98 protein-coding genes, 1 tRNA gene and 2 pseudogenes (2 of these 101 running past the window's edge) are annotated in these 115,343 nt (G+C 62.5%); 45 read left to right on the plus strand and 56 right to left on the minus strand.

All coding sequences use genetic code 11. From position 1 onward, the window contains the following. Positions 1-42 (plus strand) — tRNA-Ile (locus tag N436_RS18580); it begins 35 nt to the left of the window's first position. Between the two features lie 48 nt (positions 43-90). Here the strand turns inward: N436_RS18580 and N436_RS18585 are convergent. Continuing rightward, entirely contained in the window at positions 91-762 is a 672-nt protein-coding gene (locus N436_RS18585) for a hypothetical protein (protein WP_105947292.1), read from the minus strand. Between the two features lie 176 nt (positions 763-938). Between N436_RS18585 and N436_RS18590 the strand changes: the two genes are divergently transcribed. Together N436_RS18590 and N436_RS18595 are read left to right on the plus strand one after the other, a co-directional pair. After that, positions 939-1,634 (plus strand): F-box domain-containing protein, encoded by a 696-nt coding sequence (locus tag N436_RS18590; RefSeq protein WP_256589992.1) that lies wholly within the window; start codon positions 939-941, stop codon positions 1,632-1,634. Then, entirely contained in the window at positions 1,619-2,257 is a 639-nt protein-coding gene (locus N436_RS18595; RefSeq protein ID WP_256589993.1) for a hypothetical protein, read from the plus strand. Before N436_RS18590 ends, N436_RS18595 begins: the two co-directional genes overlap by 16 nt. Before the next feature lie 48 nt (positions 2,258-2,305). Here the strand turns inward: N436_RS18595 and N436_RS18600 are convergent, their stop codons facing one another. After that, a complete protein-coding gene (locus tag N436_RS18600; protein ID WP_105947293.1) occupies positions 2,306-2,860 on the minus strand; it encodes a serine acetyltransferase in 555 nt (184 codons plus the stop codon). A 135-nt stretch (positions 2,861-2,995) separates the two neighbouring features. On the opposite strand from N436_RS18600, the gene N436_RS18605 reads away from it, so the two are divergent. Beyond that, on the plus strand, positions 2,996-3,457 hold the full coding sequence (locus N436_RS18605) for an Lrp/AsnC family transcriptional regulator (protein WP_016484597.1): 462 nt from the start codon (positions 2,996-2,998) through the stop codon (positions 3,455-3,457). Positions 3,458-3,461: 4 nt separating this feature from the next. Here N436_RS18605 and N436_RS18610 read toward each other — a convergent pair whose 3' ends face one another. Continuing rightward, entirely contained in the window at positions 3,462-3,752 is a 291-nt protein-coding gene (locus N436_RS18610) for a hypothetical protein (RefSeq protein WP_019097147.1), read from the minus strand. A 610-nt stretch (positions 3,753-4,362) separates the two neighbouring features. On the opposite strand from N436_RS18610, the gene N436_RS18620 reads away from it, so the two are divergent. The 9 genes from N436_RS18620 to N436_RS18660 all read left to right on the plus strand — a co-directional run bounded on the left by N436_RS18620 (position 4,363) and on the right by N436_RS18660 (position 14,492). After that, positions 4,363-6,045 (plus strand): NAD(P)/FAD-dependent oxidoreductase, encoded by a 1,683-nt coding sequence (locus N436_RS18620; RefSeq protein ID WP_019097148.1) that lies wholly within the window; start codon positions 4,363-4,365, stop codon positions 6,043-6,045. 14 nt (positions 6,046-6,059) lie between these two features. Continuing rightward, on the plus strand, positions 6,060-6,854 hold the full coding sequence (locus N436_RS18625; protein ID WP_105947295.1) for a carbon-nitrogen hydrolase family protein: 795 nt from the start codon (positions 6,060-6,062) through the stop codon (positions 6,852-6,854). 157 nt (positions 6,855-7,011) lie between these two features. Then, positions 7,012-9,300: a pyrroloquinoline quinone biosynthesis protein PqqF gene (pqqF, locus tag N436_RS18630; protein ID WP_110741689.1), complete on the plus strand. Its 2,289-nt coding sequence runs from the start codon at positions 7,012-7,014 to the stop codon at positions 9,298-9,300. 171 nt (positions 9,301-9,471) lie between these two features. Then, entirely contained in the window at positions 9,472-9,543 is a 72-nt protein-coding gene (gene pqqA / locus N436_RS18635; protein WP_003243383.1) for a pyrroloquinoline quinone precursor peptide PqqA, read from the plus strand. A 79-nt stretch (positions 9,544-9,622) separates the two neighbouring features. Next, positions 9,623-10,534, plus strand: coding sequence for a pyrroloquinoline quinone biosynthesis protein PqqB (pqqB, locus tag N436_RS18640; RefSeq protein ID WP_105947297.1), 912 nt, complete (start codon positions 9,623-9,625; stop codon positions 10,532-10,534). 9 nt (positions 10,535-10,543) lie between these two features. Beyond that, positions 10,544-11,299, plus strand: coding sequence for a pyrroloquinoline-quinone synthase PqqC (gene pqqC, locus N436_RS18645; protein WP_003255592.1), 756 nt, complete (start codon positions 10,544-10,546; stop codon positions 11,297-11,299). Next, positions 11,296-11,571 (plus strand): pyrroloquinoline quinone biosynthesis peptide chaperone PqqD, encoded by a 276-nt coding sequence (gene pqqD, locus N436_RS18650; protein WP_003255595.1) that lies wholly within the window; start codon positions 11,296-11,298, stop codon positions 11,569-11,571. Before pqqC ends, pqqD begins: the two co-directional genes overlap by 4 nt. Further along, positions 11,543-12,703, plus strand: coding sequence for a pyrroloquinoline quinone biosynthesis protein PqqE (gene pqqE / locus N436_RS18655; protein WP_105947299.1), 1,161 nt, complete (start codon positions 11,543-11,545; stop codon positions 12,701-12,703). The genes pqqD and pqqE overlap by 29 nt, the downstream gene beginning before the upstream one ends. Continuing rightward, positions 12,669-14,492 (plus strand): S9 family peptidase, encoded by a 1,824-nt coding sequence (locus N436_RS18660; protein WP_110741690.1) that lies wholly within the window; start codon positions 12,669-12,671, stop codon positions 14,490-14,492. Before pqqE ends, N436_RS18660 begins: the two co-directional genes overlap by 35 nt. A 33-nt stretch (positions 14,493-14,525) precedes the next feature. Here N436_RS18660 and N436_RS18665 read toward each other — a convergent pair whose 3' ends face one another. Further along, positions 14,526-14,684, minus strand: a complete 159-nt coding sequence (locus tag N436_RS18665) for a YqaE/Pmp3 family membrane protein (protein WP_009681539.1) — start codon at positions 14,682-14,684, stop codon at positions 14,526-14,528. Between the two features lie 152 nt (positions 14,685-14,836). Continuing rightward, the gene (locus tag N436_RS18670) at positions 14,837-16,117 is read right to left on the minus strand and encodes an aspartate aminotransferase family protein (RefSeq protein WP_104833565.1); all 1,281 of its coding nucleotides are present in this window, start codon (positions 16,115-16,117) and stop codon (positions 14,837-14,839) included. Positions 16,118-16,327: 210 nt separating this feature from the next. On the opposite strand from N436_RS18670, the gene N436_RS18675 reads away from it, so the two are divergent. Continuing rightward, positions 16,328-17,251, plus strand: a complete 924-nt coding sequence (locus tag N436_RS18675; RefSeq protein ID WP_110741691.1) for a LysR family transcriptional regulator — start codon at positions 16,328-16,330, stop codon at positions 17,249-17,251. Positions 17,252-17,531: 280 nt separating this feature from the next. Here the strand turns inward: N436_RS18675 and N436_RS18680 are convergent, their stop codons facing one another. The 9 genes from N436_RS18680 to bioB all read right to left on the minus strand — a co-directional run bounded on the left by N436_RS18680 (position 17,532) and on the right by bioB (position 27,873). Continuing rightward, positions 17,532-19,310 carry an acyl-CoA dehydrogenase C-terminal domain-containing protein gene (locus tag N436_RS18680; protein ID WP_110741692.1) on the minus strand — a complete coding sequence of 593 codons (1,779 nt, stop codon included), beginning with the start codon at positions 19,308-19,310 and terminating at the stop codon, positions 17,532-17,534. Between the two features lie 124 nt (positions 19,311-19,434). Beyond that, the gene (locus N436_RS18685) at positions 19,435-20,718 is read right to left on the minus strand and encodes a diguanylate cyclase (RefSeq protein WP_110741693.1); all 1,284 of its coding nucleotides are present in this window, start codon (positions 20,716-20,718) and stop codon (positions 19,435-19,437) included. Between the two features lie 157 nt (positions 20,719-20,875). Further along, positions 20,876-22,681 (minus strand): phenylacyl-CoA dehydrogenase, encoded by a 1,806-nt coding sequence (locus N436_RS18690; RefSeq protein WP_105947303.1) that lies wholly within the window; start codon positions 22,679-22,681, stop codon positions 20,876-20,878. A 290-nt stretch (positions 22,682-22,971) separates the two neighbouring features. Then, positions 22,972-23,268: a pyrroloquinoline quinone biosynthesis protein PqqE gene (locus tag N436_RS18695; protein ID WP_105947304.1), complete on the minus strand. Its 297-nt coding sequence runs from the start codon at positions 23,266-23,268 to the stop codon at positions 22,972-22,974. A gap of 146 nt (positions 23,269-23,414) precedes the next feature. After that, the gene (gene bioD, locus N436_RS18700; protein ID WP_110741694.1) at positions 23,415-24,095 is read right to left on the minus strand and encodes a dethiobiotin synthase; all 681 of its coding nucleotides are present in this window, start codon (positions 24,093-24,095) and stop codon (positions 23,415-23,417) included. Between the two features lie 10 nt (positions 24,096-24,105). Further along, positions 24,106-24,924, minus strand: a complete 819-nt coding sequence (gene bioC / locus N436_RS18705; RefSeq protein WP_110741695.1) for a malonyl-ACP O-methyltransferase BioC — start codon at positions 24,922-24,924, stop codon at positions 24,106-24,108. Next, a complete protein-coding gene (locus N436_RS18710) occupies positions 24,917-25,648 on the minus strand; it encodes an alpha/beta fold hydrolase (protein ID WP_110741696.1) in 732 nt (243 codons plus the stop codon). Before N436_RS18710 ends, bioC begins: the two co-directional genes overlap by 8 nt. Next, on the minus strand, positions 25,641-26,813 hold the full coding sequence (bioF, locus tag N436_RS18715; RefSeq protein WP_110741697.1) for an 8-amino-7-oxononanoate synthase: 1,173 nt from the start codon (positions 26,811-26,813) through the stop codon (positions 25,641-25,643). Before bioF ends, N436_RS18710 begins: the two co-directional genes overlap by 8 nt. 1 nt (position 26,814) lies before the next feature. Beyond that, positions 26,815-27,873 carry a biotin synthase BioB gene (gene bioB, locus N436_RS18720; RefSeq protein ID WP_016714563.1) on the minus strand — a complete coding sequence of 353 codons (1,059 nt, stop codon included), beginning with the start codon at positions 27,871-27,873 and terminating at the stop codon, positions 26,815-26,817. A gap of 89 nt (positions 27,874-27,962) precedes the next feature. Here bioB and N436_RS18725 point away from each other — a divergent pair, with 89 nt between their 5' ends. The 4 genes from N436_RS18725 to rarD all read left to right on the plus strand — a co-directional run bounded on the left by N436_RS18725 (position 27,963) and on the right by rarD (position 31,607). Further along, positions 27,963-28,694, plus strand: a complete 732-nt coding sequence (locus N436_RS18725; protein ID WP_110741698.1) for a ComF family protein — start codon at positions 27,963-27,965, stop codon at positions 28,692-28,694. 59 nt (positions 28,695-28,753) lie between these two features. Further along, positions 28,754-29,518, plus strand: coding sequence for a TOBE domain-containing protein (locus N436_RS18730; protein ID WP_105947310.1), 765 nt, complete (start codon positions 28,754-28,756; stop codon positions 29,516-29,518). Positions 29,519-29,680: 162 nt separating this feature from the next. Beyond that, positions 29,681-30,655, plus strand: a complete 975-nt coding sequence (locus N436_RS18740) for a serine/threonine protein kinase (protein WP_110741699.1) — start codon at positions 29,681-29,683, stop codon at positions 30,653-30,655. Positions 30,656-30,719: 64 nt separating this feature from the next. Next, positions 30,720-31,607: an EamA family transporter RarD gene (rarD, locus tag N436_RS18745; protein WP_060499101.1), complete on the plus strand. Its 888-nt coding sequence runs from the start codon at positions 30,720-30,722 to the stop codon at positions 31,605-31,607. A 332-nt stretch (positions 31,608-31,939) separates the two neighbouring features. Here the strand turns inward: rarD and N436_RS18750 are convergent, their stop codons facing one another. Beyond that, on the minus strand, positions 31,940-32,458 hold the full coding sequence (locus N436_RS18750) for a glycine cleavage system protein R (RefSeq protein WP_105947311.1): 519 nt from the start codon (positions 32,456-32,458) through the stop codon (positions 31,940-31,942). Positions 32,459-32,907: 449 nt separating this feature from the next. Between N436_RS18750 and N436_RS18755 the strand changes: the two genes are divergently transcribed. Beyond that, positions 32,908-35,085, plus strand: a complete 2,178-nt coding sequence (locus N436_RS18755) for a malate synthase G (RefSeq protein WP_104833571.1) — start codon at positions 32,908-32,910, stop codon at positions 35,083-35,085. A 34-nt stretch (positions 35,086-35,119) separates the two neighbouring features. On the opposite strand, the gene N436_RS18760 is transcribed toward N436_RS18755, so the two are convergent. Further along, positions 35,120-35,659, minus strand: a complete 540-nt coding sequence (locus N436_RS18760; protein WP_110741700.1) for a response regulator — start codon at positions 35,657-35,659, stop codon at positions 35,120-35,122. Positions 35,660-35,775: 116 nt separating this feature from the next. On the opposite strand from N436_RS18760, the gene N436_RS18765 reads away from it, so the two are divergent. The 8 genes from N436_RS18765 (at position 35,776) to N436_RS18795 (ending at position 47,107) form a co-directional block, all read left to right on the plus strand. After that, positions 35,776-37,713, plus strand: a complete 1,938-nt coding sequence (locus N436_RS18765) for a DUF294 nucleotidyltransferase-like domain-containing protein (protein WP_105947313.1) — start codon at positions 35,776-35,778, stop codon at positions 37,711-37,713. Further along, a complete protein-coding gene (locus N436_RS18770) occupies positions 37,710-38,420 on the plus strand; it encodes a PolC-type DNA polymerase III (protein ID WP_105947314.1) in 711 nt (236 codons plus the stop codon). The genes N436_RS18765 and N436_RS18770 overlap by 4 nt, the downstream gene beginning before the upstream one ends. 257 nt (positions 38,421-38,677) lie before the next feature. After that, positions 38,678-39,196, plus strand: a complete 519-nt coding sequence (locus tag N436_RS18775) for an RNA polymerase sigma factor (protein ID WP_019097171.1) — start codon at positions 38,678-38,680, stop codon at positions 39,194-39,196. Beyond that, complete coding sequence (locus N436_RS18780) at positions 39,193-40,149, plus strand: FecR domain-containing protein (RefSeq protein ID WP_110741701.1); 957 nt, start codon at positions 39,193-39,195, stop codon at positions 40,147-40,149. Before N436_RS18775 ends, N436_RS18780 begins: the two co-directional genes overlap by 4 nt. Before the next feature lie 109 nt (positions 40,150-40,258). Beyond that, on the plus strand, positions 40,259-42,664 hold the full coding sequence (locus N436_RS18785; RefSeq protein ID WP_105947316.1) for a TonB-dependent siderophore receptor: 2,406 nt from the start codon (positions 40,259-40,261) through the stop codon (positions 42,662-42,664). Between the two features lie 56 nt (positions 42,665-42,720). Then, entirely contained in the window at positions 42,721-43,833 is a 1,113-nt protein-coding gene (locus N436_RS18790; protein WP_110741702.1) for a PepSY domain-containing protein, read from the plus strand. Then, positions 43,830-44,006, plus strand: coding sequence for a hypothetical protein (locus N436_RS28605; RefSeq protein ID WP_177410889.1), 177 nt, complete (start codon positions 43,830-43,832; stop codon positions 44,004-44,006). The genes N436_RS18790 and N436_RS28605 overlap by 4 nt, the downstream gene beginning before the upstream one ends. A 71-nt stretch (positions 44,007-44,077) precedes the next feature. Next, positions 44,078-47,107 carry a dermonecrotic toxin domain-containing protein gene (locus N436_RS18795; RefSeq protein WP_110741703.1) on the plus strand — a complete coding sequence of 1,010 codons (3,030 nt, stop codon included), beginning with the start codon at positions 44,078-44,080 and terminating at the stop codon, positions 47,105-47,107. On the opposite strand, the gene N436_RS18800 is transcribed toward N436_RS18795, so the two are convergent. The 8 genes from N436_RS18800 to glnE form a co-directional block, all read right to left on the minus strand. Continuing rightward, on the minus strand, positions 47,068-48,510 hold the full coding sequence (locus N436_RS18800) for a lipopolysaccharide kinase InaA family protein (protein WP_110741704.1): 1,443 nt from the start codon (positions 48,508-48,510) through the stop codon (positions 47,068-47,070). The two genes, N436_RS18795 and N436_RS18800, sit on opposite strands and share 40 nt — an antisense overlap. Beyond that, a complete protein-coding gene (locus N436_RS18805; protein ID WP_105947320.1) occupies positions 48,510-49,262 on the minus strand; it encodes a lipopolysaccharide kinase InaA family protein in 753 nt (250 codons plus the stop codon). Before N436_RS18805 ends, N436_RS18800 begins: the two co-directional genes overlap by 1 nt. Next, positions 49,259-49,993 (minus strand): lipopolysaccharide kinase InaA family protein, encoded by a 735-nt coding sequence (locus N436_RS18810; protein ID WP_016714545.1) that lies wholly within the window; start codon positions 49,991-49,993, stop codon positions 49,259-49,261. The genes N436_RS18805 and N436_RS18810 overlap by 4 nt, the downstream gene beginning before the upstream one ends. Continuing rightward, complete coding sequence (rfaP, locus tag N436_RS18815) at positions 49,993-50,799, minus strand: lipopolysaccharide core heptose(I) kinase RfaP (RefSeq protein WP_105947321.1); 807 nt, start codon at positions 50,797-50,799, stop codon at positions 49,993-49,995. The genes N436_RS18810 and rfaP overlap by 1 nt, the downstream gene beginning before the upstream one ends. Continuing rightward, complete coding sequence (locus N436_RS18820) at positions 50,796-51,920, minus strand: glycosyltransferase family 4 protein (RefSeq protein ID WP_110741705.1); 1,125 nt, start codon at positions 51,918-51,920, stop codon at positions 50,796-50,798. Before N436_RS18820 ends, rfaP begins: the two co-directional genes overlap by 4 nt. Further along, the gene (gene waaC / locus N436_RS18825; RefSeq protein WP_105947323.1) at positions 51,920-52,978 is read right to left on the minus strand and encodes a lipopolysaccharide heptosyltransferase I; all 1,059 of its coding nucleotides are present in this window, start codon (positions 52,976-52,978) and stop codon (positions 51,920-51,922) included. Before waaC ends, N436_RS18820 begins: the two co-directional genes overlap by 1 nt. Beyond that, a complete protein-coding gene (gene waaF / locus N436_RS18830; RefSeq protein ID WP_110741706.1) occupies positions 52,979-54,028 on the minus strand; it encodes a lipopolysaccharide heptosyltransferase II in 1,050 nt (349 codons plus the stop codon). Positions 54,029-54,168: 140 nt separating this feature from the next. Continuing rightward, positions 54,169-57,102 carry a bifunctional [glutamate--ammonia ligase]-adenylyl-L-tyrosine phosphorylase/[glutamate--ammonia-ligase] adenylyltransferase gene (glnE, locus tag N436_RS18835; protein WP_110741707.1) on the minus strand — a complete coding sequence of 978 codons (2,934 nt, stop codon included), beginning with the start codon at positions 57,100-57,102 and terminating at the stop codon, positions 54,169-54,171. A gap of 383 nt (positions 57,103-57,485) precedes the next feature. Between glnE and aceE the strand changes: the two genes are divergently transcribed. From aceE to N436_RS18860, 5 genes are all read left to right on the plus strand, one after another. Next, positions 57,486-60,131 (plus strand): pyruvate dehydrogenase (acetyl-transferring), homodimeric type, encoded by a 2,646-nt coding sequence (gene aceE, locus N436_RS18840; protein ID WP_060499119.1) that lies wholly within the window; start codon positions 57,486-57,488, stop codon positions 60,129-60,131. A gap of 13 nt (positions 60,132-60,144) precedes the next feature. Next, complete coding sequence (aceF, locus tag N436_RS18845) at positions 60,145-61,785, plus strand: dihydrolipoyllysine-residue acetyltransferase (protein ID WP_110741708.1); 1,641 nt, start codon at positions 60,145-60,147, stop codon at positions 61,783-61,785. Positions 61,786-62,082: 297 nt separating this feature from the next. Then, on the plus strand, positions 62,083-64,773 hold the full coding sequence (locus N436_RS18850) for a bifunctional diguanylate cyclase/phosphodiesterase (protein ID WP_110741709.1): 2,691 nt from the start codon (positions 62,083-62,085) through the stop codon (positions 64,771-64,773). Between the two features lie 168 nt (positions 64,774-64,941). Then, entirely contained in the window at positions 64,942-65,610 is a 669-nt protein-coding gene (gene msrA, locus N436_RS18855; protein WP_110741710.1) for a peptide-methionine (S)-S-oxide reductase MsrA, read from the plus strand. Positions 65,611-65,613: 3 nt separating this feature from the next. Further along, entirely contained in the window at positions 65,614-66,237 is a 624-nt protein-coding gene (locus N436_RS18860) for a glutathione S-transferase (RefSeq protein WP_027615926.1), read from the plus strand. Positions 66,238-66,404: 167 nt separating this feature from the next. On the opposite strand, the gene creD is transcribed toward N436_RS18860, so the two are convergent. The 4 genes from creD to N436_RS18885 all read right to left on the minus strand — a co-directional run bounded on the left by creD (position 66,405) and on the right by N436_RS18885 (position 70,649). Next, the gene (gene creD, locus N436_RS18870) at positions 66,405-67,733 is read right to left on the minus strand and encodes a cell envelope integrity protein CreD (protein ID WP_110741711.1); all 1,329 of its coding nucleotides are present in this window, start codon (positions 67,731-67,733) and stop codon (positions 66,405-66,407) included. Positions 67,734-67,931: 198 nt separating this feature from the next. Continuing rightward, positions 67,932-69,365: a two-component system sensor histidine kinase CreC gene (creC, locus tag N436_RS18875; RefSeq protein ID WP_110741712.1), complete on the minus strand. Its 1,434-nt coding sequence runs from the start codon at positions 69,363-69,365 to the stop codon at positions 67,932-67,934. Further along, on the minus strand, positions 69,365-70,045 hold the full coding sequence (gene creB, locus N436_RS18880) for a two-component system response regulator CreB (protein ID WP_105947331.1): 681 nt from the start codon (positions 70,043-70,045) through the stop codon (positions 69,365-69,367). Before creB ends, creC begins: the two co-directional genes overlap by 1 nt. A 103-nt stretch (positions 70,046-70,148) precedes the next feature. Then, entirely contained in the window at positions 70,149-70,649 is a 501-nt protein-coding gene (locus N436_RS18885; RefSeq protein ID WP_019096441.1) for an ATP-dependent zinc protease, read from the minus strand. 182 nt (positions 70,650-70,831) lie between these two features. Between N436_RS18885 and N436_RS18890 the strand changes: the two genes are divergently transcribed. Next, the gene (locus N436_RS18890; RefSeq protein WP_110741713.1) at positions 70,832-71,719 is read left to right on the plus strand and encodes an acyltransferase; all 888 of its coding nucleotides are present in this window, start codon (positions 70,832-70,834) and stop codon (positions 71,717-71,719) included. 122 nt (positions 71,720-71,841) lie between these two features. Here the strand turns inward: N436_RS18890 and N436_RS18895 are convergent, their stop codons facing one another. After that, positions 71,842-72,423, minus strand: coding sequence for a DUF2780 domain-containing protein (locus N436_RS18895; protein WP_110741714.1), 582 nt, complete (start codon positions 72,421-72,423; stop codon positions 71,842-71,844). Positions 72,424-72,780: 357 nt separating this feature from the next. Between N436_RS18895 and N436_RS18900 the strand changes: the two genes are divergently transcribed. Then, the gene (locus N436_RS18900) at positions 72,781-73,728 is read left to right on the plus strand and encodes an RHS repeat-associated core domain-containing protein (protein WP_110741715.1); all 948 of its coding nucleotides are present in this window, start codon (positions 72,781-72,783) and stop codon (positions 73,726-73,728) included. A gap of 140 nt (positions 73,729-73,868) precedes the next feature. On the opposite strand, the pseudogene N436_RS28980 reads toward N436_RS18900, so the two are convergent. The 3 genes and pseudogenes from N436_RS28980 to N436_RS28990 form a co-directional block, all read right to left on the minus strand. After that, a pseudogene (locus tag N436_RS28980) lies at positions 73,869-74,018 on the minus strand (DUF2780 domain-containing protein); the annotation flags it as partial. Then, a complete protein-coding gene (locus N436_RS28985; protein WP_371920919.1) occupies positions 73,991-74,053 on the minus strand; it encodes a hypothetical protein in 63 nt (20 codons plus the stop codon). The gene N436_RS28985 and the pseudogene N436_RS28980, both read right to left, overlap by 28 nt. A gap of 18 nt (positions 74,054-74,071) precedes the next feature. After that, positions 74,072-74,392, minus strand: a complete 321-nt coding sequence (locus N436_RS28990) for a DUF2780 domain-containing protein (RefSeq protein WP_371920916.1) — start codon at positions 74,390-74,392, stop codon at positions 74,072-74,074. A gap of 210 nt (positions 74,393-74,602) precedes the next feature. Here N436_RS28990 and N436_RS28995 point away from each other — a divergent pair, with 210 nt between their 5' ends. Next, positions 74,603-75,607, plus strand: a complete 1,005-nt coding sequence (locus N436_RS28995; protein ID WP_371920917.1) for an RHS repeat-associated core domain-containing protein — start codon at positions 74,603-74,605, stop codon at positions 75,605-75,607. Positions 75,608-75,763: 156 nt separating this feature from the next. Here N436_RS28995 and fdhA read toward each other — a convergent pair whose 3' ends face one another. From fdhA to N436_RS18945, 7 genes are all read right to left on the minus strand, one after another. After that, positions 75,764-76,963 carry a formaldehyde dehydrogenase, glutathione-independent gene (gene fdhA / locus N436_RS18915; protein ID WP_012270123.1) on the minus strand — a complete coding sequence of 400 codons (1,200 nt, stop codon included), beginning with the start codon at positions 76,961-76,963 and terminating at the stop codon, positions 75,764-75,766. A 307-nt stretch (positions 76,964-77,270) separates the two neighbouring features. Further along, positions 77,271-78,128, minus strand: coding sequence for a formyltetrahydrofolate deformylase (gene purU, locus N436_RS18920; protein ID WP_019096474.1), 858 nt, complete (start codon positions 78,126-78,128; stop codon positions 77,271-77,273). 12 nt (positions 78,129-78,140) lie between these two features. Beyond that, positions 78,141-78,773: a sarcosine oxidase subunit gamma gene (locus N436_RS18925; protein ID WP_089230330.1), complete on the minus strand. Its 633-nt coding sequence runs from the start codon at positions 78,771-78,773 to the stop codon at positions 78,141-78,143. 77 nt (positions 78,774-78,850) lie between these two features. Next, complete coding sequence (locus N436_RS18930) at positions 78,851-81,865, minus strand: sarcosine oxidase subunit alpha (protein WP_105947337.1); 3,015 nt, start codon at positions 81,863-81,865, stop codon at positions 78,851-78,853. Next, positions 81,862-82,197, minus strand: coding sequence for a sarcosine oxidase subunit delta (locus tag N436_RS18935; protein ID WP_012270119.1), 336 nt, complete (start codon positions 82,195-82,197; stop codon positions 81,862-81,864). The genes N436_RS18930 and N436_RS18935 overlap by 4 nt, the downstream gene beginning before the upstream one ends. Positions 82,198-82,211: 14 nt before the next feature. Continuing rightward, on the minus strand, positions 82,212-83,462 hold the full coding sequence (locus tag N436_RS18940) for a sarcosine oxidase subunit beta family protein (RefSeq protein ID WP_003255680.1): 1,251 nt from the start codon (positions 83,460-83,462) through the stop codon (positions 82,212-82,214). A 15-nt stretch (positions 83,463-83,477) separates the two neighbouring features. Beyond that, positions 83,478-84,731, minus strand: a complete 1,254-nt coding sequence (locus N436_RS18945; RefSeq protein ID WP_003255681.1) for a serine hydroxymethyltransferase — start codon at positions 84,729-84,731, stop codon at positions 83,478-83,480. A 337-nt stretch (positions 84,732-85,068) separates the two neighbouring features. Here N436_RS18945 and N436_RS18955 point away from each other — a divergent pair, with 337 nt between their 5' ends. Further along, complete coding sequence (locus tag N436_RS18955; RefSeq protein WP_105947338.1) at positions 85,069-86,109, plus strand: low specificity L-threonine aldolase; 1,041 nt, start codon at positions 85,069-85,071, stop codon at positions 86,107-86,109. Between the two features lie 105 nt (positions 86,110-86,214). Here the strand turns inward: N436_RS18955 and N436_RS29000 are convergent, their stop codons facing one another. The 4 genes and pseudogenes from N436_RS29000 to N436_RS18975 all read right to left on the minus strand — a co-directional run bounded on the left by N436_RS29000 (position 86,215) and on the right by N436_RS18975 (position 88,872). Beyond that, a complete protein-coding gene (locus tag N436_RS29000; protein WP_371920920.1) occupies positions 86,215-86,952 on the minus strand; it encodes a methyl-accepting chemotaxis protein in 738 nt (245 codons plus the stop codon). Between the two features lie 126 nt (positions 86,953-87,078). After that, positions 87,079-88,152 (minus strand): annotated as a pseudogene (mcpH, locus tag N436_RS29005) (methyl-accepting chemotaxis protein McpH); the annotation flags it as partial. A 196-nt stretch (positions 88,153-88,348) separates the two neighbouring features. Next, positions 88,349-88,651 (minus strand): cell division protein ZapA, encoded by a 303-nt coding sequence (locus N436_RS18970; RefSeq protein WP_060499136.1) that lies wholly within the window; start codon positions 88,649-88,651, stop codon positions 88,349-88,351. Beyond that, positions 88,648-88,872 carry a hypothetical protein gene (locus tag N436_RS18975; RefSeq protein ID WP_060499137.1) on the minus strand — a complete coding sequence of 75 codons (225 nt, stop codon included), beginning with the start codon at positions 88,870-88,872 and terminating at the stop codon, positions 88,648-88,650. Before N436_RS18975 ends, N436_RS18970 begins: the two co-directional genes overlap by 4 nt. A 277-nt stretch (positions 88,873-89,149) precedes the next feature. On the opposite strand from N436_RS18975, the gene N436_RS18980 reads away from it, so the two are divergent. Continuing rightward, positions 89,150-90,775 (plus strand): methyl-accepting chemotaxis protein, encoded by a 1,626-nt coding sequence (locus tag N436_RS18980; RefSeq protein ID WP_110741718.1) that lies wholly within the window; start codon positions 89,150-89,152, stop codon positions 90,773-90,775. 19 nt (positions 90,776-90,794) lie between these two features. Here N436_RS18980 and N436_RS18985 read toward each other — a convergent pair whose 3' ends face one another. Further along, positions 90,795-91,439 carry an RHS repeat-associated core domain-containing protein gene (locus N436_RS18985; protein WP_371920918.1) on the minus strand — a complete coding sequence of 215 codons (645 nt, stop codon included), beginning with the start codon at positions 91,437-91,439 and terminating at the stop codon, positions 90,795-90,797. Between the two features lie 118 nt (positions 91,440-91,557). Beyond that, positions 91,558-92,658 (minus strand): glycine-betaine demethylase subunit GbcB, encoded by a 1,101-nt coding sequence (gene gbcB, locus N436_RS18990; protein WP_105947343.1) that lies wholly within the window; start codon positions 92,656-92,658, stop codon positions 91,558-91,560. Between the two features lie 294 nt (positions 92,659-92,952). On the opposite strand from gbcB, the gene gbcA reads away from it, so the two are divergent. Then, positions 92,953-94,245: a glycine-betaine demethylase subunit GbcA gene (gbcA, locus tag N436_RS19000; RefSeq protein ID WP_110741720.1), complete on the plus strand. Its 1,293-nt coding sequence runs from the start codon at positions 92,953-92,955 to the stop codon at positions 94,243-94,245. A gap of 78 nt (positions 94,246-94,323) precedes the next feature. Here the strand turns inward: gbcA and N436_RS19005 are convergent, their stop codons facing one another. Then, complete coding sequence (locus N436_RS19005; RefSeq protein WP_110741721.1) at positions 94,324-95,154, minus strand: RHS repeat-associated core domain-containing protein; 831 nt, start codon at positions 95,152-95,154, stop codon at positions 94,324-94,326. 613 nt (positions 95,155-95,767) lie between these two features. On the opposite strand from N436_RS19005, the gene N436_RS19010 reads away from it, so the two are divergent. After that, entirely contained in the window at positions 95,768-95,977 is a 210-nt protein-coding gene (locus N436_RS19010; protein WP_019096467.1) for a cold shock domain-containing protein, read from the plus strand. 111 nt (positions 95,978-96,088) lie between these two features. On the opposite strand, the gene N436_RS19015 is transcribed toward N436_RS19010, so the two are convergent. The 6 genes from N436_RS19015 to N436_RS19045 form a co-directional block, all read right to left on the minus strand. Beyond that, positions 96,089-96,859 (minus strand): electron transfer flavoprotein subunit beta, encoded by a 771-nt coding sequence (locus N436_RS19015; RefSeq protein ID WP_110741722.1) that lies wholly within the window; start codon positions 96,857-96,859, stop codon positions 96,089-96,091. Positions 96,860-96,869: 10 nt separating this feature from the next. Then, positions 96,870-98,102: an electron transfer flavoprotein subunit alpha/FixB family protein gene (locus tag N436_RS19020; protein WP_016714515.1), complete on the minus strand. Its 1,233-nt coding sequence runs from the start codon at positions 98,100-98,102 to the stop codon at positions 96,870-96,872. Next, positions 98,102-100,054 (minus strand): dimethylglycine demethylation protein DgcB, encoded by a 1,953-nt coding sequence (dgcB, locus tag N436_RS19025; protein ID WP_110741723.1) that lies wholly within the window; start codon positions 100,052-100,054, stop codon positions 98,102-98,104. The genes N436_RS19020 and dgcB overlap by 1 nt, the downstream gene beginning before the upstream one ends. Positions 100,055-100,264: 210 nt before the next feature. Then, positions 100,265-102,325, minus strand: a complete 2,061-nt coding sequence (dgcA, locus tag N436_RS19035) for a dimethylglycine demethylation protein DgcA (RefSeq protein WP_019096852.1) — start codon at positions 102,323-102,325, stop codon at positions 100,265-100,267. A 15-nt stretch (positions 102,326-102,340) separates the two neighbouring features. Next, positions 102,341-102,871 (minus strand): DUF5943 domain-containing protein, encoded by a 531-nt coding sequence (locus N436_RS19040; RefSeq protein WP_008091518.1) that lies wholly within the window; start codon positions 102,869-102,871, stop codon positions 102,341-102,343. Between the two features lie 76 nt (positions 102,872-102,947). Beyond that, positions 102,948-103,925, minus strand: a complete 978-nt coding sequence (locus N436_RS19045) for a dipeptidase (protein ID WP_003257506.1) — start codon at positions 103,923-103,925, stop codon at positions 102,948-102,950. A gap of 285 nt (positions 103,926-104,210) precedes the next feature. Here N436_RS19045 and N436_RS19050 point away from each other — a divergent pair, with 285 nt between their 5' ends. Further along, positions 104,211-104,612, plus strand: coding sequence for a lysozyme inhibitor LprI family protein (locus tag N436_RS19050; RefSeq protein ID WP_019096853.1), 402 nt, complete (start codon positions 104,211-104,213; stop codon positions 104,610-104,612). 170 nt (positions 104,613-104,782) lie between these two features. Here the strand turns inward: N436_RS19050 and N436_RS19055 are convergent, their stop codons facing one another. After that, entirely contained in the window at positions 104,783-105,727 is a 945-nt protein-coding gene (locus N436_RS19055) for a GlxA family transcriptional regulator (protein WP_105947349.1), read from the minus strand. Positions 105,728-105,874: 147 nt separating this feature from the next. On the opposite strand from N436_RS19055, the gene choX reads away from it, so the two are divergent. The 5 genes from choX to N436_RS19080 all read left to right on the plus strand — a co-directional run bounded on the left by choX (position 105,875) and on the right by N436_RS19080 (position 109,952). Beyond that, a complete protein-coding gene (gene choX / locus N436_RS19060; protein WP_105947350.1) occupies positions 105,875-106,819 on the plus strand; it encodes a choline ABC transporter substrate-binding protein in 945 nt (314 codons plus the stop codon). Between the two features lie 122 nt (positions 106,820-106,941). Continuing rightward, the gene (locus N436_RS19065; protein ID WP_110741724.1) at positions 106,942-107,826 is read left to right on the plus strand and encodes a 3-keto-5-aminohexanoate cleavage protein; all 885 of its coding nucleotides are present in this window, start codon (positions 106,942-106,944) and stop codon (positions 107,824-107,826) included. Positions 107,827-107,990: 164 nt separating this feature from the next. Then, positions 107,991-108,956, plus strand: a complete 966-nt coding sequence (locus N436_RS19070) for an L-carnitine dehydrogenase (protein ID WP_110741725.1) — start codon at positions 107,991-107,993, stop codon at positions 108,954-108,956. 10 nt (positions 108,957-108,966) lie between these two features. Next, positions 108,967-109,440: a thioesterase family protein gene (locus N436_RS19075; protein ID WP_110741726.1), complete on the plus strand. Its 474-nt coding sequence runs from the start codon at positions 108,967-108,969 to the stop codon at positions 109,438-109,440. A 254-nt stretch (positions 109,441-109,694) separates the two neighbouring features. After that, complete coding sequence (locus N436_RS19080; RefSeq protein ID WP_012270100.1) at positions 109,695-109,952, plus strand: hypothetical protein; 258 nt, start codon at positions 109,695-109,697, stop codon at positions 109,950-109,952. Positions 109,953-110,072: 120 nt separating this feature from the next. Here the strand turns inward: N436_RS19080 and N436_RS19085 are convergent, their stop codons facing one another. The 3 genes in view from N436_RS19085 to N436_RS19095 are tightly spaced (at most 25 nt apart) and all read right to left on the minus strand, a layout consistent with a single transcriptional unit that may run on beyond the window. Beyond that, positions 110,073-111,740: an ABC transporter ATP-binding protein/permease gene (locus N436_RS19085; protein ID WP_110741727.1), complete on the minus strand. Its 1,668-nt coding sequence runs from the start codon at positions 111,738-111,740 to the stop codon at positions 110,073-110,075. Next, complete coding sequence (locus N436_RS19090; protein WP_110741728.1) at positions 111,737-114,520, minus strand: M16 family metallopeptidase; 2,784 nt, start codon at positions 114,518-114,520, stop codon at positions 111,737-111,739. Before N436_RS19090 ends, N436_RS19085 begins: the two co-directional genes overlap by 4 nt. Positions 114,521-114,545: 25 nt before the next feature. After that, positions 114,546-115,343, minus strand: partial view of a TonB-dependent receptor gene (locus tag N436_RS19095; RefSeq protein WP_256589996.1) — the end only. 1,959 nt of this gene lie beyond the right edge of the window; 798 of the gene's 2,757 nt are visible here — the last part of the coding sequence; the start codon falls outside the window, past its right edge; it ends in the stop codon at positions 114,546-114,548.

The following is a 115,343-nucleotide window of genomic DNA, read 5'->3' on the forward strand; positions in this document are numbered from 1 at the left end:
ATAATCCTTTGGTCCACGGTTCGAGTCCGTGTGGGCCCACCAGATACGACAAAGCCGCGCTAATGCGCGGCTTTTTCATTCAAGGCTTGCTCAGCCCTGGCAAATGATCAGCGCCTCCTCAATTCGGCAGCTTCTCGGCTCTCCAGAGAAGCCCCAGAACAGCGAAGGAAGCGGGCCACTAGCTACGGAACTGCCGTCCTCGTTGAACACCTCAATAACCGCGTTCCACAGGCTGGTGCGCGGTGTATCGCTGCCAGGATCCAGGCATAACAAGTGGGTTATCTGAAAGTTGCCGCCCTCTTCATAACCTTGATAACCGACCACCATCATCCAATGCCCGCTACCACCAGGCCAACGCACGCCAATGATGGGTGCACATTGGCAGTCGACAGCATCCTGTACCTGCTGGACGATGTCCTTCTTGCTTCCAGCTACGTACTCCGCGCCAACACCGACACCGCTGAAGCATTCGACCAGCCGGAGCATGTCCTTGTGATCAGTACCCTCTGAAACCAATGCACCCAGATTGCGGATCTCTGTACGGAACCGGCCCTCACGGCTGTTGCCATGCCATAGGTACATGTTCTGTACTTCCTCGTAGCACATGACGCCAAGGGTGACCAAGGCCATTACCACACTGTACGGACCGCACGCACCATCAAGGCCACCTTGGCGCAGGTGTACCAACTGACCGTTTCGCGCATAAGTAAGTGGGCCGTCCGGAGACACCATCAACCATGGGCTGACTGTCATTTTGTTCATTGAGCAAATCCTTGCATGGCTTGAGGGGGAGCAGCTTGGGGAAGGGGTCGAATGATATCAATAGGGCATCATCGCATCCATAAACCCAACACCGCCTTGGTGGTGCCTAAGTGCCATCACTTGCTATAAAGTACCTGCCAACACCTCCACTACCTATGCAATTGCAGGAAGTCTTCATGCTGAATGCCATCTTGGCCGGCAAGAAACGCGGCACGGGGCTGCAAGGACAGGCGTTCGACGCGCAGGGCGCAGAAGATGTGCTGACGGCCACGATCTTCGAGCGCTTGGCATACCTGCCAAACGAGCAATTCTGTGCCGTGATGTCAGAACTGCTAGGTGAAAACTTTGGGCCGCTGCAAGAGGTTGAGTACTGGCCCAGTTGGCACCTGCCCTGCGGCACCCGCGTCGAGCCGGACCTCGTGCTCTACGATGGCCGTCGTACTGTGGTAGTGGAGGCCAAGCGCTTCGACAATGTCCGCCAACAGAACGCAACCCAGTTATCCGCCGAGCTACTTGCTGGATGGCATGACGGCCAGCTGGAGGAAGGCTGCATTCTGCTTGCCCTGGGCGGCTTGGAGCTCCAGCCCCACAAAGCCCAGCCACACTTGCAAGCTGCCCTGCAGCAAGCATTGGCCAGCAATGCAGGAAAACCTTACAAACTGGTTTGCCAGAGTTGGACAGGGCTCTATCAGATCCTGCAAACCCATATCCAACCCGCTGGTTCGACCAGTTGTCAGCGCTTGCTCGATGACATCTCCGCCTGTTACGCCTGGCATGGTCTGCGCACCCACGAGCAACGTTGGTTGAAAGATCTTCACTCAGCCGCCATCACTACCCAGCCTGAAGCTTTCGCAGCATGGAATATCAAATGACAGGGAATCTGGAAAACGCACTGCTGGACGTACGTCGCGCCTATCGGCTGATCGCTGACTACCAGCAACGAATGTTCGAACTGTTGGGCTACATACGAGATCGGTTGGGCGCAGTGGACTACCATCACGAGTATGTCTATCCACAACCCAGAAGCTTGGCGGGCTTGGACAAGCGCGAAGACAGTGGCCTGCGTTACCTGCCGTTCTACGATCTTTCCGCCATCTGGCTCAGATACCCGCACGGCCAGGAGGCGCACTGGGACAACCAAGTAGCAGGCGACCTCATGTTCGGCGCCTGGATCCGCAGCGACACCGGCTTCGATAAGCAAGCAGGGACATTCGTTTGTGACCCTGCAGAGCAAACGCGCAGCGAACTGGTGCTTTCTGTGGTGATTTGTGACAAACCCAGCGAGGGCAACTGGTACCACAAATACTGGCTTGGGATCGACTACCCCGAGGACGGCGAAGTCAACTCAACAGACGTGCCTGGCTATCGCTGCTTCAGCAAGCCTATCCCGTTGGCCCAGCTGACAGACAAGGCAGCCGTCGAGGCCGCCTTGGGCGCCTGGTGCGCAGATGCCAGCGACAAGCTCGATACCACCATCAGCCTTCATGCGATTTGATGCAGGCTTTCTCTGTGAGGACTGATTCGTTGTCGGCTTGCTCAATGCCTATTCAGGACGGGGCTGCATCTCGACCTGCCGAGGATTGTAGAAGGTCATCCCAGTCGGAATATCCCGCGTAACCAGCGACATCGCGCCAATCACCACGTCGTCACCAATATCGATGCGATCAGCAACGATGCAGCTGTTGGCACCCATGCTTACGTTGTCGCCAATGCGCAGCGCGTATTCCTCCAGCCCGAGCGTCTTGATGCCGATCGAGCAGTTCTGGCGGATGAAGAAATTGCGCCCGATGCTCACATGCCGAGTAATCACCACCCCCGGTAGGTGAGCAATACGCAGGCCGGGCGCGATTTGTGCGCCGATGTCGATGTCCACCGCGTACTTGAGGTTGAGCCGTTGTTGCATGCGCCGAGCGTGACGCCGGGCCAGGCCGCCGCGAGCATCGAGGTATTGGGCCAGGCGGTAGGCAAAGAGAAAGCGCAGTTTGTTGTCCTTGCGTGCGCGGCGCAGTACGTTGAACAGCAGGCTGATACGGCGTCCTGGCCTTTTCTTGTTGGAGACTTCCAGTCGCCAGCATTCAAGCAGGTTGTCGAGGTTCACGCTCAGGTTCTCGTTGGACTAGCGTTTCATCATGCCGAAGGCTCAGCCTTCAGGCCAGCGCGGTCGCTGTAGAAGCGGTCTTGCCCTGATTGGCAGTCGCTCGCTAGGCTAGCAGGCCAACCGTAGAGACTCGCCATGTCGGATTCCCGCTCCATCACGCTGGATGAAATCGATCGCCAGCTGATCGCCCTGCTGCAGATCAACGCCCGCGAAAGCGTCGCCACCCTCGCCCGCCAGCTGGGTATCGCCCGCACCACCGTCAACTCGCGCCTGGAGCGCCTGGAGAAGAACAAGGTCATCTCCGGTTATGGCGTGCGCTTGGGCCAGCGGGTGCTGGGTGGCGGCCTGCAGGCGTATGTGGGGATCAAAGTGCAGCCGCGCTCCGGCAAGGAAGTGGTGCGGCGCCTGAGTGCCATGGGCCAAGTCCAACAGCTGTGCGCAGTGAGCGGCGAGTTCGACTACGTGGCCTGGCTGCTTACGGATTCGCCTGAGCAACTGGACCAGTTGCTCGACCAGATCGGCAGTGTCGACGGGGTGGAGAAGACCACCACGTCGATCATTCTCAGCAGCAAGGTGGACCGTGGGCAGCCGCTCTGATCAGTCAGACCTCCTGCCCGTCAAGCAATCCCTCCAGAATCGCCGAAAGGCTCTCGGCAGAATGCTGCATCGACCAGACGATGTCACGGCTGCGCTCGGGGGCGTGGTGTTGGGCGTAGTCAGTGGCGATCTGGTTAAGGCCTCGGGCCAATAGGCAGGCGTGGACCAGGGCGTCTGCGGCGTCGATCCCGGGGCGGATGGCGAATAACGGCGGGTGGCTGGATTCGCAGTTGCAAAAGGCTTTTTCAGCGGTGGGTTGCAGTTTTCCAGCTTGGTCAGAATCAGTCGGCTTCATGATGCAATTTCCAAATTGAGATTGTGGAAACCGCCTACCAAAACCTTCTCACAGGAATAGGTGGCAGCCATGCACGGGGTGAGAAACCGGCCAACTTGGAAATCCGGCCAGGCGAAAGCCTGCCCGCGCACGGCTGCCATGACATAAGCCTTGATGCGAAGTTGGAGGATGGGTTCTCACACCCAATCGCCCGAAAAACGGCGACTCCGTGAAGTTAACGCTGAAGCTTTTCCCACGCTGCCAGACCAAGGCGATAGCGGGTGTAGGGTAATTCTTTATTTCAAGCCATGGGTGTAGGAAGTGTCTGATCACCCGCATCGCAAGGGCAGCACTGTCCCCTGTAGGAGCGGGTTCACCCGCGAATGCTGTGGAGAATCGACCGACGCATTCGCGGGTGAACCCGCTCCCACAGGGGCCGGCGCAGCTCCTGAATTGCTCATTTGCCTGAACCGTCTAAATGTTCATGAATAAGCTCACTTTGACGAAACAACATACATTCAGACATCAATATGCATCTTATTAACGAACACCCCACCCCCTAAAATGACCTCCAGCCATCTCCTATACTCAGGCTCCGCCACCCGCGCAGCCCCTCTGGCAAGGTCACTTCATGAACAAGAAAAACCGCCACCCCGCCGACGGCAAAAAGCCCATCACCATCTTCGGCCCGGACTTCCCCTTCGCTTTCGATGACTGGCTGGAGCACCCCGCAGGCCTGGGCAGTATTCCGGCTGAGCGCCAGGGTGAAGAAGTGGCCATCGTGGGTGCCGGTATTGCCGGCCTGGTGGCGGCCTACGAGCTGATGAAGCTAGGCCTCAAACCGGTGGTGTATGAGGCCTCCAAACTGGGCGGCCGGCTGCGCTCGCAAGCCTTCAATGGCACCGACGGGATCATCGCCGAGCTGGGCGGCATGCGCTTCCCGGTATCGTCCACTGCCTTCTACCACTATGTGGACAAGTTGGGCCTGGAAACCAAGCCCTTCCCTAACCCGCTGACCCCGGCCTCGGGCAGCACCGTGATCGACCTGGAAGGCCAGACCTATTACGCCGAAAAAACCACCGACTTGCCCAAGCTGTTCCACGAAGTGGCCGACGCCTGGGCCGACGCGCTGGAAAGTGGTGCCCAGTTCGCCGACATCCAGCAAGCCATCCGTGACCGGGATGTACCGCGCCTTAAAGAGCTGTGGAACAAGCTGGTCCCACTGTGGGACGACCGCACGTTCTACGACTTCGTCGCCACCTCACGTTCGTTCGCCAAACTGAGCTTCCAGCACCGCGAAGTGTTCGGCCAGGTTGGCTTCGGCACCGGTGGTTGGGACTCGGACTTCCCCAACTCGATGCTGGAAATCTTCCGCGTGGTGATGACCAACTGCGACGACCACCAACACCTGGTCGTCGGCGGTGTGGAGCAGGTGCCGCAAGGGATCTGGCGCCATGTGCCGGAGCGCTGCGCCCACTGGCCGGAGGGCACCAGCCTGAGCGGCCTGCATGGCGGCGCGCCGCGCACTGGAGTGAAACGCATTGCCCGTGCCGCCGATGGCCGCCTGGCGGTCACCGACAACTGGGGCGACACCCGCCACTACGGCGCCGTGCTCGCCACCTGCCAGACCTGGCTGCTGACCACCCAGATCGACTGCGAGGAATCGCTGTTCTCGCAAAAGATGTGGATGGCCCTGGACCGCACCCGCTACATGCAGTCGTCGAAGACGTTCGTCATGGTCGACCGGCCATTCTGGAAGGACAAGGACCCGGAAACCGGTCGTGACCTGATGAGCATGACCCTCACTGACCGCCTCACCCGCGGCACCTACCTGTTCGACAACGGCGACGACAAGCCGGGGGTAATCTGCCTGTCCTATGCGTGGATGAGCGATGCGCTGAAAATGCTGCCGCATCCGGTGGAAAAACGCGTGCAACTGGCCCTGGATGCGCTGAAGAAGATCTACCCGAAAACCGATATCGCCGGGCACATCATCGGCGATCCAATCACCATTTCGTGGGAGGCTGATCCGCACTTCCTGGGCGCCTTCAAGGGCGCACTGCCGGGTCACTACCGCTACAACCAGCGCATGTATGCACACTTCATGCAGCAGGACATGCCCGCCGAGCAGCGCGGCATGTTCATCGCCGGTGACGATGTATCGTGGACACCCGCCTGGGTGGAGGGCGCGGTGCAAACATCGCTGAATGCGGTGTGGGGTATCATGAACCACTTCGGTGGCCACACCCACCCGGACAACCCCGGCCCGGGCGATGTGTTCGATGAAATCGGCCCTATTGCCCTGGCAGACTGAATCAAGGAGGCGTCATGCGCATCGCTTTGTTCCAGGGCACACCCAAGCCACTGGATGTGCCCGGCAACTTGCTACGGCTGCGCCATCAGGCGCAGTTGGCAGCCGAGCGCGGTGCACAGCTGCTGGTGTGCCCGGAGATGTTCCTGACCGGCTACAACATCGGCCTGGCCCAGGTCGAGCGCCTGGCCGAAGCTGACGATGGCGCGGCGGCCATGGAGGTAGCGGAAATCGCCCAGACGCACCGCATTGCCATTGTCTATGGCTACCCGGAGCGGGCAGATGATGGCGCAATCTACAACAGCGTGCAGTTGATCGATGCGCATGGCCGCAGCCTGTGCAACTACCGCAAGACCCACCTGTTTGGCGAGCTGGACCGTTCGATGTTCAGCGCAGGCCCGGACCACTTTCCGGTGGTCGAGCTTGAAGGCTGGAAAGTCGGCCTGCTGATCTGCTACGACATCGAGTTCCCGGAAAACGCCCGGCGCCTGGCGCTGGCGGGTGCCGAGCTGATCCTGGTGCCGACGGCGAACATGGCGCCGTATGACTTCATCTGCCAGGTGACCGTAAGGGTACGGGCGCAGGAGAACCAGTGCTACCTGGTATATGCCAATTATTGCGGCGCGGAAGACGAGATCCAGTATTGCGGGCAGAGCAGCATCATCGGCCCGGATGGTAGTTTGCTGGCCATGGGCGGGCGGGATGAATGCCTGTTGCTGGCCGAGCTGGAGCATGAGCAAGTGGTGCATGGGCGGATGGCATTTCCTTACCTGACAGATCTGCGTCAGGAGCTGCATCTGCGTAACCGCTGACAGGGGCCGCGGTGCGGCCCAATCGCCGGCAAGCCAGCTCCCACAGGATCGCGACAGATTGGAACATTGTGGGGTACTTGTGGGAACTGGCTTGCCGGCGATTGGGCCGGGCCTGCAAACAAATGGGTTAGCATGGACAGCAGCAACCGGAGCCCCCATGCCTGACGCCATCCGCCACCTCACCCTCGCCAACGGCCTGCAACTGACCCTGCGCCACGCCCCGCGCCTGAAGCGCTCGGCCGCCGCCCTAAGGGTACATGCGGGTAGCCACGACGCACCGGGCAAATGGCCGGGCCTGGCCCACTTCCTCGAACACCTGTTCTTCCTCGGCACCCCACGCTTTGCGCTGGACGACGGCCTGATGCGTTACGTGCAGACCCTGGGCGGCCAAGTCAACGCCAGCACCCGGGAACGCACGACCGACTTTTTCTTCGAAGTCCCGCCCAATGCGTTGGCCGGGGGCCTCGAGCGCCTGTGCCAGATGCTGGCCGAACCGGATCTGGGCATCGAGCGCCAACGCCGCGAGCGTGAAGTGATCCACGCCGAGTTCATTGCCTGGTCACGCAACCCGCAGGCCCAGCAGCAATTCGCCTTGTTGCAGTCGGTGTCGCAAGGCCATCCGCTGGGCGCATTTCATGCCGGCAACCGGTATACCCTGGCCCTGCAGGCCCCTGCCTTTCAGCAAGCACTTACGGGTTTCCACCAACGCTTCTATCAGGGTGGCCAGATCGTCTTGAGCCTATGCGGGCCGCAGCCGCTGGATGAGCTGGAGCAACTTGGCCGGCAGCATGCGACGCTGTTCGCCACAGGCAAGCATGTGCCGCGAATCGAACCGCCGCCATTGTCGGCGACGGCTACACCACTGGCCTTCACTCACGAAAACCTCCCGGCAGGTGCCGAGCAAGCGCTGGAGCTGCTGATCGCCTGCCTCGGCGACAGCCGCCCGGGTACCTGGCTGGGCGCACTTCGCGAGCGTGGCTGGCTGCAACGTTTCAAGGCCGAAACGCTGTATGCCTTTGCTGGCCAACTGCTGTGGCACCTCGACCTCAAGCTCAGCGCAGACGCCTGCCCAGACGAAGCCAGCGCCCTGTTGCACGGCTGGTTCAGCTTCATCCGCCAGGCCGACCTCGAGCTGTTGAACCGCGAATTCGGCCTGCTGCAGCACAGCCGCGAACGCAGCGCCAGTGCACTTGAACTGGCCCGCCGTGACAGCACGGGGCAGCCGTTCGCCAAGTTGGATACGCACGGTTTGCAGGCCCTTCAAGCCGTACTGCAAGGCCTGCCATGCAACGTGTATGGCGAATGGCACATGCCCTTGGTCGACCCCTTGCTGATGGCTGATCTACCCAGTGCGAATACAAAGCCTGTACCGGCAGCACTGCGTGTCAGTGAGCTGCTCCCTGGCGCCCGCCAATACGCAGCGCTCTACCTGCGCTGGCACGTACCCTCAACGTTGCGCCAACGTTTTCAGGGTGTGCTCGAACAGGCCCTGGCGCCACTGCAGGAGCGTTGTGAACGCGCCTCGGTACAACTGCAATTCACGGCCGCCGGGGAATACTGGCAGTTGCGCTGCGCCGGGCTACCGGCAGCGGTGCTGCGGGCAGTGGCGCAGGCCTTGGTTTTGATCGTCACCCCCCCGGCCAGATGCTGGCTGCCTTGCACAACGCCACCGGCGGCCCTGATCCCCATCAGGGCCTTGCTCAAGCAACTGCCTGACGCGGTGCTCGGCACCCCGCCCCCAACGGGTCCTGCCTGCACGCTGGAGCAGCAGCAACTCGACAAGCTGTGGCAGCACACACGCTGGCACGGCCTGGCCGCAGGCTTCGACGATTCAGCCCTGAACGCCCTGGGCACTGCTCTACAGCACTGCCCAGGGCACGGCTCGCTGCCAAGCCCCCTGCCCACTTGGGCCAAACGCCGTTGGCAGCATGCCGAAGTAGCGGGCAGCGAACACGCCCTGCTGCTGTTCTGCCCGCTGCCTGCAGCCAGCGAAGCGGGCGGCCGCTTGCTCGCGCAACACCTGCAAGGGCCGGTTTACCAGCGGCTGCGGGTGGAGCTGCAACTCGGCTATGCGGTATTCAGTACCTTTCGTCAGATAGAGGGGGTTGGCGGTCTGTTGTTCGGGGTGCAATCGCCGCACACCCACCAGGCACAGATCCTCGACCACCTGCTCACGCTACTCAGCAAGGGTGTCACCCTTGACCCAGACACCCAACAGGCCCTGGCCAGTCAATTCGATGAACCGGCCATGGCCAACGCCGATGTCGCCGAATGGGCGTGGCAGACACACCTGGCTACACAACCCGGCAGGCTGGATACGTTGCGCAGGGCTATTCTGAACACGCGGCAGACGGATCTGGACCACCTGCTGGGTAACCTGCTCGATGCAGACGCATCCTGGTTGTGTTTGGCCAACGCTGCCGCACCACCCCCTACGTGGAAGTGATCCAGGCCCGTGATTGTTACGCAAATTGCAACGGCACTTTTCGAATAATTAACCTTCCAGTACAAATTTTTCTTGTAAGATAGCGCAATCCCAGTTCCGGGAACCGCCTTTGCGTGGCGGTACCCAAGTAGTAACTGAGCAACCCCAAACCCATCCGGAAGGAGTAATCCCATGTGGACCAAACCTGCATACACTGATCTGCGTATCGGCTTCGAAGTCACCATGTACTTCGCTAACCGCTAAGCCCGGCTTAGGGTTCCACGCCTCGGCCTGCCGGGGCGTTTTCGTTTTTCCGATCCGGTTTTTTGCATAGAGAGTGGCCATGTACATCCAGGTTCTCGGCTCCGCCGCCGGTGGCGGGTTCCCGCAGTGGAACTGCAACTGCGTCAACTGCAAGGGCTTTCGTGACGGCACCCTGCGGGCCACGGCGCGCACCCAGTCGTCCATCGCCCTGTCCGACGACGGCGTACACTGGGTGCTGTGCAATGCCTCGCCCGACATCCGCGCCCAGCTCCAGGCCTTCGCGCCGATGCAGCCAGCCCGTGCCCTGCGCGACACCGGCATCAACGCCATCGTGCTGCTGGACAGCCAGATCGACCACACCACCGGCCTGCTCAGCCTGCGTGAAGGCTGCCCGCACCAGGTGTGGTGCACCGACATGGTCCACCAGGACCTCACCACCGGCTTCCCGTTGTTCAACATGCTCAACCACTGGAACGGTGGCCTGCAGTGGAACCGCATCGAGCTGGAAGGTAGCTTCGTTATCGAGGCCTGCCCAAACCTCAAGTTCACTCCATTCCCTCTGCGCAGCGCCGCACCGCCTTATTCGCCGCACCGCTTCGACCCGCACCCGGGCGACAACCTGGGCCTGCTGGTCGAAGACACCCGCACCGGCGGCAAGCTGTTCTACGCCCCAGGCCTGGGCCAGGTGGACGACAAGCTGCTGGCGATGATGCACGGCGCCGACTGCCTGCTGGTCGACGGCACGCTGTGGGAAGACGATGAAATGCAACGCCGTGGCGTGGGCACTCGCACGGGCCGCGAAATGGGCCACCTGGCGCAGAACGGCCCGGGCGGCATGCTCGAAGTGCTGGACGCTTTCCCGCGTCAGCGCAAAGTGCTTATCCACATCAACAACACAAACCCGATTCTCGATGAAGACTCCCCGGAGCGCGCCGAAGTCCAGCGCCGCGGTGTGGAAGTTGCCTTCGACGGAATGAGCATTGAGTTGTAAGGAGCCCTGATGAGCGACGCATTGCCAATGTCCCCTGCCGAATTCGAGCAGGCCCTGCGCGCCAAGGGCGCCTATTACCACATTCATCACCCGTACCACGTGGCGATGTACCAGGGCCGCGCCACCCGTGAGCAGATCCAGGGCTGGGTGGCCAACCGCTTCTACTATCAGGTCAACATCCCAATGAAGGATGCCGCGATCCTGGCCAACTGCCCGGACCGCGAAGTACGCCGCGAGTGGATCCAGCGCCTGCTCGACCACGACGGCGCGCCTGGCGAGGACGGCGGCATCGAAGCCTGGTTGCGCCTGGGCCAGGCTGTCGGCCTGGACCCGGACCAGCTGCGTTCGCAAGAGCTGGTACTGCCCGGCGTACGCTTTGCCGTCGATGCCTACGTCAACTTCGCCCGCCGCGCCAGTTGGCAGGAAGCGGCCAGCAGCTCGCTGACCGAGTTGTTCGCCCCGCAAATCCACCAGTCGCGCCTGGACAGCTGGCCACAGCACTACCCGTGGATCGACCCGGCCGGCTACGAATACTTCCGCACCCGCCTGGGCCAGGCTCGTCGTGACGTAGAGCACGGCCTGGCGATTACCCTGCAGCACTACACCACCCGCGCGGGCCAGGAGCGTATGCTGGAGATCCTGCAGTTCAAGCTGGATATCCTCTGGAGCATGCTCGACGCCATGAGCATGGCCTACGAGCTGAACCGCCCGCCCTATCATTCCGTCACCCAGGAACGGGTGTGGCACAAGGGGATCACCCTATGAGTTTTGACCGCAATCAGGTGCCGAACTGGCGCCCCGGCTACCGCTTCCAGTACGAACCGGCGCAGAAAGGCCATGTGCTGCTGTACCCCGAAGGCATGATCAAGCTCAACGACAGCGCCAGCCTGATTGGTGGCTTGATCGACGGCCAGCGTGACGTGGCCGCCATCATCAGCGAACTCGAACAGCAATTCCCCGATGTCCCGGAAGTGGCCGACGACATCGAGCAGTTCATGGAGGTGGCCCGTGCCGAACACTGGATCGTCCTCGCCTGAGTTGCCGCCTACGCCCGAGGTCGGCCTGCCGCTGTGGTTGCTGGCCGAGCTCACCTATCGCTGCCCGCTGCAATGCCCGTACTGCTCCAACCCGCTGGACTTTGCCGCCCAGGGCCAGGAGCTGAGCACCGAGCAGTGGTTCAAGGTCATGGCCGAGGCGCGTGAAATGGGCGCGGCGCAAATCGGCTTTTCCGGCGGTGAACCGCTGGTGCGCCAGGACCTCGCCGAACTGATCGGCGAAGCCCGCCGGCTGGGTTACTACACCAACCTGATCACCTCGGGCATCGGCCTGACCGAAGCGCGTATCGCTGACTTCAAGAAGGCCGGCCTGGACCATATCCAGATCAGCTTCCAGGCCAGCGACGAGCAGGTGAACAACCTGCTGGCCGGTTCGAAGAAGGCCTTTGCGCAAAAGCTGGAGATGGCCCGCGCGGTGAAGGCCCACGGTTACCCGATGGTGCTCAACTTCGTTACCCATCGGCACAACATCGACAAGATCGACCGCATCATCGAGCTGTGCATCGCCCTTGAAGCCGACTTCGTCGAGCTTGCCACCTGCCAGTTCTACGGTTGGGCGCACCTCAACCGCCTGGGCCTGCTGCCGACCCGCTCGCAGCTTGAGCGGGCCGAGCGCATCACCAACGAATACCGGGACAAGCTCAAGGCCGAGGGCAACCCGTGCAAGCTGATCTTCGTCACCCCGGACTACTACGAAGAGCGTCCCAAGGCCTGCATGAATGGCTGGGGCAACCTGTTCCTCACCATCACCCCGGACGGCACCGCGCTGCCCTGCCACGGCGCCCGCCAGCTGCCGGTGCAGTTCCCCAATGTACGCGACCACGACCTGCACCATATCTGGTATGAGTCGTTTGGCTTCAACCGCTTCCGTGGTTACGAGTGGATGCGCGAACCGTGCCGCTCCTGTGACGAAAAAGAAAAGGACTTCGGCGGCTGTCGCTGCCAGGCCTTCATGCTGACCGGCGATGCCAGCAACGCCGACCCGGTGTGCGCCAAGTCGGCCGACCACCGCATCATCCTCAAGGCCCGCGAGGAGGCCGAAAGCGCCCAGCTCGCCATTGAACAGATGACCTTCCGCAATGAACGAAACTCCCGTGTCATCGCCCGTGGCTGAATTCAGCGCGGCCCAGGCCGTTGCCGCCGGCACCGACTTCGCCGAACTCAAAGCCAGTGCCGACGGGCTGTTCTGGATAGAGTTTCGCCCGGCCGATGGTGCTTGCCGTATCTGGCACTGGCTGTACCACCAGGCGCGCTGCCTGACGCCGGATGGCTTCAGCGTGCGCAGCCGGGTCTACGAGTACGGCGGTGGTAGCTTCTGCCTGGGTGGCGACGGGCTGGTGTTCGTCAACGAAAAGGACCAGCAGGTCTACACCCAGCCGCTGGACGATTCGCAACCGCGTGCGCTGACCGAGGATGCCAGCTGCCGCTACGGCGATGTGCAGTGGCACGATTGCCAGGTGCTGGCCGTCGAGGAACGCCATGCCGAGCAGGTGGAGCATCGACTTGTCGCGTTGAGTGAGAACGGCCGGGTGGTGCTCGCCGAGGGCGCCGACTTCTACGCCTCACCCACGGTGAGTGCAGATGGCATACGCCTGGCGTGGATCGAGTGGGACCGACCGGCACAGCCTTGGACTATCACCCGATTGATGTGCCGCACACGCGACAGCAGTGGCCACTGGGGACCCACGCAGTGCATCGCCAGCAATGATGAATCGCTGCAACAACCGCGTTTCGATGCCGAAGGCCGGCTCTACTGCCTGTCCGACCGCAATGGCTTCTGGCAGCCCTGGGGCGAGGTCGATGGCCACTGGCAGGCGTTGCCTGCCGAGACTGCGGACCATGCTGCTGCGCCCTGGCAATTGGGTACCTGTACCTGGTTGGCACTGGGGCCGCAAAGCTATCTGGCGAGTTGGTTCAAAGACGGCTTCGGGCAACTGGGGCTGCATAACACCGATGGACGCATGGAGCGTTTCGCCAGTGGCTACACGCGTTTTCGCAGCCTGGCCATGGACAGCGATCACCTTTATGCCATTGCTGCCTCGCCCATCAGCCCGCCTGCAGTGATTGCCGTCGACCGCAGTAACCACGAAGTACGTGTGCTGGCTGGGGGGGGCGAGATACTGCCACCAGGGCAAATCAGCCTGCCGCAGTCGATTCACTATGGCAGTGACGGCGAGCGGGCCCACGGATTCTTCTACCCGGCAGCGCACTCGCAAGGCGCCACGCCGCTGGTGGTGTTCATCCACGGCGGGCCGACCTCGGCCTGTTATCCGGTGCTCGAGCCTCGCATCCAGTACTGGACCCAACGCGGCTTTGCCGTGGCCGACCTGAATTACCGGGGTAGCACCGGCTATGGCCGGGAATACCGCCAGGCGTTGCACCTGCGCTGGGGCGAAAGCGATGTGGCCGATGCCTGCGCGGCGGTCGAGTACCTGGCGGCTCAGGGCCTGGTCGACAAACGCAAGGCGTTCATCCGTGGCGGCAGCGCCGGTGGCTACACCACCCTGTGTGCCTTGGCCTTCCACGACGTGTTCCGCGCCGGTGCCAGCCTGTACGGAGTCAGCGACCCGGTTGCCCTGGGCCGGGCCACGCACAAGTTTGAGGGCGATTACCTGGACTGGCTGATCGGCGATCCGCAACAGGATGCCGAGCGCTATCGCCAGCGCACGCCGCTGCTGCATGCGGGGCAGATCAAGGTGCCGGTGATTTTCTTCCAGGGTGAGCTGGACGCGGTGGTGGTGCCGGAGCAGACGCGGTCGATGCTGACGGCGTTGCAGGCCAACGGGATCGAGGCTGAAGGGCACTTCTATGCGGGTGAGCGGCATGGGTTCCGTAAGGCAGAGAACCTGGCGCATGCGCTGGAAGAAGAGTGGAAGTTCTATTGCCGGGTGTTGAACGGTTGAAATTCCGGGGCCGTTTTGCAGCCCCGGAAAACCTCACCGTTTGGCGATGATGTAAACCGCATGCACGATCCCCGGAATGTAGCCCAGCAAGGTCAGCAGAATATTCAGCCAGAACGCCCCGCCAAACCCCACCTGCAAGAACACGCCAAGCGGCGGCAGGATGATGGCGATGATGATGCGGATAAAGTCCATGCGAGTCTCTCCTGAAGGGGTTATCTCACAGACTAGCCGCCCACCGCAGAGGTTCCACAGGCAAAAAAAACGCCCCGGGCCGAATGAAACAGGCCAGGGGCGATGCGCAGAAACGCCAGACGGTTCGTTGAATTCTCAGTGTTGCTACACAGTCAGGCCGGCACTTCGCGGCGGGCCTGCTGCTGGGCATGAAGACGGGCAAAAGCGCGTGCCAGGCGCAGCAGCATTTCGTCGATGTTGCCCTTGCTCACGGTTAGCGCAGGTGAAAAGCGCACCACATCCGCCTGTGGCGCATTGAGCAGCAGGCCTTCGTGCAGCGCCGCAGCCACCAGTTCACGGGCCAGGTTTTCTTTGAGTTGCAGCGCCCACAGCAGGCCTTGCCCACGCACTTCGCCCTGGCCATAGCGCCCGGCCAGTCGGCTCAGGCCTTCACGCAGGTGACGGCCGTTGTCCTGCACATGCGTGAAAAAGCCAGGCTCCAGCACGGTGTCCAGCACCGCCAGGCCGGCGGCGCACATCAGCGCATTGCCGTGGTGGCTGCCTTCCAGTTCGCCAGGCTCGGCGCAGCACGCCGTACCCCGAGCCAGCAAGGCGGCCAGTGGCACCCCGCCGCCCAGGCCCTTGCCCAGGGTGATGATGTCGGCACGTACGCCGTAGGTTTCCTCGGCCAGCAGCGCACCACAGCGGCCAATACCGGTCTGCACCTCATCGAGGATCAGCAGGATGCCCAGTTCACGGCAGAGCGTTTCCACACCCTTGAGGTATTCCTGGGTTGCCGGAATCACGCCCGCCTCGCCCTGGATCGGCTCGAGCATGATCGCCACGGTGCGTGAATCCACCTCGGCGTGCAGTGCCGCCAGGTCATTGAACGGCACCTTGCTGAACCCCGGCAGGCCAGGCTCGCAGCGGTTGCATGGCAGCGGGTCGGACGCCGACAGTGCACCCAGGCTGCGGCCGTGACAGGCCTGGCTGGCCGTGATGATGTGATAGGCGCCGTTGCGGTGCAGCTGGCCCCACTTGCGCGCCAGCTTGATCGCGCCTTCGCAAGCCTCGGCACCACTGTTGAGCAGGTAGGCCTGGTCGCTGCCAGTGCTCTGACACAAGCGGTTCACCAACCCCAGCAAACCACGGCTATGGAAGCCCGAACCCGGGTTGATCAACGCCTGGGCCTGGTTGCCCAGCGCTTTCACCAGCACGCTCGGGCTGTGGCCCAGGCTGTTGACCGCGCCGCCTTGGGTGAAGTCCAGGTAGGCATGCCCTTCACTGTCCCACAACCAGGAGCCTTGGCCGCGCACGAAGACCTGCGCTGCGCGCTCGGCGCTGGGCATCAGGCGATCACGCGAAAGCTCAGCGGCTTGCGGCACGATCACCGGCGCACGCTTGGGCTCGGCGGCAGCGACAGGGGCCGAGCGGCGCAGGTTGAACAGGTTCATCAGGGCTCCAACCAATCACGGTAAGGGGCGGCAACGGTGCGGTCTTGGTGCCGGCACTCGATATTTTGCCTTGCCTATCAAAAGTGTTTTTCATCCGGGGTAACAATCGACCGATTCATCGCTGTAACCCGTTGGAATACGGCGATAGACTAGGCTTCAAGAGGGTTTTCGACCATTTCGTTTTTCCAGCATTTTCGATAAGTGTTACTTATGGATTTCCGCCAACTGCGTTATTTCGTCGCGGTGTATGAAGAAGGCCACGTGGGCCGCGCTGCAGAACGTCTGTCGCTGTCCCAGCCGGCACTCTCCCAGCAGATCCGGCAACTGGAGCACAGCCTTGATTTGAGCCTGTTCGAGCGCAGCAACAAGCGCCTGTTGCCTACCTTGGCTGCCCATACCCTGTACAACCATGCCTTGCCCTTGCTTGACGGCCTGCAACGCGCCCACGAGGCCATGCGCAACTTCAAGGGCCAGTCGCTGCGCACCTTGGCCATCGGCGTGCTGCAGACCGTGCGACCGAGCCTGGTACCACAGCTGCTCGAGCGGCTGCGCAAGGCTCAGCCGCACCTTGTCGTGCAGATCTACGAGTTGTCGGGGCAGGAGATCGAACGGCGCCTGCTCAACGGCAGCCTGGACATCGGCATCAGCTACCTGCCGCCGCGCCAGCCCGGGTTGCATGGCCTGCTGCTGTATGAAGACGAGCTGCAACTGGTCATCCCCGATACCCACCCGCTGAAAGACTTCAAGAAGGTGTCTATCCGCCAGGCTGCCGAATTACCCATGCTGATGCTGGGCGAAGAATTCCAGATCCGTCAGATCTGGCAGGCGCAACTGGCCAGCCAGGGCCGCCGGCCGCAGGTTCAGGCAGAGATGAACAACATGGCGGGGATTCTCGACAGCCTGGCGCACACGGCGCTGGCGACCATCCTGCCGGGGCGGGCCAAGGAGGCCGCCGAAGATGATCAGGGGCTGTTGTGGAAGCCCTTGAGCGAGCCACGGGTGCCGCTGAAGGTTGGCCTGGTGTTCCGTGATGCCCAGCGCCAGCAGGCCTCTGTGGAGCTACTGCGCACGCTGCTGGAAGAAGAGACGGACGCCCGCCTGTTGGGCGCATCACCGCTGGATGTGCTGGCCTGAAAAAACACGCACACAAAGAAAACCCCGCCGAAGCGGGGTTTTCCAGACTGTTTCCCTGTGACATCCGTATCGCCCCGCCGTCCTGGCAGGTGGTCCTTCGTCGTCTTCCTTGATCTGTCCTTTGCGCTTCCTGCGCAACGTCCATGTGGTAAAGATTAACCGTGGATCCAATCTGAGAACAGTGGTGAAAAGTCACCACGTCGTGTAGGAAAAAGCTTACAAAGGGGATTCATTCCCAGACATGCCGAAAATCGGGGCCGCCGAGCGGCCCCTAAATACGTCAGAACTGCTCGGCATCCAACAGGTACAGCGATTCACTGCCCGCCTTCACCGAAGCCACCAGCGAATCCACCCGTGGCAGCAACCGCGCAAAGTAGAACCGCGCCGTACCCAGCTTGCCCGAGTAGAACGCTTCGTCGCCCTCACCCGCCTTGGCCGCCCGTGCCATCAGTGCCCACATATAGCCGTAGGCCACATAACCAAATGCATGCAGGTACTCGACCGAAGCCGCGCCGATTTCATTCGGGTTGCCCTTGGCCTTTTCCAGCACCCACTCAGTCAGCCCGTCGAGCTGGTCGAGGCTGGCCGCCAACGGCTTGGCAAATTCGTCCAGCTCGCCAGCTGCGCTGGCAATGAACTGGCGGATCTCGTCGGAGAACAACCGGTAGTACGCGCCACCGCTGGCCACCACCTTGCGCCCCATCAGGTCGAGGGCCTGGATGCCGTTGGTGCCTTCGTAGATCTGTGTGATGCGCACATCACGCACCAACTGCTCCTGCCCCCATTCGCGAATGTAGCCATGCCCGCCGAACACCTGCTGGCCATGCACCGCGCACTCCAGCCCCAGGTCGGTGAGGAAGGCCTTGGACACCGGCGTCAGCAGCGCCACCAGCTCTTCGCTGCGTTTGCGCACACTGGCGTCTTCGCTGTACTTGGCGCTGTCCAGCTGCATGGCCACGTAGGTGGAGAAGGCGCGGCCACCTTCGATCAACGCCTTCATGGTCAACAGCATGCGACGCACGTCCGGGTGGACGATGATCGGGTCGGCGGCCTTGTCCTTGGCCTGCGGGCCAGTCGGGGCACGGCTCTGCAGGCGGTCGCGGGCGTATTCCACGGCGTTCTGGTAGGAGCGTTCGGCCGAGGCCAGGCCCTGGATACCAACACCCAGGCGCTCGTAGTTCATCATGGTGAACATGGCCGCCAGGCCCTTGTTCGGCTCACCGACGATATAGCCGACTGCTTCGTCGAAGTTCATCACGCAGGTAGCCGAGGCCTGGATGCCCATCTTGTGTTCGATCGAACCGCAAGTGGCCGGGTTGCGTGCACCGAGGCTGCCATCTTCGTTGACCAGAAACTTCGGCACCAGGAACAGCGAAATACCTTTCGGCCCCGCCGGTGCGTCCGGCAGCTTGGCCAGCACCAGATGGATGATGTTCTCGGTCAGGTCGTGCTCGCCACCGGTGATGAAGATCTTGGTGCCGCTGACCTTGTAGCTGCCATCGGCCTGGGGCTCGGCCTTGGTACGGATGATGCCCAGGTCGGTACCGGCGTGCGGCTCGGTCAGGCACATGGAACCGGCCCATACGCCGGCATACATGTTCGGCAGGTACTTTTCCTTCAGCGCTTCGCTGGCGTGGGCATTGATCGACAGGCAGGCGCCGGCGGTCAGCATCGGGTACAAGCCAAACGCCAGGCTGGAGGCGTTGACCATTTCCTCGACCTGGGCCGAGATGGCCTTGGGCATGCCCATGCCGCCGAACAGCGGGTCGCCGCCCACGCCGACCCAACCGCCTTCGGCGTAGGTGTTGTAGGCCTCGATGAAACCGGCGGGGGTGCGTACTGCGCCGTTGTCCCAGTGGCAACCTTCTTCATCGGCGGCGCGGCTGAGCGGCGCGATGGACTTGGCGGTGACCTTGCCGGCTTCCTCCAGCACGGCCAGAGCGGTGTCGGCATCGACAACGTCAGCCAGCCCGGGCAACTGCGCCCACTGCTCGGCCACGTTGAAGACTTCATTCAGTACGAAGCGCATGTCGCGCAGGGGCGCTTTATAGTCAGCCATGACAACCTCTCGCTAGTCGGGTCGGGGCGGTCTCGGGGAACCGCGACACAGGGGTTACTGGCAGTGTAACCGAACAACTTTTACGAGACATAGGGTCATCAACTGACCATACAGTATTGCCCGGTCACGCCGTGCGTACGGCCCCTCGCTGCGATTGTTGCCCATGCACCATGACACAATTGCGCCCCGCGCCTTTGGCGCTGTAGAGCGCCTGGTCGGCGGATTTCAGCACCGCCTCGGGGTTGCGATGATCGGCCTGGCGCTCGGCCACACCGATACTGATGGTGACCGACACCGTGCCGCCACTGCTGCCCGCCCGGCGCTGGCGCCCGGCCGTATCGTCCTGCGGGCGGTTGTGCTGATCGCGCAGGTGCATCACATAGTTGGCGATTACCTCACGCACCGCTTCCACGTGGGGCACACACTCCTCGGCTGTCTTGCCCGCGAACACCAGGGCGAACTCCTCGCCGCCATATCGGTAGGCCCGGCCGCCGCCGGTCACCTTGGACAAACGGCTGGCCACCAGGCGCAACACCTGGTCACCCACGTCGTGGCCATGGGTATCGTTGAATTTCTTGAAGTGGTCCACGTCGGTCATGGCGATCACATAATTGCGCCCCAGGCGCTGCATGCGCTCGTTCAGCGCGCGACGCCCCGGCAGGCCGGTCAGCTCGTCGCGGAAGGCCATCTGGTAGGCCTCGTGCGCTACCGCTGCGGCGATCATCAACATCACCTGGCTGCACATGATGTTAAGGGTGAATGGCAGGATGAAGGTTTGCGGCAGCATCCAGAAAATGCCCAGCAGGCCGGTCAACTGCGCAGCATGCAGCGGCCTGGGGGCACGCAGGTATTGCACCACCAGCAGGATGAACACAACGAAGAACAGTGGGTAAACCATCTGGATCAGGCTCATCCACTGGCCATGCAAGGCTGGCCAGCGGATTTCCGCCAACCAGCTCAGCAGCGCTTCGGGGTAGCTTTGTTCGAGGGCCACCGCCACGCTGCCCACGGCAAACAGCACAGCGCCGCGTGCAACCAGGTCCTGCAGCAGGTGGGTACGTTCCTGCCAGGCGCCATACAAGCCGAACAGCGTGGGCAGCAACAGGCACACCAGGTGGAAGATTACCGCCGCGTCCTCACGCACGCGGCCATGGTCACGGTAGAAGTCGGTCTGGGTGTCGAGCAGAAAGTAGGCAATGTACACCGTAAGCATCAGGAACAGCTCACGTTGCCGGCGGTACACGGCGCAGTAGGCGCCGCCCAGCAGCAGAACCAAAGTAGGCAAGACATTGAACAGCGATGTGAAGAAGACGCTGAGGTCTCTCACATAGGCTGCGGCGAGCCCTGCCAGCAACAAGAACAGCGAAGGCAGGAAGTGGCTTGCGCGAACAGCATTAAGACGAAACAAGGGTAATCTCCAACCCGGCAGATCAATAGTGGCATTGTGCCCTTAGTTCATCGGCAGTGCACATGAACAGTTGAATTTGCCGTTGGGTCAATTGGCCCCAGATGCGAAAAACCCGCCTGCCGGTGAGGGCAGGCGGGTTCCGTGTACAGCGGTAGGATCAGTACGACAGGCCGAAGTTTTCTTCGTCCATCGCCATCAGGTTGTTGGCACCCGACAGCATGGTCGCTACATGGGTGCGGGTGCGCGGCAGGATGCGCTGGAAGTAGAAGCGCGCCGTTTGCAGCTTGGCGGTGTAGAACGCCTCTTCGCTGGTGCCGGCTGCCAGTTTTTCGGCCGCCAGGCGGGCGATGTCGGCCCAGAAGTAGGCCAGGCAGGCATAGCCGGAATACATCAGGTAATCGACCGAGGCCGCACCCACCTCTTCGCGGTCTTTCATGGCGGCCATGCCCACTTTCATGGTCAGCTCGCCCCACTCCTTGTTGATTGCCGCCAGCGGCTCGACGAACTCCTTGACCGCTTCGTTACCTTCCTGCGCCTGGCAGAACTTGTGCACGATCTTGGTGAAGCCCTTCAGTGCTTCGCCCTGGGTCATCAGCACTTTACGGCCGAGCAGGTCCAGCGCCTGAATGCCGGTGGTGCCTTCGTACAGCATGGAGATACGGCTGTCGCGAACGTTCTGCTCCATGCCCCACTCGGCGATGAAGCCGTGGCCGCCGTAGATCTGCACACCATGGTTGGCAGCCTCGAAGCCGACTTCGGTCATGAACGCCTTGGCAATCGGGGTCAGGAACGCCAGCAGGGCATCGGCCTTCTTGCGCTCTTCTTCGTCCTGGCTGTACTTGACGATGTCCACCTGCTTGGCCGTGAAGTACACCATCGCGCGGTTACCTTCGGCGAAGGCCTTCATGGTCAGCAGCATGCGGCGCACGTCCGGGTGGACGATGATCGGGTCAGCGGCTTTGTCCGGCGCTTTCGGGCCAGTCAGGGAGCGCATCTGCAGGCGCTCACGGGCGTACTTCAGGCCACCCTGGAACGCCACTTCGGCGTGGGCCAGGCCTTGCAGCGCGGTACCCAGGCGAGCGGTGTTCATGAAGGTGAACATGCAGTTCAGGCCTTTGTTGGCCGGGCCGATCAGGTAACCGGTGGCCGCATCGAAGTTCATCACACAGGTAGCGTTACCGTGGATGCCCATCTTGTGTTCGATGGAGCCGCAGCTCACGCCGTTGCGCTCACCCACGCCGCCTTCGGCGTTGGGCAGGAACTTCGGCACGATGAACAGCGAAATACCCTTGGTGCCGGCCGGTGCGTCCGGCAGGCGGGCCAGGACGATATGGACGATGTTGCCGGCCATGTCGTGCTCACCGGCCGAAATGAAGATCTTGGTGCCCGACACCTTGTAGCTGCCGTCAGCCTGTGGCTCGGCCTTGGTGCGCAGCATGCCCAGGTCGGTGCCGCAGTGTGGCTCGGTCAGGCACATGGTGCCGGTCCACTCGCCGGACACCAGCTTGGTCAGGTAGGTGTGCTGCTGCTCGGGGGTGCCGTGCGCAGAGATGGTGTTCATCGCGCCATGGGACAGGCCTGGGTACATGCCCCACGACCAGTTCGAACCACCGACCATTTCACTCAGGGCCAGGCCCAGCGACTCTGGCAAGCCCTGGCCGCCATGCTCGACGTCATGGGCCAGGCTCGGCCAGCCGCCTTCGACGAACTGTTCGTAGGCTGCCTTGAAGCCAGTCGGGGTTTTAACGCCCGATTCGCTCCAGGTGCAGCCTTCCTGGTCACCCACACGGTTTAGCGGCGACAGTACCTGCTCACAGAACTTCGCGCCTTCTTCGAGGATCGCGTCGACCATGTCGGGCGTGGCGTCCTGGCAGCCCGGCAGGCTCTGATAGTGCGCCTCATAGCCAAGCAGCTCGTCGCGAACGAAGCGGATATCACGCAAGGGGGCTTTGTAATCAGGCATTGCGATGAACCTCTGAGTCAGTTCTGTGGGGTGACCAGCTCTTGGCGGCCGTCTTATCAAACAGTTGTTTGAAACTTACGTTTAGCACCGCATTCTGTCAAGGATGGACTATGGTGCCATTTACGCCACGAAAAATGGCAAATACGCCAAACCTAGAAAAAACAATGCCCCTGTGGGAGCGGGCGTGCCCGCGAAAGCGTCCGATCAGGCAATTGGAGGTGCCTGACCTGACGCTTTCGCGGGCACGCCCGCTCCCACAGGGGCTGTGTGTAATTCGAGGGAGCGCCCTCTCAGGCGTAAGTGTCGATAATCCGGCCGAGCATTTCGTCGGAGGCCTTGGCCACCTTTGCGCCAAGCTCGACTTCGGTTTTGCCCAAGGCCATCTGCACGGTGCTGGTGGCCAGGTCCATCTGCTGGCTGCGGTCGACCGCGCGCAAGCGCTCAGCCTGAAAGTCGCTGGACTGGCTGGTGGCGGTACGTTCGGCGGTGGCGTTGGCGATCTGGCCGGCGGCCTGATCGACGCGGTTCTGGCCGGTCTGGATTGCGCTCAGGCCCGCGTAATAGGCGGAGCTACCGGTGATTTCCATGTCAGGACTCCATTGACGCTGGATGACGAACAGGCTCAATTAAAGCAGGCCTGCCGTGAAAAGGCCCGTTTAAATCCCTAATGGCCTGGTGCCAGCTGATAGGCCTTGGGTATCCCTGCCCGCGAAACGGCCAAGCCTGGAAACCACTAATCCAGAAGATCCAGTTGCAGGTGCTCAGCCACCATATCGGCACTGGCCTGCTTCAGTTTGGGCACCCGCCCAAGGCAAGGCGCCGGCAACCGCTCGGCCAGGCTGGCCAGGTTCTCTTCAAGTCGCGAGGTCCGCGGCTCGATGATGTTGGCCACCCACCCGGCCAGTTGCAGCCCGTCTCGCTCGATCGCCTCGGCGCTGAGCAAGGCATGGCTGATACAACCCAAGCGAACGCCCACAACCAGAATCACCGGCAATTGCAGGGCAACGGCAAGGTCCGAAAGGTTCTCCAACCCCGACAACGGCACACGCCAGCCACCCGCACCTTCAACCAGCGTGAAGTCGGCATTTTGTTGCAACACGTTGCGCATGGCAGCCAACAACTCCGGCACGGCCAGCGTCACCCCCGCCTCGCGCGCCGCCACATGCGGGGCAATCGCCGGCTCGAAGGCGAACGGGTTGACCTGCTCATACGGCAACTTGATCGTACTTTCATCGATCAGCGCCTGGGCATCACTATTGCGCAATCCTTTCGGCGTCATCGTGCAGCCCGAGGCCACCGGCTTGGCGCCCAGCGTGCTCATGCCCTGCGACCGCGCCGCATGCAACAGCCCGGCGGCGATGGTGGTCTTGCCGACATCGGTATCGGTACCGGCGATGAAATAGGCCTGGCTCATCGTGCTCCCCTTACGCCTGTGGCTTGCGCAACACACCATAGACCACTTGATAGGTGGCTGGCAGCCCCGCAGGCTGGCGAAATGCCTCATAGGCGTGCAACAGGCCTTGCATGCGCGCCCGACCGGTAAGCCCGGACGGTCGCCCGGGGTTCAGGTTGTGTGCCCCCAACGCCTTGAGTTCATGGGTCAGGCTACGTACATCCGGGTAGTGGAGCACGTGTGGGCAACGCTGCAATTCAAGCTGTTCCAGCCCGCTGCCAGCACACAGGCGTTGATAATCCTCAAAACGCCGGAAGCGGTTCACATGCACCAGGCCATCCACTGCCTGCCAACTGGCCCGCAGTTCGTCGAGAGTGCCCACGCACAGGCTACTGAAGGCCAGCACACCGCCGGGGCGCAACACACGCGACGCCTCTGCCAGCACGCTGGCGAACTGGTCGCACCACTGCACGGCCAGGCTGGAAAACACCAGGTCGACACTGCCGTCACGCAGCGGCAAACGCTCGGCATCACCTGCCACGTGATACTGCGCCCCACCCTGTTCATGACGGGCATGGCGCAGCATGCCTTCGGCAATATCCACTGCCACGCCGCTGGCCAGGGTAAAACGCTGCGCCAGGATGCGGCTGAAATGGCCAGTGCCGCTGCCCAGGTCCAGCCAGCGCGACGGCTGCAGGCCAGTCGGCAACTGCTCCAGCAGGCTTAAACCTACAGCGCGCTGCAAGGCCGCCACGCTGTCGTAGCTGGCGGCAGCGCGGGAGAACGAAGCGGCCACCTGGCGTTTATCGGGCAGCGCGCCGGGTAAAGTCGGACGGGAAAGGTCAGTCATCGCCACTCTCATGCAGGAAACTCTTGATGCCCGCCGCCAGCTCCTGCGGGTACTCCAGCAGGAATGCGTGGGAACTGTCTTCGACCAGGCCCACTTCCACATCGGGCAACAACTCGCTCAACGCTTTTGCCGCCTCTGCCGGCACCAGTGCATCGCTACCGGCAAACAGGTGCAACTGCGGGCCGGCATAGGCCTGCAGGGCTTCACGGGTATCAAGCTTGGCCAGCACTTCAAGGCCTGTGGCCAGGTACAGCGGGTCGGTATCCGGCACGCCGACACCCAGTTGCCGCAGCAACGTGCGCGGTTGCAGGGCGCCATCGCTGCACAGCGTGCGGAAGCGCTTGAGCGTGACCTGGGTATGGCTGCGACAGCCATCGAGGAAGGTGCCGAAGGTGTCTTCGGCCATGCCATGGGGCCAGTCCGGGCGGGCCACGAAGCTGGGGTTGCTGGCCAGTGTCAGCAGGCCGCAGCAGTGGTCACCGCGCTTGTGTGCCAAGGCGCTGGCCAGCATGCCGCCCAGCGACCAGCCGCCCAGCCACACGTCGTTCGGCAGCTTGCGATCCAGGTGGTCGACCCAGGCCTGAACATCGCTGTCGGCCAGTTCCGGCAAGGGCATCAGCTCCACCTGCAGGCGGGCGTCCTGGGCGCGCAGGCTCGCTGCCAGCGGCTCCAGGGAAGCAGTGCCCAGGCCCCAGCCGGGCAGCAGTACAAGGCGATTACGCATCGGCGTTCTCCAGCTGTGGATAACACTCGGCCAATGCATTCAACAATAGCTGCACCTGCGCTTCGCTGTGCGCGGCGCTCAGGGTCACCCGCAGGCGCGCACTGCCTGCCGGCACGGTGGGTGGGCGGATGGCCGTCACCAGCAAGCCGCGCTCGCGCAGCATGCGCGACAGGCGCAGGGCCTGTGCGCTATCGCCGATCACGATAGGCTGGATCGGCGTTGGGCTGTCCATCAGTTGCAGCCCGATCTGCTGCGCGCCTTCGCGGAACTGGCAAATCAACGCAGTCAGATGCTCACGTCGCCAAGTCTCGCGGCGCAGCAACTCCAGGCTCTTGAGCGTGGCGCAGGCAAGTGCCGGTGGCTGGCTGGTGGTGTAGATGTAGGGGCGGGCGAATTGCACCAGCGCCTCGATCAGCTCTTCGCTGCCGGCAACAAAGGCACCGGCAGTACCGCAGGCCTTACCCAACGTGCCGATCAGCACCGGCACGTCGTCCACGCCCAGGCCGAAGTGCTCGACGATACCGCCGCCCTGCGTACCCAAGGTCCCCAGACCATGGGCATCGTCGACCATCAGCCAGGCACCACGCGCCCGGGCGACATCAGCCAGTGCCGGCAAGTCGGCCAGGTCGCCGTCCATGCTGAACACGCCATCGGTCACCACCAGGGTATTGCCGACGGCCTTGTCCAGGCGGCTGGCCAGGCTGGCCGGGTCGTTGTGCAGGTAGCGGTTGAAGCGGGCACCACTGAGCAACCCGCCATCCAGCAGGGACGCGTGGTTCAAGCGGTCCTGCAGTACGGTGTCGCCCTGCCCCACCAATGCGGTGATAGCACCCAGGTTGGCCATGTAGCCGGTGGAGAACAGCAGCGCACGCGGGCGCCCGGTCAGTTCGGCCAGCGCCTCTTCAACCTGATGGTGCGGCGTGCTGTGGCCGACCACCAGGTGCGAAGCGCCACCGCCCACACCCCAGCGCTCGGCGCCGGTCTGCCAGGCGGCGATCACTTCAGGGTGGTTGGCCAGGCCCAGGTAGTCATTGCTGCAGAAGGCCAGCAAGCGCTGGCCGTCGACCACCACTTCAGGCCGCTGCGGGCTTTCCAGCAGTGGCCGCTGCCGATACAGGTCTGCGGCGCGCCGTTCGGCCAGGCGCGCCGCCAGGTCGAAGGCCATGTCAGGCCGATGCAGCGTTGTAGAACATCTCGCTGCTGCGCTGTTCGACCAACGCCTGCTCGATGGCCGCCTGGTGCACTTCGTCGGCGTGCTCTTCACGCGCTTCAGGCTTGATGCCCAGGCGCGCGAACAGTTGCATGTCCTTGTCGGCCTGCGGGTTGGCGGTGGTCAGCAGTTTTTCGCCGTAGAAGATCGAGTTGGCGCCAGCCATGAAGGCCAGGGCCTGCATCTGCTCGTTCATTTGCTCGCGGCCGGCGGACAGACGCACGTGCGACTTGGGCATCAGCAAGCGGGCCACGGCCAGCATGCGGATGAAGTCGAACGGGTCCACATCCTCTTCCTCGGCCAGCGGCGTGCCGGCCACCTTGACCAGCATGTTGATCGGCACCGACTCCGGGTGCTCGGGCAGGTTGGCCAGCTGGATCAGCAGCCCGGCGCGGTCGTCCAGCGACTCACCCATGCCCAGGATGCCGCCAGAGCAGATCTTCATCCCGGCATCACGCACGTAGGCCAGGGTTTGCAGGCGTTCGCTGTAAGTGCGGGTGGTGATGATGCTGCCGTAGAACTCCGGCGAGGTGTCGAGGTTGTGGTTGTAGTAGTCCAGGCCCGCCTGGGCCAAGGCCACGGTTTGCTCCTGGTCGAGCTTGCCGAGTGTCATGCAGGTTTCCAGGCCCATGGCCTTCACCCCTTTGACCATCTCCAGCACGTAGGGCATGTCCTTGGCCGACGGGTGCTTCCACGCTGCGCCCATGCAGAAGCGGGTGGAGCCGATGGCTTTGGCGCGGGCGGCTTCTTCAAGCACCTTCTGCACTTCCATCAGCTTCTGTTTTTCCAGCCCGGTGTTGTAGTGACCGGACTGTGGACAATATTTGCAATCTTCCGGGCAGGCGCCGGTCTTGATCGACAGCAGGGTCGAAACCTGCACGCGGTTCGGGTCGAAATGCGCGCGGTGCACGGTCTGCGCCTGGAACAGCAGGTCATTGAACGGTTGCTGGAACAGCGCCTTGACCTCGGCCAGGGACCAGTCGTGACGTGTTGTTGCAGTTGTGCTGGCGCTCATCGGCGTTTCCTTGTTTAGGCTGTAGCTGGCGCCGGGACAGGAAAGCCCGCCAGCGCATCACGGATAGCTCGCATAGTCATGGAAGGCCTATGAACTGTCAACCATACTGGGAAACACTGGTTTACAAGTGCTCACTTATTAATCAATCGTGTTTGTTGTGTGATGAGCCTGCCGAGCAGGCCTACCCCCTGTGTATGGCCTGCGAGCAGGAATTGCCTTGGCTAGGTGATCATTGCCTGCGCTGCGCCCTGCCGATGCCCATGGCGGGCCTGACCTGCGCTCAGTGCTGTCGCCGCCTGCCGGCCTTCGACCAGGTGTTTGCGCTTTGGCAATTCGGCTTTCCGGTCGATACGCTGGTCAGCCGCTTCAAGCACAACCGGCAGTGGCCCTTGGGCCGGTTGATGGCTGAATTGCTGGGGCATGGGCTGCTGCATCGCTTTGCCGAAGGGTTAGCCCGCCCTGACCTGCTGTTGCCCGTACCCTTGGCCAGGCGTCGACTGCGCGAACGAGGGTTCAACCAGGCGAGGATGCTTGGACGTTGGTTGTCTTCGCAGCTTGGGCTGGTTTGCGACGAGCGGTTATTGGTGCGCACGCGCGAGACGCCTGCACAACAACAGCTGGACGCCAAGGCACGGCGGCGCAATTTACGTCACGCGTTTGCGGTCACGGGCGATTTGACAGGCAAGCATGTCGCCATTGTCGATGATGTGGTAACCACCAGTGCCACTGTGCAGGCCATTGCCGAAGTGCTGCGCAAAGCCGGCGCGCAGCGTGTGGATGTGTATTGCCTGGCACGCACGCCCAAGCCGGGGTATGCATGACACTGCACAGTCCTACACAATCCACCTTCAGGCCCTTCACCTACAACGACTCAATGCTCATGCCGCTGCCTACTTTGCTTACCCAGCACATCGCCCGCCGCCCCCAGCGCATTGCGCTGCTGCAGCACATTGCCGAGCAAGGCTCGATCACCCGCGCCGCCAAGGCTGCGGGCATCAGCTACAAGGCCGCCTGGGATGCCATTGACGAGCTCAACAACCTGGCCAGCCAGCCCTTGGTGGAGCGCAGCACCGGTGGCCGTGGCGGTGGCGGTGCGCGTTTGTCGCCCGAAGGCGAGCGGGTACTGCGCCTGTATCAGCGGCTGCAGGCCTTGCAGGCGCAAATCCTTGAAGCCGCCGAAGAGTCCAGCGACCTCGACCTGCTCGGCCGCCTGATGCTGCGCACCAGTGCGCGTAACCAGCTGCAGGGCCAGGTCAGCGGCCTGCGCCGCGAAGGCCGGTATGATCGTGTCAGCCTGGCATTGGGCGGCGGGCTGGAAATTGATGCGCTGATCACGCACGACAGTACCGCGCGGCTGGAGCTGACGTTGGGGACAATGGTGGTGGCGTTGCTCAAGGCTGGCTGGGTGCGGTTGTTGGCGGAGGGAGAAGAGGCTGAAGCGGGCAGCAATTGCTTGAGCGCTACGGTGGAAGACGTGCTGACCGAGGATGACGGACCTGGTGAGGTCCGGCTGGCGCTGGGCAATGGGCAGACACTGTGTGCAATTGCCGAGGGGGATTGGTTGGCTGGTCAGCAGGTAGCAGCTGGCAGTTCTGTTCGGGTGCAGTTTCATCCGTCCTATGTGCTGATCGGCGTTCCTGCCTAGCCTGGCCGCGCTTCGCGCGGTTCGCGGGCGCGCCCGCTCCCACAGGAATTTCGCACACCTTGAAGGCTTCGCTGTACTTGTGGGAGCGGGCGCGCCCGCGAAGAGGCCGGTACAAGCGGAACGCGGTAACATGGCCCCATGCCGCTTATCCCCGGAGCCCCCATGTCCCACCCCTTCGACACCCTCACCCCCGACCTGGTCCTGGACGCCGTGGAAAGCATCGGCTTTCTCAGCGATGCACGGGTGCTGGCACTGAACAGCTACGAAAACCGCGTCTATCAGGTGGGCATCGAGGACGCGCAGCCGCTGATCGCCAAGTTCTACCGCCCAGGCCGCTGGAGCGATGCGGCCATCCTCGAAGAACACAGCTTCACCGCCGAACTGGCTGACTGCGAAGTGCCGGTGGTTGCGCCCCTGCAGCACGATGGCCGCACCTTGTTCGAACACCAGGGTTTCCGTTTCACCCTGTTCCCCCGCCGCGGTGGCCACGCTCCGGAGCCAGGCAACCTCGACCAGCTGTATCGCCTGGGCCAACTGCTCGGTCGCCTGCACGCCGTAGGCGCCAGCAAACCGTTCGAACATCGTGAGGCCCTGGCTGTGGACAACTTTGGCCACGCCTCGCTCAACACCTTGCTGGAAGGCGATTTTGTCCCGCGTGAGTTGCTGCCAGCGTTCGAGTCCGTGGCCCGCGACGTGCTCAAGCGGGTTGAGGAGATCTACGCCCGCACGCCCCACCAGCTCATCCGCCTGCACGGCGACCTGCACCCCGGCAACCTGATGCACCGCGACGAGGTGTACCACGTGGTCGACCTCGACGACTGCCGTACGGGCCCGGCCGTGCAAGACCTGTGGATGATGCTGGCCGGCAGCCGCGAGGAGCGCCTGGGGCAGTTGGCCGAGCTGATCGACGGCTACAACGAGTTCCACGACTTCGACCCGCGCGAGCTGGCCCTGATCGAACCCCTGCGCGCCCTGCGCCAGCTGCACTACAGCGCCTGGCTGGCACGGCGCTGGGACGACCCGGCGTTCCCGCCAAGCTTCCCGTGGTTCGGCCAGCCCCGTTACTGGGGCGACCAGATTCTCGCCCTGCGCGAACAAATGGCGGCACTGGATGAAGCACCGCTGAAATTGTTCTAGAAGCACGCCCGCCTCTGTCTACAATAGGCGTCGCTTTATTTAGCTACCTAAGCAAGGATTCTGCATGCACGCCGCAAACCCGCGTCGCGGGTACATACTGGGCCTCAGTGCCTACATCATCTGGGGCCTGTTTCCCCTGTACTTCAAGGCGATCCAGAGCGTCCCGGCGGTGGAGATCATTGTCCACCGGGTACTCTGGTCGGCATTGTTCGGTTCGCTGCTGCTACTGGTGTGGAAACACCCTGGCTGGTGGCGTGAACTGCGCGACAACCCACGCCGGCTGGGCATCCTGGCCCTGAGCGGGGCACTGATCGCCGGTAACTGGCTGACGTACGTGTGGTCGGTGAACAACGGCCGCATGCTCGAAGCCAGCCTGGGCTACTACATCAACCCGCTGATCAATGTGCTGTTGGGCATGCTGATTCTTGGCGAACGCCTGCGCCGCCTGCAGTGGCTGGCGGTGGGCATGGCCGCCGTGGGCGTGGCCCAGCAGGTGTGGCAAGTGGGCAGCCTGCCCTGGGTGTCGCTGGTGCTGGCGCTGAGCTTCGGCTTCTATGGGCTGATTCGCAAACAGGCGCCAGTGGCGGCATTGCCGGGCCTGGTAGTGGAAACCTGGATGCTGGTGCCGCTGGCCCTTGGCTGGCTGCTGCTGCACCCGGCGGCGATGAGTGCTCAAGGGGCGTTCTATACCAGCAGCGAGGCGCTGTGGCTGATGGCTGCCGGGCCGGTGACGCTGATACCGTTGGTGTGCTTCAACGCGGCGGCGCGGCACCTGCCGTACACCACGCTGGGCTTCCTGCAATACCTGGCACCCACACTGGTGTTGCTGCAGGCAGTGCTGCTGTTTGATGAGCACCTGTCGTCGAGCAACCTGGTGGCGTTCATGTTCATCTGGGCAGGTTTGGCCATTTACAGCGTCGATGCCTGGTTGAGTTTGCGCAAGCGCAGCTGATCAAAAAACGATCAAATCTCTGCAGGCCTTGTGATGCGCGGCCTGCAGAGACATCTCCAAAGGTTATCCACACCCTCGTCCCCGTGCTTTGTGCACAAGGTGCTGATTTTTGGGTGTTTTTTGAGCAAAGCTGTGCAAGGCACGCGCGGCCTGGGCTGGAGAGGGGAACCCCCAGGTTATCCACAGGGCCTTCCCCGTGAAACCGGGATAACCGCAGGGGGCCGCTTCGCGCCCCATCGCGACACAAGGCCGCTCCTACAAAGGTTATGCATTCCCCTGTAGGAGCGGCCTTGTGTCGCGATGGGCTGCAAAGCAGCCCCGGCAATCTCGAATCAATCCTCGGCCCGCAAGTGCAACTCCACCATCAAGTCGTCCGCCAGGCTCTCCAGTTTCTGCTGCAGCACATCCAGCGGCAAGGTCAACGGCAGCGCCAGCAGCGCATCGGCATGAAACAGCGGCTCGCTGCTCATCGGTGCAGGCCGCACCTCTGTGGAAAACCGCTCGACGTTCACCTGCAACTCAGCCAGCAAACGAGTAATGTCACGCACGATCCCTGGTCGGTCGTTACCCACCAGTTCCATGGCAATCGGTTTCCATGTGCAAGAGGGCTCAATCCCGCTCTCGGCAATCAGCACCCGGATCCCATACCGGGCCAGCCCCTCCAGCGATGCCACCAGTTCGGCATAATTCTCAGCCGGCACCGCCACCCGCAGGATGCCGGCAAACTGCCCGGCCATACGCGACATGCGGCTTTCCAGCCAGTTGCCACTGTGGTCGGCGATGCATTGGGCAATGCGTTCGACCTGCCCGGCCTTGTCAGGGGCAATAACCGTCAGTACAAGATGATCCACAAGCCCTTCCTCGTGTCGGACCGCGCCGGGCGGCAGAAAATCGGGAGATCGACTCAGTATAGGCAAGGCGCGGCAACCTGCCGCAGGGCAATCCGCACAGCCAATCGTGTACTGTTTCAAGATTTATCTGGAACAATCCACCTGTTTTTTGCGAACATACCCACTCCCAGCGTGACCATACGCGACCAACGGGTCGCATAACGGCGCTTTTAGTCTGATTTTGCCCCGCCTACTGCTTCATGTAGTATCCCGTGGCGCGGACTACAAAACGTCGTTTGGATGTCTGCCAAGGCGCCTGTGAAAATACGCACACTGCCCGCCAGCCAGTCTGGCAGGCCGCACCCAGCCGCGTCCGGCGCAACCCGGGGGCATGCACTGGTGCCGTGTTTAGAGAAGCGCTACAGGCTTAATACAGAAGAGCGAAATAGCTGAGCAGAGTGAGGCAAGCAATGACTGGATACGTTCAAGTCGGTGGCCTTCAGGTCGCCAAGGTCCTGTACGACTTCGTGAACAACGAAGCCATCCCCGGGACCGGCATCGTCGCCGAGCAGTTCTGGGCGGGTGCAGAGAAGATCATCAATGACCTCGCTCCAAAGAACAAAGCCCTGCTCGCCAAGCGCGACGAGCTGCAAGCCAAGATCGACGCCTGGCACCAGGCACGCAAAGGCCAGGCCCACGACGCCGCAGCCTACAAAGCATTCCTCCAGGAAATCGGCTACCTGCTGCCACAAGCCGACGATTTCCAGGCCACCACCCAGAACGTGGACGAAGAAATCGCCCACATGGCCGGCCCACAGCTGGTCGTTCCGGTGATGAACGCCCGCTTCGCCCTCAACGCCGCCAACGCCCGCTGGGGTTCGCTGTACGATGCGCTGTACGGCACCGACGCCATCAGCGATGAAGGCGGCGCCGAAAAAGGCCAGGGTTACAACAAGGTCCGTGGCGACAAGGTCATTGCCTTCGCCCGCGCCTTCCTCGACGAAGCCGCGCCACTGGCCGCCGGCTCGCACGTCGACTCCACCGGCTACCGCATCGAAGGCGGCAAACTGGTTGTGGCCCTCAAAGGCGGCAGCAACAGCGGCCTGCGTGATGACGCGCAACTGATCGGCTTCCACGGCGACGCTGCCGCGCCGACTGCCGTGCTGCTCAAGCACAACGGCCTGCACTTCGAAATCCAGGTCGATGCCAGCACCCCGGTTGGCAGCACCGACGCTGCAGGCGTGAAAGACATCCTGATGGAATCGGCACTGACCACCATCATGGACTGCGAAGACTCGGTTGCCGCCGTCGATGCCGACGACAAGGTGATCGTCTACCGCAACTGGCTGGGCCTGATGAAAGGCGACCTGGCCGAAAGCGTGAGCAAGGGTGGCAAAACCTTCACCCGCACCATGAACCCGGACCGCGAGTACGCCGCGCCAAACGGCGGCAGCGTGACCCTGCATGGCCGTTCGCTGCTGTTCGTGCGTAACGTTGGCCACCTGATGACCAACCCGGCGATTCTCGATGCCCAAGGCAACGAAATTCCTGAAGGTATCCAGGACGGCCTGTTCACCAACCTGATCGCCCTGCACAACCTCAACGGCAACACCACCCGCAAGAACACCCGCAGCGGCAGCGTGTACATCGTGAAGCCGAAGATGCACGGGCCGGAAGAAGTGGCCTTCGCCGCCGAAATCTTCAGCCAGGTCGAAGACCTGCTGGGCATGCCGCGCAACACCGTCAAGGTCGGCATCATGGACGAAGAGCGCCGCACCACGGTCAACCTCAAGTCCTGCATCAAGGCAGCCGCAGAACGCGTGGCGTTCATCAACACCGGTTTCCTCGACCGCACGGGCGATGAAATCCACACCTCGATGGAAGCCGGCGCCGTGGTGCGCAAGGGCGCCATGAAGAACGAGAAGTGGATCGGTGCCTACGAGAACAACAACGTCGACGTTGGCCTGGCCACCGGCCTGCAAGGCCGTGCGCAGATCGGCAAAGGCATGTGGGCCATGCCTGACCTGATGGCCGCCATGCTGGAGCAGAAAATCGCCCACCCGCTGGCCGGTGCCAACACCGCCTGGGTGCCGTCGCCGACTGCCGCCACCCTGCACGCCCTGCACTACCACAAGGTGGACGTACAGGCGCGCCAGCGTGAACTGGCTTCGCGTACCCCGGCTTCGGTAGACGACATCCTGGCCATCCCGCTGGCTGCCGATACCAACTGGTCTGCCGAAGAAATTCGCAACGAGCTGGACAACAACGCCCAGGGCATCCTCGGCTACGTGGTGCGCTGGATCGACCAGGGCGTGGGTTGCTCGAAGGTGCCGGACATCAACAACGTCGGCCTGATGGAAGACCGCGCCACCCTGCGTATTTCGGCCCAGCTGCTGGCCAACTGGCTGCGCCATGGCGTAGTCAGCCAGGAGCAAGTGCTGGAAAGCCTCAAACGCATGGCCGTGGTGGTTGACCAGCAGAACGCCGGCGACGCCCTGTACCGCCCGATGGCGCCGAACTTCGACGACAACGTCGCGTTCCAGGCCGCTGTCGAGCTGGTGGTGGAAGGTGGCAAGCAGCCGAACGGTTATACCGAGCCGGTACTGCACCGCCGTCGCCGCGAGTTCAAGGCGCGTAACGGGCTGTAAATCGAAAGGGGCCGCTTTGCGGCCCCTTTCTGCATCAGTCTATTTTCAGTTCTCTCTTCACCAGTTCCAGCAGCTTGCCCAGGTCCACAGGCTTGAGCAGGAAATCCACCACCCCCAGGTGCATCACGTCCACTGCCTCCTTCACATCGGTGTCGCCCGACACCACGATGATCGACAACGCCGCCCGCTCCGACTCACGAATCGTCCGGATCAAGTCCAGGCCATCCTCAGGCTGCATGCGCAAATCCGTAATCATCAAACCAATCCGCTGCTGGTAATGCAGGTACAGCCTGGCCTCCTGCGCCCCGTCCGCCCCTACCGCATCGATGCCCCGGCTTTTCAGGTACAGGATCAGCGCCTCGCGGTTAACCGCGTTATCGTCCACCACCAGCACCAACGGCCTGGGCGCCACAGGCGCACTCACCACGGCCAATGCCTCGCGCTCGGCGTCGCTCAGGATGTCGGTGGGCTCACGCATGGTCATCTCGTCAAAAAAATTCCGCTTCAGCAGTAGGACCACTTTACTTGCGTAACCCGGTTCGCCTTTCGTCGGGTCTTTGACAGGAGTGCTCATAGACTTACGTCCAATGGGCACCACCCCGCCGCAAGCCGACCATGGAGGCAGAGAACAACAGGGCCGGCACCTATATATAGATATATATAGTTCGGCATAGCGATACGGTCAGTTTCATGAGCAAAAAGGACGCCTACAGCCAGGCGGGCAGGACGGCAGTGCTGCAGAACATCCAGGGCACCCTGCAGTTCCTGCAGCGCTTCCCGCCGTTCAACCAGATGGAGCACAGCCACCTGGCCTTCCTGGTGGAACAGTGCCAGCTGCGCTTCTATGCCAGCGGCGAAAGCATCGTCAAACCTGCCGACGGGCCGGTGGAGCACTTCTACATCGTCAAGCAGGGGCGAGTGGTTGGCGAGCGCCAGCACCTGGTCAAACCGGGCGTGGAGACCACCTTCGAAATCACCAGCGGCGAATGCTTCCCGCTGGCCGCACTGCTGGGTGAACGGGCGACCCGCACCGAGCACCTGGCCGGTGAAGACACCTTCTGCCTGCAGTTGAACAAAGCCGCGTTCATCCGCGTGTTCTCGATGTCTGAAGTGTTTCGGGATTTTGCCTTGCGTGGGGTCAGCAGCCTGCTCGACCAGGTCAACCAACAGGTACGCCAGCGCGCGGTGGAAACCCTCGGGACCCAATACTCACTGAACACCCCGCTGGGTGAGCTGGCCATGCGTCACCCGGTGGTATGCAGCGCCGATACACCGTTGCGCGATGCCGTGCGGCTGATGCACGAACAGCAGGTCGGCAGCATTGTGGTGATCGACCTGCAGCGCTACCCTGTCGGCATCTTCACCCTGCGCGATCTGCGCCAGGTGGTGGCATCGATGGATGCAGACCTGGGCGCCCCCATCGAGCGGCACATGACCGCCAAGCCCTTCTACCTCAGCCCCCAGGCCAGCGCCTTCGACGCGGCCATGGCCATGACCGAACGGCATATCGCCCACGTGTGCCTGGTGGAAAACCGACGCCTGTGCGGGGTGGTTTCCGAGCGTGACCTGTTCTCGCTGCAACGGGTCGACCTGGTGCACCTGGCGCGTACCATCCGCCATGCGCCTCGGCTGGACACCCTGGTTTCACTGCGCGGCGAGATCAGCCAGCTGGTCGAGCGCATGCTCGCCCACGGCGCATCGTCCACGCAGATCACCCAGATCATCACCTTGCTCAACGACCACACCGTGTGCCGGGTGATCGAGCTGGCACTGGCCGAGCGCGGCGACCCGGGCGTGCCATTCAGCTGGCTGTGCTTCGGCAGCGAAGGGCGGCGCGAGCAAACCCTGCACACCGACCAGGACAACGGCATCCTCTTCGAGGCCGCCGACAGCGCCGAGGCCGACAGCATCCGTGCGCGCCTGCTGCCGCTGGCGCAGTACATCAACCAGTGCCTGGCACAGTGCGGCTTTACCCTGTGCAAGGGCAACATCATGGCCGGCAACCCTGAATTGTGCCTGTCACGCAGCGAGTGGACACGCCGCTTTGCCGGTTTTGTCCGCGAAGCCAGCCCGGAGAACCTGCTGGGCTCCAGCATCTATTTCGACCTGCGCGTGGTGTGGGGCGACGAGCAAGGCTGCGAGCAGTTGCGCCAGAGCCTTCTGGCGCAAGTAGCCGACAACCGCCTCTTCCAGCGCATGCTGGCCGACAATGCCCTGCGCCAGCGCCCACCGGTGGGCCGCCTGCGCGAATTCGTGCTGACCCGCCAGGGCAACGACAAGGCCGCCACCCTCGACCTCAAGGTCCAGGGCCTGACGCCCTTCGTCGATGGCGCACGCTTGCTGGCCCTGGCCAATGGCATCGGCGCCTGCAATACCCTGGAGCGCCTGCGCCAACTGGTGGCCAAGGGCGTGATCGAGCCACTGGACGGCGCTGCCTATGAAGAGGCTTATCACTTCATCCAGCAGACCCGCATGCAGCAGCATCAGCGTCAGACCCGCGACAACCTGCCGTACTCCAACCGGCTCGACCCAGACAGCCTCAACCACCTGGACCGGCGCATCCTGCGCGAGTCCCTGCGCCAGGCCCAACGCCTGCAAAGCAGCCTGGCCTTGCGGTATCAGCTATGAGCCTGTTTGCCTGGCTGCGCCCCAGCGCGCCCGAGCTGGACCACGCCATGCGTCAGCGCCTGGCCCGACAGCCCAAGCCCGCGCCGCTGGGTGTGTGCAGTTTGCGTGAGCAGCGCTGGGTAGTGCTGGACCTGGAAACCAGCGGGCTTAACCCCAACCGTGATCAGGTGTTGTCAATCGGGGCGGTGGCCATCGAGGACGGTGCCATCGATTTTGCCCAACAGTTCGAACGTACCCTGCACCGGCCTTTGCAGAAAACCAACGCCAGCGTGTTGATCCACGGACTGGGGCCTAGTGCCCTGGCCGCCGGTTGCGACCCGGCCGAGGCCTTGCTGGATTTGCTCGATTTCATTGGCAGCAGCCCGGTACTGGCGTTTCATGCGCCATTCGACCAACGCATGCTGGCGCGGGCGCTGAAGGAAAGCCTGGGTTACCGCTTGCAGTCACCGTTCCTCGATGTGGCCGAACTGGCGCCGATGCTTAACCCCGACACCGTGCTGCGCGAGGCCGGGCTGGATGACTGGGTCGCGCGGTTTGGCTTGCAGGTGGAAGAACGCCACCATGCCAGTGCCGATGCTCAGGTAACGGCTGAGCTGGCGCTGATTTTGTTCAGCCAGGCCCGGCGCCAGCAGTTGGACAGCCCGTTGCAGCTGGAGCAGCGGTTGCGTGGGTGGCGCAGGCGCAAATTACAGAGTCACGGTCTGTAGATGTGTATTGGCCTGACCGGCCCAATCGCCGGCAAGCCAGCTCCCACAGGTACTGCACAAGGGCTGAAAACACTCGACAACTGCTCCAGAGGGTCTGCACAAGGCCTGAGATTAAGCGGTCCCTGTGGGGGCGATTGGGCCATCAGCCTTTTCGATGATGGCAATCCGATAAGCGTCCATTGCACCCACCCCCTCCCCTCTGCAACAATCGCGAATAATTATCGTTAGTTAATGCATACGTTCCGGGGGGACGCTGCTTGTCTTCTGCACAGAGCCCACACGCCGATCTGGTCGGTGCGCTGTACCGCGACCATCGCGGCTGGCTGCTCGCCTGGCTGCAACGCAGCATGGCCTGCCGCCAACGTGCCGAAGACCTGAGCCAGGACACCTTCGTGCGCCTGCTCGGCCGCGAGCAGCTGGACACCCCCCGCGAACCCCGCGCTTTCCTCGCCGCCGTGGCCAAGGGGCTGATGTTCGACCACTTCCGCCGTGCGGCGCTGGAGCAGGCCTACCTGGCCGAGCTGGCGCTGATCCCGGAAGCCGAACAGCCCTCGCCCGAAGTGCAGCACCTGATCCTCGAAGACCTCAAGGCCATCGACCGCCTGCTGGGCAAGCTGTCGAGCAAGGCCCGCGCGGCGTTCCTGCACAACCGTCTGGACGGCATGGGCCATGCCGAGATCGCCGAGCGCCTGGGCGTTTCGGTATCGCGCGTGCGCCAGTACATTGCCCAAGGCATGCGCCAGTGCTACGTGGCCCTGTACGGGGAGCCGACGTGAGCAACGCGCCGGTTTCGTCCCGGGTACTGGAAGCCGCCATCGCCTGGAAACTCAGCCTCGGCGACGCCAGCGGCTCACCGGATGAACGCAACGAATTCATGCGCTGGCATGCCGCCAGCGAAGAACACGCGCGGGCCTGGCGCCAGCTCGGCGCCATGGACCAACGGGTCAGCGCGGCGGCCGGCCCGGCACGCCAGGCCCTGCTGCAATCGCGCGTCAGCCTGCGGCGCCGAATCGGCAAGGTTGGCGGCGGGCTGGCCGGCATGTTTCTGCTCGGGTCACTGCTGGCCTGGGTCGGCGCTCCGTCACTGGCCCCCAGCTACTGGCTGGCCGACCAGCGCACCGCAACTGGCGAATTGCGTACCTTGCGCCTGCAAGACGGCACATTGCTGAGCCTGAACACCCACACCGCCGTCGATATCGACTACGCAGGCGAGCAGCGGGTGATTGTGCTGCACCAAGGCGAAATTTCGGTCGAAACCGGCCACCAGGACCCGCGTCCGCTGCTGGTACGCACCGACGATGGCCGCCTGCGGCCACTGGGCACGCGCTTCCTGGTGCGCCGCGAAGCCGACGGTACGCGCCTGGAAGTGCTGCAAGCCTCGGTTGCGGCCATGCCGCATAACAGTGGCGACGAGCAAGTGCTGCGTGAAGGCCAGCAAGTGTTGATGAACGCCAACGGCCTCGGCCGGATCGGCACGGTGCCCGCCGGTGCCGATGCCTGGACCCGGGGCATGCTGGTGGTCGACAACGTGCGCCTGGGCGACCTGCTGGCCGCGCTGGGCCAGTACCGCAGTGGCCACCTCGGGGTGGACGCCAAGGTCGCCGACCTGCGCGTGACCGGCAGCTTCCCGCTGACCGACACCGACCTGGCGCTGGCATCGCTGGTGCCGGCTTTGCCGGTGAAAATCGAGCGGCATACCCAGTGGTGGGTGAACGTGGTGCCGAAGTAAGGCTGAACGCCAAAAAATACTGCTCAATATTTTTCAGATCAGCCCTGTCACTTTTCAAATCTCGCTCGGCAAGGAAGCAGTTAGCACTTATCCGTCCAGGAGCCACTGCATGTCCCGTGCTGTTGATCGTATCTTGCGCCCTAGCCTGATGGCCCTTGCCATCGCCGTAACCGCGCCATTGGCCAGCCCTGTCTTGTGCGCCGCCGAGCAATCCGCTGCGCGCGCCTATGACCTGCCCAGCGCCCCGCTGGCCACCACCCTGAACCAGATCGCCAGCCAGGCCGGTATCGCCCTGGCCATCGACCCGGCGTTGGTCAGCGGCCGCACCTCGGCCCCGGTGACCGGCCAATATGACGGCCTCGGTGCCCTGCAGGCCGCCCTGCGCGGCACTGGCCTGCAACTGCAACAAAGCAGCGTGGGCAGCTACAGCCTGGTGGCCACGCCGGAAGGGACACTGGCGCTACCAGAAACAGCGATCAACGCCACTTCCAGCTATGAAAGTGCCTGGGGTGCCTCCAGCGGTTACGTCGCCACACGCACTGCTGCGGGCACCAAAACCGACACCCCCATCGTCGAGACTCCGCGCTCGATGACGGTCATCACCCGTCAGCAGCTGGATGACCGCCAGGTTCTCAACCTCAATGACGCTCTGCGCTATACCGCTGGCGTGCAAAGCAGCGGTTACGGTTCGGACTCGCGCGCCGACTGGCTGCGTGTACGTGGTTTCGACCCGACCCAGTTCCTCGACGGCCTGCCACTGCCAAAAGGCTCGTTCGCCAACCCCAAGGTTGAGCCGTGGAACCTGGAGCGAATCACCGTACTGCGCGGCCCGGCATCGTCGGTGTATGGCCAGACCCCGCCGGGCGGCATGCTCGACATGGTCAGCCGTCGCCCACAGTCGGAGAGTGCCCACCAGATCGAAGCCCAGGTCGGCAGCAATGAACACAAGCAGATCAACTTCGACAGCACCGGCAAAATCGACGAAGAGGGCAAGTTTCTGTACCGCGTAAGTGGCGTGGTGCGTGACAGCAATTCCCCCATCGACCATATTCCGGACAAGCGCTACAACATCGCTCCCAGCCTGACCTGGAACATCGATGACGACACCAAGCTGACCTTCATCTCCCAGTACACGCGGGACGATACCGGTATCACCGGCCAGTTTCTGCCGCTGCAAGGCACCAAGCTGGACGGCCCGACGGGCAAGATTTCCCACCACAAAAACCTGGGCGAACCGGACTGGGACTTCTACGATCGTACCTACTACGCACTGGGCTACGCATTCGAGCACCGGCTGAACGACACCTGGCAGTTCCGCCAGAACCTGCGTTACACCAAGAGCGACTTGTCGTTCCAGGCGGTCAACGTCGCCACATTCAACACTGTCGATGCCGACGGCAACGTCAACCGCGAATCGGGTATCGTCAACGAAGACATCAGCCAGTTCGCTGTGGACAACAACTTCCAGGCTGATTTCCAGACAGGCGACGTCAGCCACACCTTGCTGCTAGGCCTGGACCACCAGCGCTCGAATACCAACTATCAGTGGCTGTATGGCATGGGGGTGCCGCCGATCAACGTCAACCGCCCTGTGTATGGCGCCGACATGTCGAACGTCACCTACTTCGCCATGCAGGACTTCCAGCAAAAAACCCACCAGACGGGTGCCTACATCCAGGATCAGATGTCGCTCGACAACTGGCGGCTGACCCTGGGAGGGCGTGAAGACTGGATTCACACGGGCACCGTGTTCCATAACAGCAACGACGCCACCAATACCCAGCGCGACAAAGCGTTCAGCGGCAACGTTGGCCTGAGCTATGTGTTCGACAACGGCATCACGCCGTACTTCTCCTACACCGAGTCGTTCCAGCCGGCCAGTGGTGCCAACGTGAACTCCACTGAGTCCTTCAAGCCGACCGAGGGCCGTCAGTACGAAGTGGGTGTGAAGTATCAGCCTGTCGGCACCGACACCCTGCTCACCGCTGCGGTGTACGACCTGAAACAGCAGAACGTCAGCGTTACGGAAGGCAGCATCACCCGCCAGGTGGGCGAACTGCAGGTACGCGGCCTGGAGCTGGAAGCCTCCACCCACGTCACCGAAAACCTCAAGGCAATTGCGTCGTACACCTATACCGATACCGAAATCCTGAAAGGTAACGACAAGGGTAACCGTATGGCGCTGATCCCCCGTAATCAGGCGACCTTGTGGGCTGACTACACCTGGAACAGCGGCTGGCTGGAGGGCTTCGGCATCGGTGGCGGCGTGCGCTACGTGGGTGATACCTATGGCAATACCGCCAACACCGACCTGGCCCATGTGAGTTCGTACACCGTGTATGACGCTTCGGTGCACTATGACCTGGGCCGACTGGACAACAGCATGAAAGGCCTGACCGTAGCAGTGGAAGCCAAGAACCTGTTCAACAAAGACTACCTGTCCAACTGTGACGGTTACTGGTGCTACTACGGCGATGAACGCAACGTGGTCGCCAGCGTCAATTACAAGTTCTGAGTGAACGGGGGCCGCTTTGCGGCCCCCTGTTCCAACAGACAAAAAACGGTACCGTGATGAAAAGCCCAACCATCCGCCGCTGGTCCGTGATCCACACCTGGAGCAGCCTGGTCTGTACCCTGTTCCTGCTGTTGCTGGCGCTCACCGGCCTGCCGCTGATTTTCCACCACGAACTCGAACACCTGCTCGGCGACGCCCCCGAACTGCGTGACATGCCAGCAGGTACCCCGCACCTCGACCTGCAACAGCTTGTACTGAAAGCGGAGCAGCACCGCCCCGGCGAGGTCATGCAGTACTTCGGCTACGACAAAGACGAACCCGATGGCGTGGTCGCCATCACCGCCGCCACTGCGGGCACCGACCCCAACTTGTCGCACACCTTCATGCTCGACGCCCGCACCGGCGAAGCGGTGGCCATGCCGGCCGCCAATGGCGGGTTCATGATGGTGATGCTGCGCCTGCATGTGGACATGTTCGCCGGCCTGCCCGGCAAGCTGCTGCTGGCCTTCATGGGCGTACTGTTCATCCTCGCAATCGTCTCCGGCACCGTGCTCTATGCGCCGTTCATGCGCCGCCTGGACTTCGGCACGGTACGCCACGAAAAATCCCGTCGCCTGCGCTGGCTCGACCTGCATAATCTGATCGGCGTGGTAACCCTGGCCTGGGCACTCACGGTAGGCGTGACTGGCGTAATCAGCGCCCTGTCCGACCTGGTTATCGCCGCCTGGCGCAACGACAGCCTGGCTGCCATGGTCGCGCCTTACCGCGACGCCCCGCCGCTCACCGAGCGCGCGCCCGCCACACGCCTGCTGGAGATTGCCGAACAGGCTGCCCCCGGCATGCGCCCGGACTTCATCGCCTTCCCCGGTACGCGCTTTTCCAGCGAACACCACTATGCCGTGTTCATGAACGGTGCCACACACCTGAGCTCGCACCTGTTCACACCCGTGTTGATCGATGCCCGTACCCTGGCAGTTACAGCAGTCGGCGAGCGCCCCTGGTACATGGACGCCATGGGCCTGTCGCAACCCTTGCATTTCGGCGATTACGGCGGGCGCCCGATGCAAATCCTCTGGGCAGTGCTCGATGTGCTGACCATCATCGTGCTCGGCAGCGGCCTGTACCTGTGGTGGGGCAAGCAACGCAAACCCAAGGAGGCACGCGCATGAGCCACACGTCGCAACCCGCCTTGCGCATTTTTGCCTGGCCGGCGCTGATCGCCTTGCTGGGAGCCCTGGGGCTGTTCGCCGCCTTGCTGGGTGATGGTTGGTGGGATGGGCTGTCCTGGCTCGGGCTCGGCCTACCGGCATGGTTCTCGATACGCGGCCTGTGGCGCCGCTGAGGTAGCCGGCTAACACCGCCGTCCTGGCGCCCTGGCGCAGCATGGTCCGCCTTCGCAACAGGAGCCGGACCATGACCACCCTGCCGCATTTTCACACGCTGGATAACCAGCTTGATGCACTGCTACCCCCCATTCATGGCGTCGAGCACAGCCTTGAGCTGACGCTTGCCCAACTGTTCCCGGGCCTTTCCATCAGTGCGCGCACGCTGTTTTTCGGTACGCATCACCTATTGCAACTGGTGGGTTTCCATCTGTTCGACGGTGGCACTTTTCGTCTGCCTGCGGGTAGCCGCATCAGTCATGTCGACTACCCGGCGCTTAGCCTACCTGCCGATTTCAGCAGCCGTATCGGCAGTTTCTGCCAAACCATTCGCCAGCAACTGCACGCGCGCCTGGCAGCGTACTGGCTGGAGCGCAACAGCAAAGGGCTGACGCGCACCGTCAGCCTGGCAGCGCTGTTCCGCGACCAACTGGATGCGGAAATTCGTTTGCGCAGTACCGATCAGACCCTGCCTGCAGCGCATACCCAACTGCTCAGGACGTGCCTGGAACTGCCACAACCTTGGCAGCGACGGCACTTGCCAGTCACCGCGCGCCCTCAGGTTTATCGCCTGCTGCTTACCAGTACTGCACCCAACTGGCGCAGCCATGTGCCGGGTTTTCTGGTGATTACCGAGCAGGGGGCTGAAGGACATACGCTTGAGCACCATGAACCGGTTGGCCGAGCACTATTGTGCAGTATCGCTCACGGCATCGAAGCCTTCGACAACCTGAGCGATCTCCACAAGGAGGTATGCGAGCGTCTGGAAGATCCGCAGCAGAGCGAGCACCTGCTCAAACTCATGATTGCCCCTGCTGACCAGCAAAGCGCGCGTTGCGCGGCGCGTTTACGTTATGACTGGTATACCGAGGACGTGGCCGACTACCTGGCCTCGACCGTGCGTGACGCCCAGGCCAGGCACTTGAGCCATGCCTGGCAACTTGCATGGAAGCAAGGCAAGCAGCGTGATATCGAGCAGCTGGACAACGCGCTTGCCCCTGCACTCGACATACGCAGCGCCGTCGGTAGCCGCGGCCCACTGGCCAACCGCTACGGCCTGCTGCTGGAAAAGCACCTGCCCAATTGGCTGCGCAACACATCGCAGCAAGGTGTCGCTCACATCATGCAGGCCATGCAAGAACAGGTTATGGCCATCGAAGCAGCCAGCGCCCCTGGCATTCTGACGTTGGAACAGTTCAGCCAGCAGCATTCACTGCTGCACTGGGTGAACTTGCGCCTGCGCGAGTATCTGCAACGTGACCCGGGTCTGGACTGCGATCCGCGTGATATCACCATCAGCGTCACCCTTGCCCGCCAGGTTGGGCCGACCGTGAACCCTCTCCCACTGGGCAGTACGGTGGGCTACATTCCGGTGGTCAGCCGACAACAGGTGGGCGCTACCGTCGAACTGGTGAAGCACACCTACCGGTTCGACGAACTGGCGTTGCTGAACATCAGCTGGTTCGATGTGGACTACTGGCTGACTGCCCGGGTCTATCTTCACGGTGATCAACCACTGCCAGCGCTCACCCCACTGCGGGTCAAGCAGATCGTACGGCGCCTGAATGCCGGCAGTGGTTACAAGGCTTACCTGCGCACGCAACTGCTCGACTCGCCTGAAGGCCGCTGGCGCGAGGCAGCCTATGCACAGATCTACCGCGCCCGGCTGAATGCCGAAGCGGTGAAAGCGCGCTATGTCGGCCATTTTCTCGCAGACACTTTCGCGCAGGGGTATGGCTGGGCCAGCACGGTCATCAACAACCCCGACAGCCATGCACGCCCACATTACAACGAGCAACAGGTGATCGTTCAGCAACTGCTCGTGCACGGCGATACCTTGATGGGCGTTTTGCTGCTCGTCTCGCCAGAGAACTCGAATCGAATTGTCGTTCATTGCCCTGACGTCCCGGACAGGCGCTATTGGCGTGAGTACCGCAACATCAAAGCGTTGATCCGGGCCCTTCGCGGTGACCTGATGCTGCAGGACTACCTGGTCCAGCGCCTGCCGCAGGCCAGCAGCAAAAAGCTCAAGGCACGGTTGCTCAAGGGGCGGGTAAGTGGCGCATCCATAACACGGCAAACCATCACTGGCGACCTGTATCAGGCACTCTACCGGGCCGAGGTCAGAAACCTGATCGCGCACACCGACTCCGTCACCCGCAGCAATCAGGAGCTGCTGGGGGAGTTCTCGGTCAATGTGCTGCGGCTGGTGCTGGATGTTGTCACCTTCGTACTGCCGCAACGGGCTTTGGTCGCCTTGGCATTTGGCCGTATGGCGATTTCCATATGGGATGGTTTCGAAGCGTTCGACCAAGACGACCATGCGGGCGCCTTGCACCATGCCGTGGCTGCTCTCGGCCATGCCACCGCCGGGCTGAACGATATGGCAGGTTCCAGCTTGATGCGCCGTGCTTTGCGGGGGCTGCCCAAACCGCCGCCGATACCCCTACCTAAACACTACGAAACCGCGCCGGACCTTGCCAGGTTGCGCTACCGGATCGACTCGGTACATGGTGAGGCCGTCTATGAACAACTGTCGGCCAGCCCCGGGCTGACCCAGTACTTCGTGCGGGATAACCTGGGCCGCTACTTCAATGTCAGTTTTGACGGCACCCGTTGGCGAGCCACCGATCCCGACCAGCCTTATGCGTACCTGAAACTGCCGATCAAGCGCAGTCAGGATGGCAACTGGGTAGTGGACTCTCCCATACGCTGGCATGACGGTTTGCCAGACATCACGCAACTGCTCGAACAGTGCCGGCTGGCAACACCGCTCAAGGGCACTGTAGCGATTGAAGACGAACACCTGTTCAACCACGACAGCACACAGTACCTGCAACTGCATAACCATCAGTTGCCAGTACGCCGCCACCTGCTGCCTGGCCACTATCACCTGGTGTTGCCCGCGAGCTTGTCTGGCGTAGTGCCTGCCTGGGCGGTGCTGCGCCACCAGGAGGGTGAATGGCGCATCCGGGTTCGCCAGGCCGGCCGCGGCAGCGACTGGCTGGCGTTACCCTCAAGCTATTCGGCCAGCCTGGGCAGTAGCCGGTCCAGCCGCTGATGCAAAGCGCTGCCACTCGGCCAGTTGCGTAACAGCCGCGCCCGGTCCCGGGCATAGGCCGGGGCGAAGCTGAGCTGGGTGGCGTGCTGGCACATGGCGTCAAGGTCGATCAGCGACCACTGGCCGTTGTCCCAGAACAGGTTATGGCCCTTGAAGTCGCCATGGCTGATGCGTTCGCGGATCAGCTGCTGCATCACATGCACCAGGGCATCCACCTGTTCCTCGGGTGCCTCGCCGCTCTCCACGTAGGGCGCGAAGCAGGCCGTCAGGTCCGGGCCATCGACATACTCGGTGACCAGGTAGGCGCGGCTGCGCAGGCCCATCACCCGCTGTTCCAGCACCGCCAGCGGCTTGGGTGTGGCGATGTCGAGAAATTCCAGGCGGTGGCCTTCGATCCACGAATGCCAGGCACGGCTCGGGCGCCAGAAGCGCTTGAACCAGTGCGCGGTGTTCTTGATGTTGTAGCGCTTGAGCACCAGCTGGCGGCCATTGATCTCGATCCGCGCCACGCTTGCAGCGCCTCCGGTCTTGTACAGGTGGCCCTGGTCGATCAACGCATCGGCCTGCGCCAGCACAGGTTGCATGGCATCGACCTCGCTGCGGCGAATCGCCTGCAAGCCCGACAGGGTGCGCTCGACGCTGAACAGGCTGCACTCGCGGCCGGCCTTTTCCAGGTAATCCTTCTGGCGCCAGTTGCGCACCTTGTCCACCTGCTTCTGCAAGGCCTCCATCGGCAGTGCATGTTCGGCATTGGCCAGCAGGTAATGCACCAGCAGTTCTTCGATGAACGGCTCCAGGCGCTTGGGCAGCTGGGCGAAGAACACGCCGAGGTTTTCCAGCACGCGTGGGCGCGACAGTTGCTGGCCAGGCGTTTCGGCCTTGATGCCAGCACCATCGATCAGGTACAGCTTGCCGCCATGGCGCAGCAGGTTGTCCAGGTGCAGGTCTTCCTGCCACAGGCCCTGAGCGTGCATGTGCGCGACAGCCGTTAGCGCTTCGCCCAGCACCAGGTGTTGCTCGTCGGCCAACACCGGCAGGTTTTCCACCGCAGCCCAGGCATCGGCGAGGCTTTCGGCGCCGTCGAGGAATTCGAACAGCAGCCAGCCGCCCTCGCCTTCCTTGAGGCCGTCAGCCAGCAGCTTCGGCGTGGTCAGCCCCTGTTCGGCCAGCAGCTTCACGCCTTGCAGCTCACGCTGGAAATGCCGGGCGGCGCTACCGCCTACCAGCAACTTGGCCAGCACCGGGGTGCCGCGCCAGACGCCAGCGCCCACATAGCGCTGGCCCGGCAGCACGCGCAGCAGGCTGAGCAGTTGCAGGTCGGCGCTGCCGGCGGCATCAGCCAGGGTGATACTCAGGGGTAACGACGGGCTACGCCCGGCGTCCTTCAGTTCAGACAAACGCATCAGCGGGCCTCTTTTTCACGACGGCGTTGCGTCAGGCGTTGCAGCCAGGTATCGACCAGTGTGCTGTCAGCCGGCTGCGCCAGGTAGGTCGCCAGCATCGTGCGCACATCGGCCTCGCCCCAGGCCCGGGCGCGGCGCAGCAGCGGCTCCAGGTCCTTGAGGCGGTCGCGCATGCCGAACAGCAAAGGCCGGGTCTTTTCCAGGTCGATCAGTTGCGCGTCCCAGCCATCACGGCGTTGGCGCAGGAAGATGTGCTTGGGGTAGAAGCAGCCGTGCACCTGGCCGGCGCTGTGCAGGGTGCGCGCCAGCTGACCGCAGGCCTGCAGGATACCGGTGCGTTCGCCGTCACCTAGCTGCGGCCACTGGGCCAGCAGGCTGTCGAGGTCGGCCCACTCGTCCAGGGCACGGGTCATCAGGATGGCCCGGTGCTTGCCGCCTTGCTTGCGCTCGCCATAGAACACCGCCTGCAAGGCCGGGATGTGCAGCTTCTGGTAGCGGCTGATGTTGCGAAATTCTCGCGCGAAGGTCGGCTCGCCGAACGGTCGGTGCAGGGTGCGGGTCAGGTAGTCGCTCTGGCGCTTGAGGTAGTAGCCCTTGCCTTCGAGCTCCAGGCGGAACACGCTGCTCCAGCCGCCACGGCCCGTGTTGGGTTCGTCCACGGCATCCAGTTGTAGCGCCCACAGCGCCTCGAAGTCGTCCAGGCCATGGCGTTTGAGCAGCGCGAGGTCCGCGCTGGCCAGGTAATCGGTCATTCCCTTCCCTCGAAAAAGCCCAGCACCTGGCGAATGCGCTTCTTGTCACGCACATTCAGCCGGTCGCGGCCACGGTATTGCAGGTAGAAGCGCAGACGCTGGGTGGCCGACAGGTGGTATTTGGCCACTTTGTCCAGGCAGGCCAGGTCCTTGATCATCCGGTGCCGCCACATGAAGCCGCGCCAGAAGTCGCCGGTAGGGCAGTCGATGAAGAATAGCGTGCCTTGGTCATCGACCAGCAGGTTGCGCCACTTCAGGTCGTTATGGGCAAAGCGGTGCTCGTGCATCACCCGGGTATGGCGCGCCAGCTGACGGCTGAGGTGATCAACCCAGGCCCGGTCGGCCAAGCGTGCATCGTTGCGTTCAGCCAGCGCCGACAGGTCTTCGGTGCGCGGCAGCTCGCGGGTGATCATCGCCCCACGGCCAAAGGCCAGGCCATTGCGCTCAAGCCCCCACGCCACCACTTCGGCAGTGGGAATACCCCACTTGGCGAACTGCTTGAGGTTCTGCCACTCGGCCTTGATGCGTGGCCGGCCCAGGTAGCGGCGCATGTGCTTGCCGGCCCCGGTGTAGCGTTTGACATAGTAGTTGACCCCGTCACGCTCGATGCGCACCACCTCGCTGAGCGGGTCGCGGGTCAGGCGCTCGCCCTGGAGGGCAAATACCGCATCGAGGCTGCCGAAGTCCGCCGCCAGGTGTTCATAGCCTGGCGCCAGTGTCCAACCCGCCATCAGAGTGCATCCCCATAGCGTTGCTTGCGGTCGTAGAGTTTCTGCGCCTTGCGGTCCAGCCAGGCGAGCAACCGGGCTTCGTCCTTCAGGATTTGCCGCAGCGGGCGCTGGAAGTAACCCCGCAAAAAGCGCAGCTTGTCGCGCTGGGTCAGGCCGATGTCCAGCGCCGAGAAGTACAGCGCGGCCAGGTCCTTGTCGCGCCAGCGGCGGCTGATTTTCGCTCGGGTCTGGGCACGGTGCAGGTCGATAACCGACAGTTTGAAGTCATCCGCCGTCACCGGGCGGTCGGTGTGCAGCAGGAAGTGGCAGATGTAGCAGTCGCGGTGGTTGACCCCGGCGCGGTGCATGCCGCCGGTCATTTTCGCCACTTCGGCGATCAGCGCGCGCTTCAGGCGTGGCGCGGGCGGCTGCTTGACCCAGTCGATGCTGAAATCTTCCAGGCTGATGGTCGGCGCCAGTTCCTCGGTGATGATGAACGAGTGCTGCGCAGCCGGGTTGCTGCCGCGCTCGCCATAGGCCACTGCGGTCATGGTCGGCACGCCCACCTCGTGCAGGCGCTGGATGGCCCGCCATTCCTGGCCGGCACCGAGCACCGGCAGCTTGGCGGTGAACAGGTTCTTGAAGATCTCGCCCCAGCCGATACCGCGGTGGATCTTGACGAAAAACCCTTCGCCCTCCACCTCGGTACGCAGCGTGCGGCGCCCTTCCAGTTCGCGATAGACCTCGCCTTGCAGCGCCTCGACGGCGTCGAAGGCATCTCGCCCGGCCCACAGGCGTTTGAAGGGCTCGGCCACTATCAGCTTCATGCGGTTTTCTGCCCCAGGATCACGTCGGCAGCATGCTGCGGCATGCTGTACAGATCAGCGGTTTCAGCGAACGCCAGGCCGTTGCGCGACCAACTGGCGCGGGCCTGCGAGTCTTCGAGCATGCGTTGCAGGTAGCCATTGAGCTGGTCCTGTTCGAACGGCTCGTCCAGCACCAGGCCGCAGTCGGCCTCGGCAATGTAGTGGGCGTAGCCGCACACCTTGGACACCAGCACCGGCAGGCCGGCCACCAGCGCTTCGAGCAGCACCGTACCGGTGTTCTCGTTGTAGGCCGGGTGAATCAGCACATCGGCACCCAGCAGGAAGCGCGGGATGTCGCTGCGGCCCTTGAGGAACTGCACCTGGTCGCCCAGGCCCAGGGTGGCGCTTTGCAGCTGGAACACCTTGGGGTCGTCCTGGCCGATCACCATCAGCTTCGTGCGTTTGCGCAGGGCCGACGGCAACGCGGCCAGCGCCTTGAGGCTACGGTCCACGCCCTTGGTCTTGAAGCCCGAGCCAATCTGCACCAGCAGCAGGTCGTCATCGCCCAGGTTGAATTCCTTGCGGAACTCGGCGCGGATCTCGGCGGCATTGGCCGGCGCACGGCGGTCCTGGGAAATGCCCGGCGGCAGCAGGTGGAAACGTTCCACCGGGGTGTCATAGTGCTTGATGAACAGCGGCTGCTGCACTTCGGAAATCATCAGCACTTCGGTGTGGGCGTCCTTGGCGAATACCGCTCGCTCGTACTCGGCAAAGTGCCGGTAACGGCCCCAGCGGCGGTACAGGCCGCCACGCAGGGTCTGCGCCTTGTCTTCGAAGCAGCCGTCGGCGGCGTAGTACACGTCCAGCCCTGGCATCTTGTTGAAGCCGATCAGGCGGTCGACCGGGCGCTTGGCCAGGTCGGCGGCCATCCAGGCGCTGAGCTTCTCGTTACGGCGGTGGTTGAAAATCGCCTTCACCGGCGCCACCAGCACTTCAAACCCCGGCGGAATGTCACCTTCCCAGATCAGCGTGTACACACGGATCTGGTGGCCCCGCTTCTGGCATTCCAGGGCAATGCGCATGAAGTCGCGCTGCAGCCCGCCGAAGGGGAAATATTTGTAAAGCACGAAAGCCAGTTGCATCAACGGACATCCTCAGCCAGCAGCAACGCGCTCAAGCGGCCCGCCACATGCTCGGGATTCAGGCGAGTGAAGCACAGTGGCCACTCGCGTTTCAGATCGAACCGGCGCAGGTCATCGGCGCTCGGTTTGTAGGTGCACTTCTTCTGCAGGCAGGGAGCGCAAGGCCAGTCACTGGCCTGGTGAATCTGGGTCCGTCCGTAGGCGCCAGTCAGGCCCGGGTTGGTCGGGCCGAACAGCGAAATGGTGGGTACATCGAGTGCTGCGGCCAGGTGACCAAGGCCGGTATCGACCGCCACGCAGGCTTTTGCCGCTGCCAGTACGCGGGCAACGCCGGCAAGGTTCAATTTGGGGAGTACCTGGCAGTTGTTCAAGCCCTGGGCGATACGCTCGGCGCGCGCCTTCTCGGCCGGGTTGCCCCAAGGCAGACGCACTTCCAGCTTGCGCCGGCCCATGCGCTCGGCCAGTTCGCGCCAATAAGCTTCAGGCCAATGCTTGGTTGCCCAGGTGGTGCCATGCAGGAACACCACATAGGGCGCAGCCGGCGGCAGCTGCAGGCGGTCCAGGTCCAGGCCGTAGTTGCCGATGCCTTCCGGCAGGTCGTAGGCCAGGGCCATGGCGAACAACTGGCGCACCCGCTCCACCGCATGCTGGCCGGTGGCAACCGACAGACGCCGGTCATAGAAGCGGCTGGCCCAGCCTTCGCGGGCCGAGTAGCGGTCCAGGCCGGCGACCGGGGCCTTCACGTAGCGGGTCAGCCAGGCCGACTTCACCAGACCCTGAGCGTCGATCACCAGGTCGTATTTGCGTTCACGCACACGCTGCTTGAACGCCTTCCACTCGCCACTCTTGAGGGTTTGCCAAAGGTTCTTGCGCCAGCGGCGGATGGCCACCGGGATAACCTGGTCGACCGCCGGGTGCCAGCTGGGGATTTCGGCGAAGCCTTCTTCCACCACCCAGTCGAAACGGATGCCCGGGATGGCATGGGCGGCATCGGTAAGCGCCGGCAGGGTGTGAATCACATCACCCAGCGACGAAGTCTTGATGATCAGTACCCGCACTTAGTCGACCTCGGCCACGGTATCGATCAGGTCCGGCCCGCTCAGGCTGTGCAGGGCGGCAATGACTTTGCCCGGCTCCAGCAGGCGCAGGCAGTTGTAGTGGCCGAAACGGCAGGTACGGTCGAAACACGGGCTGCACTCGATGCCGGTGCGCACCACTTCCACCTGGTCGGCCAGCGGCGGGGTGAACCCGGGCGACGTCGAGCCGTATACGGCCACCAGTGGGCGGTTCAGCGCGGCGGCCACGTGCATCAGGCCGGAGTCGTTGGACACCACGGCATGGGCGCAGGACATCAGGTCGATGGCCTCGGCCAGCGAGGTTTCGCCGGCCAGGTTGGACGACTCTTCACGGAAACCCGGGATCAACCGGTCACGGATCTGCTCACCGACCGGGTGGTCTTTCTTCGAGCCGAACAGCCACACCTGCCAGCCCTGACGGATCATCGCGTCGGCCACGGCAGCGTAATGCTCGGACGGCCAGCGCTTGGCCTCACCAAACTCGGCACCAGGGCATAGCGCCAGCACCGGGCGGTCCAGCTCCAGGCCGAACTTGGCCAGCGCGGCTTCGCGGCTTTGCGCTTCGATCTGCAGGCTGGGCCGCGGGTACGGCTGCGGCAGCTCGACACCGGGCGCGTAGGCCAGGGCCATGAAGCGCTCGATCATCAGCGGGTAGCGGGCCTTGTCCAGCTTGCGCACATCGTTCAGCAGTCCAAAGCGCATTTCGCCGCGCCAGCCGGTGCGTTTGGGGATACCGGCGAAGAACGGCACCAGTGCCGACTTCAGCGAGTTGGGCAGCAGGATGGCCTGGTCGTACTGGCCGGCCAGGGACTTGCCGATGCGCCGGCGCGTGGCCAGCTCCAGCGCGCCGTGGCCGAGCGGGAAGCTCAAGGCCTGGCGCACCTCGGGCATGCGTTCCAGGATCGGCCGGCTCCACTCGGGGGCCAACACGTCGATCACGCAGTCGGGGTGCTGCTGTTTCAGGCACTGGAACAGGGTCTGCGCCATCACCATGTCGCCGACCCAGCTGGGGCCAATGATCAGTATTCTCATGCTTAGTCCAGAAACGCTCGGGGAGGCTACAGACTGCGGTACAGCCTGGCCTCCCCTCTTTATATTCAGGCTATGTGGCGGACAGTGTACCACTCAGGCAAGTCCATGGCTGATCACAGCCCCTGTGGGGACGGTGGCCTTCAGGTCAAACCCAGTTCCCCCCAGATCCGCCGCACTTGACGGCGTTCATCGGCAAACTGCGCCGCGTCGATCACCCCGGCCTGCTTCTGCAGGGCCTGGCGGTGCGAGGCCGAGCGGAACGCCTTGTACACTTCACGCAACAGCACCGCGTCACTGGCCGGCATCAAACTCGCCTGTTCCAGCTCTTCCAGAATGCGGATGTTATCGGTCCATCGGAGTATGGCCGGGTGGTCATGGGACCAGGCCAAAGCGGCGTATTGCACCATAAATTCGATATCGACGATACCGCCGGCATCCTGCTTGATATCGAAGGGCACACCGGCCTCGAACGCGTTAGCCGCAGTGCCCGCAGCCGTGGCCTTGGTCCCCAGGTTGTCACGCATCTTGGCGCGCATTTCACTCACTTCGGTGCGCAGTTTTTCCAGGTCGCGGGCCTGGCCCAGTACCTTGGCGCGCACGCCTTCGAACGCGGTGCCGACCTGTTTGCAGCCCACCAGCACGCGAGCTCGCACCAAGGCCTGATGCTCCCAGGTCCAGGCTTCGTTCTGCTGGTAGCGCTCGAAGGCGCCCAGCGAACTCACCAGCAAACCGGAGGCGCCGGACGGGCGCAGGCGCATGTCCACGTCATACAGCTGGCCCGAGTTGGTCTGGGTGGTCAGCAGGTGGATGATGCGCTGGCCCAGCCGGGTGAAGAACTGCGCACTGTCGATGGGCTTGGCACCGTCGGTTTCCTCTTGCGGGTCGCCGTCGTGGATGAACACCAGGTCCAGGTCCGAGCCGTGCCCCAGCTCCAGGCCGCCGACCTTGCCATAACCAATGATGATGAATCCCGGATCGCACAGGCTGCCGTCGCTGCGCTTGGGCTGGCCGTGGCGAGCCACGGTCTGGCGCCAGGCCAGGGCCAGTACCTGGTCGAGGATGGCTTCGGCCAGCCAGGTCAGGTAGTCGCTGACTTTCATCAACGGCAGGTTGCCACTGATTTCCGAGGCGGCCACGCGCAGGCTGTGGGCCAGTTTGAAGTGGCGCAACGCTTCCATCTGCTGCTCCAGGTCATCCTCGGGGATGCGCGTCAGGCGTTCGCGCAACTCGCTGGCCAGCTCTGGAGCCAAGGGCGGGCTGAACAGGCGGCCTTCGTTAAGCAGTTCGTCGAGCAGCAACGGGTACAGCGCAATCTGCTCGGCAATCCACGGGCTGGCGGCGCACAAGGTCAGCAGACGGCGCAGGGCACCCGGGTTTTCGGTCAGCAGCACCAGGTAAGCTGAACGCCGCGCCACGGCTTCGACCAGCGGCAGCACACGCTCCAGCACCAGGTCAGGGTTGTCGTGCTCGACCGCCTGGGCCAGCAAACGTGGAATGAAGGCATCCAGCCGCTCACGGCCAATGCGCTGCATCGACCGCAACTGCGGGCTGGAGCGCAGCCCCGCCAAACGCCGCAAGGCTTCGACAGGCTCCTTGAAGCCAGCCTCTTCCAGCTGCCGGCCAGCGGCTTCTTCATCCTGCGCCTGTTCCCACAGTGGCGACCATTCGCCCCCCACCACCAGTTCGCCTTCACCGTCTTCATCATCCGGGTCGGCGATCACCTCGCGGAAGTGCCAGTCGATACGGCCACGCCAGTAGGTCAACTGGTCGTGGAAGCTCTGCCAGTCGGCAAAACCGAGCATGTAGGCCACCCGCGCCTGGTCGGTCGCGCCCTCTGGCAACATTTGCGTCTGGCGGTCGGCAATGGCCTGGATGGCGTGCTCGGTATAACGCAGGAACTCATACCCCTCGCGCAGCTCGGCGACCACCGCCGGCGGCAGGTAACCCTGGCCTTCGAGGGTGGCCAGCACCTTGAGCAACGGCCGTTGCTGCAAGCTCAGGTCGCGCCCGCCGTGGATCAGCTGGAAGGCCTGGGCGATGAACTCAACCTCGCGGATACCACCGGCCCCCAGCTTGATGTTGTCGGCCATGCCCTTGCGCCGCACTTCCTGCTGGATCAACTGCTTCATGGTGCGCAGCGCTTCGATCGCGGAAAAGTCCAGGTAACGGCGGTACACGAACGGGCGCAGCATCTCCTGCAGTTGCGCGCCGGCAGCCTGGTCGCCGGCCACCACCCGCGCCTTGATCATCGCGTAACGCTCCCAGTCGCGCCCCTGGTCCTGGTAGTACTGCTCCAGGGCATTGAAGCTGAGCACCAGTGCGCCGGCCGAGCCATAGGGGCGCAGGCGCATGTCGACGCGGAACACGAAGCCGTCGACGGTCACCGGGTCCAGCGCCTTGATCAGCCGCTGGCCCAGGCGGGTGAAGAACTCCTGGTTTTCCAGCGAGCGCTTCACCCCTTCGGTTTCGCCGCCTTCGGGGAAGCCGAAGATCAGGTCGATGTCCGACGACAGGTTCAGCTCCACCGCCCCCAGTTTGCCCATGCCCAGCACCACCATGTGCTGCGGCTGGCCGCTGCGGTTGCCGATGGGCGTGCCGAACTGCTGGCAATGGCGCGGGTACAGCCATTGGTAGGCTTCGTCGATGGCGGCATCGGCCAGGTCCGACAGGTCGCGGCACGTCTCGCTCAGTTCGGCCTGGCGGGTGATGTCGCGCCAGATAATGCGCAACTGCTGGCGGTTGCGCTCGCGGCGCAGGTTGCGCGCCAGCTCGTCGTCGCTTTGCGCCGCCTGGGCGGCCGCAGCGATGTGCCCGCGCAGCTCACTCGGTGCATAACGGCGCTCCAGCTCGCCACTGGTCAGCAGGCCGAACAGCATAGCCGGCTCGCGCTGGGCCAGGCCCAGGACAAAATCGCTGGACGCGGCCACCTGGTCGAATTGCTGCCGGTGCAGCGGGCTCCAGGCATTCAGGTCGAGCTCAGGGTGAGCCGCTAGCGCATCGCTGAGAAATTGCTGGTTGCGAGCGACCAGTGGCTGAAGGATGGCGGGCAGATCGGACGGCAAAGGCAGGCGCATGGTCTATCCTTGATCGGCGTGAAATAGAGGGGAAAAAGCGGCCAAGGGGAAGCCGGACCACGGTTGGACTGTCGTACAAAAGTTGGAAATAGCTGAAAAAAACGAAAACTTGGCAACAATCATCAAGAACCACCCGTTCGCGACACAATGCCAACCAACATGAACGTTTTTCCTCACAAGCCAAGGTGCGACCAAACGTCGCACAAATGTAGTTTTACTACTACTCGTGTCGTGTAAAAGCATGAAATGCGAAAGCAAATGTAGTAAAACTACAACGCGCCGGAAGACACCCCGGTAATCCAAGAATTCACGACGTCTGCCCATAAGGCCAGTCGCAACTTCAGGCAATCGATTCTGGTTGCCTTTCCGCCCTGGAGCAAGCCATGCAAGACCTCGATCCAATCGAAACCCAGGAATGGCTGGATGCCCTGGAGTCGGTCCTCGACAAAGAAGGCGAAGACCGCGCTCATTACCTGATGACCCGTATGGGCGAGCTGGCCACCCGTAGTGGCTCCCAGCTGCCGTATGCGATCACCACGCCATACCGCAACACCATCCCTGTCACCCACGAAGCACGCATGCCTGGCGACCTGTTCATGGAACGCCGCATTCGCTCGATGGTGCGTTGGAACGCCCTGGCCATGGTCATGCGCACCAACCTGAAAGACTCGGACCTGGGCGGACACATCTCCAGCTTCGCCTCCAGTGCCACCCTGTACGACATCGGCTTCAACTACTTCTTCCAGGCCCCGACCGAAGAACACGGCGGCGACCTGATCTTCTTCCAGGGCCACGCCTCCCCAGGCATCTACGCCCGCGCCTTCATGGAAGGCCGCATCAACGAAGACCAGATGAACAACTTCCGTCAGGAAGTGGACGGCAACGGCCTGTCTTCGTACCCGCACCCATGGCTGATGCCTGACTTCTGGCAGTTCCCGACCGTATCGATGGGTCTGGGCCCGATCCAGGCCATCTACCAGGCACGCTTCATGAAATACCTGGAAGCGCGCGGTTACATCCCGGCCGGCAAGCAGAAAGTCTGGTGCTTCATGGGCGACGGCGAGTGTGACGAGCCGGAATCCCTGGGCGCAATCGCCCTGGCCGGCCGCGAGAAGCTGGACAACCTGATCTTCGTCATCAACTGCAACCTGCAGCGCCTCGACGGCCCGGTTCGCGGCAACGGCAAGATCATCCAGGAACTCGAAGGCGTGTTCCGTGGCGGTGGCTGGAACGTCAACAAGGTTGTCTGGGGCCGCTTCTGGGACCCACTGTTCGCCAAGGACACCGACGGTGCCCTGCAGCGCCGCATGGACGAAGTCATCGACGGCGAATACCAGAACTACAAAGCCAAAGATGGCGCGTACGTTCGTGAAAACTTCTTCAACACCCCAGAGCTCAAGGCCATGGTCGAAGACCTGTCCGACGACGAGATCTGGAAGCTCAACCGTGGCGGCCACGACCCGTACAAGGTCTACGCGGCGTACCACCAGGCGGTCAACCACAAAGACCAGCCTACCGTCATTCTGGCCAAGACCATCAAGGGTTACGGTACCGGTGCCGGCGAAGCCAAGAACACCGCGCACAACACCAAGAAGGTCGACGTCGACAGCCTGCGTCACTTCCGTGACCGCTTCGACATCCCGGTCAAGGATGCCGACCTCGAAAACCTGCCGTTCTTCAAGCCGGAAGAAGGTTCTGCCGAAGCCAAGTACCTGGCCGAGCGCCGTGCTGCCCTGGGCGGTTTCGTGCCACAGCGCCGTGCCAAGAGCTTCAGCGTACCGACCCCGCCACTGGAAACGCTGAAAGCGATCCTGGACGGCTCGGGCGACCGCGAAATCTCCACCACCATGGCCTTCGTGCGCATTCTGGCGCAGCTGGTCAAGGACAAGGAAATCGGCCAGCGCATCGTCCCGATCATCCCGGACGAAGCCCGTACCTTCGGTATGGAAGGCATGTTCCGCCAGCTGGGCATCTACTCGTCGGTCGGCCAGCTCTACGAGCCAGTCGACAAAGACCAGGTGATGTTCTACCGCGAAGACAAGAAGGGCCAGATCCTCGAGGAAGGCATCAACGAAGCCGGCGCCATGTCGTCGTTCATCGCTGCCGGTACCTCGTACAGCTGCCACAACCAGCCGATGCTGCCGTTCTACATCTTCTACTCGATGTTCGGCTTCCAGCGCATTGGCGACCTGGCCTGGGCCGCTGGCGACAGCCGCACCCGCGGCTTCCTGATCGGCGGTACCGCCGGCCGTACCACCCTGAACGGTGAAGGCCTGCAGCACGAAGACGGTCACAGCCACATGATGGCGGGCACCATCCCGAACTGCCGCACCTACGATCCAACCTACGGCTACGAGCTGGCGGTGATCATCCAGGACGGCATGAAGAAGATGACCGAAGAGCAACAGGACATCTTCTACTACATCACCGTGATGAACGAATCCTACCAGCAGCCAGCCATGCCGGCCGGTGTCGAGGAAGGCATCATCAAGGGCATGTACCTGCTGGAAGAAGACACCCGCGAAGCCGCGCACCACGTACAGCTGATGGGCTCCGGCACCATCCTGCGCGAAGTCCGCGAAGCCGCGAAGATCCTGCGTGAAGAGTTCAACGTCGGTGCCGACGTGTGGAGCGTCACCAGCTTCAACGAACTGCGCCGCGACGGCCTGGCCGTAGAACGCGCCAACCGCCTGAAGCCTGGCCAGAAGCCACAGCAGACCTATGTCGAGCAGTGCCTGAACGGTCGCAAAGGCCCGGTCATCGCCTCTACCGACTACATGAAGCTGTTCGCCGAACAGATTCGCCAGTGGGTGCCGAGCAAAGAGTTCAAGGTCCTGGGTACCGACGGTTACGGTCGCAGCGACAGCCGCAAGAAGCTGCGTCACTTCTTCGAAGTCGACCGCCACTTCGTGGTGCTGGCTGCCCTGGAAGCCCTGGCTGACCGTGGCGAGATCGAACCCAAGGTTGTTGCAGACGCTATCGTCAAGTTCGGTATCGACCCGGACAAGCGCAACCCACTGGACTGCTGAGGAGTATTTTTAAGTGAGCGAACTCATTCGCGTACCTGACATCGGCAGCGGTGAAGGTGAAATCATCGAGCTGTTCGTCAAGGTCGGTGACCGTATCGAGGCTGACCAGAGCCTGCTGACCCTGGAGTCTGACAAGGCCTCCATGGAAATCCCGGCCCCCAAGGCCGGCGTCATCAAGGAACTGAAGGTCAAGCTGGGCGACCGCCTGAAAGAAGGCGACGAGCTGCTGGTTCTGGAAGCCGAGGGCGCCGCTGCTGCGGCCCCTGAGGCTCCGGCCGCTGCAGCTGCGGCCCCGGCTGCTGCCCCAGCGCCTGCAGCCGAAGCTGCCCCTGCGCCAGCCGCAGCCCCGGCTGCCGCCAGCGTGCAGGACATCCACGTGCCGGACATCGGCTCGTCGGGCAAGGCCAAGATCATCGAAGTGCTGGTCAAAGTCGGCGACACCGTCGAAGCCGACCAGTCGCTGATTACCCTGGAGTCCGACAAGGCCTCCATGGAAATCCCGTCGCCAGCTGCTGGCGTGGTCGAAGAAGTGCTGTGCAAGCTGGAAGACGAAGTCGGCACTGGCGACCTGATCTTCAAGCTGAAGGTCGCTGGCGCAGCCCCGGCTGCCGCTCCGGCCCCTGCTGCTGCCCCGGCGCCAGCCAAGGCTGAGGCTGCTCCGGCAGCCGCACCTGCCGCTGCTGCCCCGGCTGCTGCCCCGGCACCGGCTGCTACCGCACCGGCCGCAGGCAGCAACGCCAAGGTTCACGCAGGCCCAGCCGTTCGTCAGCTGGCCCGTGAATTTGGTGTCGACCTGGGCGCTGTTGCCGCCACCGGTCCGCACGGCCGCATTCTGAAAGAAGACGTGCAGGTTTACGTCAAAGCGATGATGCAGAAGGCCAAGGAAGCTCCGGCAGCAGCCGGTGCAACCGGCGGCGCCGGCATCCCGCCGATCCCTGCCGTGGACTTCAGCAAGTTCGGTGAAGTGGAAGAAGTGGCCCTGACCCGCCTGATGCAGGTCGGTGCTGCCAACCTGCATCGCAGCTGGCTGAACGTGCCGCACGTGACCCAGTTCGACTCCGCCGACATCACCGAGCTGGAAGCCTTCCGCGTTGCGCAGAAGGCCGTGGCCGAGAAGGCTGGCGTGAAGCTGACCGTGCTGCCACTGCTGCTCAAGGCCTGTGCTTTCCTGCTCAAGGAACTGCCAGACTTCAACAGCTCGCTGGCGCCAAGCGGCAAGGCCATCATCCGCAAGAAGTACGTGCACATCGGCTTCGCCGTGGACACCCCGGACGGCCTGCTGGTCCCTGTGATCAAGAACGTCGACCAGAAGAGCCTGCTGCAACTGGCTGCCGAAGCGGCTGCGCTGGCCGAAAAAGCCCGCACCAAGAAGCTGTCGGCCGACGAGATGCAAGGCGCCTGCTTCACCATCTCCAGCCTCGGCCACATTGGCGGCACCGGCTTCACGCCGATCGTCAACGCGCCGGAAGTGGCTATCCTGGGCGTCTCCAAGGCGACCATGCAGCCAGTGTGGGATGGCAAGGCCTTCCAGCCTAAGCTGATGCTGCCACTGTCGCTGTCCTACGATCACCGTGTGATCAACGGCGCAGCCGCCGCGCGCTTCACCAAGCGCCTGGGCGACGTGCTGGGCGATATCCGCACCATGCTGCTGTAAGGCAGCCCGCTGCCCCTCCTTGCGAGGGGCAGTACCCTTTTCGAGCTGCCACGCTCGTACCTCAACCCCGTCGATTGGCGGGGCTTTTTTTTGTCCGCCGGTAGAGTTTCAGCGCCTGGGCGGCGCTCGGTTTCCCAGGCGCCAAAATTCTCAAGGTGAACTAACATTTCCGGCCCAACAGCCGATAACCCGTACACAGCATCACGCATGGCCGCTTGCCAGCCCTCGGGACATGATGCAACCTTGCCGAATCTGCCGCCGCCGCAAGGCCGCGTTCCCTCTTCAAGCGAGTCTTCGATGAAAAGCCAACCCGATGCCGCCAGCCGTGTGGCGGCCGAGGTCGTCACGCCGTTACCCGTGCCCTCGCGGCTCGGCATGCTGCGTTTCGAACGGCTCAACGAAGCCACCTGGGCCATGCTCTACCTGGACCCGGCCTGCGAGCGCCAGTTCGGCCTGCACGCCGGCGACCTGTGTGCCTTGGTAGACGCACCCTACGCCAGCCTGATGGAACCCGAAGTTCGCTACCGGCTGCACGACGAGGTCCAACTGCAACTGGCCCAGCGCGGGTACTACCGCGTGCGCTACACCCTGCACACGCCCAGCGCCTCGCTGCGCCTGCTGGAGGTGGGTGAAGCCTACAAGCAGCATAACCGCCAGCTGTTGCGCGGCTACCTGAGCGTGCTCGATGACCAGCAGGACGATACCGGCGAAGCCGACCCCAGCGACCTTGAGTCACGCAACAACCGCCTGCAGCTGGCCCTGCAACTGAACCAGCGCGCCCAGCAAGAGCAGCTGGAACACCTGGAGCGCGTGCGCGGCCAGCAGGACCTGATCCTGCGCCTGGCTCGCCAGCGCTACAGTGCCGGTAACTCGCTGCTGGAAGCTGCCCAGCTGATTACCCGCAGCGCCTGCGAAATCTACAAGGTCGACAGCGCCAGCATCTGGCACCTGGACGACCAGCGCCTGGAACCGATCACCGCCTGGTACCGCGATGCACAAGAGCATCGCCAGCCCGAAGCCATCGATGCCAGCCGCTTCCCCGACTACCTCGACGCGCTGCATGCCAGCCGCGCCATCGACGCCCACAACGCCGGCCACGACCCGCGCACCCGCGCCCTGGCGCAAAGCCTGCGCCCGGAAAACAAGGCCATGCTCGACGCCAGTATCCGTGTCGATGGCCAGGTAGTCGGCGTGCTGTGCCTGGAGCAGACCGGCCAGCCACGGGCCTGGCAGTCGGACGAGATTGCCTTTGCAGGTGAGCTGGCCGACCAGTTCGCCCAGGTCATCACCAACCACAACCGGCGCACTGCGGCCAGCGCATTGCACCTGTTCCAGCGTGCCGTCGAGCAAAGCGCCAGCGCCTTTTTGCTGGTGAACTGCGATGGCCGGGTGGAGTACGTCAACCCGAGTTTCACCGCCATCACCCAATACAGCACCGAAGAAGTGCAAGGCCGCCACCTGGGTGAGCTGCCGGCATTGGAGAACCTCAGCGAATTGCTGTTCGACTCGCCGTCGAGCCTGGCCATGGGCAACAGCTGGCAAGGCGAGTTCAAGAGCCGGCGCAAGAACCTGGAGCCCTACTGGGGCCAATTGTCGATTTCCAAGGTGTACGGCGATAACCGTGAGCTGACCCACTACATCGGCATCTACGAAGACGTCACCCAGACCAAGCTGGCCCAGCAGCGCATCGAAAGACTGGCCTACACCGATAACCTGACCAACCTGGGCAACCGCCCGGCGTTCATCCGCAGCCTGGACGAGTGCTTTGCCCGCGATGGCGAAAGCGCGATGTGCCTGCTGCTGGTGGACATCGACAACTTCAAGCGCATCAACGACAGCCTTGGCCACCAGACCGGCGACAAGCTGCTGATCAGCCTGGCCCGCCGCCTGCGCAACAGCTTGCACACCGGCGGTATCCTGGCGCGCTTTGCCAGTAACGAGTTCGCGGTATTGCTTGACGACACCAGCCTGGAAGATGGCCAGGGCGTTGCTCAACAATTGCTGCGCACCCTCGACAAGCCGATGTTCGTCGACAACCAGTTGATCAACGTCACGGCCTCGGTGGGCCTGGCCTACGCACCGCTGCACGGCGCTGACCCGGCCAGCCTGATGAAGAACGCCGGCCTGGCGTTGCACAAGGCCAAGGCCAACGGCAAGCATCAGGTGCAGGTGTTTACCGAAGTGCTCAATGCCGAAGCCAGCTACAAGCTGTTCGTCGAGAACAACCTGCGCCGTGCCCTTACCCAGAACGAGCTGGAAGTCTTCTACCAGCCCAAGATCTGCCTGCGCAGCGGTCGCCTGCTGGGGCTGGAAGCGCTGTTGCGCTGGAACCACCCCGAGCGCGGCATGATCCGCCCGGACCAGTTCATCAGCGTGGCAGAAGAAACCGGCCTGATCATTCCCATTGGCAAATGGGTGATACGCCAGTCATGCAGCATGAGCCAGCAACTGCGCGAGGCCGGCCTGGGCAACCTGCACGTAGCGATCAACCTCTCGCCCAAGCAGTTTTCCGACCCCGACCTGGTAGCCTCTATCAGCACCATCCTCAAGGAAGAAGCCCTGCCCCCGCACCTGCTGGAGCTGGAACTGACCGAAGGCCTGCTGCTGGAAGCCTCCGAAGATACCCACCGCCAGCTGGACGAGTTGAAAGCCCTGGGCCTGACCCTGGCCATGGACGACTTCGGCACCGGTTACTCGTCGCTGAGCTACCTGAAGAAGTTTCCGATCGACATTCTCAAGATCGACCGCAGCTTCATCAATGAGATCCCCGACAACCAGGACGACATGGAAATTACCTCGGCGGTGGTGGCCATGGCGCATAACCTCAAGTTGAAGGTGGTGGCTGAAGGGATCGAGACGCCGGAGCAGCTGGCGTTTCTGCGCCGGCACCGTTGCGACGTGGGCCAGGGTTACCTGTTCGACCGGCCGATTCCGGGGCGGGAGCTGGCTGAGCGACTGAAACGCTATCCGCGTGGCCCGGTGGCCTGACAGCAGCTCAAACCTCGGGCACTATAGAGACCATTCGGGCCCTATCGCCGGCAAGCCAGCTCCCACAGGGACCGCACAGATTTCCAGACCTGTGGTATCCCTGTGGGAGCTGGCTTGCCGGCGATGGCCCCACCACCTATCCAACTGAATAAACACAGAGGAACGGCCATGGTCCTGCGTTCGGAAATCCTGGTGAACAAAAACGTCATGCCAACTGCGGAACAGGCGCTGCCTGGCCGCGAAACGCCAATGACCCTGCCCGAGTTCCACTACGTGTTCGAAGGCACCCCGCTGCTCGGCCCGTTCTTTGAAGGCGCCATCGACTTTGCCATCTTCGGCCTGGGTTGCTTCTGGGGCGCCGAGCGCCGCTTCTGGCAGCGCGAGGGCGTGGTCAGCACCGTGGTCGGCTACGCCGGCGGCTTCACCCCAAACCCTACCTACGAAGAAGTCTGCTCGGGCCTGACCGGCCACACCGAGGTGGTGCTGGTGGTGTTCGACAAGGACAAAGTCAGCTACCGCGAGCTGCTGGCCATGTTCTGGGAGCTGCACAACCCCACTCAGGGCATGCGCCAGGGCAACGACGTCGGCACCCAGTACCGCTCGGCCATCTACTGCACCAGCCCGGAACAGCTGGAACAGGCCAAGGCCAGCCGCGACGCCTTCCAGGCCGAACTGAGCAAGGCCGCCTTTGGTGAAATCACCACTGAAATCGACCAGGCGCCGACCGTGTACTTTGCCGAGGCCTACCACCAGCAGTACCTGGCCAAGAACCCGGACGGCTACTGCGGCATCGGCGGCACCGGTGTATGCCTGCCACCCAGCCTGCAGGGCAATTGAAGCATGAGCACGATGACCCTGTTCCACTCGCCGTTGTCGCCTTTCGTGCGCAAGGTCATGGTGGTGTTGCATGAGACCGGCCAGCTTGAGCGGGTGCAACTGCAGCCGGTGAACATCAGCCCGGTAAGCGGCGACCCGCAGCTCAACCAGGACAACCCGATCGGCAAGATCCCGGCCCTGCGCCTGGAAGACGGCACCGTGCTGCATGACAGCCGGGTGATCTGCGAGTACCTCGACCTGCAACACGTCGGCCTGCCGCTGTTGCCGCGAGAGGGCTCGGCGCGCTGGCGGCGCATGACGCTGGTGTCGCAGGCCGATGCGATCATGGATGCGGCGGTGTCGTCGCGCTATGAAAGCTTCCTGCGGCCCGAAGACAAACGCTGGGATGGCTGGTTGCAGGCGCAGGGCGACAAGATCCGCCGTAGCCTGGCCAACCTGGAGCAGGAGCATTTGCCCGAGCTGATGTCCGGGTTCGACCTGGCGGCAATTGGCGTGGCTTGTGCGCTGGGGTATCTGGATTTGCGTCAGCCGGAGTTTGGCTGGCGTGAGCGCCAGCCTGGGTTGGCGGCGTGGTATGCCGAGGTGGCCAAGCGACCGTCGATGGTCGCTACCTCTCCAGTGGCCTGACAGGGCCTCTTCGCGGGCACGCCCGCTCCCACAGGGTATGGCGCCAATTTCAAGATGTGCGCCGTACCTGTGGGAGCGGGCATGCCCGCGAAGGCCTCACCTAGGTACAACAGGAAACAGCTGCCCGACCCTCTGGGCCAACCACCGCCCAATCTCTCTGTCCTCCCTCATGCCGCCCTCCCCACCCGCGCCCAGTCCAGCCGCCGGGTCAGCACCATGAACACCCCCAGCAAGCCAAAGCACAGCAGCGAGCCCATCAGCAGCGCATAATCCTCGGCGCTCAGCAGCCCGTAGAGCAGCGCATACAACGCCGCCAACCCCGCCGCAAAGCCAACCCCTCGCGCCAGGCTGCGCAGCACATGGCTGAGGTAAAAGCCGATCAGCAGCACGCACGCCGAGGCCGACAACCCATACGCCAGGCCGAACCCGATGTGCTCGGACAACGACAGCAACAACAGGTAAAAGAACGCCAGTGCCACCCCCACCAGGATGTACTGCACCGGGTGTACGCTCAGGTTTTTCAGCACTTCGAACAGGAAGAAGCCGGCAAAGGTCAGCGCAATGAACAACAGCGCGTATTTAATCGCCCGTTCGCTTTTCAGGTACTGGTCCACCGGGTCGACAAAGCTCACGCCGAAGCTGCGTTCACTGAAGTCGGCGCACTGCCCGGCAATGGCGCATTGGCGCAGGGCGTCTTCAAGGTTGGTGGCAAAGAACGAAGTCTGCCAATGGGCGCTGAAGCCCTGGGCATCGATGTCGCGGCGGTTGGGCAGGTAGCTGCCGACGAAGCTTGGATGCGGCCAGTTGGCGCGCATGTCCACGCTGCTGGTGCGGCCCACGGGCACGATGTGCAACTGGCCAGTGCCTTGCAGCGCCAGATCGAAGCCGTAGCTGAATTCCCGCGCCTGCAGGCCGTCCAACGCTGGCAGGCTGGCATGCACGCCGCCGCGCATCCAGTCGAGCCGGGTACCGGCCTCGAACGGCACCTTTTGCTCATCCATGCTCAGTTCCAGGCCGTTCTCGATGCCGCGGATATCGCTGATGCCCACCACCAGGAACGGCTTGTCGAAGCGGTAATCGTCGAAGTCCTTGTCGATGCCCCAGCGCTCCGGGAGCTTGAAACGGCCGCTGATGCGGCCTTTGGCGTGGAACAGGCGGGCCTGGTAGATACCTCGGGCACGCAGTTCGGTGTCCACACCCAGGTCGGCGTCAAAGGTTTCCGGCAGGAAGTACAGGTGGCCGGCAACAGTGCTGGTTTCCTGAGTACGCTCGCCATCCTTTTCGATCCAGCGGCGCTGGTACTTGCGGTACGGCACCACCAGCAGCGGGCCGCTGAGCTGCTGGTCGAAGCTGGCACTTTGCGCGATGTCGCGCAGTACGTCGTCGCGCAGGGCCTGACGCTCATCGATCAGGCCGTTGATCAGCAGCAACGGGATGAGCAGCAGCACTATGAGCACGGCGATCATGCCGAGTTTGTAACCGAGGGTCTTGGTCATGGGGCCTCCTGTGGCAGTGGGCGCAGTGTCTGCGCCTTGCGTGGAGGCTTCAGGGAGGTTGTGTGGAGATCGTGTGTACTTTCAAGGGCCTCATCGCCGGCAAGCCAGCTCCTACAGGCCTCCACAGCTTTCAAGCCTGGCGCTGTACCTGTGGCAGCTGGCTTGCCGGCGATAGGCTGCAAAGCAGCCCCGGCTATCTCAGCTGATACGCCGCACCGGCAGCCACAACCTCACCCGCACCCCACCATCGACGTTATCCACCGCCAACGCCCCACCATGCAGCTGCATCACTTCAGCCACAAAGTTCAGCCCCAGCCCGGTGCTCTTGCGCCCACTTCCTGGCCGCGGCAGCGAGTAGAACCGCTCGCTGACCCGCCCGATGGCATACGCCGGTATCGCCTGCCCTTGGTTGAACAGGCTCAACGCCACCCGCTCGCCATCACGTTCAAGATCGAACAGCAGCGCCCCCCCTTCGGGGGTGAAGTCCAGCGCGTTATCCAGCAGGTTGGCCAGCGCCTGGCGCATCAGGAACGGATCACACAGCAAACGCAACCCGGCAGGCACCCGCTGACGCACGTGCAGACTGGCCCCGTCGATGCGCGCCGCATGGGCCAACAACAACTCGTCCACCAGCGCCGCCAGTGCCACCTGCTGCTCGTCTTCCAGCGCCTGCATCTGCTCGACCCGGGCCAGGTTGAGCAGGCGCTCGACCATCTGCTGCAAGCGTTCGCTCTCACGCTCGATATTGCCGGCAAACCGCGCGCGCTGGTCGGCCGGCATCTCGTCCTGCAACAGCTCGGACGCCCCGCGAATGGCCGCCAGCGGGCTTTTCAGCTCGTGGGTCAGGGTATGCACGTAACGCTCGACATAGGCCTTGCCCTCCAGCTGCGTGCGCATGCGTTCCACGGCCTGGGCCAAATGCGCCAGCTCGCCGCCCTTGTAATGGGGTAACGCAGCACGCTCGCCTTCGCTCACAGCCTGCGCATAACGAGCCAGCCGACGCAACGAGCGCGACAACCACCACGACAACGCTGCACCGATCAGCAGGCCAAGCCCGATCAGTCCGAGGCCCAGGGTAAGCAAACGCTGTTCGGAGCGGTCGATGTACGGTTGCAGCGAGCTGTTGGGCTTGGCCACGGTGACCACGCCGATGACCTTGCTCTCATCCACGATCGGTGCAGCCACATGCATCACTGAGGTGCTTTCATCGCTCGGGTCGCTGCGGGTCGAGCGGGCGCCGTACTCGCCACGCAGGGTCTTCAGCACGTCATTCCACTGCGAATAGTCCTTGCCCAGGGCCTCGCCGGTGGAATCCAGTAGCACGATACCCTTGGCATCGGTGACATAGATGCGGTGGCTGACCTGGGTTTTGGCCAGGCCCCAGATTTGCGCGCCTGGGCTACGCGTGCCATAGGCCTTGAGCACTTCGGGCAGATGGCTTTGGTTCAGGGTACCGGCCTTGACGTCATCACGCAGGATCTCGGCCAGCAGGTTGGCGGTGTCTACCAGTGTTTCTTCAGACGACTGGCGCACCACCGGACGAATCTGTTCGCGCACGGTATTGAGCAAAAAGTAGCCCGCCAACCCGACGAACAGGAAGTACACCAGGAAAATCCGGATGCCCAGGCGCATCAGGCATGGTCCGGGCTGTAGCTGTAGCCGAGGCCGCGGTGGGTCTGGATCGGCTCGGCGTCGCCCGCTACCTGGCGCAGTTTCGCGCGCAGGCTCTTGATATGGCTGTCGATGGTGCGCTCGTAGCCCACATCGGAGGCCACGCCCAAGGCGTCGAGCAACTGTTCGCGGCTGAACACCCGCTGCGGTTGTTCCAGCAGGGATTGCAGCAGACGGAACTCGTGGCGGGTCAGGGTGAGTGGCTGGCCACGGTACGTGATCTGCATGCGCAGGGTGTCGAGCTGGAACAGCGAAGTATCGGTGGCAGGCTCGGCCCGGGGCGCCATGCGCTTGAGGATCGCGCGTACCCGTGCGGCCACTTCGCGCGGGCTGAAGGGTTTGACCACGTAGTCGTCGGCACCGATTTCCAGGCCTACCACCCGGTCGATCTCACCGTCGCGGGCACTGAGGAACATCACCGGCACCTCGGTGAAACGGCGCAACTGGCGGCAGGTTTCGAAGCCACTGATGTCGGGCAGGCCGATGTCGAGGATGATCAGGTCGGCCGGGCGCTGGCGTTGCTGGTCGAGGGCGGCGCTGCCCAAGGTCACCCATTCGGTGCTATGGCCGTCTGCCTGAAGGGCATAGACCAAGGTGTCGGCGATGGCGGCTTCGTCTTCGACGATGAGGATATGGGGCATCGAGCTACAAGCCTCAAGCTGCAAGCTTCAAGTAAAAGCGGATCAGGTGAACTTACACTGATCTGTTCTCACTTGCAGCTTGCAGCTAAGGGCTTGCAGCTGCTTAGCAGTCAGGCTTGCCAGCAGTAAACTTCTTGGCGGGGTTCACGGCAGCCTTGAACTCGCGCAGGGCCTTGGAACCCACCAGCAGCGGGTAGTTGAAGCTGCTGCGGTCCACCAGGTTCACCTCCACGGTGCGCTTCACGTCACCCAGGCACAGCTCCAGGTCCACCACCGGGCGCTTGGAGATTTCCGGCGCATCGCCTTCTTCCTCTTCATCGGCGCGGCCCTTGATCTTGCTGATGCGCGATACCTTGTGCTCGTACACCTTGCCGTCCGAGTCTTTCGTGGCCAGGCGGAAGCGCACCCATTCCTCGCCATCACGGGTGAACAGTTCGATGTCCTTGGCCGACAGCGAAGCGGTGAAGGCACCGGTGTCCATCTTGGCTTTAAGGGTTTCGCCCAGTTCGGGCAGGGTGATGTTCTCGTAACGGCCATAGATCGTAGGCTCGGCGGCCATTACCGGCAGTGCCAACAACGACAACAGGGCAAGCAGAGGTTTCACAGGCAGGCTTCCTTGAGAGGGGTCAGTACTTAGACTGCACGGGCAGGATAGGTTCGCTGTCACAAGGTTAACCAACATGTTGTGAAACATTTGTCCCTGCCGTCGGGCATTGGACATTTGGCGTAGGCCACGGCGCTGCTTATCATTGCCAACCGTTTATCTCCCACAACAAGAGTCTCTTTATGCGTCGCCTGCTGACCGGCATTCTCACTACCACCCTGCTGCTGCTCAATACCGTGGTGTTGATCTGCCCGCTGCTGGTCTTCGCCCTGCTCAAACTGGTGTTGCCGGGCCGTGGCCGCGACTATGCGTCGTGGGCGGTGATGTGGGTGGCCGAAACTTGGTCGGAAATCGACAAGGCGATCTTCGCCTTGTGCATCCCTACCCAATGGGACATTCGCGGCGTCGAGAACCTGCGCAAAGACACCTCGTACCTGGCCGTGAGCAACCACCAGACCTGGGTCGATATCCCCGCGCTGATCGAAAGCCTCAACCGCCGCACACCGTTCTTCAAGTTCTTCCTGAAGAAGGAATTGATCTGGGTACCACTGCTGGGCCTGGCCTGGTGGGGGCTGGATTACCCGTTCATGAAGCGCTACAGCAAGGCCTTCCTTGAGAAGCACCCGGAACTCAAGGGCAAGGACCTGGAGATCACCAAGGCCGCCTGCGAGCTGTTCAAGCGCCAGCCGGTGACCGTGGTCAACTACCTCGAAGGCACGCGGTTCACCGAGGCCAAGCGCCAGGAACAGCAGTCGCCGTATCGCTACCTGCTCAAGCCCAAGGCTGGGGGCGTGGCGTTTGTGCTGGCAGCGTTGGGTGAACAGCTGGATGCCTTGCTGGACGTGACCATCGTGTACCCCGGCAACAAGGCGCCGGGGTTCTGGGCATTGCTCAATGGCAGCATTAGCCGGGTGATTATCGACATTCAGGTGCGTGAACTGGACCCGGCGTTGTGGGCGGGGGATTACGAGAATGACCCGGCTTTCCGCCAGACCGTGCAGGCCTGGGTGAATCAGCTTTGGGTAGAGAAGGACCAGCGGATCGAGCAACTGCGGGCCGAGATGGGATGAGCTGTAATGGCCCTATCGCCGGCAAGCCAGCTCCCACAGGAGCTGCACAGGGCTCAGGCCTGTGAGCGTCCTGTGGGAGCTGGCTTGCCGGCGATAGGGCCCGCTCTGGCGCTACAAAAATCTTAGACTGACGGCTGAACCAACGGCGCCGGCGTCGTCCACAAGCTACCCAGATTCTGCAACAACGACCCGGCAATCCCCTGCTGCCCCAGGTATTGCAGAATCAACGGCGCAAACTGCCCGATCATCCCGGTATCCATCCCCAGCGCCTTGAACGCAGTGTCCAGGTCGCTGCGGTTTTCCACGTTGCTGCCCAGCGCGTTGCTCAACGCCGACTGGCTTTCGCTGTTCTTGCCCAGTAACCCACCCAGCCCACTCAGCCCGCCCAGCGCATTGGCCCCGGCCAGCAGGTCCAGCCCCGGTACCGCCTTGGTCAGTTGGCCATAGTCCTCGCTGCTCAGGTTATTGCGCGCCAGCCCCAGCATCGCCCCTACCCCACCCACGGCCTGCTCGGGGGTGATCTTGAGTTCGCTACCCAAAGTATTGAGCAAATTGGCCTGCGCCTCGGGCGCCTGCACCTGGGCTTGCTGGTTCTGATTCTGGTTCTGCATCGCCGAAACGGCATTGGCGGCATCGCTGAGGTTGAAGGCGAACACCGGGCTTGCGGCCAGGGTCATCAGGGTTGCCAGGGTGAATGCTTTCATCGGGAGGGACCTCGTGGGCCGGGATGGCCGGGGAAACGAGGCATTTGACTGAGGGTTGAAAGGTTGGTTCCGGGCCGAACATCGGGGCGGGCGTACAACTGTCAATCAACCCTGATTGGGGCATCTCAATGTCATCCTTGATCGCCTTGGCCAATGCACTCAGTGGAGTCTGTGATTGCCCTTCCTATCCCGTAGCGCACCAGATGCCTGGCGCACCCCAGCAGCGCCTCGATCATCACCTGAAATACTTACGCACCTGTCATTTCTGCCAGTAGCGGTAGGCGCTGATTGATTGAATACTGATGCTGCTTAGGTTGGACGTACACCCAACCATCTACCATTAACGGAGTCGAACCAATGAAGAAGAAAGCTACTAACACAACTTTTTTTTACGAGAACTCCAAGCTAGTCAATTTCTTCATTGGTTCACAAGGCCGTAGAGTCTTCCGCTCTGCAGAACAACTCTTCGCAGAACAGAGTACTGATAACCCATCCAGCTCTGAATTGCTGACAACAGACACAATGGGATCTGTAATCAGGGTGAGTAGTAAAGGAGAAGACAAGCCCGAGTTACACTGCTACGCAGCTTACGGGCACACCTCGTCCCTTCCCTCACAGCGTACTGTCTCTGGTTTCAATGGCGAAAGCCTTACCTCATTTTTAGCGAGCTACTTGCTCGGTAATGGCTATCGTGCATTCAGTCCAGTGCTGATGCGCTTCCATTCTGCAGACAGCCTAAGCCCTTTCGACGCAGGGGGCTTAAACGCTTACGCCTATTGTCTAGGCGACCCTATCAACAACGCTGACCCTGACGGACATTCTTCTTGGTCATGGCTTCGGACACGGAAATTTACTCCTTTTTCTAGAACTCCACAACAGAAGGTAAATCAACGGGCTGCATCTTTAGCAGCGATAACACAAAAACTCAAGGAGCAGACAGCAGAACTGACACTTGCAGATAGCCAACGAGCAAAATTCGGGAAGTTGGCGAGAAAAAACGCCAACCACTACGCGACTACAGCTGATGCACTTTACAATAAAGGCATACGCAAGCTGACCGGAATAAGTAAGTACACTTCCGAAGCAACAATTCCCGACACAGTAAATCGCTCAGTGAACATATTAAATAACGCAGCGGAAGCATTAAATTTTCACGAAGGTAAAAATACAAGAATAAATTCATACCTGGCCGAGACTAAACCGCCAGCTAAGGACCCTGTATTCGGCCGTCGTAAACGGCAAGATCATACCGAGAACGATAGGAGCCTAAGCGATGAACAAAGCGGCTTAAGACAAGGTAAATAACCCTCCCGCAAAGGCGCACTCGATGGCCCGTAACTGTAGATGGTTTGTATGTGCGGGTCTTTTCGCGGGTAATCCAGCCTCACTGATGAAGCGCCACGTCGGAGGCCGGCGACAGGGTCATTACTGGCGCTACAAGTCCCTCAGACTGACGACTGAACCAACGGCGCCGGCGTCGTCCACAAGCTACCCGGATTCTGCAACAACGACCCGGCAATCCCCTGCTGCCCCAGGTACTGCAGAATCAACGGCGCAAACTGCCCGATCATCCCGGTATCCATACCCAACGCCTTGAACGCAGTGTCCAGGTCGCTGCGGTTTTCCACATTGCTGCCCAGCGCGCTGCTCAAGGCCCATTGGCCCCGGCCAGCAGGTCCAGCCCCGGCGCCGCATTGGTCAGTTGACCATAGTCCTCGCTGCTCAGGTTATTGCGCGCTAGCCCCAGCATTGCGCCCGCCCCACCTACTGCCTGCTCTGGGGTGATCTTCAGTTCGCTGCCCAAGGTGTTGGGCAGATTGGCCTGCGCCTCGGGGGCCTGTACCTGGGCTTGCTGGCTCTGTTTCTGGTTTTGCATGCCCGACACGACGTTGGCGGCATCGCTGAGGTTGAAGGCGAACACCGGGCTTGCGGCCAAGGTCATCAGGGTTGCAAGGGTGAATGCTTTCATCGGGGAGAACCTCGTAGGCCGGAATGGCCAGGGAAACGAGGCGTTTGACTCGGTTTTCAGGGGTTCGTTCCCGGCCGATTGTCAGCGAAGTTCTGGGTCGAGCCAGCTGCTCCGTCCTGTCATTTCTGCCAGTAGCCACTTTTGTATATCACCCGGATACTGAGTTTTGTAACGGTGAACATGCATCGCATCAACGACGGGGCCCAACCGATGAACCGAGCACCTACATCAACGAAATATTTCTACCAGCTCGACAAACTGGTTACTGCACACACCGATGGTCAAACCCGAAGAGCCTTCCGAATTACGGATCAGCCATTAGCAGAACAAGCCAGCAGTAACAGGTGGAAGATATTAGCGGCCGATGAAAATAGATCAATCTCCCAAGTGCACGACGACATAAACATCCAATACCTTAACTACGCGCCCTACGGTTACTCCCCTTCACTCCCATCACCTAAAACCATATATGGCTTCAACGGTGAAACTATTGATCCACAGACACAAAATTACTTGCTGGGCCTAGGCTACAGAGTTTTCAACCCAGTACTTTTCCGCTTTCACAGCGCTGATAACTTCAGCCCATTCGAAGCGGGAGGTTTAAATGCATACGCTTATTGCGAAGGTGACCCTGTAAACAAAGCTGATCCAACCGGACAGTCGGGGGTTTTTTTAAGACTATTAAAAGGGATAGGTAACAGGCTTGGTCTGAGGCGTCCAGGAACCGCTACCAAGGTTGCTAAACCAAACTCGATGCCCGTGAGCCGGGCGGCATCTGAACACTCTGGAGCGTTGACATACGCAAGTCTTGACTCTCGAAGTTCTAGAAACAGTATATCTTCTGACTATGCCAGCATTGACTCATATTCTAGTACTGAAAGTGCCCCCCCTCTTCCACATCGACCACCACCTTCAAGCGCTGGACCCAGCGGCCAACTTTCGACTAGCAACCCTAATCGAGAACCTACCGGGAGAGTTTCTGAGGATATTGCTGCGTGGATCAATAACACCACAAGCGACGTAGCTCAAGACTTACTCACATTCTCACAAATCCCCCGCGCCGGGGCTCAAGCGAACCGAAGGCACTTGTCAGTACAAAACGCTGGTATTCGCAGAAGCGAAAGCTTCCTGAGGCATGCCCAGTCTTCGTCTGAACGCCCCCTATCCCTGTATTCAGACGGTGGTTTATTTCGCTGGCGAGATCGTCGTCGTTAAGATGTGCTGGCTCTTCAGAAAACCCATCAAGTCAATATGTGGCGCATGAGAGAGCAACATAATGGATTAGAGCGTAATCATGTGCGTGGGCCGCGCTTTATCTGGCACCCGTAAAAAAGCCCCTCGACTTGAGGGGCTCTTGTTAAGAGACGCTGATTACGCCGCCCCCCACATCTTATGCGGGTCAATCACAAACTTCTTCGGCACCCCCGCATCAAACTCGCCATACCCTTCCGGCGCCTGATCCAGGTTAATCACCTGCACGCCCACCACTTCGGCAATGTTAATCCGGTCCCACATAATCGCCTGCATCAGCTGACGGTTGTACTTCATGGTCGGAGTCTGCCCGGTGTGGAAGCTGTGTGACTTCGCCCAACCCAGGCCAAAGCGAATGCTCAACGCACCGATCTTGGCGGCGGCATCCACCGCACCCGGGTCTTCGGTCACGTACAGGCCCGGGATACCGATGCTGCCGGCTACACGGGTCACTTGCATCAGCGAGTTCAGCACGGTGGCCGGGGCTTCGTGCTTGGCGCCTTCATGGCCATGGCCACGGGCCTCAAAGCCTACAGCGTCAACGGCGCAGTCCACTTCAGGCTCACCGAGGATATCGACGATCTGCTCGTGCAGCGGAGTATCCTTGGACAGGTCGACCACTTCAAAGCCCTGCGACTTGGCGTGGGCCAGGCGGGCGGGGTTGAGATCGCCGACGATGACGCAGGCGGCGCCCAGCAGGCGAGCCGAGGCAGCGGCAGCCAGGCCGACCGGGCCAGCGCCCGCGACGTAAACGGTGCTGCCAGGGCCTACGCCAGCAGTGACGGCGCCGTGGTAGCCGGTAGGCAGAATGTCGGACAGGCAGGTCAGGTCACGGATCTTTTCCATGGCCTTGTCGCGCTCGGGCAGTTTCAGCAGGTTGAAGTCGGCGTATGGCACCAGCACGTATTCCGCCTGGCCACCGGTCCAGTCACCCATGTCGACGTAGCCGTAGGCACCGCCGGCGCGGGCCGGGTTGACGGTGAGGCACACGCCGGTGTGCATCTCTTTGCAGGAGCGGCAGCGGCCGCAGGCGACGTTGAACGGTACCGACACCAGGTCGCCGATCTGCATGCGCTCGACGTCGCTGCCCTTCTCGACGATTTCACCGGTGATTTCGTGGCCCAGGACCAGGCCGACCTGGGCAGTGGTGCGGCCGCGGACCATGTGCTGGTCGGAGCCGCAGATGTTGGTGGAGACCACCTTCAGGATCACGCCGTGCTCGATTTTCTTGCCGCGCGGGTCCTGCATTTTCGGGTAGTCGATCTTCTGCACCTCGACCTTGCCGGCGCCGAGATATACCACTCCACGATTGCCAGACATGCTCTTACCTCGCTTGATTTGTATTTATGCAGCGGTGGTTGAACGCGCCGCCATCCATGGGCGGCATGTGTTTCTGGAATGCAGGGAATTGTGGGCCGGATACGGCGGGATGCACTGACTGGGAGCGACAGGGAGATGCCTTTTAGCGGCAGGGGTGTCGTTGGAGGGTATGGAGGAAAGTAACAGAGGTGGCAGCCTGTACCGGCCTCTTCGCGGGCACGCCCGCTCCCACAGGTACTGCGCCGCCCTCAGGTCCAGCGCAATACCTGTGGGAGCGGGCGTGCCCGCGAAGAGGCCGGTACAGACGCTAGAGAACGACCGTCCGGTTAGCGTTAAGGAACACCCGCCGCTCGATGTGATAACCCACTGCCCGCGCCAGGGTCAGGCACTCGATATCGCGCCCTTTGGCAATCAGGTCTTCGGGGTAATGGCTGTGGTCCACCACTTCAACGCCCTGGGCAATGATTGGCCCTTCGTCCAGGTCGTTGTTGATGTAATGCGCAGTCGCGCCGACCATCTTCACGCCCTTGTTGTAAGCCTGGTGATAAGGCTTGGCACCCTTGAACCCCGGCAACAACGAGTGGTGAATGTTGATCGCCCAACCATCCAGGCGCCGGCACAGCTCGGGCGACAGCACCTGCATGTAACGGGCAAGGATGACCAGCTCGGCGCCGGTTTCCTCGATCACTTGCAGCACCTTGCGCTCTTGCCCAGGCTTGTCCTTGGGGTCGAGCGCGAAGTGGTAGTAAGGAATCTTGTGCCACTGGGCCAGCGGTTCCAGGTCGGGGTGGTTGGACACCACCGCAACCACGTCCATACCCAACTGGCCGATGCGCTGGCGATACAGCAGATCGTTCAGGCAGTGGTCAGCCTTGGACACCATGATCACCACCTTGGGGCGGTGATTCGGTGCGGTCAGCTCAAACGTCATGCCGAACGCTTCGCTGCGCTCGGCAAGGCCGGCCCGGAAGCCCGCCTCGTCGAAATCATCCGGCTGGCGGAACTCCACGCGAATGAAGAAGCGCCCCGACTGCCGGTCATCGAAGGAGTGGTGCTCCGTCACGTAGCAGCGCTGCTCGAAGAGGTAACGCGTCACCACGTCGACGGTGCCGAGCATGCTCGGGCAGTCGGCGGTGAGAATCCAGGTATCCGGTGCCCGACTCATGTTCTGCGCTCCTTAGGCTTCGATGCTCAAGCCGTACTCGGCCGAAGCGTCCTGCAGCCACAGCCACCAGTAGTCGGAGAAGCTGCGGCGAATCACCAGTTCCCAGGTGTCTTCGGCGGTGCGGCGGATCACCAGTTGCGACTTGGCAAACACGGTACCCACAGCCTTGCCCACCGGGAAGTTGTTCGGGTGAACATCATAGCTGGTGGACTTCATCAGCACTTCACGCACATTCGGGCCGCGCAGTTCCAGCAGGCTTTGCCCGCCGCTCACGTTCACCACCTGGATGTGCTGGCCTTCAAGGGCTGCACGCAGCTTTTGCTCGACCGCCAGTTCCTGGCCACCGGGTACGATCAGCAGCCATTCATCCGGGCCGACCCATTGCAGCGACATGTCGTTGTTGGCGACCACGGTCAGGGCCACCGGCAGTTCCAGGCCCAAGGCCTTGTGCACGCCTGCGGCGAATTCCGGGTTGTGGCCATCGCCGCGAAGGGTGAGGTGACCAAGGAACTTGCGTTCACGCAGGGTCACGCCTGCGTTCTTGCGGCCTTTGCCAACCAGGCTGGCCAGGTCGGCGTGGTGCAGTGGCGACTGGGCCTTGGCCTCGGCGCCGGGGTTTTGCTGGAAGACGTTGATAGCGCTCATTTCTTACCTGCCTTGAATTCTTGTTCGTCAGGGCAGCGCAGCACCGGGTTTTGGGCTGCGCCGCTATCCGGGGGCCTTTAGACGTTCTGCCGCTCACCCTTCGGATCGAAGAACACCGAAGACACGATCTCCGCCTCGATCACGCTGCCATCCGCCTGCGGCGAGAACACCCGCTCGCCCATGCGCTTGAGGCCGCCTTTGACCACGCCCATGGCGAACGAATAGCCCAGGGAGTTGGACGCGTAGCTGGAGGTCACGTGGCCAACCATGTCCATCGGGATCGGCTGTTTCGGGTCGAACACCAGCTGGGCACCTTCCGGCAGCCACTTGGTCGGGTCGACCGGCTTCAGGCCTACCAGTTGCTTGCGGTTCTCGCGCACGCAGTCTTCACGGTTCATGCCACGCAGGCCGATCCACGAGAACGGCTTGTTGCGGCCCACGCACCAGCTCATGTTCAGGTCGTCCGGGTTCATCGAACCGTCGGTGTCCTGGCCAACGATGATGAAGCCCTTCTCGGCACGCAGTACGTGCATGGTCTCGGTGCCGTACGGGGTCAGGTTGTACTTCTTGCCGGCCTCGATGATCTGTTCCAGCACGCCCATGGCGTAGTTGGCCTGCACGTTCACTTCGTACGACAGCTCACCGGTGAACGAGATTCGGAACACACGGGCTGGCACGCCGCCCACGTTGCCTTCCTTCCAGGTCATGAACGGGAAGGCTTCCTTGTCCATGTCGATGTCGGTCAGCTCGCTCAGCAGCTTGCGGCTGTTGGGGCCGGACAGGGTCATGGTGGCCCAGTGGTCGGTGACCGAGGTGAAGTACACCTTCAGCTCTGGCCATTCGGTCTGGTGGTACAGCTCCATCCACTGCAGCACGCGGGCGGCACCGCCGGTGGTGGTGGTCATGATGAAGTGGTTGTCGCCAACGCAGGCGGTTACGCCGTCGTCGAAGACCATGCCGTCTTCCTTGCACATCAGGCCGTAGCGGGCCTTGCCCACGTCGAGCTTGGTCCAGGCGTTGGTGTAGATGCGGTTGAGGAATTCGCGCGCGTCCGGGCCCTGGATGTCGATCTTGCCCAGGGTGGAGGCGTCCAGCAGGCCCACGCTGTCGCGCACGGCCTTGCATTCACGGGCCACGGCGGCATGGATGTCTTCACCGGCTTTCGGGAAGTACCACGGGCGCTTCCACTGGCCGACGTCTTCGAACTCGGCGCCGTTCTTCACGTGCCAGGCATGCAGGGCGGTGAAGCGAACGGGCTCGAACAGGTGACCACAGTGACGCCCCGCTACGGCGCCGAAGGTGACCGGCGTGTAGTTGGGACGGAACATGGTGGTGCCCATTTCCGGGATGGTGATGCCGATCGAACGGGCGGCGATGGCCAGGCCGTTGATGTTGCCCAGTTTGCCCTGGTCGGTACCGAAGCCCAGCGCGGTGTAGCGTTTGACGTGCTCGACCGACTCGAAGCCTTCGCGGGTGGCCAGCTCGATACCGGCGGCGGTCACGTCGTTCTGTTGGTCGACGAACTGCTTCGGCCCCTTGGTGCCTTTGTCGTGCGGCACCAGGAACAGCGCCACGGTGGCCTCTTCCTTGCGTGCAACGGTTTTTGGCAGGGTGCCGACAGTGGCTTTGAAGCCTGCTTCGGTGGCTGCGCGTACGCCGCCTTCGAAACCATCGGCAATCACGTCGCCAAGGGCGTAGACGCCATTGATACCACCCACGCATTCGCGTTTTTGCGGCGCATCGCCCGGCACGAAGCCGAGGATATCGTCACGCCATACCGGGCGACCGCCCAGGTGCGAAGCCAGGTGAACGATCGGGCTGTAGCCACCGGAGCTTGCGATCAGGTCGCACTCGAGGGTTTCGCCTGGGCTGGTGACTTTGTGCGCCTGCACATCGATGGCGGCCACACGGGCGCCAGTGACGTGCTTGCTGCCTTTGGCTTCGACCACAGCGCTGGAGGTAAGGATGCGAATGCCTTTGGCACGTGCCTCTTCAACCAGCGAACCACGTGGGTTGTGGCGGGCGTCGGCAATGGCGACCACTTGCAGGCCGGCGTCGTGCCAGTCCAGCGCGGCGCGATAGGCGTGGTCGTTGTTGGTCGACAGCACCAGCTTGCGGCCTGGGGCCACGCCGTAGCGGCGAACGTAGGTAGACACCGCACCGGCCAGCATGTTGCCCGGTACGTCGTTGTTGCCGTACACCAGCGGGCGCTCGTGGGCGCCGGCAGCCAGTACCACGCGCTTGGCGCGTACACGGTGCACGCGGTGGCGTACCTGGCCGATCGGGGCGCGGTCGCCGAGGTGGTCGGTGAGGCGCTCGTGAATGGTCAGGAAGTTATGGTCGTGGTAGCCGTTGACTGTGGCGCGTGGCAGCAGGGTCACTTCCGGCAGGCCTTCCAGCTCTTTGACCACGGCGTTTACCCAGTCGGCGGCAGGCTTGCCGTCGAGGGTTTCGCGGGTGTCGAGCAGGCTGCCGCCGAACTCTTCCTGCTCGTCAGCCAGGATCACACGGGCACCGCTGCGCGCAGCGGCCAGTGCCGCAGCCAGGCCAGCAGGGCCGGCACCGACGATCAGCACGTCGCAGTGCTGGTTCATGTAGTCGTAGCTGTCCGGGTCGTTCTGCAGCGGTGCACGGCCCAGGCCGGCAGCTTTACGGATGTACTTCTCGTACGTCATCCAGAACGATTTCGGGTACATGAAGGTTTTGTAGTAGAAGCCCGGCGGCATCATGCTGCCGCCCACCTTGCCAAGGATGCCCATGACGTCGTTGTTGACGTTCGGCCAGCCGTTGGTGCTGGTGGCGACAAGGCCTGCGTACAGCGCCTGCTGGGTGGCACGCACGTTGGGGATCTGGGTGGCTTCGCTGGAACCGATCTGCAGGATGGCGTTCGGCTCTTCGGTACCCGAGGCGATGATGCCGCGTGGGCGCGAGTACTTGAAGCTGCGGCCAACGATGTCGACGCCGTTGGCCAGCAACGCGGCGGCCAGGCTGTCACCGGCATAACCCTGGTAGGTCTTGCCGTTGAAGCTGAAGTTCAGGACCTTGCTGCGGTCGATACGGCCGCCGCTGGCGAGGCGATAGGTCTGGCTCATACTTTTTCCCCTTGGCCTTTGACGGTCGACGGTGCGTTTGCAGCTTTACCGTTGGCGGTCACTTGCGGCTTCTCGCCAATCTTGTAGGTTTCCAGAATCTCGTAGGTCACGGTGTCGCGGGTGACGTTGAAGTACTGGCGGCAGCCGGCAACGTGGTCCCACAGTTCATGGTGAATCCCGCGTGGGTTGTCACGGTAGAACATGTAGGTGCCCCACTCCTCGTCGGAGCAGGCGTTAGGGTCCAGCGGGCGGGCGATGTGCGCCTGGCCAGAGGCGTGGAACTCTTCTTCGGAGCGCAGCTCGCCGCAGTGGGGACAGAAAATATGCAACATGACGGTGTCTCCGGTTAGTGGGCGACGGCGGCGGCGCCGTGTTCGTCGATCAGTGCGCCGTTGTAGAAACGGTCCATGGAGAACGGCGCGGCCAGTGGGTGCATTTCGCCCTTGGCCAGGCTCGCGGCGAAGACGTTGCCCGAACCCGGGGTTGCCTTGAAGCCGCCAGTGCCCCAACCGCAGTTGAAGAACATGTTCTTGACCGGGGTCTTGGTGATGATCGGGCAAGCGTCCGGCGAGGTATCCACGATGCCGCCCCACTGGCGGTTCATGCGAACACGCGACAGGTTGGGGAACATTTCGACGATGGCCTGCAGGGTGTGCTCGATCACCGGGTACGAACCGCGCTGGCCGTAGCCGACCCAGCCGTCGATACCGGCACCGATCACCAGGTCGCCCTTGTCGGACTGGCTGATGTAGCCGTGTACGGCGTTGGACATGATCACGCTGTCGATGATCGGCTTGATCGGCTCGGACACCAGCGCTTGCAGCGGGTGCGATTCCAGCGGCAGGCGGAAGCCGGCCAGCTTGGCCATGTGCCCGGAGTTACCGGCGGTGACTACGCCGACGCGCTTGGCGCCGATGAAGCCTTTGTTGGTTTCCACACCGATGACCGCGCCGTTTTCCTTGCGGAAGCCGATCACTTCGGTTTGCTGGATCAGGTCAACGCCCAGGGCGTCGGCCGCACGGGCGAAGCCCCAGGCCACGGCGTCGTGACGGGCCACGCCACCACGGCGCTGTACGGTGGCGCCCAGGATCGGGTAGCGGGTGTTCTTCGAGCAGTCCAGGTACGGGATTTCTGCGGCAACCTGGGCGGTGTTCAGCAGCTCGCCATCCACGCCGTTCAGGCGGTTGGCGCTGACACGGCGCTCGGAGTCACGCATGTCTTGCAGGGTGTGGCACAGGTTGTACACACCACGCTGGGAGAACATGACGTTGTAGTTCAGGTCCTGGGACAGGCCTTCCCACAGCTTCATGGCGTGCTCGTACAGGTGCGCCGACTCGTCCCACAGGTAGTTGGAACGCACGATGGTGGTGTTACGGGCGGTGTTGCCGCCGCCCAGGTAGCCCTTCTCGATCACGGCGACGTTGGTGATGCCGTGCTCTTTGGCCAGGTAATAGGCCGTGGCCAGGCCATGGCCGCCACCGCCGACGATAACCACGTCGTACACCTTTTTAGGGGTGGGCGTGCGCCACATGCGCTGCCAGTTTTCGTGGTGGCTGAGGGAGTGTTTGAAAAGGCCGAAGCCCGAGTAGCGTTGCATGGTCGTTTACTCCACTCAGCGGTAAACAGGGAAGTCGGCGCACAGGGCAGCGACGTTCTTCGCCACATCGGCTTCGACGTCTGCGTCACCGAGGTTGTCGAGGATGTCGCAGATCCAGCCGGCCAGGGCCACGCACTGGGCAACCTTGAAGCCACGGGTGGTGACGGCCGGGGTGCCGATGCGCAGGCCCGAGGTGACGAACGGCGACTGCGGGTCGTTCGGCACGGCGTTCTTGTTGACGGTGATGTGCGCGCGGCCCAGGGCGGCGTCGGCGTCTTTGCCGGTGAGGCCCTGGCGAATCAGGCTGACCAGGAACAGGTGGTTGTCGGTACCACCGGACACCACGTCGTAGCCACGGTCGATGAACACTTGGGCCATGGCCTGGGCGTTTTCGATCACTTGTTGCTGGTAGGCCTTGAAGCCTGGCTCCAGCGCTTCCTTGAAGCACACGGCCTTGGCGGCGATCACGTGCATCAGCGGGCCGCCTTGGGCGCCCGGGAATACGGCGGCGTTCAGCTTTTTCTCGATCTCTTCGTTCGACTTGGCCAGGATCAGGCCGCCACGTGGGCCGCGCAGGGTCTTGTGGGTGGTGGTGGTCACCACGTCGGCGAACGGGATCGGGTTCGGGTACAGGCCAGCAGCAACCAGGCCGGCAACGTGGGCCATGTCGACGAACAGCAGCGCACCGACCTTGTCGGCGATGGCGCGGAAGCGTGGGAAGTCGAGGGTTTTGGAGTAGGCCGAGAAGCCGGCAACGATCATTTTCGGCTTGTGCTCGACGGCCAGGCGCTCGACTTCGTCGTAGTCGATCAGGCCGGTGTTGGTGTCGATGCCGTACTGAACAGCGTTGTACAGTTTGCCCGAGGACGACACTTTGGCGCCGTGGGTCAGGTGGCCGCCGTGGGCCAGGCTCATGCCGAGGATGGTGTCACCGGCCTGCAGCAGGGCCAGGTAGACGGCGCCGTTGGCAGACGAGCCAGAGTGCGGCTGGACGTTGGCATAGTCGGCGCCGAACAGCTGCTTGGCGCGCTCGATGGCCAGGGCTTCTACCTTGTCCACGTGCTCGCAGCCACCGTAGTAGCGCTTGCCTGGGTAGCCTTCGGCGTACTTGTTGGTCAGGCCGCTGCCTTGGGCCTGCATGACGCGCTTGCTGGTGTAGTTCTCCGAGGCGATCAGCTCGATGTGATCTTCCTGGCGCTGTTCTTCGGCATTCATCGCCGCCAGCAGTGCGTCGTCGTAACCCTGGATCTGGTCTTGCTTGCTGAACATCGTGTATCTCCCGGCAGCGATCGTTTTTTGTCGTGGGGCACTGTGGCCCTTTGTGGCGATGTTATGACTGGTCGGGGCGGGTCAGATGCCTGCGCACGCCTTGCAATGGCGCGTTTACGACATTCGTTGCGGCGTTGGCTTCTTCGCGGGCACGCCCGCTCCCACAGGAATTTGCACAGGCCCATGGTTCCTGGCCTGCGCGGTCCTTGTGGGAGCGGGCGTGCCCGCGAAGAGGCCGGTACAGACAGCACAGCCATCAGCCTATGCACCGCTTGTATAGGCAACTGCTGAATCGATGGTTTAGAGTGCTGTTCTGCGTCGTTCACAGGACCGTGTCATGACAGATAAGAGCCAACAATTCGCCAGCGACAACTATTCCGGCATCTGCCCCGAAGCCTGGGCAGCAATGGAAAAGGCCAACCACGGCCACGACCGCGCCTACGGCGACGACCAGTGGACCGAGCGCGCCTCGGAATACTTCCGCAACCTGTTCGAAACCGACTGCGAAGTGTTCTTCGCCTTCAACGGTACCGCTGCCAACTCCCTGGCCCTGGCCTCGCTGTGCCAGAGCTACCACAGCGTCATCTGCTCCGAGACCGCCCACGTCGAGACCGACGAATGCGGTGCGCCGGAGTTCTTCTCCAACGGTTCCAAGCTGCTGACGGCGGCCAGCGTCAACGGCAAGCTGACGCCGGAATCCATCCGCGAAGTGGCGCTCAAGCGCCAGGACATCCACTACCCAAAACCACGGGTGGTCACCATCACACAGGCCACCGAAGTAGGCACCGTTTATCGCCCAGATGAGCTCAGAGCGATCAGCGCCACCTGCAAGGAGCTGGGCCTCAACCTGCACATGGACGGCGCGCGCTTTACCAATGCCTGCGCGTTTCTCGGCTGCAGCCCGGCCGAACTGACCTGGAAGGCCGGTGTAGATGTGCTGTGCTTTGGCGGCACCAAGAACGGCATGGCCGTGGGTGAGGCGATCCTGTTCTTCAACCGCCAGCTGGCCGAAGACTTCGACTACCGCTGCAAGCAGGCCGGGCAACTGGCCTCGAAGATGCGCTTCCTGTCGGCACCGTGGGTGGGCCTGCTGGAAGATGGCGCCTGGTTGCGCCATGGCAATCACGCCAACCATTGCGCGCAGTTGCTGGCGTCGTTGGTGAGTGACTTGCCGGGTGTGGAACTGATGTTCCCGGTGGAGGCCAACGGGGTGTTCCTGCAAATGCCGGAGCCTGCGATTGAAGCACTGCGGGGCAAGGGGTGGCGGTTCTATACCTTTATTGGTAGCGGTGGTGCGCGGTTCATGTGCTCGTGGGATACCGAGGAAGAGCGGGTGCGTGAGCTGGCTGCGGATATCCGCAGCATCATCACCGCCTGACAGACCGCATTCGCGGGCATGCCCGCTCCCACAGGATTACAGCGCCTTCAAACGCTGTGCAGTACCTGTGGGAGCGGGCAAGCCCGCGAAGAAGCCAACACCGATCTAGAGTTTGAACCCACCCATCTGCCGAGCCAGGTCATCCGCCAAGCCGCGCAACGCCTGGCATTCTTCCCGACATCCCTGCACTTCGGCCGCCGTCTCCCGCGCCAAGTCGGAAATCCCCTGCACTGTCCGGTTGATTTCCTCAGTCACCGCTGACTGCTCTTCCGTCGCCGTAGCCACCTGATGGTTCATGTCGCTGATGTGCTCCACCTGATCGGTAATCGCGCCCAGCGACGCCCCGGTGCGCTGGCTCGATTCCACGCCACTGCCAGTCGCCTGCTGCCCCGCCTGCATCGAGCTCACCGCCGAACCCGCGCCCTGCTTCAGGCGCTGGATCATCTGCTGCACTTCATCGGTGGACAGCTGTGTACGCCGGGCCAACGTACGCACCTCATCGGCCACCACGGCAAACCCACGCCCCATCTCCCCTGCCCTTGCGGCCTCGATGGCAGCGTTCAACGCCAGCAAATTGGTTTGTTCAGAAATGCTACGGATTACCGCGAGCACTTCATCGATCGAGGCGACTTCATCGGCCAACTGGCTGACGGCATCAGCGGCCTTGCCGATGTCGCCCGACATGCCCTCGACACCACGAATCGAGCGTTGCACCACCTCACGCGCCTGCAAGGCCTCGTCCCGTGCCGACTGCGAGGCCTGCGCCGCATCACCGGCATTGCGGGCTATGTCCTGCACGGTCAGGCCCATCTCGTGTACAGCGGTGGCGACCATCTCGGTCATTTCCTGCTGCCGTCCGGAACGCTCGGCGGTGTTGTCCACCACCTGAGTCACCTGCTCAACCGCCCGGTGCAGGCGCTCGGAAGTTTGCAACACCTCACCAATCAGGCTGCGCTGGCTGTCGAGGAAGCGGTTGAAGCCACGGGCCAGGTCACCCAGTTCGTCCTGGCGCGTGTCATCCAGACGATGACTGAGGTCGCCCCCACCACTGCCGATTTGCACCAGTGCAGCGGTAACGCGGCGGATCGGCCGCACCAGACCACGCGCCAGTAGCACCACCAACAGCAGCGACACCAACGCTACAGCACCACCGATAAGACTGGTCAGCCAGACGGCCTGGTGCATTTGCGCGTAGATTTCCGACTCTGGCACTTCGGCCACCAGGGTCCAGTTGAGGTCGCGCAGGGGCAAACCAAGCGCCAGGTAGCGTTCGCCGTCACGGCTGAAGCGGCTGCTGCGCAGACCTTCGCTTCCCGTCATGACACCCTTGGCTGCGTCCGCGCCAAGCTGCTCGGCAAGTTGGCGCTTGCCACTGAAGGCAGCGTCCGGATGCACCTGGATCAAGCCGTCGTTACGCACCAGAAATACTTTGCCGTGTTCGCCGAAACTGAAGTCGTGAATCAGCTTCGACAGCTCGGTCATGCGCAGGCCCATGCCGGCCACGCCCACCAATTGGCCCTGCTTTTCCACGCGATAGTCGATGAACAGCGCCAGCTCGCCAGTGGCACCATCGATGTCGATGTTGATGAACCGCTCGGCGCCGCTGTCGATGTAGCCGTAAAACCATTTGTCCTTGGGGTTGCTGCGGCTGAGGGTGCGGTCCAGGCCATTCTCGTTGTAATAGTGGCCGGTTTCGGTCGAGGCAAACAGGGTGGTGAAAGCCTTGTTGCGCTGCTTGGCGGCGGCCAGGTATTCGATGAATTGCGGGGCCTGGGCGGGGTCTTCGCCAGCAGCCAGCCAGTCGCGCAGCAGGGTGTTGCCGGCAATGTCTGCAGCAGCTACCAGCGGCTGGCCGAGCATGCGCTCGATGTCATTGCGGATGGCCTCGATGCTGGCCGGCAGCGCAGTGTCGACCAGGTAGCGATCGGTGAGGCGATTGAGCGCCACGGTGAAAATGATGACCACCACCAGGATGCTGGCCAGCAGGGCGGCGCCCATGCTGGTGATCAACTGCCACTGGATGCTTTTACGCCAGATACGCATGCCCCTACTCCCCGCACATTATTGTTTTGCGAGAAGTGTATACACTTGCGTATCCAGTTAATCCAGTGATCTAGAACAACAACACAGATCCTGTGGGAGCGGGCGTGCCCGCGAAGAACACGACGCGGTGTCTGGCACCGGCTGCGCCGGTGTTCGCGGGCGCGCCCGCTCCCACAGGGGGCTCGGCATCAAGCCGTCATTGCTCGGCAATGGTCCGCACGATGGCGTCCACCGTGGCGTCGATCTGCGCCTGGGTACGTGCCAGGGTTTGCTGGTGTTCTTTCTGCAGTTCAACCTGCCTGGAGCACAGGTTAAGGGCAGCCAGCACCAGCAGTTTGTCACCGATCAGGGTCGGGTACTGACGCTTGGTCTCGTTCAGGGCGGTGTTGAGCATCCGCACCGCCTGAGCCAGGGTTTCTTCCTGGCCCTCTGGCGCCTTGATCGAATAGTCGATGCCGAGAATCGACACGACATTGACCGGCTGCTCGTGCAATCTCATGCGCCGACAGCGCTGGCGCGCTCAACCAGGGCTTGCAGGCGGGCGGCGGTGCTGCCGTTCTTCTCTTCCTGCTCCATCAGCGACAGCTGCAGGGTTTCGTTCTCTTCCTTGGCCTGTGCCAATTGCGTGCCGAGGGTAGCGTTCTGCTCGGTGAGTTGAGCGTTTTTCTGCATCAGGTCGCTGACCAGTTGCTCGATTTGATTCAGGGAAGCTTCCAGCATGGGTCTATCTCAGGTTGTTGCGAGGGGCGCACACGATAAAGAAAAGTGCCGCCCATCGCCATTAAATATCGGATTCATAAGGTGTCGAACCCGCAGATTGACAGGGTAACGGCCCCCTTGTTCCGACCTGCGTCAACCGCCGGTCAGGAAAAGGTTAGCCACCTCACAATTTTCAACGGTCGCACTCAAGACTGGCCAGTCACGACCGATAGCCCGGCAAGTCACGTTTCGTCGCACTGTGCGCACCTTATTTCCCCTTGCCTGGACCCTCCTCTCCATGTCTCTACGCAACATGAACATCGCCCCGCGCGCGCTGCTGGGCTTCGCCCTGATCGGCCTGCTGATGCTTGGCCTTGGTGTCTTCTCGCTGATACAGATGGGCAACATCCGCCAGGCCGGCGTGGCTATCGAGCAGGTCAGCGTGCCCAGCATCAAGATCCTCGACGAGCTCACCGCGCTGAACCTGCGCATGCGCACCCTCTCCTACCGCCTGCTGCTCAACCGCGAGCCGGACACCCAGCGCGACACCCTCAACCTGCTGGACCAGCGCAACAGCCAGATAGACCGCGCACGCCAGGCCTACCTGCCCATGATCGGCGCCGCCGACGAACAGGCCGCGTTCGACCAGTATGGCCAGTTGCTCAACCAGTACCGCCAGCTGGAGTCACGCATGCGCACCCTGAGCCAGGCCGACCGCCTGGACGAGCTGCGCGACCTGCTGAACCGCGATCTGCTGGCCAACTCCGAGCAGATCAACAAGGTCATGGACACCCTGGTGCGCATCAACACGGACCAGACCCGCGCCACCAACGAGAAGGCTGCCAACCAGTACGCTGCGGCCTTCGCCCTGGTGATCGGCCTGCTGGTGGCCGCTACCGTGCTGACCTTCGCCTGCGCCTTCCTGCTGACCCGCAGCATCGTCAAGCCGATCGAAGAAGCGCTCAAGAGCGCCGAACAGGTCGCCGACGGTGACCTGACCCACATCATCCGCGCCGAAGGCACCGACGAAGCCGCCCGCCTGCTGCGCGCCATGGCCCGCATGCAGGACAAGCTGCGCGACACCCTGCAGCAGATTGCCGGCTCGGCCACGCAGCTGGCCTCGGCAGCCGAAGAGCTGAATGCCGTCACCGACGAAAGTGCCCGTGGCTTGCAACAGCAGAACAACGAGATTGAACAGGCCGCCACAGCCGTTACTGAAATGACCAGCGCTGTCGAAGAAGTGGCGCGCAATGCCGTGAGCACTTCTGAAGCGTCCAGTGAGGCCAGCCGCTCCACCGGCGACGGTCGTGACCTGGTGATGGAGACCGTGGGGGCCATCGAGCGCATGAGCGGTGATGTGCAAGCCACTGCCAAACTGATTATCCACCTGGCCGAACAGTCGCGTGACATCGGCAAGGTACTCGACGTGATCCGTGGCCTGGCCGACCAGACCAACCTGCTGGCACTGAACGCCGCCATCGAAGCAGCGCGTGCCGGTGAGGCGGGCCGTGGTTTTGCTGTGGTGGCCGATGAAGTGCGTGCACTGGCCCATCGCACCCAGCAGTCGACCAGCGAAATCGAGCGCATGATCGGCAGCATCCAGGGCGGTACGGAAGAAGCGGTGGAGTCGATGCGCACCAGCACCGAACGCGCCGAATCCACCCTGAACATCGCCCGTGGTGCGGGCATGGCGCTGGATACCATTGCCGGGGCGGTGGCGCAGATCAACGAGCGTAACCTGGTGATTGCCAGCGCGGCGGAAGAACAGGCGCAGGTGGCACGAGAAGTGGACCGCAACCTGGTGAACATCAATGACCTGTCGGTGCAGAGTGCTACCGGGGCGCATCAGACCAGTGCGGCGAGTGCTGAGCTGTCGCGCCTTGCCGTGGACCTGAATGGGTTGGTGGCACGCTTCCGTACCTGATCTGAATGACTTGGGGCCGCTATGCGGCCCTGATCTGTTCAACGCTTTTGATGGGGCTCGAAGACCTGCTGGCGATAGGGCCAACGAAGGGCGAGAACTCGGCCTCTGCCAGATCCATCACGGAGAGGCCATAGCCGCCTCCCTTAAGCTTATTGTTCAGGGACTTGGCAGTCGAAACTCCTTTCACCCCAACCTTCACAAGGCCTGCGGCAGCGACCAACTCAGTACTACCAGGTACGCCGTAAGAAACCAGCTTACTTCCAACGAGGGCCGTCCACTTCGCTGTTTCAGACAATACTTTTAGCCTGCTCGGGCCAGACCAGGCAGCTTTGATCCGCGAGCCTAACCATAAAGCGTTTTTTAACAACGTAAGAATACTGAACGCCCCGCTTGGGTCATGCCTGTTGATCGGATCGCCCAGGCAATAGGCATAAGCACTGATGCCACCCTTGGAAAATGGGCTCAGATGGTCTGCAGATAAGAATCGCCTTAACGCTGGGCGATATACTCTTCTGCCGTTGCCGAGCAAGTAATTACCAGTGAACCGATCTTGGAACTCTCCATTGAATACGAGCAATGACTCAGGTCTGCCAGGCTGTAGGCCGTAAGGATCGTACCGCACTGGGCTCAATATATTCACAGCAATCGAAGCGCGCGGCATCATACAGATCCTCTAAGTGGTCTGAAGTGAAGTTACTTAACTTTCAGATACTCTGGAACTGACATATCTGCTAGCTCTCCGATAGCGCCGAGGGCCGCTTCGCAGCCCCAGCATCCCTTAATCAGTAATCGATCCGCACATCCCCTTTCGGCACACTGCAGCACGACAGGATGTAACCCTCGGCTTCGTCCTCTTCGGTAATGCCGCCGTTGTGCTCCATCTCCACCTCACCGCCCAGCTTGAGCACCTTGCAGGTGCCGCAAATGCCCATGCCGCAGGCTTTCGGGATCATCAAGCCAACCTTGGCCGCCGCCGCATGCACGGTCTCGCCCGGGGCAACGCGGATGCTCTTCTCGCTGCCGATGAACTCCACCAGATTGAGGTCGGAAACATCCAGCTCCGGTGCATCGGCCGCCTGCTCGGCGTGCTCCACTGCATCGGCCTTGGCCTCGGCCGGTGTCGCGCCGAACGACTCCTCGTGGTAGTTCTTCATGTCGAAGCCGACCGCTTCGAGCATGCGCTTGACCGCCGTCATGTAGGGCGTCGGGCCGCAGCAGAACACCACGCGGTCCATGTAATCCGGGGCAATCAGCTCCATCAGGCGCTGGTTCAGGTAACCGCGATACCCCGCCCACGGCTCGCCCAGGCCATGCTTCTCGCAAATGATGTGCAGGCTGAAGTTGGGGATGCGTGACGCCATCTGCTCCAGTTCGCGGTGGTAGATGATGTCCTTCGGCGAGCGGGCGCTGTGTACGAACACCATGTCGACGTTGGCGTTGGTGTCGTAGAACCAGCGCGCCATCGACATGACCGGGGTAATGCCCACGCCACCCGACAGGTACAACACCTTGCCTGCCGGGAAGTCGATGGCGTTGAACAACCCCACCGGCCCGTGCACCGGCAGCTCGGCACCTTCATGCATGGTGTCGTGCAGGAAGTTGGACACCAGCCCGCCCGGCACGCGCTTGACGGTGATCGAGAAGCTGTAGGGCACCGACGGCGAACTGGAGATGGTGTAGGAACGCATCACCGGCTTGCCTTCGATCTCCAGCTCCAGGGTGACGAACTGCCCGGGTTTGAAGAAGAACATGATCGGCTGATCGGCCATGAAGCAGAAGGTGCGCACGTCCCAGGTCTCCTGGATGACCTTGACGCAGCGCACGATGTGGCGGCCGTTGGCCCAGGTCTGGGTGGTGACCGGATTGAGGAAGGTATCGGACATGTTCATCTCCAGCAGCCGACTATTGGGCTTTTTATGGCTTGGATAATGCGCAAGCCGAAGGCGATGCACATTCCTGCCAGCGACATCGGCGTGCTTATCGCGACCAGCCCCGCGCTACAAGGGCTGTGGCGTCGTTATTCACATCGGCCATGTCGCCCATGGATACGGTTCGCGGCGGCTTCGGACGCACACTCCACGGCAAATAAACAAGCTGTTTCTTGAAGACAGCCTTGCGGCACCACAACAACGATTAGCCACCTTTTGCCGGCCGCACACGGCCCCGAGGAATACACGATGGACGTCACCGCAACCCTGAGCCTGGGCGATCCACTGGAACCTGCACGCAAGGCTACCGCCGAGATGCTGCAGACCCGCGAGCGCACCTACTCGCTGCCCCAGCCTTTCTACACCGACGAGCGTCTGTTCCAGATCGACATGCAGGAGATCTTTCAGAAAGAATGGCTGATCGCCGGCATGACTTGCGAAATTCCGGCAAAAGGCAACTACATCACCCTGCAGATCGGCAACAACCCGATCCTGGTGGTGCGTGGCGCCGAAGGTAAGGTGCACGCCTTCCACAACGTCTGCCGCCACCGCGGCTCGCGCCTGTGCGTCAGCGACAAAGGCAAGGTGGCCAAGCTGGTGTGCCATTACCACCAGTGGACCTACGAGCTGGACGGCCGCCTGCTGTTCGCCGGCACCGAAATGGGCGCCGACTTCGACATGAAGCAGTACGGCCTGAAGCCGGTGAACGTGAAGGTGGCCGGCGGCTACATCTTCATCAGCCTGGCGGAAAACCCGCCTGCCATCGACGAGTTCCTGGCCACCCTGGAACACTACATGGAACCGTACGACATGGAGAACACCAAGGTGGCGGTGCAAACCACCTTGATGGAAAAGGCCAACTGGAAGCTGGTGCTGGAAAACAACCGCGAGTGCTACCACTGCAGCGGTTCGCACCCGGAGCTGCTGCAAACCCTGCTGGAGTGGGACGACACCAACGACCCGCGCGCCAGCCAGGAATTCAAGGACCACGTGGCCGCCTCGGCCGCCGCCTGGGAAGCCGAGAAAATCCCGTACCTGCACAAGAGCCACGGCCTGCGTAACCGCATCGTGCGCATGCCGCTGCTCAAGGGCACCGTGTCGATGACCATGGACGGCAAGCAGGCCTGCCAGAAGCTGATGGGCCGCATCAAGAACCCCGACCTGGGCTCGATGCGCATCCTGCACCTGCCGCACTCGTGGAACCACTGCATGGGCGACCACATGATCGTGTTCACCGTGTGGCCGATCAGCGCTCAAGAGACCATGGTCACCACCAAGTGGCTGGTGCACAAGGACGCCGTGGAAGGTGTGGACTACGACCCGGAGCGTATGCGCAAGGTGTGGGACGCCACCAACGACCAGGACCGCCGTTTGGCGGAAGAGAATCAGCGTGGGATCAACTCCACAGCGTACCAGCCTGGGCCTTATTCGAAGACGTATGAATTTGGCGTGGTGAACTTCATTGACTGGTACAGCGGGCGGATGCTGAACAACCTGGGGGCTGAGCCGGCGCCTTACCTGAAGGAAGTGCTGGCGCAGTAGACCATCATCGGTGACCTGGCAGCGCTCCGGACTTAACCGCTTGAGCGCGCCAGGCAAACCATACGCTCGGAGATTTCCCTATACCTTGACAGTATAAGGGGCCGATCGTAACGACCTGATCCAGTTCGCAGCTGTTGCAAATCCTCTGCATACGTATGTAAACCCACGGCCTACGGTAGAGAGCATCTCGTCCAACATCGTCAAATCCATGAACGTCTCCCCCAATACCCCCGGAACTTCACGTGGATTAGTCCACAAGTAGCTGACTACTTCACGTCCTGCGGCAAAATTCCCTGTCAAACCGCCGCTAAAGTTCGTGACCGTATTTCCTAGAGCCAATAGATCCACGGCATTCTGAACACCTGGGGTCACCCCGTTGACGGCGGCGACCACCTGCCCTGCTACGCCAAAAGCGCCGGTCATGCTGAACTGCTGGTTCGAAACTCTGGGTAGAGTCGGTAGGTCCTGATGAGGAGCAGGAGAGGGATTCGTCCCACTGTTAGCCGCCTTAGCCTTCCTGTGCCCGACCACATTCTTCATTGTTCGAACGACCGCGCCCGAGAAGGTGGCTCCGCTGGAGAACAAGCCAACGCCCCTGAGTATGGCGCCCCAGAATGCGCCGCTTGGGTCATGCCGGTTTACCGGATCACCGCCACAGTAGACGTAACCATTGATGCCTCCCCTGGAAAACGGACTGAGCGAGTCGCAGGTCGTGAAGCGCATCAGGGTCGGGCTATAGAAACGACGGCCATTGCCCAACGGATAGTTGCCCGTGAGCGGATCGCGATGCTGGCCAGCAAAAGCCAGCGCCGGTGCTGGTCTGGTTTTCATGAAGCCGTAAGGTGAATAAGCGTGCAGACCTGGCAACACGGAGCGCTGCAGATCTGTCGCCAATAAATGAGTCGCCATAGGTTATCCACAGGAAAGAGCTGATAGGAATACCGTAGCGGTGACTGGAAGGTTTGCCTACTGGTATAAATGTCAGGACGAATGGCTGATCATTTTTTGGTCAAACGCAGCAAGGCACCATAACTGTTGGGCTACAGAAGACTCCGTACACCTTACCCACAGAAGCACCAACAGAGTTTGTGAGCAAAACGCGAACGTGAAGCGTCTGGGTTGTGGATAAGCGATTCAAGGCCTTGATAACCATGGATCAGAAGACTTTCGCACCAAATTGATCATTTATTAATCAACTCCTTGCAAGCCATGACCTGTGCAGCTTTCAGGTAATGCCGAACAGATTATCCACAGAGCAGCTAACAGCGATTGTGGGCAAAACCAGACAAAGCCACATCAATCTGTAGCTGATGAGCCAAGTCAGCGCTGATCACTTTATGATCAAAACTCTGTAAGCCAGGCTAGATAGGGCTTACAGCCATGCGCCAACACTTTATCCACACCTTGGCGAACAGATTCCGTGGGCAAAACAAACGTGTACCTGATATTTCTGCCAGTTTCGCCAAATCCAGCGATGTGATTGGGTAATGGCCACTACTTTGGCATTGCTCAGGAGTGACTTATGCACAGCCGCCAGGAAGGCACTGTGAAGTGGTTCGATGAAAAGCGGGGGATTGGGGTTATCAGCGCCGAAGGGCGGCGCAGGGATTACCTGGTTTTGCGCTGCGCCGCAGTGAATGTGGTGTTATCGAAGGGGGAACGGGTGTTGTTCGAGCCAGTGAGCGAGGCGCTAGGCTGTTGGGCGTTCAATGTGGCCAAGGCACATCATTAGCTTGTCAGGCCCAATCGCCGGCAAGCGAGCTCCCACAGGTATTGCACAGGGCCCGAAGGCAGTAGTAATCCCGTGAGAGCCGGCTTGCCGGCGATTAGGCCAGCTCAGGCTTCAGCGCAGCACACCTTCTTCTACCAACAGCTTGAGAATGGCCTCGGCGCCTTCCTGCGGAGAAACGTCCTTGAGCACCTTGCCGCCGCCCCCACTGGCCTTGGCCGTAGCCGCCTTCATGCGGTCGGCACCGCTCTTGGCCTTGATCACCTTCAGGCGCTTGGGGCGAGGACGGGCTGGTTGCAACTCGGCATCGGCCAACAGCTCATCTTCGACAATGGCCACGTTACGCGCCGCCAGCACACCCCGGCGCGCAGGCCCGAAGGCACTCTGGCGCGGCTTGGGCGCCGCGTTATCCACAGTCGCCAGCAACGGCAGGCGCACTTTCAGCCGGCGCCGCTGACCCCGCGGCAGAGCCTGCAAGACCTGGGCGGTGCCATTGTCGATCGACTCTACCTCGGCCAACCCCACAATCAACGGCCAGCCGAGCTTTTCCGCCAGCAGGAACGGCAACATGCCTGAACCCTCGCCCGTTTCAGCCTGGCTACCGGTCAGCACCAGCTGTGCCCCGGCGTCGCGCAGGTAGTCCCCCAGCACGCCCAGCACATCGGCGCCAGCCGGCTGCTCCAGCACGTCCAGGTGGTCCAGGCCCATGCCCAGATAAGCGCGCAGGGCCTCTTCGCGCGGGTCGCCGGCATGCACCACCTGCAAGTTATCCCCAGCCAGCTGCAATCCCAACTCCACAGCGCGGGCATCCTGCTCGGCGCGGCGGGCGCGGCCGGAGCTTGGGTGGGCACCGATGGAAACCAGGCTGATCACTTTCGTACTCATGCTCGTGCCCTTATGCCGCGTCGCGCTGGCCGCCGCTGCGGAAGTTGTCCACAGCCTCGATCAGTGCCTTGAGAATCGCCGAGCTGTCGCCAATCACCGACAGGTCGGCCCGTTTGATCATGTCGCAGCCAGGGTCCATGTTGATCGCCACCACCTTGTCGCAGGCGCCAATGCCCTGCAGGTGCTGGATCGCGCCCGAGATACCCACAGCCACGTAGACCCGTGCGGTCACCCAGGTACCGGTAGCACCCACCTGGCGGTTGCGCGGCATGAAGCCGTCGTCCACCGCCACTCGCGAGGCGCCTTCGGTGGCGCCCAAGGCTGCGGTAGCCTTGTGGTACAAATCCCAGTCCTTGACCCCGTTGCCGCCCGAGACGATGAACTCGGCCTCAGCCATGGCAATGGTGGCCGGGTCCACGGCCACCGAGCCGAGGTCTTCGATACGCGACAGGCTGCGCGCCACGCTTGTGGACAACTCCACCGGCAGCGCTTCGTGACGGGTTTCGCTGACCGGCTCGGCGCATTCGGCTGCGGCCAGGATCAAGCGTGGCACGGCGCGCTGCAGGTCTTGCTGGCCGGCACCGGCACGGCCGATGCACTGGCCATCCTTGACCTGCCACACCCGCGTCGCCGGGCGTTCGCCCAGTGCCGCGCCCAGGCGCCGGCCCAGCTCCCCGCCACCGGTGCGGCTGTCGGGCAGCAGCCAGTGGCGCGGGGTGAACTGGTTATCCACAGCCCGCAAGCCCTGCACCAGTTGCTCCGGTGCATAACCCTCGAATGCTTCGCCTTCGATGACCAGCAGGCGGTCGACGCCGGCTGTGGAAAAGTTGCTTTCCTTGTGTTCGTTGAACACCACCGCCAACACCGCACCATCGCTGCCAGCCAGACTGTGGGCCAGGCCGAGCAGGTCGCGGTCGTGGCTGCTGAGGCGGCCACCGACCATGTCGGGCACCACGGCAATGTAGAACGCCGGCGCCGGCACCTGGTGCAGCGGCAATTTGACTTCGGCCGCCGCCGTGCGCCGCCCGCCCACACCGGTGCCCTGCTGGGCGCCGCTGCGGTCGATGCGCTTGATGCCGGCCGGGCCGATGAAGCCTGCGGCAATCGCATGGGGGTTCTTGCGGATGAGGCCGTTGGGCCCCATCCAGCTGGTCTGTTGCGTCTGCATGGCCGCATGCAGCGGGTGCAGGCGGTTACGGGCGATCCACTCGGCGCGTGGGTCGCGGCGGATAATGTCGCTCATCAGTGCACCTCCGCAGGTTCACGTTTGGCCGCTTGCGGCTTTGGGGCGGCGGGCGATTCCTCTTCGATCAGCACGTCGGCCACCAGCTCGGCCAGATCCTTGATCTGTGGGCGCGGTTCGACCACACCTTCGAGCATGGCGGTGCACTGCGGGCAACCCACGGCCACCAGCTCGGCCTCGGTTTCGCGAATGTCGTCCATGCGCATGTCGGGGATACGTTGCTTGCCCGGGATGTCGGTGATCGGCGCACCGCCACCACCGCCGCAGCAACGGGAACGGAAGCCAGAACGTTGCATCTCGCGCACTTCGATACCCAACGCCTTGAGCACTTCACGCGGGGCTTCGTACTCGCCGTTGTAACGGCCCAGGTAGCACGGGTCGTGATAAGTGACGCTGCCGCCCTTGTGCTGGCCAAGGTTGAGCTTGTTGGCCGCGATCAGTTCGGCGATGTAGGTGCTGTGGTGCTGCACCTGGTAATCACCGCCCAGCGCGCCGTATTCGTTCTTCAGCACATGGAAGCTGTGCGGGTCGCAGGTGACGATGCGCTGGAACTTGTACTTGGCCAGGGTCTGGATATTGCGTTTGGCCAGTTGCTGGAAGGTCGCTTCATCGCCCAGACGGCGGGCGACGTCGCCGCTGTCGCGTTCTTCCAGGCCGAGCACGGCAAAGTCCACGCCCGAAGCCTTGAGCACTTTGACAAACGAACGCAGGGTACGCTGGTTGCGCATGTCGAAGGCACCATCACCGACCCAGAACAGCACTTCGGTGGTTTTCACCTCGGACAGCAGTTTCAGGTTCAGGTCCGCAGCCCAGTTCATGCGCCCGCCAGGGGCGAAGCCGCCCGGGTTGTCGGTAGCGATCAGGTTGTCCAGCACCTCGGCGCCCTTGTTCGGGGTGGCGCCCTTTTCCAGGGTGAGGTGGCGGCGCATGTCGACGATGGCATCGACGTGCTCGATCATCATCGGGCATTCCTCGACGCAGGCACGGCAGGTGGTGCACGACCACAGCGTTTCCGCGTCGACCAGGCCATTGACGATAGGCTGGTGCGGGTGACCGCCGTGCTCGCCAATCGGTTTACCCGGGTACGGGCTGCCGGCGAACTGGGCGTCGGTGCCACCGGCCAGGCCGATGACCATGTCCTGGATGAGCTTTTTCGGGTTAAGCGGCTGGCCGGCGGCAAAGGCCGGGCACATGGCTTCACATTTACCGCACTGCACGCAGGCGTCGAAGCCCAGCAGCTGGTTCCAGGTGAAGTCCGCCGGTTTTTCCACGCCCAGCGGCGCGTTCGGGTCTTCCAGGTCCAGCGGCTTGAGGCCGGTGGAGCGGCCTCCCCCGAAACGTTCGGCGCGGCGGTGCCAGGCCAGGTGCAGGGCACCGGCGAAGGCGTGTTTCATCGGGCCGCCCCAGGTCATGCCGAAGAACAGCTCCGACACGCCCCACAGCACGCCCAGGCCAAGGATGCCGACCATCACCCAGCCACCGGTGTTGGCGGGCAGGATGCCGGCAACCGGCAAGGTGGCGATGAAGAAGCTCACGGCGAACGCCATCAGGCTCTTCGGCAGACGCATCCACGGGCCCTTGGACAGGCGCGAGGGTGGGTTGAGGCGGCGTTTGAAGACGAAGATGGCGCCGCTGAACATGATTACGGTGGCCACCAGCAACGCGTAGCCGAGGATTTTGCTTTGCAAGCCAAAGCCGTGCACCAGGATGGCCAGCACGGCCGACAGCACAAAGCCGCCCGCGGTGGCCACGTGGGTCTTGGACATGTACTTGTCGCGCTCGACCACATGGTGCAAGTCCACCAGATAGCGGCGCGGCATGGCCAGCAGGCCGCCGATCAGGTTGACCTTGCTTGGCCGGCCACGCCGCCACATGCGCACCCGGCGCAGGGCGCCGAGCACTGCCAGGCCAAGGGCAGCGAACAGCAGGATGGGTAGAAGGGTGTTCAACATGGGAGGCTCCCATAACAGCTGGATTCTTGCGCCACCTCAAGAGCGGCGCGGACCCCTTGTGGGAGCGGCCTTGTGTCGCGAAAGGGCTGCGAAGCAGCCCCGGCAATTTCTGCTGCGAAGCTGAAAACCTGGGGCCGCTTCGCGACCCTTTCGCGACACAAGGCCGCTCCCACAAGGGGGGCCAGTCCCGCCTCTAGAGAGGCGGTGCGATCAGAAGTCCTTGCACAGGCGCAAGGCGTCGTAGATCGCCGCATGCACGTTGCGCTGGGCCACGCAGTCGCCGATGCGATACAGCAGGTAGCCTTCGCCCGGCTGGCTGAGAATCGGCTGTGGCTTGATGGCGAACAGCGCCTCCACGTCGATCTGGCCTTTGTTGCGCGAACCTTCCTTCAGGGCGTAATACAGCTGCTCGTCAGGGCGCACGCCGTTCTCCACCACCACCTGGTCGACCACACGCTCTTCCTTGGCGCCGGTGTATTCGTTCTCCAGCACCGCCACCAGCTTGTCGCCTTCGCGGTAGACCTTTTCCAGCATCATGTCGCCGGTCATGATCACTTCTTTGGGGTACATGCTGCGGTAGTAGGTCGGGAAGGTAGTACCGCCCATGGCCACGCCCGGCTTGATGTCGTCGGTGACGATTTCCACCTGGCTGCCCTTGTCAGCGATGAAGTCGGCCACCGACATGCCGGTGAATTCGCAGATGGTGTCGTACACCAGCACGTTCTTGCCCGGCGCAACCTTGCCGTCGAGCACGTCCCAACTGCTGACCACCAGCCCTTCGGCAGCGCCCCAGTGTTCGTTCTGCTCCAGGAACGAATGCCCACCCACGGCTAGCACGATCACGTCCGGGCGCAGGTCCTGGATGGTGGCCACGTCAGCGGCGGTGCCCAGGCGCAGGTCGACTTTCAAACGCGCCAGCTCCAACTGGTACCAGCGGGTGATACCGGCAATCTGGTCACGCTGAGGTGCCTTGGCGGCGATGGTGATCTGCCCGCCAATCTGGTCCTTCTTCTCGAACAGGGTCACGTCGTGGCCACGTTCGGCTGCTACGCGAGCAGCTTCCATACCGGCAGGGCCGGCGCCTACCACCACCACCTTGCGCTTCACGCCGGTGGTTTTCTCGATGATGTGCGGCACGCCCATGTATTCACGGGAGGTCGCGGCGTTCTGGATGCACAGCACATCCAGGCCCTGGTACTGGCGGTCGATGCAGTAGTTGGCACCGACGCACTGCTTGATCTGGTCGATCTGGCCCATCTTGATCTTGGCGATCAGGTGCGGGTCGGCCATGTGCGCACGGGTCATGCCGACCATGTCCACGTAGCCGCCTTCGAGGATGCGTGTGGCCTGGTTCGGGTCCTTGATGTTCTGCGCGTGCAGCACCGGGACCTTGACCACTTCCTTGATGCCGGCCGCCAGGTGCAGGAACGGCTCCGGCGGGTAGCTCATGTTGGGGATGACGTTGGCCAGGGTGTTGTGGGTGTCGCAACCCGAGCCGACCACGCCGATGAAGTCGAGCATGCCGGTGGCGTCGTAGTACGCGGCGATCTGCTTCATGTCTTCATGGCTGAGGCCATCGGGGTGGAACTCGTCACCGCAGATACGCATGCCCACGCAGAAGTCGTCACCGACCTCGGCACGCACGGCCTTGAGCACTTCCAGGCCGAACTTCATGCGGCCTTCGAAGGTACCGCCCCATTCGTCGGTACGCTTGTTGACGCGCGGGCTCCAGAACTGGTCGATCATGTGCTGGTGCACCGCCGACAGCTCCACGCCGTCCAGGCCGCCTTCTTTGGCACGACGCGCAGCCTGCGCGTAGTTGCCGATGACGCGCCAGATCTCTTCCACCTCGATGGTTTTGCAGGTGGCGCGGTGCACGGGTTCACGGATACCCGACGGCGACATCAGGGTCGGCCAGTTGAAGCCGTCCCAGCGCGAGCGACGGCCCATGTGCGTAATCTGGATCATGATCTTGGCGCCATGCTTGTGCATGGCGTCGGCCAGGTTCTGGAAGTGCGGGATGATGCGGTCGGTCGACAGGTTGACCGACGCCCACCATTCCTGCGGGCTGTCGATGGCCACCACGGACGAGCCGCCGCAGATCGCCAGGCCGATGCCGCCCTTGGCCTTTTCTTCGTAATACTTCACGTAGCGGTCGGTCGTCATGCCGCCGTCAGTGGCGTAGACCTCGGCGTGCGCGGTGCTGAGCACGCGGTTGCGGATGGTCAGTTTGCCGATCTGGATCGGCTGGAACATTGCTTCGAATGCCATGACGCTATCTCCGGCTTACAACGGCTTTGTAACGAACAGGCCATCTTCGTGGCCTTCTTCCGACCCGCCGTAGACCTGCTCGGCCACGGTGCGGATCTTGCTGCCGCGGGCAGCGAGAATCTGGTCCATGGCGCCGGCGAACCAGCCGGTGAACATGTAGTCGACCTTGCGGCCGCACTTGCCATAGACGTACACGAACGCAGAGTGCTTGAGCTTGACGCTGCAAGTGCCCTTGTCCAGGTCGATATCCTGGATTTCGAACAGGCCCCAGCCACGCTGGCTCAGGCGCTTCATGTAGTGCTCGAACACCGCCACGCCTTCCAGGCCATGGCATTCGGCTTCTTTTTCACACCAGTGCCAGGCGGACTTGTAGCCGGCCTTGTAGAGGATTTCGGCGTAGGCGTCGGCGCCCAGCACTTCCTCGATGCCGATGTGGTTGTTGACGAAGAAATGGCGCGGTACGTACAGCATCGGCAAGGCGTCGCTGGTCCAGACACCGGTCTCGCTGTCGACTTCGATTGGCAATTGCGGGGCGATCTTGGCCATGGAAACTCAACTCCATAAAATTTTTATGTGGGTGCCCCGGCGTTGCTGGCAGGGGCTATCAGGCTTGGAGAGCGGCTTACTCGCCCCAGACGTCCTTGAGGACGTTGACCCAGTTCTCGCCCATGATCTTGCGTACCACGCGCTCGGAGTGGCCGCGCTTGAGCAGGGTTTCGGTGAGGTTGGGGAACTCGCCGACAGTGCGGATGCCGAGCGGGTTGATGATCTTGCCGAAGTTGGTCAGGCGACGGGCGTAGCCCTTGTCGTGGGTCAGGTACTCGAAGAAGTCCTGGCCGTGGCCCTGGGTGAAGTCGGTACCGATACCGATGGCGTCTTCACCAACGATGTTCATGGTGTACTCGATGGCTTCGGCGTAGTCATCGATGGTGGAGTCGATACCCTTGGCCAGGAACGGCGCGAACATGGTCACGCCAACGAAGCCGCCGTGGTCGGCGATGAACTTCAGCTCTTCGTCCGACTTGTTGCGCGGGTGCTCCTTCAGGCCCGAGGGCAGGCAGTGGGAGTAGCACACCGGCTTTTTCGATTCGAGGATGACTTCTTCAGAGGTTTTGGAGCCCACGTGGGACAGGTCGCACATGATGCCGACGCGGTTCATTTCCGCCACGATTTCGCGACCGAAGCCCGACAGGCCGCCGTCACGCTCGTAGCAACCGGTACCTACCAGGTTCTGGGTGTTGTAGCACATCTGCACGATGCCCACGCCCAGCTGCTTGAACACGTCCACGTAGGCGATCTGGTCTTCGAAGGCATGGGCGTTCTGGAAACCGAAGAGGATGCCGGTCTTGCCCAGCTCCTTGGCCTTGCGGATGTCGGCGGTGGTGCGCACCGGCATCACCAGGTCGCTGTTGTCGCGGATCAGCTTCTGGCTGGCAGCGATGTTGTCGACGGTTGCCTTGAAGCCTTCCCAGACCGACACCGTGCAGTTGGCCGCAGTCAGCCCGCCTTTGCGCATGTCTTCGAACAGCTCGCGGTTCCACTTGGCAATGATCAGGCCGTCGATGACGATGCTGTCGGCGTGAAGTTCGGCTGGGCTCATCAGGCTGTCCCCTTTTATTGAGTTGGGCTGCGCCAAACCTTCTGCCGGCGCTTTGGGGCCAGCATATGCCTGTGCCCAATGACGCCCCGATGCAAAAACGACAGGGGGTTTGCCGAAAGCGTCAATGCGCGACAACACGCCCTCTGGCACGCGGCGTGGCGATGAGAGACAGTCTCGATAACGACGTTTCTGGCCGTTTTATGAACATTTCGTCAGAGAGCTACCGCCTTGCCTTCGGCTGAGCGAGAATCCCTGCGATTCGTCAGCCTGTTGAGGAGAAAACGGATGAAATCATTGGCATGGCTGGTACTGCTGGCTGTCGTATCGGGCGCCCAGGCCGGCGAGGAAGAAAGCACCCCGTGCGACAACGTCGAGACCGACCAGCAGACCTACGCGTGCGCTGCGTTCAACAAGCAGACTGCCGAGCGTGAGCTGAAGTCGGCTTACGATGACTTGATCCAGCGTATTCGCGACCAATATGCCGATGAGGGCGACCAGGCGACCGCGCTGGTCGGGCGTATGGATGCGGCCGAGAAGCTGTGGACACAGCTGCGCGATGCGGATTGCAAGGTTGAGACCTATGCCGAAAAGCCCGGGAGCAAGGCGTTTCAGGCGGCCTGGGACACCTGCGTGGCGCAGCGCAGTGATGACCGGTCGGAGTATTTGCAGTCCATTGGTCAACAGTGAAATCCTGCTTTCCTGTACTGGCCCTATCGCCGGCAAGCCAGCTCCCACAGGTGCCCCACAGCTTTTGAGTATTGTGCAAGCCAGCTCCTTCAGGTGCTGCTCAGGTCTTGAGTTCTGTGGAGTACCTGTGGGAGCTGGCTTGCCGGTGATGGGGCCGGTACAGGAGAACATCACACAGCCCTGGCCAACCTGTCTTCTCGTGGGCAACGCTGGTACCGCGCCCGATAGCAGCGGGTAAAGTACGAAGCCGACTCAAACCCGCACGCCACCCCCACCTCCAGCACACTCATGTCGGTCTGGCGCAACAACTGCCGTGCCTTGTCCAGCCGCAGCCGCAGATAGAACCCACTCGGCGTGTCATCCAGGTGCACCCGAAACAGCCGCTCCAGCTGCCGCCGGGTCACCTGCACCGCCTCGGCCAGCACCTGGGTATTGAGCGGCTGTTCGGTGTTGCGCTCCATTTCACCAATCACCTTCACCAGCTTCTTGTTGCTGATGCCATAGCGGCTGGCGATCTGCATGCGCTGGTGGTCCTGTCGCTGACGGATACGCCCGAGCACGAACTGCTCCGACACCTGCACCGCCAACTCACTGCCATGGGCTTGTGCAATCAGGTCGAGCATCAGGTCGATCGAGGCAGTGCCACCCGCGCAGGTGATGCGCCGCCGGTCGATCTCGAACAACTCCTGGGTCGCCTGCAAGCTTGGGTAGTTTTCCTTGAACGCTTCCAGCGCCTCCCAATGCACGGTGGCGCGGTGGCCGTCGAGCAAGCCGGCCTCGGCCAATACGACGGCGCCGGTATCGATGCCACCCAGAATCACCCCGTCATGGTCCAGGCGCCGCAGCGCCTGCTGCAGTGTCGGCCCATAGCAGGCCAGGGGGTCGAAGCCAGCCACAATCAGCAAAATGCCGGCTGGCTCCCCCGCCGCCAACGCCGCATCGGCGTTCACCGACATGCCGTTGCTGGCCTGCACCGCCCCACCATCCAGGCTCAACACCTGCCAGCGATACGAAGGCCCCTTGAAGCGGTTGGCTACCCGCAATGGCTCCAGGGCACTGATGAAGCCCATGGCCGAAAAACCGGGTAACAGCAGGAAGTGAATGATTTGCGGCATTGCATGCTCCACGGCAAAGGTGGTCGCCTCCGTGCAACTGTTGGTCGCCAGGGTGCGATTTTTCACCCTGCCAGCAGCGTAGCGTGTTCACACGGCCCAGAGAGGTCGGAACCCCATAACAATATGCACTGCCGATGGAGAGCCACCATGCACAGCTTGATCCGCCGCAGCCTGTTGACCCTTGCCCTGAGCAGCATCGCCACCTCCCCGCTTTACGCCGCCGAACCTGCGGCCTGCAAGAACGTCCGCCTGGGCGTGGTCAACTGGACCGACGTCATCGCCACCAGCGCCATGGCCCAGGTGCTGCTCGATGGCCTGGGCTACCAGACCAAACAGACCAGCGCCTCGCAGCAGATCATCTTCGCCGGCATCCGCGACAAACGCCTGGACATGTTCCTGGGTTACTGGAACCCGATCATGACCCAGACCATCACGCCGTTCATCGACGCCAACCAGGTCAAGGTACTGGAGAAACCAAGCCTGGAGGATGCCCGCGCCACCCTGGCCGTGCCGAAATACCTCTACGACAAGGGTTTGAAGACCTTCGCCGACATCCATAAGTTCGAGAAAGAGCTGGGCGGCAAGATCTATGGCATCGAACCGGGCTCCGGCGCCAACACCCAGATCAAGGCAATGATCACCAAGAACCAGTTCGACCTGGGCAAGTTCCAGCTGGTCGAGTCCAGCGAGGCTGGCATGCTCGCCGCTGTCGACCGCGCCGTGCGGCGCAAGGAAGCCGTGGTGTTCTTCGGCTGGGCGCCGCACCCGATGAACGTGAATATCGACATGGCCTACCTGGGTGATAGCCAGGATGCGCTCGGCCCGGACGAAGGCCGCGCCACAGTATGGACGGTGACCGCGCCGGACTACGCCGAACGCTGCCCCAACGCCCACCGCCTGCTGGCCAACCTGAACTTCAGCGCCGAGGACGAGAGCCGCATGATGCAGCCGCTGCTCGACCACAAAGACGCGCTGGAGTCGGCCCGCCAGTGGCTGAAAGACCACCCCGAGGACAAGGCCCGCTGGCTTGAAGGTGTGACCACCTTCGATGGCAAACCGGCTGCGGACAACCTCAAGCTCACTGCCAACTGACTGGGCCCTTTCGCGGGCACGCCCGCTCCCACAGGTACAGCTCCACACTCAGGATCACATTGATCCTGTGGGAGCGGGCATGCCCGCGAAAAGCCAAACACAGACACCACAAGGAACACACCATGAACCACGACGTCATCATCACCTGCGCCCTCACCGGCGCCGGCGACACCGCCTCGAAAAGCCACCTTGTTCCAGTCACCCCCAAGCAGATTGCTGAAGCCGCAGTAGAAGCCGCCAAAGCCGGCGCCACCGTAGTCCACTGCCACGTCCGCGACCCGCAAACCGGCCGTTTCAGCCGCGACGTGGCGCTGTACCGCGAAGTGATGGAACGCATCCGCGAAGCCGACGTGGACATCATCGTCAACCTTACCGCCGGCATGGGTGGCGACCTGGAAATCGGCCCCGGCGAAACGCCGCTGGAGTTCGGCCAGGGCACCGACCTGATCGGCCCACTGGAACGCCTGGCGCATGTCGAGGCCCTGCTGCCGGAAATCTGCACCCTCGACTGCGGCACGCTCAACTTCGGCGACGGCAACTCGATCTACGTTTCCACCCCGGCGCAACTGCGCGCTGGCGCCAAACGCATCACCGAACTTGGCGTGAAAGCCGAACTGGAAATTTTCGACACCGGCCACCTGTGGTTCGCCAAGCAAATGATGAAGGAAGGCTTGCTGGACGACCCGCTGTTCCAGCTGTGCCTGGGCATCCCGTGGGGCGCCCCGGCCGACACCACCACCATGAAAGCCATGGTCGACAACCTGCCAGCCAACGTCACCTGGGCCGGCTTCGGCATCGGCCGCATGCAAATGCCGATGGCGGCGCAAGCGATACTGCTGGGCGGTAACGTACGGGTGGGCCTGGAAGACAACCTGTATCTGGACCGTGGCGTACTGGCCAGCAACGGCCAGTTGGTCGAACGCGCGGTGGAGATCATCTCCCGCCTCGGCGCCCGTGTACTGACCCCGGCGGAGGGCCGGGAAAAAATGAATCTCAAGCACCGCTGATCCCTTCAACGATCGCAAGTGCGCAATAAATCCTGTGGGAGCGGGCTTGCCCGCGAAGCAAGCAGCGCGGTGGCTGGCACCGGCTGCGCCGGTGTTCGCGGGCAAGCCCGCTCCCACAAGATTGGCGTCAACCCAACTGTCTCTGTTTGCCCTGAGGATTCGCCATGCCTTTCATCACCGAAATCAAGACCTTCGCCGCCCTGGGTAGCGGCGTAATCGGCAGCGGCTGGGTCGCCCGCGCCCTGGCCCACGGCCTGGACGTGGTCGCCTGGGACCCGGCGCCCGGCGCTGAGCAAGCCCTGCGCAAACGCATCGCCAACGCCTGGCCGGCGCTCGAAAAACAAGGCCTGGCACCGGGTGCGACGCAAGACCGATTGAAGTTCGTCAGCACCATCGAAGAATGCGTACGCGACGCCGATTTCATCCAGGAAAGCGCGCCAGAACGGCTGGACCTGAAGCTCGACCTGCACGCCAAGATCAGCGCCGCAGCCAAGCCCGACGCAATCATCGGCAGCAGCACCTCGGGCCTGCTGCCCAGCGAATTCTACGAGTCGTCCACTCACCCGGAGCGCTGCGTGGTCGGCCACCCGTTCAACCCGGTGTACCTGCTGCCGCTGGTCGAAATCGTCGGCGGTAACCGCACTGCGCCTGAGGCCATCGAGGCAGCGAAGATCATCTACACCGCCTTGGGTATGCGACCGCTGCATGTGCGCAAGGAAGTTCCCGGTTTCATCGCCGACCGCCTGCTCGAAGCGCTCTGGCGCGAGGCCCTGCATCTGGTCAATGACGGCGTGGCCACTACCGGTGAAATCGACGACGCGATCCGCTTCGGCGCCGGCCTGCGCTGGTCGTTCATGGGCACCTTCCTCACCTATACCCTGGCCGGTGGCGACGCGGGCATGCGCCACTTCATGTCGCAGTTCGGCCCGGCACTCAAACTGCCCTGGACCTACCTGCCGGCACCGGAACTGACCGACAAACTGATCGACGATGTGGTGGACGGCACCTCGGAGCAACTGGGCGAACGCAGCATCGCCGCGCTGGAGCGCTATCGTGATGACACCCTGCTGGCGGTACTTGAAGCCGTGAAGGCCAGCAAAGAAACGCACGGCATGTCGTTCAGCGATTGAGGAAACCTTGATGCCCGCACTCATCACTTACCGCACCCCAGTCCAGGAGGACTGGGTCGACTACAACGGGCATCTGCGCGATGCCTTCTACCTGCTGATCTTCAGCTATGCCACCGATGCACTGATGGAGCGCATCGGCCTGGATGCCGACAGCCGTGGGCAGAGCGGCAACTCGCTGTTCACCCTGGAGGCGCACATCAACTACCTGCATGAAGTGAAGCTGGGCACCGAGGTATGGGTGCAGACGCAGATCATCGGTTTTGATCGCAAGCGTCTGCAGGTGTACCACAGCCTGCACCGGGCCGGGTTCGATGAAGCGCTGGCGGCCAGTGAGCAGATGCTGTTGCATGTAGATCTGGCGGGGCCGACGTCGGCGCCGTTCAGCGAGCACAGCACGGGGTTGCTACAGGGGCTAGTGGACGAACAACGTCAACTTCAACCACCCGTTCATGTAGGCCGTGTGATCGGCCTTGCAAAAAAATAACCCCGGAAAGCCGTGAGCATCCGGGGCCAAGAGCGAGCAACATCCACTGTGCATGAATGAGGGTGACCAAACCCTCGGTTGCTGTAGATGGCTTGAGTGTGCGCAGTTCCCGCCAGGTGGATTTAGCCGTAAACGACCTGTTCTTAGCCAAAGCAGCCATGCCGGCATCTTGTTGTTGCGGGCATGTCGCCGTCGTCACAGAATCGGTCGTAAATCACAGCAGCACTCTCTTAGCGATAAAAGGGACAACAGCCATGATGCATGCGGATTTGATTGATCAGGACGACCTGGCAGGCCACCTGCGCGCACGCGGGTTCGAGATTCCGGCCGGGGCCAGTGCCGAGCAGGCTTGCGAAGCCGTGGTGCGGGGGCTGACCGAGCCCAATGCGCGAGCGCTGAAGGGCATGGTCGAGCAGATGTATACCGGCAGCGCGACGATCCTGCCAGCGGTGCGCCAGGCCATCGACAAACAGCTGTTGCCAGCGCTGGCGCAGTTCAACAAGCGGGCCTGATTCATTCTTCCTGCACGGGCCCTATCGCCGGCAAGCCAGCTCCCACAGGAGCTCCACAGGCCCTGAGGACTGTGCAGAACCTGTGGGAGCTGGCTTGCCGGCGATAGGGCCAGAACTGCCTTACGCAGGCTCGGCCAGCTTCTCCAGCTCTACAGTCCGGTCGAACAACCGCGCCAGCCCCTCCTGATGGGTCACCCCCACCACCGTACAGCCCGGCAACTCCCGCCTGAGCATTTCCAGCAAGCCTCGGGCACTGTCCAGGTCCAGCTGGCTGGTCGCCTCATCCAGGTACAAGGTATCCGGCCGATACAACAACGCCCGCGCCAGGCTCAACCGCTGCTGCTCCCCGCCAGAAAGCACACGTTCCCACTCGGCCTGCTTGTCCAGTTGCCCTATAAGGCCCCCCAGCCCTACCTTGCCGAGCACGTCGATCAGATGCACATCGTCGATCGACCGCACCTGTGGATAAGCCAGCAACCCGCGCAAACTCATAGGCGGCATGTAAGGCTTCTGCGGCAACAACAGGCTGCGCCCCGGCGGCAGCTGCCAGTCACCCAGGCAATAAGGCCACAAGCCCTGCAAGGTGCGCAGCAAGGTCGACTTGCCCAGACCGCTACGCCCACCCAGGCGTAACCACTGCCCCTGCCCTACTTGCAGGTCAAGGTCGCTTAGCAGCGCACTGCCATCTGGCCGGCAGAGCGTAAGCCCACGCGTGCACAGGCAGTCACCTCGCGCAGTCGCCGTGACCTGCACTCGGCTGGCGACAATGGCTTGCTCGAACTGCTCAAGCCGCTGCAATGCCGCGCTCCAGCGCACCAGCTTGTGATAGAGCTTGATAAACCAGCTAAGCGAGCCGTGCACCGCGTTGAAGGCACTGCGGATCTGCATCAGCCCACCCAGGGTGATGGCCTTGGCCATGAATGCCGGCAAGGCGGCAAATACCGGAATGATCAGGCTCAAACGCTCATAGGAGACCGTGAACAGGCTTAGGTTACGTTCGCGGCCCATCAGTTGCCGCCAGTTGTCGGCAATGGCGCGAAAGCGCCCGGCCAGGTGTTCGCGTTCGACGGCTTCACCCCGGTACAACGCAATCTGCTCGGCATGGTCGCGCTTGCGCAGCAGGCTGGCGCGAAAGTCCGCCTCGCGGTGTTCGCGCGCGTAGTTCAGCGCATGCAGCGGCTTGCCGATCAGGTGCGTCAACAGGCTGCCGGCCAAGGTGTAGGCCAGCACGATCCACACGAGGTAGCCATGAACCGTGAACGTCTCGCCGAACAGGCTGAAGGTTTGCACACCGGACAGGTTCCACAGGATCACCATGAACGCACCGACCTGCGCCAGGTTGATGACCAGGGATGCCACCAGCTCGATGCTCAGGCCAACCATCAGTTCGATGTCCTGGGCGATGCGCTGGTCGGGGTTGTCCGGTTCGCCGGTCAGCCCCAGGCGGTAGAAGGCCTGATCGGCCAGCCAGGCATCGGTCAGGCGCCCGGTCATCGCCTGACGCCAGCGCAGTTCCAGCCCTTTGCGGATGTAGTCCATGGCCACGACGATCAACACGTAGCTGCCCAGGTACAGCGCGTATTCGCCAACCAGGCCGTACAGGCCGGACGTATCGAATGCAGCCAGGGTGTCGTAGAAAGTCTTGCTCCAGCTATTGATCAGCACATTGATCTGCACCACCAACAGCCCCAGGCCGATCACCGCCGTCAGCATGAGCCAGGCCTGCCACTGCTGACGGTCGTGCCAGAACGGGCGGCTCAGGCGGTAGAAAGTGCGCAGGGTTTTCACAGCGCCTGCTCCAGCGCCGAAGCGGAAGGCAACAGGCGCAGTTGCACCTGATTGGCCCGTGGGAACAACTGCTGAGCCTGCCGTTGCAATTCAGGCAGGGTCAGTGCCTCTGGCAATTGCGCCTGGGTTTGCAGGTAGCGTGGGTCGTGCCAGCGGCGGTCACTGAGGATCAGGCGCTTGAACTGGGTTTGCGGGTCATCTCGGCGCTTGCTTTCCTGACGCAGCAGTTCGCGGCGCTCGGCCACCGCCCAATCGGCGTCAGGTTGCAAACTGGCGAGGGTCTTCTGCGCCATGGCCCACAATTCATCGACCCGGGCCGGGTCGCAGGTGAAGCTGAGGCTGCTTTCGATTCGCTGCGTATCGGCATTCAGCTCGCTGTCGAAACGCAGTCGATACACACCCGAGGCCTCGCCGCGCAATTGCGCTTTCAGGCGCTGGTTGGCCAGGTCGCGCAATACCGATACCCGCACCGCCGCCTCCGGACTCCAGGCCTGGGGCTGGAAGCTGCTGGCTTGCAATACCACGCGCGGTTCCAATGCAATGGCCAGGTCTTGACGGCGTTGGCCGGGCTGCTGCAAGGCCTGCTGACTGGCCAGCGCAGTGCTGCGCGGGAGGGTTGCGAGCATTTCACGGACCATTTTCTCCAGCGGTTCGGGTGCCATATCCGCCATCAGGTAATACGTCACGGGCGCACCGGCCAGAAGCTTCCAGTCGGCACTCAGCTGCTCGGCCGTCAATTGTTCGAGGGCGCCGGTATCCGGTGACGGCCAGTGGTCGACACCGTACTTGAGCACACGCTGCTGGCGTTCTTGCAGCCCGCGTACATCATCCGGGCGGCTGTGCAGGCGTTGCAGCAACACGTCCCGCGAGGTGGTGAACAGTTCCGGGTCGATGCTGGCCAGCTGGGTTATCCGATAGCTCTGCATCAGCGCCAGCAGTTGCTCCGGCGCTGCGCCAAGGTTGAGCTGCAGGCGCTGCGGCTGATGGTCGAAACCCAGTGTGGCGCGCTGTTCATGACGCCAGGTTGCCAGGGCCTGCGCATCCATACCGGACAGGCCGCTGTGCATGGCCAGCTGCGCGGCCATTTGCAGCCGCCAGGCCGGGGTGCCCGCAAGCTGATAGCCTGCGGTCGAATCGGCCTGCAGCAGCCACTTGCCTTCCGGGCCATTGCGTTTGAGCCAGACCAGCCGATCACCATTGCTCAAGCGCCAATACTCCACACGCTGCTCCGGGAAGCGCTTGCGCTCGACGATGGCGGCCGCCGGCGGCGCAGTGGGCATTTGCAGGCGTGGGGATGCTTCGGTTGCCGATGCTACTTGCACGGGTGCAGGCAGCACTTTTGCGGCCAGCTTCGCCTGGCGTGCCTCGACCTGCGCCACGGTTGGCAAGGTAACCTCGGAAGTACCCGCCGCACTGACCTGCAATACCCGGTCAGGGCTGGCGAGCCAGCGCCGCAGGCGGTCGTTCAGGTCGCCAAGCGAAATGCTGGCCAGTACTTCAAGGTAACGCGCTGCGATAGCGTGCCGGTCGGAGACGGTGGTGTCCTGCACAGCGGCGTTGTTGAGCTGTTCCACCCACTGCTCGAACGTACGCGGCGCCTGCTTGGCCAGGGTCTTGTCGCCCAATCCACGGATATGTTCGCGCTCACGCTGCAAGTCGGCTTCGCTGAAGCCGTGCTGACGCAGGCGCTCGGTCTCGGTCAGCAATTGCTGCAGTGCCTGGTCATGGGCCTGGCCTTCCACGCCAGCGGCGATACCAAGCACGGTGGAGTGCTCGCCGATCAGGGTTTTCTGCGCAATCAGGCTGCGTACTCCGGGCTCTCGCGGCTGACGGCGCAGGCTGTCGAGCATGGCGGCCAGGGTCATGCGGTCAATCAACCGCTCGCGCAATGCGGCGCGTGTGGTGCCGCGGCTGTCCGGCTCATGCAAACGGAACAGCATCGCCACCTGATTGCTGCCCGATTGCGGGTCTTGCAGGCGGAACACTTTCAGCGTGTTGTCCAGCGCCAACTCGCGCTGCTCCCGGCCCGGTACTTCACCCGCCTTGGCCGCACCAAAGGCTTGTTCGATCTGGGCGCGCATGGCCTCGGGGTCAAAATCGCCAACCGCCGACAACACCATGTTGTTGGGCAGGTACCAGCGGTTCTGGAAGGCTTGCAGGTTGTGCAGGCTGGCCGAGCGGATCGCTGCTTCGTTGCCGATGGTGCGGTGCCCGGGGTAGCGTGAGCCCACACGCTGCGAGGCGGTACGCTGCTCGTTCATGCGCTGGGCCACACCCAGGCCGCCGCGCCATTCTTCGATCACGATGGGCCGCTCGCGCTCCAGGTCCTGAGCGTTGTAGTCGCGGGCGAAGGCCAGGTCATGCAAGGCCTGCAACGCTTGAGGCGCCTGACGCACACCAGCAGGAGGGCCGATGAGGTACTGGGTGCGTTCATAGTTGGTTACGGCATTGAAGTGACGGCCCTGTACCCAGCCGAATCCGGACATCCGTTCACGCAGTTTCTGCTGGCCACCCGCTCGGCTGTGGAACGCCAGGTGCTCGACCATGTGCGCTACGCCAACCTGGTCGTCGGTTTCGTCCACCGAGCCGGCTTTTACCGTCAGGCGCAGGTCCAGCCGGCCAGGCTGCGAGGTGTCGCGCACCAGCCGGTAGGCCAGGCCGTTGGCCAGTTGGCCCTGCACCACTTGGGCATCCCAGGGCAGCGGTGCGTCGGCCTCTGGCAGTGTGGCGCAGGCGCCGAGCAACAGCGGGCCGAGCAGGCCCGCGATGAGCTTTTTCATCAGAGTATCCACGATTTTTATGGTGTTAGAAGCGGTAGCCGACTTCCAGCCAGTACTGGCGGCCGACTTCGTAGCTGATCAGGCTGACCGACTCGCGGCTGGCGATCTTGTTGACCTTGTCGGTGACGTTGGTCACGTCGACGTTGACGAAGAACGCTTGGTCCTTGCCGGTGGGTATGTCCCACGCCAGGCGCAAGTCCCAGGTCGGTGCCGCCGGGGTGGCGACCGTTTCGTAGGTTTCGAGTACCTCGCCCGCGACCTCGACGTCCGGGTCCACGCCGACCACCTGGTCGTAAGCACCGCGATAACGGAAGAAGTTGCTGACCGTGAGGTTCCATTGCGGGATGTTGGTGATAGTCATCAACCGCGCCGTCCAGGGCCGGTTGTAGTCGCTGGCCGGCAGCTCGTGGTACGGGATGCGCTTGCCATCCAGCACCACATCGGCACCTGCCAGCTCATCGCTTTCTACACCTGCCTCGTAGGTGGCCCCGTAGGCGTCCTTGGTCCGTGACCAGTCCAGGGCGAGCTGCAGGCTGGTGCTTGTACCCATGAATCGCAGCGGCTGCATCGGGGTAACGGTCAGGCTTACGTTCTCACTCTCGCTGGTGCCGGCATTCAGGTACGCGTAGTAGTCCTTGCTATAGCCCTCGGGTATTTCATCCGCGCCCAGGTAGTAATAGGGGCGCGTGCGGTAGATCTGGTCATGGCCCTTGCGGTTGACGTACTTGAGCTGGAAGTCGGTGTCGAACCAGCGCTGGTTGAGGCCGACCATCCATTCATCGTCATAGGGAATGTCCATGGTCGAGAACTTGCTCAGGTTCTT

The organism is Pseudomonas sp. RV120224-01b (assembly GCF_003208145.1).
GTDB classification, from domain to species: Bacteria; Pseudomonadota; Gammaproteobacteria; order Pseudomonadales; family Pseudomonadaceae; genus Aquipseudomonas; species Aquipseudomonas monteilii.

Excerpts from the sequence above, each read along its gene's own strand:
- N436_RS18585 (WP_105947292.1), bottom strand. The coding sequence starts at position 762 with ATGAACAAAATGACAGTCAGCCCATGGTTGATGGTGTCTCCGGACGGC.
- N436_RS18590 (WP_256589992.1), top strand. The coding sequence starts at position 939 with ATGCTGAATGCCATCTTGGCCGGCAAGAAACGCGGCACGGGGCTGCAA.
- N436_RS18595 (WP_256589993.1), top strand. The coding sequence starts at position 1,619 with ATGGAATATCAAATGACAGGGAATCTGGAAAACGCACTGCTGGACGTA.
- N436_RS18605 (WP_016484597.1), top strand. The coding sequence starts at position 2,996 with ATGTCGGATTCCCGCTCCATCACGCTGGATGAAATCGATCGCCAGCTG.
- N436_RS18610 (WP_019097147.1), bottom strand. The coding sequence starts at position 3,752 with ATGAAGCCGACTGATTCTGACCAAGCTGGAAAACTGCAACCCACCGCT.
- N436_RS18620 (WP_019097148.1), top strand. The coding sequence starts at position 4,363 with ATGAACAAGAAAAACCGCCACCCCGCCGACGGCAAAAAGCCCATCACC.
- N436_RS18625 (WP_105947295.1), top strand. The coding sequence starts at position 6,060 with ATGCGCATCGCTTTGTTCCAGGGCACACCCAAGCCACTGGATGTGCCC.
- pqqF (WP_110741689.1), top strand. The coding sequence starts at position 7,012 with ATGCCTGACGCCATCCGCCACCTCACCCTCGCCAACGGCCTGCAACTG.
- pqqB (WP_105947297.1), top strand. The coding sequence starts at position 9,623 with ATGTACATCCAGGTTCTCGGCTCCGCCGCCGGTGGCGGGTTCCCGCAG.
- pqqC (WP_003255592.1), top strand. The coding sequence starts at position 10,544 with ATGAGCGACGCATTGCCAATGTCCCCTGCCGAATTCGAGCAGGCCCTG.
- pqqD (WP_003255595.1), top strand. The coding sequence starts at position 11,296 with ATGAGTTTTGACCGCAATCAGGTGCCGAACTGGCGCCCCGGCTACCGC.
- N436_RS18660 (WP_110741690.1), top strand. The coding sequence starts at position 12,669 with ATGAACGAAACTCCCGTGTCATCGCCCGTGGCTGAATTCAGCGCGGCC.
- N436_RS18665 (WP_009681539.1), bottom strand. The coding sequence starts at position 14,684 with ATGGACTTTATCCGCATCATCATCGCCATCATCCTGCCGCCGCTTGGC.
- N436_RS18670 (WP_104833565.1), bottom strand. The coding sequence starts at position 16,117 with ATGAACCTGTTCAACCTGCGCCGCTCGGCCCCTGTCGCTGCCGCCGAG.
- N436_RS18675 (WP_110741691.1), top strand. The coding sequence starts at position 16,328 with ATGGATTTCCGCCAACTGCGTTATTTCGTCGCGGTGTATGAAGAAGGC.
- N436_RS18680 (WP_110741692.1), bottom strand. The coding sequence starts at position 19,310 with ATGGCTGACTATAAAGCGCCCCTGCGCGACATGCGCTTCGTACTGAAT.
- N436_RS18690 (WP_105947303.1), bottom strand. The coding sequence starts at position 22,681 with ATGCCTGATTACAAAGCCCCCTTGCGTGATATCCGCTTCGTTCGCGAC.
- N436_RS18695 (WP_105947304.1), bottom strand. The coding sequence starts at position 23,268 with ATGGAAATCACCGGTAGCTCCGCCTATTACGCGGGCCTGAGCGCAATC.
- bioD (WP_110741694.1), bottom strand. The coding sequence starts at position 24,095 with ATGAGCCAGGCCTATTTCATCGCCGGTACCGATACCGATGTCGGCAAG.
- bioC (WP_110741695.1), bottom strand. The coding sequence starts at position 24,924 with ATGACTGACCTTTCCCGTCCGACTTTACCCGGCGCGCTGCCCGATAAA.
- N436_RS18710 (WP_110741696.1), bottom strand. The coding sequence starts at position 25,648 with ATGCGTAATCGCCTTGTACTGCTGCCCGGCTGGGGCCTGGGCACTGCT.
- bioF (WP_110741697.1), bottom strand. The coding sequence starts at position 26,813 with ATGGCCTTCGACCTGGCGGCGCGCCTGGCCGAACGGCGCGCCGCAGAC.
- bioB (WP_016714563.1), bottom strand. The coding sequence starts at position 27,873 with ATGAGCGCCAGCACAACTGCAACAACACGTCACGACTGGTCCCTGGCC.
- N436_RS18725 (WP_110741698.1), top strand. The coding sequence starts at position 27,963 with ATGAACTGTCAACCATACTGGGAAACACTGGTTTACAAGTGCTCACTT.
- N436_RS18730 (WP_105947310.1), top strand. The coding sequence starts at position 28,754 with ATGCCGCTGCCTACTTTGCTTACCCAGCACATCGCCCGCCGCCCCCAG.
- N436_RS18740 (WP_110741699.1), top strand. The coding sequence starts at position 29,681 with ATGTCCCACCCCTTCGACACCCTCACCCCCGACCTGGTCCTGGACGCC.
- rarD (WP_060499101.1), top strand. The coding sequence starts at position 30,720 with ATGCACGCCGCAAACCCGCGTCGCGGGTACATACTGGGCCTCAGTGCC.
- N436_RS18755 (WP_104833571.1), top strand. The coding sequence starts at position 32,908 with ATGACTGGATACGTTCAAGTCGGTGGCCTTCAGGTCGCCAAGGTCCTG.
- N436_RS18760 (WP_110741700.1), bottom strand. The coding sequence starts at position 35,659 with ATGAGCACTCCTGTCAAAGACCCGACGAAAGGCGAACCGGGTTACGCA.
- N436_RS18765 (WP_105947313.1), top strand. The coding sequence starts at position 35,776 with ATGAGCAAAAAGGACGCCTACAGCCAGGCGGGCAGGACGGCAGTGCTG.
- N436_RS18770 (WP_105947314.1), top strand. The coding sequence starts at position 37,710 with ATGAGCCTGTTTGCCTGGCTGCGCCCCAGCGCGCCCGAGCTGGACCAC.
- N436_RS18785 (WP_105947316.1), top strand. The coding sequence starts at position 40,259 with ATGTCCCGTGCTGTTGATCGTATCTTGCGCCCTAGCCTGATGGCCCTT.
- N436_RS18790 (WP_110741702.1), top strand. The coding sequence starts at position 42,721 with ATGAAAAGCCCAACCATCCGCCGCTGGTCCGTGATCCACACCTGGAGC.
- N436_RS28605 (WP_177410889.1), top strand. The coding sequence starts at position 43,830 with ATGAGCCACACGTCGCAACCCGCCTTGCGCATTTTTGCCTGGCCGGCG.
- N436_RS18795 (WP_110741703.1), top strand. The coding sequence starts at position 44,078 with ATGACCACCCTGCCGCATTTTCACACGCTGGATAACCAGCTTGATGCA.
- N436_RS18800 (WP_110741704.1), bottom strand. The coding sequence starts at position 48,510 with ATGCGTTTGTCTGAACTGAAGGACGCCGGGCGTAGCCCGTCGTTACCC.
- N436_RS18805 (WP_105947320.1), bottom strand. The coding sequence starts at position 49,262 with ATGACCGATTACCTGGCCAGCGCGGACCTCGCGCTGCTCAAACGCCAT.
- N436_RS18810 (WP_016714545.1), bottom strand. The coding sequence starts at position 49,993 with ATGGCGGGTTGGACACTGGCGCCAGGCTATGAACACCTGGCGGCGGAC.
- rfaP (WP_105947321.1), bottom strand. The coding sequence starts at position 50,799 with ATGAAGCTGATAGTGGCCGAGCCCTTCAAACGCCTGTGGGCCGGGCGA.
- N436_RS18820 (WP_110741705.1), bottom strand. The coding sequence starts at position 51,920 with ATGCAACTGGCTTTCGTGCTTTACAAATATTTCCCCTTCGGCGGGCTG.
- waaF (WP_110741706.1), bottom strand. The coding sequence starts at position 54,028 with ATGAGAATACTGATCATTGGCCCCAGCTGGGTCGGCGACATGGTGATG.
- glnE (WP_110741707.1), bottom strand. The coding sequence starts at position 57,102 with ATGCGCCTGCCTTTGCCGTCCGATCTGCCCGCCATCCTTCAGCCACTG.
- aceE (WP_060499119.1), top strand. The coding sequence starts at position 57,486 with ATGCAAGACCTCGATCCAATCGAAACCCAGGAATGGCTGGATGCCCTG.
- N436_RS18850 (WP_110741709.1), top strand. The coding sequence starts at position 62,083 with ATGAAAAGCCAACCCGATGCCGCCAGCCGTGTGGCGGCCGAGGTCGTC.
- msrA (WP_110741710.1), top strand. The coding sequence starts at position 64,942 with ATGGTCCTGCGTTCGGAAATCCTGGTGAACAAAAACGTCATGCCAACT.
- N436_RS18860 (WP_027615926.1), top strand. The coding sequence starts at position 65,614 with ATGAGCACGATGACCCTGTTCCACTCGCCGTTGTCGCCTTTCGTGCGC.
- creD (WP_110741711.1), bottom strand. The coding sequence starts at position 67,733 with ATGACCAAGACCCTCGGTTACAAACTCGGCATGATCGCCGTGCTCATA.
- creC (WP_110741712.1), bottom strand. The coding sequence starts at position 69,365 with ATGCGCCTGGGCATCCGGATTTTCCTGGTGTACTTCCTGTTCGTCGGG.
- creB (WP_105947331.1), bottom strand. The coding sequence starts at position 70,045 with ATGCCCCATATCCTCATCGTCGAAGACGAAGCCGCCATCGCCGACACC.
- N436_RS18890 (WP_110741713.1), top strand. The coding sequence starts at position 70,832 with ATGCGTCGCCTGCTGACCGGCATTCTCACTACCACCCTGCTGCTGCTC.
- N436_RS18895 (WP_110741714.1), bottom strand. The coding sequence starts at position 72,423 with ATGAAAGCATTCACCCTGGCAACCCTGATGACCCTGGCCGCAAGCCCG.
- N436_RS18900 (WP_110741715.1), top strand. The coding sequence starts at position 72,781 with ATGAAGAAGAAAGCTACTAACACAACTTTTTTTTACGAGAACTCCAAG.
- N436_RS28990 (WP_371920916.1), bottom strand. The coding sequence starts at position 74,392 with ATGAAAGCATTCACCCTTGCAACCCTGATGACCTTGGCCGCAAGCCCG.
- N436_RS28995 (WP_371920917.1), top strand. The coding sequence starts at position 74,603 with ATGAACCGAGCACCTACATCAACGAAATATTTCTACCAGCTCGACAAA.
- fdhA (WP_012270123.1), bottom strand. The coding sequence starts at position 76,963 with ATGTCTGGCAATCGTGGAGTGGTATATCTCGGCGCCGGCAAGGTCGAG.
- purU (WP_019096474.1), bottom strand. The coding sequence starts at position 78,128 with ATGAGTCGGGCACCGGATACCTGGATTCTCACCGCCGACTGCCCGAGC.
- N436_RS18925 (WP_089230330.1), bottom strand. The coding sequence starts at position 78,773 with ATGAGCGCTATCAACGTCTTCCAGCAAAACCCCGGCGCCGAGGCCAAG.
- N436_RS18930 (WP_105947337.1), bottom strand. The coding sequence starts at position 81,865 with ATGAGCCAGACCTATCGCCTCGCCAGCGGCGGCCGTATCGACCGCAGC.
- N436_RS18935 (WP_012270119.1), bottom strand. The coding sequence starts at position 82,197 with ATGTTGCATATTTTCTGTCCCCACTGCGGCGAGCTGCGCTCCGAAGAA.
- N436_RS18940 (WP_003255680.1), bottom strand. The coding sequence starts at position 83,462 with ATGCAACGCTACTCGGGCTTCGGCCTTTTCAAACACTCCCTCAGCCAC.
- N436_RS18945 (WP_003255681.1), bottom strand. The coding sequence starts at position 84,731 with ATGTTCAGCAAGCAAGACCAGATCCAGGGTTACGACGACGCACTGCTG.
- N436_RS18955 (WP_105947338.1), top strand. The coding sequence starts at position 85,069 with ATGACAGATAAGAGCCAACAATTCGCCAGCGACAACTATTCCGGCATC.
- N436_RS29000 (WP_371920920.1), bottom strand. The coding sequence starts at position 86,952 with ATGACCGAGATGGTCGCCACCGCTGTACACGAGATGGGCCTGACCGTG.
- N436_RS18970 (WP_060499136.1), bottom strand. The coding sequence starts at position 88,651 with ATGAGATTGCACGAGCAGCCGGTCAATGTCGTGTCGATTCTCGGCATC.
- N436_RS18975 (WP_060499137.1), bottom strand. The coding sequence starts at position 88,872 with ATGCTGGAAGCTTCCCTGAATCAAATCGAGCAACTGGTCAGCGACCTG.
- N436_RS18980 (WP_110741718.1), top strand. The coding sequence starts at position 89,150 with ATGTCTCTACGCAACATGAACATCGCCCCGCGCGCGCTGCTGGGCTTC.
- N436_RS18985 (WP_371920918.1), bottom strand. The coding sequence starts at position 91,439 with ATGATGCCGCGCGCTTCGATTGCTGTGAATATATTGAGCCCAGTGCGG.
- gbcB (WP_105947343.1), bottom strand. The coding sequence starts at position 92,658 with ATGTCCGATACCTTCCTCAATCCGGTCACCACCCAGACCTGGGCCAAC.
- gbcA (WP_110741720.1), top strand. The coding sequence starts at position 92,953 with ATGGACGTCACCGCAACCCTGAGCCTGGGCGATCCACTGGAACCTGCA.
- N436_RS19005 (WP_110741721.1), bottom strand. The coding sequence starts at position 95,154 with ATGGCGACTCATTTATTGGCGACAGATCTGCAGCGCTCCGTGTTGCCA.
- N436_RS19010 (WP_019096467.1), top strand. The coding sequence starts at position 95,768 with ATGCACAGCCGCCAGGAAGGCACTGTGAAGTGGTTCGATGAAAAGCGG.
- N436_RS19015 (WP_110741722.1), bottom strand. The coding sequence starts at position 96,859 with ATGAGTACGAAAGTGATCAGCCTGGTTTCCATCGGTGCCCACCCAAGC.
- N436_RS19020 (WP_016714515.1), bottom strand. The coding sequence starts at position 98,102 with ATGAGCGACATTATCCGCCGCGACCCACGCGCCGAGTGGATCGCCCGT.
- dgcB (WP_110741723.1), bottom strand. The coding sequence starts at position 100,054 with ATGTTGAACACCCTTCTACCCATCCTGCTGTTCGCTGCCCTTGGCCTG.
- dgcA (WP_019096852.1), bottom strand. The coding sequence starts at position 102,325 with ATGGCATTCGAAGCAATGTTCCAGCCGATCCAGATCGGCAAACTGACC.
- N436_RS19040 (WP_008091518.1), bottom strand. The coding sequence starts at position 102,871 with ATGGCCAAGATCGCCCCGCAATTGCCAATCGAAGTCGACAGCGAGACC.
- N436_RS19045 (WP_003257506.1), bottom strand. The coding sequence starts at position 103,925 with ATGAGCCCAGCCGAACTTCACGCCGACAGCATCGTCATCGACGGCCTG.
- N436_RS19050 (WP_019096853.1), top strand. The coding sequence starts at position 104,211 with ATGAAATCATTGGCATGGCTGGTACTGCTGGCTGTCGTATCGGGCGCC.
- N436_RS19055 (WP_105947349.1), bottom strand. The coding sequence starts at position 105,727 with ATGCCGCAAATCATTCACTTCCTGCTGTTACCCGGTTTTTCGGCCATG.
- choX (WP_105947350.1), top strand. The coding sequence starts at position 105,875 with ATGCACAGCTTGATCCGCCGCAGCCTGTTGACCCTTGCCCTGAGCAGC.
- N436_RS19065 (WP_110741724.1), top strand. The coding sequence starts at position 106,942 with ATGAACCACGACGTCATCATCACCTGCGCCCTCACCGGCGCCGGCGAC.
- N436_RS19070 (WP_110741725.1), top strand. The coding sequence starts at position 107,991 with ATGCCTTTCATCACCGAAATCAAGACCTTCGCCGCCCTGGGTAGCGGC.
- N436_RS19075 (WP_110741726.1), top strand. The coding sequence starts at position 108,967 with ATGCCCGCACTCATCACTTACCGCACCCCAGTCCAGGAGGACTGGGTC.
- N436_RS19080 (WP_012270100.1), top strand. The coding sequence starts at position 109,695 with ATGATGCATGCGGATTTGATTGATCAGGACGACCTGGCAGGCCACCTG.
- N436_RS19090 (WP_110741728.1), bottom strand. The coding sequence starts at position 114,520 with ATGAAAAAGCTCATCGCGGGCCTGCTCGGCCCGCTGTTGCTCGGCGCC.